Annotated in this window: 85 protein-coding genes, 4 pseudogenes and 1 riboswitch (1 of these 90 running past the window's edge); of the genes and pseudogenes, 33 read left to right on the top strand and 56 right to left on the bottom strand. The window is 72.4% G+C overall.

Features of this window, described 5'->3' with window-relative positions; all coding sequences use genetic code 11:
* Positions 1 to 77, top strand: a pseudogene (locus ACZ47G_RS07700) (ATP-binding protein); the annotation flags it as partial.
* Positions 78 to 182: 105 nt separating this feature from the next.
* Here the strand turns inward: ACZ47G_RS07700 and cimA are convergent.
* From cimA to ACZ47G_RS07715, 3 genes are all read right to left on the bottom strand, one after another.
* Positions 183 to 1,805, bottom strand: coding sequence for a citramalate synthase (gene cimA / locus ACZ47G_RS07705; protein ID WP_465740572.1), 1,623 nt, complete (start codon positions 1,803 to 1,805; stop codon positions 183 to 185).
* Positions 1,806 to 2,191: 386 nt separating this feature from the next.
* A complete protein-coding gene (locus tag ACZ47G_RS07710; RefSeq protein ID WP_465740573.1) occupies positions 2,192 to 3,304 on the bottom strand; it encodes a branched-chain amino acid aminotransferase in 1,113 nt (370 codons plus the stop codon).
* A 213-nt stretch (positions 3,305 to 3,517) separates the two neighbouring features.
* Positions 3,518 to 4,555, bottom strand: a complete 1,038-nt coding sequence (locus ACZ47G_RS07715) for a 3-isopropylmalate dehydrogenase (protein WP_380460515.1) — start codon at positions 4,553 to 4,555, stop codon at positions 3,518 to 3,520.
* A 187-nt stretch (positions 4,556 to 4,742) separates the two neighbouring features.
* Between ACZ47G_RS07715 and ACZ47G_RS07720 the strand changes: the two genes are divergently transcribed.
* Entirely contained in the window at positions 4,743 to 7,214 is a 2,472-nt protein-coding gene (locus ACZ47G_RS07720) for a YfhO family protein (protein ID WP_465740574.1), read from the top strand.
* Positions 7,215 to 7,240: 26 nt separating this feature from the next.
* On the opposite strand, the gene ACZ47G_RS07725 is transcribed toward ACZ47G_RS07720, so the two are convergent.
* The 21 genes and pseudogenes from ACZ47G_RS07725 to ACZ47G_RS07825 all read right to left on the bottom strand — a co-directional run bounded on the left by ACZ47G_RS07725 (position 7,241) and on the right by ACZ47G_RS07825 (position 38,386).
* Positions 7,241 to 10,597 (bottom strand): S8 family serine peptidase, encoded by a 3,357-nt coding sequence (locus tag ACZ47G_RS07725; protein ID WP_465740575.1) that lies wholly within the window; start codon positions 10,595 to 10,597, stop codon positions 7,241 to 7,243.
* Between the two features lie 233 nt (positions 10,598 to 10,830).
* Positions 10,831 to 10,992: a hypothetical protein gene (locus ACZ47G_RS07730; protein ID WP_380460521.1), complete on the bottom strand. Its 162-nt coding sequence runs from the start codon at positions 10,990 to 10,992 to the stop codon at positions 10,831 to 10,833.
* Between the two features lie 348 nt (positions 10,993 to 11,340).
* Positions 11,341 to 12,927, bottom strand: a complete 1,587-nt coding sequence (serA, locus tag ACZ47G_RS07735; RefSeq protein ID WP_465740882.1) for a phosphoglycerate dehydrogenase — start codon at positions 12,925 to 12,927, stop codon at positions 11,341 to 11,343.
* Between the two features lie 236 nt (positions 12,928 to 13,163).
* Entirely contained in the window at positions 13,164 to 14,162 is a 999-nt protein-coding gene (ilvC, locus tag ACZ47G_RS07740; protein ID WP_380460523.1) for a ketol-acid reductoisomerase, read from the bottom strand.
* 117 nt (positions 14,163 to 14,279) lie between these two features.
* Positions 14,280 to 14,804: an acetolactate synthase small subunit gene (gene ilvN / locus ACZ47G_RS07745; protein WP_030286969.1), complete on the bottom strand. Its 525-nt coding sequence runs from the start codon at positions 14,802 to 14,804 to the stop codon at positions 14,280 to 14,282.
* A 35-nt stretch (positions 14,805 to 14,839) separates the two neighbouring features.
* Positions 14,840 to 16,687 carry an acetolactate synthase large subunit gene (locus tag ACZ47G_RS07750; RefSeq protein ID WP_465740576.1) on the bottom strand — a complete coding sequence of 616 codons (1,848 nt, stop codon included), beginning with the start codon at positions 16,685 to 16,687 and terminating at the stop codon, positions 14,840 to 14,842.
* A 329-nt stretch (positions 16,688 to 17,016) separates the two neighbouring features.
* Positions 17,017 to 19,953: a putative bifunctional diguanylate cyclase/phosphodiesterase gene (locus ACZ47G_RS07755; protein ID WP_465740883.1), complete on the bottom strand. Its 2,937-nt coding sequence runs from the start codon at positions 19,951 to 19,953 to the stop codon at positions 17,017 to 17,019.
* 476 nt (positions 19,954 to 20,429) lie between these two features.
* On the bottom strand, positions 20,430 to 23,477 hold the full coding sequence (locus tag ACZ47G_RS07760) for a helix-turn-helix transcriptional regulator (RefSeq protein WP_465740577.1): 3,048 nt from the start codon (positions 23,475 to 23,477) through the stop codon (positions 20,430 to 20,432).
* Between the two features lie 134 nt (positions 23,478 to 23,611).
* Complete coding sequence (locus tag ACZ47G_RS07765; RefSeq protein ID WP_465740578.1) at positions 23,612 to 23,770, bottom strand: hypothetical protein; 159 nt, start codon at positions 23,768 to 23,770, stop codon at positions 23,612 to 23,614.
* A 255-nt stretch (positions 23,771 to 24,025) separates the two neighbouring features.
* Positions 24,026 to 25,534 carry an Asp-tRNA(Asn)/Glu-tRNA(Gln) amidotransferase subunit GatB gene (gene gatB, locus ACZ47G_RS07770; RefSeq protein ID WP_465740579.1) on the bottom strand — a complete coding sequence of 503 codons (1,509 nt, stop codon included), beginning with the start codon at positions 25,532 to 25,534 and terminating at the stop codon, positions 24,026 to 24,028.
* Between the two features lie 73 nt (positions 25,535 to 25,607).
* Positions 25,608 to 25,865: a hypothetical protein gene (locus tag ACZ47G_RS07775; RefSeq protein ID WP_465740580.1), complete on the bottom strand. Its 258-nt coding sequence runs from the start codon at positions 25,863 to 25,865 to the stop codon at positions 25,608 to 25,610.
* Positions 25,862 to 27,355 carry an Asp-tRNA(Asn)/Glu-tRNA(Gln) amidotransferase subunit GatA gene (gatA, locus tag ACZ47G_RS07780; RefSeq protein WP_465740581.1) on the bottom strand — a complete coding sequence of 498 codons (1,494 nt, stop codon included), beginning with the start codon at positions 27,353 to 27,355 and terminating at the stop codon, positions 25,862 to 25,864. The genes ACZ47G_RS07775 and gatA overlap by 4 nt, the downstream gene beginning before the upstream one ends.
* 5 nt (positions 27,356 to 27,360) lie before the next feature.
* On the bottom strand, positions 27,361 to 27,657 hold the full coding sequence (gatC, locus tag ACZ47G_RS07785) for an Asp-tRNA(Asn)/Glu-tRNA(Gln) amidotransferase subunit GatC (RefSeq protein WP_030057414.1): 297 nt from the start codon (positions 27,655 to 27,657) through the stop codon (positions 27,361 to 27,363).
* A 173-nt stretch (positions 27,658 to 27,830) separates the two neighbouring features.
* Positions 27,831 to 29,624, bottom strand: a pseudogene (locus tag ACZ47G_RS07790) (putative bifunctional diguanylate cyclase/phosphodiesterase); the annotation flags it as partial.
* A 343-nt stretch (positions 29,625 to 29,967) separates the two neighbouring features.
* Positions 29,968 to 32,256 carry an NAD-dependent DNA ligase LigA gene (ligA, locus tag ACZ47G_RS07795; RefSeq protein ID WP_465740582.1) on the bottom strand — a complete coding sequence of 763 codons (2,289 nt, stop codon included), beginning with the start codon at positions 32,254 to 32,256 and terminating at the stop codon, positions 29,968 to 29,970.
* Positions 32,257 to 32,275: 19 nt separating this feature from the next.
* Positions 32,276 to 33,286 carry a methionine synthase gene (locus tag ACZ47G_RS07800; protein WP_465740583.1) on the bottom strand — a complete coding sequence of 337 codons (1,011 nt, stop codon included), beginning with the start codon at positions 33,284 to 33,286 and terminating at the stop codon, positions 32,276 to 32,278.
* A 35-nt stretch (positions 33,287 to 33,321) separates the two neighbouring features.
* Complete coding sequence (locus ACZ47G_RS07805) at positions 33,322 to 34,011, bottom strand: SDR family oxidoreductase (RefSeq protein WP_465740584.1); 690 nt, start codon at positions 34,009 to 34,011, stop codon at positions 33,322 to 33,324.
* Between the two features lie 13 nt (positions 34,012 to 34,024).
* A complete protein-coding gene (locus ACZ47G_RS07810; protein WP_465740585.1) occupies positions 34,025 to 34,549 on the bottom strand; it encodes an LOG family protein in 525 nt (174 codons plus the stop codon).
* Positions 34,550 to 34,619: 70 nt separating this feature from the next.
* A complete protein-coding gene (locus tag ACZ47G_RS07815) occupies positions 34,620 to 35,810 on the bottom strand; it encodes an alpha/beta hydrolase family protein (protein WP_465740586.1) in 1,191 nt (396 codons plus the stop codon).
* A gap of 122 nt (positions 35,811 to 35,932) precedes the next feature.
* Positions 35,933 to 37,069: a tRNA 2-thiouridine(34) synthase MnmA gene (gene mnmA / locus ACZ47G_RS07820; protein ID WP_465740587.1), complete on the bottom strand. Its 1,137-nt coding sequence runs from the start codon at positions 37,067 to 37,069 to the stop codon at positions 35,933 to 35,935.
* Positions 37,070 to 37,204: 135 nt separating this feature from the next.
* A complete protein-coding gene (locus tag ACZ47G_RS07825; protein ID WP_465740588.1) occupies positions 37,205 to 38,386 on the bottom strand; it encodes a cysteine desulfurase family protein in 1,182 nt (393 codons plus the stop codon).
* Positions 38,387 to 38,542: 156 nt separating this feature from the next.
* On the opposite strand from ACZ47G_RS07825, the gene ACZ47G_RS07830 reads away from it, so the two are divergent.
* Positions 38,543 to 39,319, top strand: coding sequence for an IclR family transcriptional regulator (locus ACZ47G_RS07830; protein WP_465740589.1), 777 nt, complete (start codon positions 38,543 to 38,545; stop codon positions 39,317 to 39,319).
* Here the strand turns inward: ACZ47G_RS07830 and ACZ47G_RS07835 are convergent.
* From ACZ47G_RS07835 to ACZ47G_RS07870, 8 genes are all read right to left on the bottom strand, one after another.
* Positions 39,225 to 39,884, bottom strand: a complete 660-nt coding sequence (locus ACZ47G_RS07835) for a trimeric intracellular cation channel family protein (RefSeq protein ID WP_465740590.1) — start codon at positions 39,882 to 39,884, stop codon at positions 39,225 to 39,227. The genes ACZ47G_RS07830 and ACZ47G_RS07835 overlap by 95 nt on opposite strands.
* A 72-nt stretch (positions 39,885 to 39,956) precedes the next feature.
* The gene (locus ACZ47G_RS07840) at positions 39,957 to 41,003 is read right to left on the bottom strand and encodes an ABC transporter ATP-binding protein (RefSeq protein ID WP_465740591.1); all 1,047 of its coding nucleotides are present in this window, start codon (positions 41,001 to 41,003) and stop codon (positions 39,957 to 39,959) included.
* 34 nt (positions 41,004 to 41,037) lie between these two features.
* Positions 41,038 to 42,108: an ABC transporter ATP-binding protein gene (locus tag ACZ47G_RS07845; RefSeq protein WP_465740592.1), complete on the bottom strand. Its 1,071-nt coding sequence runs from the start codon at positions 42,106 to 42,108 to the stop codon at positions 41,038 to 41,040.
* The gene (locus ACZ47G_RS07850; protein WP_380460556.1) at positions 42,105 to 43,115 is read right to left on the bottom strand and encodes an ABC transporter permease; all 1,011 of its coding nucleotides are present in this window, start codon (positions 43,113 to 43,115) and stop codon (positions 42,105 to 42,107) included. The genes ACZ47G_RS07845 and ACZ47G_RS07850 overlap by 4 nt, the downstream gene beginning before the upstream one ends.
* 99 nt (positions 43,116 to 43,214) lie before the next feature.
* A complete protein-coding gene (locus ACZ47G_RS07855) occupies positions 43,215 to 44,993 on the bottom strand; it encodes an ABC transporter substrate-binding protein (RefSeq protein ID WP_465740593.1) in 1,779 nt (592 codons plus the stop codon).
* Between the two features lie 67 nt (positions 44,994 to 45,060).
* Complete coding sequence (locus ACZ47G_RS07860) at positions 45,061 to 46,050, bottom strand: ABC transporter permease (protein WP_465740594.1); 990 nt, start codon at positions 46,048 to 46,050, stop codon at positions 45,061 to 45,063.
* Positions 46,051 to 46,531: 481 nt separating this feature from the next.
* Positions 46,532 to 47,467, bottom strand: a complete 936-nt coding sequence (locus ACZ47G_RS07865) for an enhanced serine sensitivity protein SseB C-terminal domain-containing protein (protein ID WP_465740595.1) — start codon at positions 47,465 to 47,467, stop codon at positions 46,532 to 46,534.
* Between the two features lie 115 nt (positions 47,468 to 47,582).
* A complete protein-coding gene (locus tag ACZ47G_RS07870) occupies positions 47,583 to 48,389 on the bottom strand; it encodes an enhanced serine sensitivity protein SseB C-terminal domain-containing protein (RefSeq protein WP_465740596.1) in 807 nt (268 codons plus the stop codon).
* A 187-nt stretch (positions 48,390 to 48,576) separates the two neighbouring features.
* Positions 48,577 to 48,682, top strand: a riboswitch (glycine riboswitch).
* A 243-nt stretch (positions 48,683 to 48,925) separates the two neighbouring features.
* Here ACZ47G_RS07870 and gcvT point away from each other — a divergent pair.
* The 5 genes from gcvT (at position 48,926) to ACZ47G_RS07895 (ending at position 54,409) form a co-directional block, all read left to right on the top strand.
* Positions 48,926 to 50,062, top strand: coding sequence for a glycine cleavage system aminomethyltransferase GcvT (gcvT, locus tag ACZ47G_RS07875; RefSeq protein WP_465740597.1), 1,137 nt, complete (start codon positions 48,926 to 48,928; stop codon positions 50,060 to 50,062).
* A 98-nt stretch (positions 50,063 to 50,160) separates the two neighbouring features.
* The gene (gene gcvH, locus ACZ47G_RS07880; RefSeq protein WP_465740598.1) at positions 50,161 to 50,541 is read left to right on the top strand and encodes a glycine cleavage system protein GcvH; all 381 of its coding nucleotides are present in this window, start codon (positions 50,161 to 50,163) and stop codon (positions 50,539 to 50,541) included.
* Between the two features lie 83 nt (positions 50,542 to 50,624).
* On the top strand, positions 50,625 to 51,893 hold the full coding sequence (gene glyA, locus ACZ47G_RS07885; RefSeq protein WP_465740599.1) for a serine hydroxymethyltransferase: 1,269 nt from the start codon (positions 50,625 to 50,627) through the stop codon (positions 51,891 to 51,893).
* A gap of 198 nt (positions 51,894 to 52,091) precedes the next feature.
* A complete protein-coding gene (locus tag ACZ47G_RS07890; RefSeq protein WP_465740600.1) occupies positions 52,092 to 53,459 on the top strand; it encodes an L-serine ammonia-lyase in 1,368 nt (455 codons plus the stop codon).
* Between the two features lie 197 nt (positions 53,460 to 53,656).
* Positions 53,657 to 54,409 carry a hypothetical protein gene (locus ACZ47G_RS07895; RefSeq protein WP_465740601.1) on the top strand — a complete coding sequence of 251 codons (753 nt, stop codon included), beginning with the start codon at positions 53,657 to 53,659 and terminating at the stop codon, positions 54,407 to 54,409.
* Between the two features lie 4 nt (positions 54,410 to 54,413).
* On the opposite strand, the gene ACZ47G_RS07900 is transcribed toward ACZ47G_RS07895, so the two are convergent.
* Together ACZ47G_RS07900 and ACZ47G_RS07905 are read right to left on the bottom strand one after the other, a co-directional pair.
* On the bottom strand, positions 54,414 to 56,012 hold the full coding sequence (locus tag ACZ47G_RS07900) for a DHA2 family efflux MFS transporter permease subunit (RefSeq protein WP_465740602.1): 1,599 nt from the start codon (positions 56,010 to 56,012) through the stop codon (positions 54,414 to 54,416).
* Between the two features lie 23 nt (positions 56,013 to 56,035).
* A complete protein-coding gene (locus tag ACZ47G_RS07905) occupies positions 56,036 to 56,629 on the bottom strand; it encodes an NADPH-dependent FMN reductase (protein WP_465740603.1) in 594 nt (197 codons plus the stop codon).
* Positions 56,630 to 56,771: 142 nt separating this feature from the next.
* Here ACZ47G_RS07905 and ACZ47G_RS07910 point away from each other — a divergent pair, with 142 nt between their 5' ends.
* A complete protein-coding gene (locus ACZ47G_RS07910) occupies positions 56,772 to 57,518 on the top strand; it encodes a TetR/AcrR family transcriptional regulator (RefSeq protein ID WP_465740604.1) in 747 nt (248 codons plus the stop codon).
* A gap of 161 nt (positions 57,519 to 57,679) precedes the next feature.
* On the opposite strand, the gene ACZ47G_RS07915 is transcribed toward ACZ47G_RS07910, so the two are convergent.
* From ACZ47G_RS07915 to ACZ47G_RS07930, 4 genes and pseudogenes are all read right to left on the bottom strand, one after another.
* Positions 57,680 to 58,408: a hypothetical protein gene (locus ACZ47G_RS07915; protein ID WP_465740895.1), complete on the bottom strand. Its 729-nt coding sequence runs from the start codon at positions 58,406 to 58,408 to the stop codon at positions 57,680 to 57,682.
* A 66-nt stretch (positions 58,409 to 58,474) separates the two neighbouring features.
* Positions 58,475 to 58,849: pseudogene (locus ACZ47G_RS07920) on the bottom strand (hypothetical protein); the annotation flags it as partial.
* A 172-nt stretch (positions 58,850 to 59,021) separates the two neighbouring features.
* Positions 59,022 to 59,882, bottom strand: coding sequence for a DMT family transporter (locus ACZ47G_RS07925; protein WP_465740605.1), 861 nt, complete (start codon positions 59,880 to 59,882; stop codon positions 59,022 to 59,024).
* Between the two features lie 304 nt (positions 59,883 to 60,186).
* The gene (locus ACZ47G_RS07930; RefSeq protein WP_465740606.1) at positions 60,187 to 60,621 is read right to left on the bottom strand and encodes an ATP-binding protein; all 435 of its coding nucleotides are present in this window, start codon (positions 60,619 to 60,621) and stop codon (positions 60,187 to 60,189) included.
* Between the two features lie 163 nt (positions 60,622 to 60,784).
* On the opposite strand from ACZ47G_RS07930, the gene ACZ47G_RS07935 reads away from it, so the two are divergent.
* The 3 genes from ACZ47G_RS07935 (at position 60,785) to ACZ47G_RS07945 (ending at position 62,901) form a co-directional block, all read left to right on the top strand.
* The gene (locus ACZ47G_RS07935) at positions 60,785 to 61,594 is read left to right on the top strand and encodes a helix-turn-helix domain-containing protein (protein WP_465740607.1); all 810 of its coding nucleotides are present in this window, start codon (positions 60,785 to 60,787) and stop codon (positions 61,592 to 61,594) included.
* Positions 61,591 to 61,842, top strand: a complete 252-nt coding sequence (locus ACZ47G_RS07940) for a DUF397 domain-containing protein (protein ID WP_465740608.1) — start codon at positions 61,591 to 61,593, stop codon at positions 61,840 to 61,842. The genes ACZ47G_RS07935 and ACZ47G_RS07940 overlap by 4 nt, the downstream gene beginning before the upstream one ends.
* A gap of 210 nt (positions 61,843 to 62,052) precedes the next feature.
* Positions 62,053 to 62,901 carry a hypothetical protein gene (locus ACZ47G_RS07945; protein WP_465740609.1) on the top strand — a complete coding sequence of 283 codons (849 nt, stop codon included), beginning with the start codon at positions 62,053 to 62,055 and terminating at the stop codon, positions 62,899 to 62,901.
* 313 nt (positions 62,902 to 63,214) lie between these two features.
* Here the strand turns inward: ACZ47G_RS07945 and ACZ47G_RS07950 are convergent, their stop codons facing one another.
* From ACZ47G_RS07950 to ACZ47G_RS07965, 4 genes are all read right to left on the bottom strand, one after another.
* Positions 63,215 to 63,760, bottom strand: coding sequence for an ATP-binding protein (locus ACZ47G_RS07950; RefSeq protein WP_380459207.1), 546 nt, complete (start codon positions 63,758 to 63,760; stop codon positions 63,215 to 63,217).
* Positions 63,761 to 63,910: 150 nt separating this feature from the next.
* Positions 63,911 to 65,149: a L,D-transpeptidase gene (locus ACZ47G_RS07955; RefSeq protein WP_465740610.1), complete on the bottom strand. Its 1,239-nt coding sequence runs from the start codon at positions 65,147 to 65,149 to the stop codon at positions 63,911 to 63,913.
* A 163-nt stretch (positions 65,150 to 65,312) separates the two neighbouring features.
* Complete coding sequence (locus ACZ47G_RS07960) at positions 65,313 to 66,542, bottom strand: L,D-transpeptidase (RefSeq protein WP_465740611.1); 1,230 nt, start codon at positions 66,540 to 66,542, stop codon at positions 65,313 to 65,315.
* Between the two features lie 173 nt (positions 66,543 to 66,715).
* Entirely contained in the window at positions 66,716 to 67,945 is a 1,230-nt protein-coding gene (locus ACZ47G_RS07965) for a L,D-transpeptidase (RefSeq protein ID WP_465740612.1), read from the bottom strand.
* A 193-nt stretch (positions 67,946 to 68,138) separates the two neighbouring features.
* On the opposite strand from ACZ47G_RS07965, the gene glgX reads away from it, so the two are divergent.
* Entirely contained in the window at positions 68,139 to 70,346 is a 2,208-nt protein-coding gene (gene glgX, locus ACZ47G_RS07970) for a glycogen debranching protein GlgX (protein ID WP_465740613.1), read from the top strand.
* Positions 70,347 to 70,384: 38 nt separating this feature from the next.
* Here glgX and ACZ47G_RS07975 read toward each other — a convergent pair whose 3' ends face one another.
* Entirely contained in the window at positions 70,385 to 71,818 is a 1,434-nt protein-coding gene (locus tag ACZ47G_RS07975) for a family 2B encapsulin nanocompartment shell protein (protein ID WP_465740614.1), read from the bottom strand.
* A gap of 399 nt (positions 71,819 to 72,217) precedes the next feature.
* Here ACZ47G_RS07975 and ACZ47G_RS07980 point away from each other — a divergent pair, with 399 nt between their 5' ends.
* Both ACZ47G_RS07980 and ACZ47G_RS07985 read left to right on the top strand, forming a co-directional pair.
* On the top strand, positions 72,218 to 74,068 hold the full coding sequence (locus ACZ47G_RS07980) for an ABC transporter ATP-binding protein (protein ID WP_465740615.1): 1,851 nt from the start codon (positions 72,218 to 72,220) through the stop codon (positions 74,066 to 74,068).
* The gene (locus ACZ47G_RS07985; RefSeq protein ID WP_465740616.1) at positions 74,065 to 75,936 is read left to right on the top strand and encodes an ABC transporter ATP-binding protein; all 1,872 of its coding nucleotides are present in this window, start codon (positions 74,065 to 74,067) and stop codon (positions 75,934 to 75,936) included. The genes ACZ47G_RS07980 and ACZ47G_RS07985 overlap by 4 nt, the downstream gene beginning before the upstream one ends.
* A 98-nt stretch (positions 75,937 to 76,034) precedes the next feature.
* Here ACZ47G_RS07985 and ACZ47G_RS07990 read toward each other — a convergent pair whose 3' ends face one another.
* Entirely contained in the window at positions 76,035 to 76,934 is a 900-nt protein-coding gene (locus tag ACZ47G_RS07990; protein WP_465740617.1) for a COG1361 family protein, read from the bottom strand.
* Between the two features lie 90 nt (positions 76,935 to 77,024).
* Positions 77,025 to 79,832, bottom strand: coding sequence for an alpha-glucan family phosphorylase (gene glgP, locus ACZ47G_RS07995; RefSeq protein WP_465740618.1), 2,808 nt, complete (start codon positions 79,830 to 79,832; stop codon positions 77,025 to 77,027).
* A gap of 1,098 nt (positions 79,833 to 80,930) precedes the next feature.
* Between glgP and ACZ47G_RS08000 the strand changes: the two genes are divergently transcribed.
* The 7 genes from ACZ47G_RS08000 to pyk all read left to right on the top strand — a co-directional run bounded on the left by ACZ47G_RS08000 (position 80,931) and on the right by pyk (position 93,817).
* Positions 80,931 to 82,886 (top strand): alpha-1,4-glucan--maltose-1-phosphate maltosyltransferase, encoded by a 1,956-nt coding sequence (locus ACZ47G_RS08000; protein WP_380459248.1) that lies wholly within the window; start codon positions 80,931 to 80,933, stop codon positions 82,884 to 82,886.
* Positions 82,883 to 84,607, top strand: coding sequence for a maltose alpha-D-glucosyltransferase (gene treS, locus ACZ47G_RS08005; protein ID WP_465740619.1), 1,725 nt, complete (start codon positions 82,883 to 82,885; stop codon positions 84,605 to 84,607). The genes ACZ47G_RS08000 and treS overlap by 4 nt, the downstream gene beginning before the upstream one ends.
* Positions 84,608 to 84,860: 253 nt before the next feature.
* Positions 84,861 to 86,351, top strand: a complete 1,491-nt coding sequence (locus tag ACZ47G_RS08010) for a maltokinase N-terminal cap-like domain-containing protein (protein ID WP_465740620.1) — start codon at positions 84,861 to 84,863, stop codon at positions 86,349 to 86,351.
* A gap of 64 nt (positions 86,352 to 86,415) precedes the next feature.
* A complete protein-coding gene (glgB, locus tag ACZ47G_RS08015; RefSeq protein ID WP_465740621.1) occupies positions 86,416 to 88,752 on the top strand; it encodes a 1,4-alpha-glucan branching protein GlgB in 2,337 nt (778 codons plus the stop codon).
* 169 nt (positions 88,753 to 88,921) lie between these two features.
* Positions 88,922 to 91,075 carry a phosphate acetyltransferase gene (gene pta, locus ACZ47G_RS08020; RefSeq protein WP_465740622.1) on the top strand — a complete coding sequence of 718 codons (2,154 nt, stop codon included), beginning with the start codon at positions 88,922 to 88,924 and terminating at the stop codon, positions 91,073 to 91,075.
* Positions 91,072 to 92,295 carry an acetate kinase gene (locus ACZ47G_RS08025; RefSeq protein WP_465740623.1) on the top strand — a complete coding sequence of 408 codons (1,224 nt, stop codon included), beginning with the start codon at positions 91,072 to 91,074 and terminating at the stop codon, positions 92,293 to 92,295. Before pta ends, ACZ47G_RS08025 begins: the two co-directional genes overlap by 4 nt.
* Before the next feature lie 94 nt (positions 92,296 to 92,389).
* Positions 92,390 to 93,817 (top strand): pyruvate kinase, encoded by a 1,428-nt coding sequence (gene pyk, locus ACZ47G_RS08030; RefSeq protein WP_465740624.1) that lies wholly within the window; start codon positions 92,390 to 92,392, stop codon positions 93,815 to 93,817.
* Between the two features lie 78 nt (positions 93,818 to 93,895).
* Here the strand turns inward: pyk and ACZ47G_RS08035 are convergent, their stop codons facing one another.
* The 4 genes from ACZ47G_RS08035 to ACZ47G_RS08050 form a co-directional block, all read right to left on the bottom strand.
* Positions 93,896 to 95,320, bottom strand: coding sequence for a hypothetical protein (locus tag ACZ47G_RS08035; RefSeq protein ID WP_465740625.1), 1,425 nt, complete (start codon positions 95,318 to 95,320; stop codon positions 93,896 to 93,898).
* Positions 95,317 to 95,979 carry a DUF6114 domain-containing protein gene (locus ACZ47G_RS08040; protein ID WP_465740626.1) on the bottom strand — a complete coding sequence of 221 codons (663 nt, stop codon included), beginning with the start codon at positions 95,977 to 95,979 and terminating at the stop codon, positions 95,317 to 95,319. The genes ACZ47G_RS08035 and ACZ47G_RS08040 overlap by 4 nt, the downstream gene beginning before the upstream one ends.
* A 177-nt stretch (positions 95,980 to 96,156) precedes the next feature.
* Positions 96,157 to 96,828 (bottom strand): DUF6230 family protein, encoded by a 672-nt coding sequence (locus ACZ47G_RS08045; protein ID WP_465740627.1) that lies wholly within the window; start codon positions 96,826 to 96,828, stop codon positions 96,157 to 96,159.
* Between the two features lie 725 nt (positions 96,829 to 97,553).
* Positions 97,554 to 98,543, bottom strand: coding sequence for a tetratricopeptide repeat protein (locus tag ACZ47G_RS08050; protein WP_465740628.1), 990 nt, complete (start codon positions 98,541 to 98,543; stop codon positions 97,554 to 97,556).
* 384 nt (positions 98,544 to 98,927) lie between these two features.
* Between ACZ47G_RS08050 and ACZ47G_RS08055 the strand changes: the two genes are divergently transcribed.
* The gene (locus ACZ47G_RS08055) at positions 98,928 to 99,557 is read left to right on the top strand and encodes a TetR/AcrR family transcriptional regulator (protein WP_465740884.1); all 630 of its coding nucleotides are present in this window, start codon (positions 98,928 to 98,930) and stop codon (positions 99,555 to 99,557) included.
* 89 nt (positions 99,558 to 99,646) lie between these two features.
* On the opposite strand, the gene ACZ47G_RS08060 is transcribed toward ACZ47G_RS08055, so the two are convergent.
* The 3 genes from ACZ47G_RS08060 to ACZ47G_RS08070 form a co-directional block, all read right to left on the bottom strand.
* Complete coding sequence (locus tag ACZ47G_RS08060; RefSeq protein ID WP_465740629.1) at positions 99,647 to 101,347, bottom strand: acyl-CoA mutase large subunit family protein; 1,701 nt, start codon at positions 101,345 to 101,347, stop codon at positions 99,647 to 99,649.
* Between the two features lie 212 nt (positions 101,348 to 101,559).
* Positions 101,560 to 101,898, bottom strand: coding sequence for a DUF3817 domain-containing protein (locus ACZ47G_RS08065; protein WP_465740630.1), 339 nt, complete (start codon positions 101,896 to 101,898; stop codon positions 101,560 to 101,562).
* Positions 101,899 to 101,992: 94 nt separating this feature from the next.
* Entirely contained in the window at positions 101,993 to 102,529 is a 537-nt protein-coding gene (locus ACZ47G_RS08070) for a MarR family winged helix-turn-helix transcriptional regulator (protein WP_465740631.1), read from the bottom strand.
* Positions 102,530 to 103,027: 498 nt separating this feature from the next.
* Between ACZ47G_RS08070 and ACZ47G_RS08075 the strand changes: the two genes are divergently transcribed.
* Together ACZ47G_RS08075 and ACZ47G_RS08080 are read left to right on the top strand one after the other, a co-directional pair.
* On the top strand, positions 103,028 to 104,656 hold the full coding sequence (locus tag ACZ47G_RS08075; protein ID WP_465740632.1) for a M4 family metallopeptidase: 1,629 nt from the start codon (positions 103,028 to 103,030) through the stop codon (positions 104,654 to 104,656).
* A gap of 510 nt (positions 104,657 to 105,166) precedes the next feature.
* Positions 105,167 to 106,789: a M4 family metallopeptidase gene (locus ACZ47G_RS08080; protein WP_465740633.1), complete on the top strand. Its 1,623-nt coding sequence runs from the start codon at positions 105,167 to 105,169 to the stop codon at positions 106,787 to 106,789.
* A gap of 112 nt (positions 106,790 to 106,901) precedes the next feature.
* Here the strand turns inward: ACZ47G_RS08080 and ACZ47G_RS08085 are convergent, their stop codons facing one another.
* Positions 106,902 to 107,219, bottom strand: coding sequence for a DUF3817 domain-containing protein (locus ACZ47G_RS08085; protein ID WP_380452961.1), 318 nt, complete (start codon positions 107,217 to 107,219; stop codon positions 106,902 to 106,904).
* 245 nt (positions 107,220 to 107,464) lie between these two features.
* Between ACZ47G_RS08085 and ACZ47G_RS08090 the strand changes: the two genes are divergently transcribed.
* From ACZ47G_RS08090 to ACZ47G_RS08110, 5 genes are all read left to right on the top strand, one after another.
* Positions 107,465 to 108,262 (top strand): DUF2127 domain-containing protein, encoded by a 798-nt coding sequence (locus ACZ47G_RS08090; RefSeq protein WP_465740634.1) that lies wholly within the window; start codon positions 107,465 to 107,467, stop codon positions 108,260 to 108,262.
* Between the two features lie 73 nt (positions 108,263 to 108,335).
* A complete protein-coding gene (locus tag ACZ47G_RS08095) occupies positions 108,336 to 108,974 on the top strand; it encodes an AIM24 family protein (RefSeq protein WP_465740635.1) in 639 nt (212 codons plus the stop codon).
* A complete protein-coding gene (locus ACZ47G_RS08100) occupies positions 108,974 to 109,624 on the top strand; it encodes an AIM24 family protein (protein WP_465740636.1) in 651 nt (216 codons plus the stop codon). The genes ACZ47G_RS08095 and ACZ47G_RS08100 overlap by 1 nt, the downstream gene beginning before the upstream one ends.
* A 260-nt stretch (positions 109,625 to 109,884) precedes the next feature.
* Positions 109,885 to 110,682: an AIM24 family protein gene (locus tag ACZ47G_RS08105; protein WP_465740885.1), complete on the top strand. Its 798-nt coding sequence runs from the start codon at positions 109,885 to 109,887 to the stop codon at positions 110,680 to 110,682.
* A 40-nt stretch (positions 110,683 to 110,722) separates the two neighbouring features.
* Positions 110,723 to 111,238 carry a MarR family winged helix-turn-helix transcriptional regulator gene (locus tag ACZ47G_RS08110; protein ID WP_465740637.1) on the top strand — a complete coding sequence of 172 codons (516 nt, stop codon included), beginning with the start codon at positions 110,723 to 110,725 and terminating at the stop codon, positions 111,236 to 111,238.
* Positions 111,239 to 111,253: 15 nt separating this feature from the next.
* Here the strand turns inward: ACZ47G_RS08110 and ACZ47G_RS08115 are convergent, their stop codons facing one another.
* The 3 genes from ACZ47G_RS08115 to ACZ47G_RS08125 form a co-directional block, all read right to left on the bottom strand.
* The gene (locus tag ACZ47G_RS08115; protein ID WP_465740638.1) at positions 111,254 to 112,114 is read right to left on the bottom strand and encodes a hypothetical protein; all 861 of its coding nucleotides are present in this window, start codon (positions 112,112 to 112,114) and stop codon (positions 111,254 to 111,256) included.
* Positions 112,115 to 112,310: 196 nt separating this feature from the next.
* Positions 112,311 to 112,778, bottom strand: coding sequence for an NUDIX hydrolase (locus ACZ47G_RS08120; RefSeq protein WP_465740639.1), 468 nt, complete (start codon positions 112,776 to 112,778; stop codon positions 112,311 to 112,313).
* On the bottom strand, positions 112,765 to 113,496 hold the full coding sequence (locus ACZ47G_RS08125) for an XRE family transcriptional regulator (protein WP_465740640.1): 732 nt from the start codon (positions 113,494 to 113,496) through the stop codon (positions 112,765 to 112,767). Before ACZ47G_RS08125 ends, ACZ47G_RS08120 begins: the two co-directional genes overlap by 14 nt.
* Positions 113,497 to 113,692: 196 nt before the next feature.
* Between ACZ47G_RS08125 and ACZ47G_RS08130 the strand changes: the two genes are divergently transcribed.
* From ACZ47G_RS08130 to ACZ47G_RS08140, 3 genes and pseudogenes are all read left to right on the top strand, one after another.
* On the top strand, positions 113,693 to 114,115 hold the full coding sequence (locus ACZ47G_RS08130) for an ATP-binding protein (protein WP_465740641.1): 423 nt from the start codon (positions 113,693 to 113,695) through the stop codon (positions 114,113 to 114,115).
* A gap of 13 nt (positions 114,116 to 114,128) precedes the next feature.
* Positions 114,129 to 114,686 (top strand): hypothetical protein, encoded by a 558-nt coding sequence (locus ACZ47G_RS08135; protein WP_465740642.1) that lies wholly within the window; start codon positions 114,129 to 114,131, stop codon positions 114,684 to 114,686.
* Between the two features lie 130 nt (positions 114,687 to 114,816).
* A pseudogene (locus ACZ47G_RS08140) lies at positions 114,817 to 115,343 on the top strand (hypothetical protein) (its annotated part continues 388 nt past the right edge of the window); the annotation flags it as partial.

Genomic DNA, 115,343 nt, shown 5'->3' on the forward strand with positions numbered 1-115,343 from the left:
ACGCCCGCCGCCGCGACAGCGCCAAGAGCGCCCTCATCACCCTCGTCGAACACGCCCTCCTCGCCCGACTCCGCTGACCACCACAGCCACGGCCCACCGGACCGGGTGAAGTCCGGTGGGCCGACGGGGAGTCGGGGAGTCGGGGAGTCGGGGCTGGGCTGGGCTGGGCTGGGCTGGGCGAACTACGCGGAGCGCTCGGACCGTTCGGTCGGCTCCAGCCCGGCCCGGATCAGACCGTAGGTGTACGCGTCCTCCAGGGCCAGCCAGGAGGCGGCGATCACGTTGTCGGCCACCCCGACCGTGGACCAGGTCGCGGCGCCGTCGGTGGACTCGATCAGCACCCGGGTCTTGGAGCCGGTGCCGTGCTGCCCCTCCAGGATGCGGACCTTGTAGTCCACCAACTCGAAGGTGGCCAGCGGCGGGTAGATGCCCTCCAGGGCCGTCCGCAGTGCCTGGTCCAGCGCGTTGACCGGGCCGTTGCCCTCGCCGATGGCGATCCGGCGCTCGCCCTTGGCCCACAGCTTCACCGTCGCCTCGTTGCCGGAAACGCCCTCCGGACCCTGCTCGCTGATGGTCCGCCAGGACTCCGGGCGGTAGAAGCGGTCCCGGCTGCCGCGCACCTCGTCGCGCAGCAGCAGCTCGAAGGAGGCGTCGGCGGACTCGTAGGTGTAGCCGAGGTTCTCCTGCTCCTTCACCTTGGCCACCACCCGGCCGGCCAGGTCGCGGTCGGCGGAGAGGTCGTAGCCGAGCTCCTTGCCCTTGAGCTCCACCGAGGCCCGCCCGGCCATGTCCGAGACCAGCATCCGCATGGTGTTGCCGACCAGTTCGGGGTCGGTGTGCTGGTACAGGTCCGGGTCGACCTTGATCGCGGAGGCGTGCAGGCCCGCCTTGTGGGCGAAGGCCGAGAAGCCGACGTACGGCTGGTGGGTGGAGGGGGCCAGGTTGACCAGTTCGGCGATCGCGTGCGAGATCCGGGTCATCTCGGCCAGCCGGCCCGGGGGCAGCACCCGGCGGTCGTACTTCAGCTCCAGCGCGCCGACCACCGGGAACAGGTTGGCGTTGCCGACCCGCTCGCCGTAGCCGTTCGCGGTGCACTGCACGTGGGTGGCACCGGCGTCCACCGCGGCCAGGGTGTTGGCCACCGCGCAGCCGGTGTCGTCCTGGGCGTGCATGCCGATCCGGGCGCCGGTCGCCGCGATCACGTCCGCGACGGTGTCCCGGACGCCGGCCGGCAGCATCCCGCCGTTGGTGTCGCACAGCACCACCACGTCCGCCCCGGCCCGGTGGGCGGTGCGCACCACCGCGAGGGCGTACTCGCGGTTGGCCCGGTAGCCGTCGAAGAAGTGCTCGCAGTCGAGGAAGACCCGCCGGCCCTGGGCCCGCAGGAACTCCACGCTGTCCCGGATCATCTCCAGGTTCTCGTCCAGCGTGGTGCGCAGCGCCAGTTCGACGTGCCGGTCGTGGGCCTTGGCGACCAGGGTGACCACCGGCGCGCCGGAGGTCACCAGTGCGGCCAGCTGGGGGTCCTCGGCCGCCTTGCCGCCGGCCCGGCGGGTGGCGCCGAAGGCGACCAGCCGGGCGTTGCGCAGCTCCAGTTCGGCGGCGGCGCGGGCGAAGAACTCGGTGTCCCGGGGGTTGGCCCCGGGCCAGCCGCCCTCGATGAAGCCGACCCCGAACTCGTCCAGGTGCCGGGCGATGGCCAGCTTGTCCGCCACCGTCAGGTTGATGCCCTCCCGCTGCGCGCCGTCGCGCAGGGTGGTGTCGAACACGTGGAAGCTGTCGTCGGTACGGCTGACCTCGGTCATGACCCCTGGTTCTCCGTTCGGGGAGGTTCGTACTGCTCTGCCGGATTCTCGTCCCGGCTCCACTGTCCAGGATCCCGCGCGCGGCCCCGGTGTCCCCGGGCCCCTTGTGGGGGCCGTCGGCCGGTCCGAGGGCTGTGCTCAATGGGGCGGTGCCCAAAAAGCGAAAAGACCCCTCGCGGGTGCGAGAGGTCTGCGCGCGGGTCTGGACGCTCGTGGTCGCTCCGCATCGGGTCCTGCGGGAGCGGTCACTGCGGACCGGCGCGCCTGCTGCTAATAATCAGCGAAAGCGAGGACACGCCGGCAGTCTGGCACACCGTCCGGGATCCGGCCCGCCCGTCTCGCAATGCGGAACGGGGCAGGCCGGAGGGGGTGCCGGCGTCCGTGGATCAGACGATCTTGTGCAGCCAGTTGTGGGTGTCCGGCTGCTGGCCGCCCTGGATGGCCAGCAGGGCGCGGCGCAGCTCCATGGTGATCGGGCCGGGCTCGCCGGTGCCCACGGTCCAGTCGGCGGCGGCGGACTTCACCGAGCCGACCGGGGTGATCACGGCGGCGGTGCCGCAGGCGAAGACCTCGGTGAGCGTGCCGTCGGCGTTGGCCTGCTGCCACTCGTCGGTGGAGATCTTCCGCTCCTCGACCGCGTAGCCCAGGTCGCCGGCGAGCTGCAGCAGCGAGTCACGGGTGATGCCGGGCAGCAGCGCGCCGGACAGCTCCGGGGTGACGATCTTCGCGTCCTCGCCCTCGCCGAAGACGAAGTACAGGTTCATGCCGCCCATCTCCTCGACCCACCGGTGCTCGGCGGCGTCGAGCCAGACCACCTGGTCGCAGCCCTTCTCGGCGGCCTGCGCCTGGGCGACCAGCGAAGCGGCGTAGTTGCCCGCGCACTTGGCGGCGCCGGTGCCGCCGGGCGCGGCCCGGACGTACTCCTTGGACAGCCAGACCGAGACCGGCTTGACGCCGCCCGGGAAGTAGGCGCCGGCCGGGGAGGCGATGATCATGAACAGGTAGGAGTTCGCCGGACGGACACCCAGGCCGACCTCGGTGGCGAACATGAACGGGCGCAGGTACAGGCTCTGCTCCGGCTCGTTCGGGACCCACGCCCGCTCCTGCTGGACCAGCAGCTCGACGGCCTCCACGAAGGCCTCCACCGGCAGCTCCGGCATCGCCAGCCGGCGGGCCGAGGCCTGGAAGCGCTGGGCGTTGGCCTCGGGGCGGAAGGTCGCGATGGAGCCGTCGGCCTGGCGGTAGGCCTTCAGGCCCTCGAAGATCGCCTGACCGTAGTGCAGGGTCATGTTCGCCGGGTCCATCTCGACCGGCGCGTACGGAACCAGCTGCGCGTCGTGCCAACCACGGCCCTCGGTCCAGCGGATGGTGACCATGTGGTCGGTGAAGACGCGGCCGAAGCCGGGGTTGGTCAGCCGGGCCTCGCGCTCCGCCGCGGACAGCGGGTGGGCGGAGGGCTTGAGATCGAACGAGATGGGCGCCTGGGTGGGCGTGCTCATGGCTGTTTCCTTCACCGTGGGGTTCGTTCGGGCCGCCACCGCCGAAGGAACGTTACGGCGCTCCAACGCCGGAACGAACGCACAACGGCACGGCCCACTGTCGATACTCGCATCCAGAGGGCCGTGCCGAACAGCTGCCCGCTCCTTGGGGAGCTGCAAGCTGCGGTTATGCGGTCCGGCCCACCTGGCCGGATCCGCTCGGGGGTCCGGCCGCTAGCCGGCTACTCGCTCGGCGAGCGCGTCGCCGACCTCGGAGGTGGAGCGGGCGCCGGCCCGCGCGGCGAGGTCCGCCGCGACGGCGGCCTCCACCTTGGCGGCCTCGGCGGCGAAGCCGAGGTGCTCCAGCAGCATGGCGACCGACAGCACGGTGGCGGTCGGGTCGGCCTTGCCCTGGCCGGCGATGTCCGGGGCCGAGCCGTGCACCGGCTCGAACATGGCCGGGAACTCGCCGCTCGGGTTGATGTTGCCGCTCGCGGCCAGCCCGATGCCACCGGTCACGGCGGCGGCCAGGTCGGTCAGGATGTCGCCGAACAGGTTGTCGGTGACGATGACGTCGAAGCGCTCCGGCGAGGCGACCAGGTGGATGGTGGCCGCGTCGACGTGCAGGTAGTCGGTGGTGACCTCGGGGAACTCCCGGCCGACCTCGGCGAAGATCCGCGACCACAGGTGCCCGGCGTGCACCAGCACGTTGTTCTTGTGCACCAGGGTGAGCTTCTTGCGCGGCCGCGCCTGGGCCCGGCGGTAGGCGTCGCGCACCACGCGCTCGATGCCGTACGCGGTGTTCAGGCTGACCTCGGTGGCCACCTCGTGCGGCGTCCCGGTGCGCAGCGAGCCGCCGTTGCCGACGTACGGGCCCTCGGTGCCCTCGCGGACCACCACGAAGTCGATCTCCGGGCGACCGGCCAGCACGGACTCCACGCCCGGGAACAGCCGGCCCGGCCGGAGGTTGATGTGGTGGTCGAAGGCGAACCGCAGCTTCAGCAGCAGCCCCCGCTCCAGCACCCCGGACGGCACGCTCGGGTCCCCGATGGCGCCCAGCAGGATCGCGTCGAAGCCCTTGAGCTCCGCCAGCACGGCGTCCGGCAGCGTCTCCCCGGTCCGGTGGTAGCGCCGGGCCCCGAGGTCGTACTCGGTGGTCTCCAGCTTCACGTCGGCGGGAAGGACGGCCGCCAGGACCTTCAGGCCCTCGGCCACGACCTCCTGGCCGATGCCGTCACCCGGGACAACTGCGAGACGAATGGTGCGAGACATGCTCGGACCCTACTCCGCCGTCCCAGGTACTGACACCTCGCGTCCAGCATCCGGACTCCTTCGGGGGACGACCCGCTCGTGTCCGACGCTGCGTCACTCCTTCGACGGAGCGCGGGTGGCCCGTGGTGCGCCGGGGGCGCGCTTAGGGTGGCGTGGTCCGGGATTCCTGGCAGAACGGGGCGCGTGGGTGAAGGCCGAGCGGCGGCGGGAGGTGCTGGTCTGCGGGGCGGCGGCCGGGCTGGCGACGGGCGGGTTCGCGCTGGCGGCGGGGCTGCGCGGTCGGTGGCCGGGCGGGGCGGGCGCGGTGGCCGTGCCGTACCACGCGCACCTGTGGGACCTGCTGCACGGACAGGCCGCCGGGGACCTCCTGTTCAACTGGAACAGCGGCTACGGCGTCCCGTTCCTGGCCGACTTCTTCGCCTACCTGATGAACCCGTTCTCCTGGCCGACCGCCCTGCTCCCCCGCGACCAGGGACAGCTCGCCGTCTTCCTGGTCACCCTGGCCACCATCGGCCTCGGCACCGCCCTGATGGCCCACCTGCTCGGCCGGCTGCACCCCGGCCCGCGCTGGCTGCGGGTGCCCACCGCCGTCGGGTACGGGCTCTGCGCCTGGGTGCTGGACGTCGGCGGCGGCGCGCCGATGTGGCTGTGGGGCCTGGTCTCGCTGCCGCTGCTCGGCCTGGTCGGGGACTGGTGCCTGCACGAGCGCCGCTGGGTGGCCGGTTCGCTGTGCGTCGCGTTCGCCTGGGCGGGCAACCTGTACACCGCCGCACTGGCCACCGCGGTCGCCGGACTCCTGTTCGCCGTACGGCTGTTCGCCACCCCGCGCCCCTTCCGGCACCGGGTCCGCTGCACCGGCCGGGCCGTCACCCTGACCGCCGCCGGGCTGCTGCTCGCCTCCCCCGTGCTGTTCGTCGCCGTCCGCGCCGCGCGCGGCGCCCAGCCGGAGTCCCCGGTGCAGCCGCTCGGCCCGTCCGGCTTGGAGGGGCACCTCGCCCAGCTGCTGCCCGCCACCACCGGGCGCCCGCTGCCGGACGTGGCGATCGGGGTGCTCGGGCTGCTGCTGGTGTGCGGGCTGCCGTTCAACCGCCGGGTGCGGCTCCGCGAGCGGGCGGCCTGGTGCGTGGCGCTGCTGCTGGTGGTGCTCAGCTTCGTCTGGACGCCGACCGTGCTGGTCTGGCACGGCCTGGCGATCCCGGCCGGCGGGCCGTACCGGGTGTCCTTCGTGCTCAGCGGGCTGCTGGTGCTGGCCGGCTGGGTGTCGCTGGCCCACCGGCCGGACCGGGTCACCCTGCTGGGCGGCGCCGCCCTGGTCGCGGTGATCGCCGTCCTGGTGGCCGCCCGGCGCTCGGTTCCGGCCTCCACCTGGGTCCTGCTGGGCCTCGGCGGCACCGTCCTGCTGGCCGCGCTCTGGGTGCTGGACCGGCGGCACACCGACCGGCGGGCGAACGCCCTGGCCACCTGGGTGATCGGCGGCGCGGTGCTCGGCAACGCCGTCTGGTCCGGGTACGCGGCGCTCGGCGCGACCCCCGACGACAGCGTCTCCCCGGCCGCCGTCCGGGCCGGGCACGCCGCCGTCCGGGCCGGCGCCGACTGGCCGGACGGGCGCAGCGACCCGGGCCCGCACACCCTCACCCCGAACGACCCGCTGCTGCTGAACGGCCAGGGCGGCGGCTACTCCAGCGGCTACCTGCCGACCGTCGCCGCCCTGCTGCTGCACGACCTGGGCGCCGGCTGGACGGCCGGCGGGCGGCAGACCGGCAGCGTCACCGACCCGGTCGGGCAGGCCCTGTTCGGGATCCGCGCCCACCTGGACGACGGGCCGCCGCCGTACGGCTTCACCGCCGTCCGGGCGGTGGCTCCGCCGCTGGTCACCGTGCTGCCGCCGGGCGCCCGGACCGCCACCTCCTCGGTCTGGGCCCGCCAGGAGTCGCTGCTCGGCAGCCAGGTGTACGACGCCCCGCTGCCCGTCCCGGCGGGCGGCCCGGTGCCCACCCTGCACGGCACCAGCGGCTGGTCGGTGCCGGGCGGCGGGGAGGGCACGGTGTTCACCGCCGCCTGTACCCCGGGCTCGACGGCGTACTTCCACGGGGTCTGGTACCGGGGCACGGTCAGCGGCCTGGGCACCGACTACCGCAGCGACGGCGAGCAGCCCACCACGGCGGTGGCCGTCCACCGGCTGGGGACCGTCCCGGCCGACGGGGTGGTCCGGGTGACGCTGCGCTCGGACGTCGTCAGCCAGGTCCCCGCCCGCCCGATCGGCTGCCTGCGGTCCGACGCCCTGGCCGCCGCCGTCACGCGGCTCACCGCCACCGGCGCCACCCGGGTCCGGGCCGGCGGCCACACCCTCACCGCCGCCCTCCCCCCGGGCTCCACCGGCACCGCGCTGCTCTCCGTCCCCGCCACCGAGGGCTGGACCTGCGCCACCGACGGCGGCAGCGGGACCGCCCCCACCCCGGTGCTCGGCATGATCGGCGTCCCGCTCGGCGGCGGCGCCGACCGGATCTCCTGCGTCTTCCGCCCGCCCGGCCTCACCGAGGGGCTGACCGTCGCCACCGGCACGGCTGCCGTGCTCGCCCTGGCCGCCGTCTTCGCCCGCCTCTCCCGCCGCCCCACCCGCACGCCCCGCCGCGAACGCCGACTGGCCGCCCGGTCGTAGCCGGGCGGCCAGGACCACGGCGGGGGTTACGGCAGGTCGATCACCTGGCCCCGGCGGTCGGCCGGGTTGAGGTGGTGGAGCAGCAGCAGCCGGGAGGTGTCGCCCGGGGTGCGGTGCACGGCGAGGACGGTGCCGGGGCCGGCCGGGGTGACCATGGCGGGCGGGCCGTCGAGGCCGGTCCGGACGGTCAGGGCCGGGTGCAGGACGTCCAGCGGGACGGTGGGGCCGGTCCCGCGCAGGCCGATGGCGGACAGGGCCTCCGCCGGGTCGGGCTGCCCGGGCGCCGCGACGCCGGTCCAGACGCCGTAGTGGACGGTGCTGTGGCCGGGTGCGACGCCGGGCAGGGCGCTCAGCCGGACGGGGAGGACCACGACGTCGCTGTCCAGCAGCTCGGTGTCGGTGTCGCCCCAGTGGGCGTTGAGCGGCTGGACGTCGAGTTCGGCGCCGGTGCGGGCGTCGAGGGCGCGGGAGACCAGGACGTCGCTGCCGCGCAGCCGGTCGGCCTTGAGGATGACGTCGGTGACGCCGTCCCCGTCGGTGTCCAGCGACACCCGCACCCCGTACAGCCCGACCGGAGTGGCCGCCGGGGCCCACAGCCGGGCGCCCACGTACAGCAGGTCGGAGTCGGCGGCCGCGCCCGCGGCCCGCAGGTTGGCGACCCGGTCGCCGGGGTGTTCGACGCAGAGGTCGCGGTGCTGCTCGGCCGCGTCCTGGCCGTCCTCGGGCCGGATGCCGGCGCCGGGGCCGACGGTCTTGCCGCCGCCGGGCGGGCAGTCCGGCCAGCGGTCGTCCTCGCCGCCGAGGGCGAGGGCGCTGACCAGTCCGGGTGCCTCGCCGGGGGCGGCGCTGCCGCCGAGGGTGACGAGGGTGCCGTCCCGGGCGGTCCGGACGGCGGCGGTGGCGCCGAGGTCGCCGGTGGGGCGCGGGGCGGCGAACACCGGGACCCTCAACTGCGGCAGGGCCTGGTCGGTGACCGGGGTGAACAGCACCCGCCCGGACAGCTCGCCGCGGTAGCTGCGGGCCCGGCCGCCCTGCACGGTGTCGATGGTCGGGTCGGGCGCGCGCCCCAACTGCCCTGGTACGGAGAGCGTCACCCGCACCCGCGCGGTGCCGCCGGCCGGGACGTCCACCACGGCGGGCGCCACCTCGAAGGCGGCGCCCGGCAGTTCGGTGGCCGCCGCGTAGCCGGTGCGGTAACTCTGCGACTCGGACGAGTAGTTGTGCAGCTCGATCGTCCGGTCGAGGGCCGTCGGCCCGCTGACCTCGACCGGCCCGTAGGAGACGCCGACGCTGCCCGCCGGGGCGCCCTCCCCCGCCGCGTAGGCGACGACCGGGGTGCGGACCGCCCCGTCGACCCGGGCCCGGCCGGCGCCGGTGCGCTCGGGCCCGTAGACCGGGCCGCCGTGGTCGTCGCCGAGGTAGGTGTCCGTGCTGGTGTTCATCAGCGCGGCCTTGACCTGCTCGACCGGCCAGTCCGGGTGTGCGGCGCGGACCAGCGCGGCCAGCCCGGCGACGTGCGGGGTGGCCATCGAGGTGCCGTTCTCGCGCTCCCCGCCGGTGCCGCTGCCGACCAGGGCGGACCAGATGGTCTCCCCGGGGGCGGCGAGGTCCGGCTTGACCACGCCGGGCAGGCCGATGCCCCGGGAGGTGAAGTCGGTGAGGGTGTCGACCCGGGCCGGCTGGTTCTGCGCGACCGAGCCGTGCAGCGGGTTGCCGGGCGCGGCGAGCCGGACCCGGACGTCACCCCCGGCGGCGGCCTTGAGCAGCCGTTCGCCGTCGGCGCGGCCGAGCAGGACGGCCGGGATCCGGTCGTCGCCGGAGATCTCGGCGAGGTGGTCGGTGTCGGCGGCGTAGAGCGCGCCGATCGCCCCGGCGTCGGCGGCGTGGTCGGCGCGCGGGCCGGAGTTGCAGGCCCGGTCGGGGTCGCGGGTGCGCCAGGTGAGCACCGCGATCCGCCCCTTGAGCCGCTGCTTGTCGGCCGCGCTGAACTCGCCGCAGCCGTCCGCCTGGTCGACGGGCACGGCGAGTCCGCCGCTGACCTCGGTGCCGGTCCAGCCCTGGTAGCGCTCGCTCCAGTGGCCGGGCACGACCCCGGCCAGCTCGGCGGGGGCGAGCACGGTGATGCCGTCCACGTCGGCGTGCCCGTGCACGGAGGCGGCGACGGTGATCGCCCGGACGGCGGTGCCGGGGCTGCCGCCGACGCCGTACACGTCGCCCTCGTTGCCGGCCGCCGCGATCACCGCGGTGCCCAGTTCGGCGAGCCGGTCGACGGCCAGCGCGTCGGCGTCGTCGGGGCTGCCGAAACGGCTGCCGAGGGACAGGTTGACCACGTCGAGCCGGTCGCCGAGGTCGCCGTCGCCGTTCGGGTCGGCGGCCAGGTCGAGTGCCTGGGCGAGCCGGTCGGTGGAGCCGTCGCAGCCGAACACCCGGATCGCGTACAGCTGGGCGCCGGGGGCGGCGCCGGGGCCGATCCGGAACGAGGCCGGGTCGAGTCCGGGCCGGTACGGGCCGGTGTACGGGTGGCCGTCGGCGGTGACGCCGTACCCGGCCGCGGTGCCGGCGACGTGGGTGCCGTGCCCGTTGCGCACGCAGTCCAGCGGGTTGTCGCTGGGGTGCGGCACCGGCTGGTGGTTCGGGGCGGCCGGGTCGGGGTTGTAGTCGTCGCCGACGAGGTCCTTGCCGCCGACCACCTTGGCGTTGGGGAACAGCGCGGCCGGGGCGGGCTTGCCGCGCTCGACCGAGCGGAAGGCCTCCTCGGTGCCGGGGCCGCCGAAGTCGGCGTGGGTGTAGTCGATGCCGCTGTCGATGATGCCGATCCGGACGCCCTGGCCGGTGTTCCCGGCCACCGCCGCGTCGCCGGACCAGACCTGGGGGGCGCCGGTCAGTGGGACGGAGTAGGCGTTGTCGCGCTGCTTGTTCACGATCGGGTGGACGGCCCGGACGCCGGGCAGCGCCCGCAGCGCGGGCAGCCGGTCGGCGGGGGCGCTGACGGCCAGGCCGGTGAGCAGGGTGCGGGTTCGGTAGAGCTCGTGGGCGGCGGGCGCCGCGTGGTGGACGGCCTCGGCGAGCCGGTCGAGCGCGTCCCCGGCCCGGGACCGCTGGCCGGCGCCGGCCTGGGCGGCCTCCCGGCGGACGGCCTCCGGCGAGCGCTGGGCCCGCCGCGCGCCCTCGGCGGCACGCCGCCAGGCGGGGCCGGCCGCCTCGGTGCTGAGTTCGAGCAGGACGGAGGCCGTTCGGCCCGCGCCCGGCGGTCCCGCACTGGGCGGCCCCGCACTGGGCGGACCGCCCGCGGCCGGGGTGGCGGCGAGTGCCGCGGTTCCGGCCAGCAGAGCCAGGATGAGGCCGATCCGGGCGATCGGTCGGCGGACGGGTGGCAGACGCACTGGGCCCTCTCCCCCGGGAAGGGGCACTGATCCGCACACCGTGTCGCTGACGCCCGCCCGCGCGGACGTCGATCACCCTTCCGGGGGCCCCAAATTAGGATGATCGCGATGATGAGGGCGAGCAAGTTCCCTCGGACGGACCTCAGTTGCACTCTACGGGGTGACGCTGCGCCAGCCCGATCAGCCCAGTAGGCCGATGAACGCCGACGGCGCTCACCATTCGCCGGTCGGTCTCAGCTGTGGCCGGTGGAGCCGCCGTTGTCCCGGCGGTCCAGCGAGCGCTGCAGCGCGGCGGCGGCGAAGGGGTTCCGCTCGGCGGCCCGGCGGCGGCGCGGGGCGCGGACGGGGGTGGCGGCGGGGGCGGAAGTGGCGTGGCGGTCGGCGGTGGTGGGCATACCGGGCTCCTTGGAAGCGGCGCGCACGGGGCGCGGCGGGAGGGACGGGAGAACCAGGGGTGTCGCGCGCGGCGCGCCCCGAGAAGGGTGGTGACGGGCGACGGGGAGGGCGCGCGGGGCAGGGGTCGCCTGCCCGTGGGGGCGCACGCGCACACGGGCCGCAGACCCTGGCTACAGGGGCGGCACACCGTATGGCCCTTCCACGGTACGACCCCGGCCCGGCCGTGTCTGCACGAATACTTGGATTTCCTAGTATCTGAGACGGGGGCCGCCCGGGAGAACGCAGCAGGGCCCGGACCGCCGTCGGAACGGCGGTCCGGGCCCTGGTCAGCGCCGGGGCGGGGTGGCTCAGCCCAGGTCGACCGAGCGCGCGAAGCGGGCGCCGATCTCGGCGGCGATCACGGTCAGCACGTCCTGCGGGATCTCGCTGTCCACGGTGATGGAGGCGAGGGCGCCGCCGCCGTCCCGGGCGACCTGCATGCCCGCGATGTTGATGCCGGCGTCGCCGAGGTGGCGGCCGAGCACGCCGACCACGCCGGGGCGGTCCTCGTACTTGAAGAAGGCCATGTGGTCGGTGAGCGCCACGTCGACGTCGAAGGTGTCCACGCCGACGATCTTCTGGGTCTGCTTCGGGCCGGCCAGGGTGCCGGAGATGGCGATCTCCTCGCCGTTCGCCAGCGTGCCGCGCACGGTGATCACGTTGCGGTGCTCGGCGCTCTCGCTGGAGGTGGTCAGCCGGACCTCGACGCCGCGCTCCTGGGCGAACAGCGGGGCGTTGACGTAGGACACCGTCTCCGCCACCACGTCCTCGAACACGCCCTTCAGCGCGGACAGTTCGAGCACCTTCACATCGTGCTGGGTGATCTCGCCACGGACCTCGACGTCCAGCCGGACGGCCACCTCGCCGGCCAGCGCGGTGAAGATCCGGCCGAGCTTCTCGGCCAGCGGCAGGCCCGGGCGCACGTCCTCGGCGATCACGCCGCCCTGGACGTTGACGGCGTCCGGCACCAGCTCGCCGGCCAGCGCCAGGCGCACCGACTTGGCGACCGCGATGCCGGCCTTCTCCTGCGCCTCGTCGGTGGAGGCGCCCAGGTGCGGGGTGGCGACCACGTTGTCGAAGGCGAACAGCGGGGAGTCGGTGCACGGCTCCTTCGCGTACACGTCCAGGCCCGCGCCGGCCACCCGGCCCTCGCGCAGGGCGCTGGCGAGCGCCTCCTCGTCCACGATGCCGCCGCGGGCGGCGTTGACGATGCGCACGCTCGGCTTGACCTTGTGCAGCGCCTCGTCGCCGATCAGGCCGATGGTCTCGGGGGTCTTGGGGAGGTGGACGGTGATGAAGTCCGAGACCTCCAGCAGCTCCTCCAGCGAGACCAGCTTGACGCCCATCTGCGCGGCGCGGGCGGCCTGGATGTAGGGGTCGTACGCGACGATCTTCATCCCGAACGCGGACATCCGCTGGGCGACCAGGACGCCGATCCGGCCGAGGCCGACCACGCCGAGGGTCTTCTCGCTGAGCTCGACGCCGGTGTACTTGTTGCGCTTCCACTCGCCCTGCTTGAGCGCCGAGTTGGCGGGGGCGATGTTGCGGGCGACGGAGATCAGCAGGCCGCAGGCGAGTTCGGCGGCGGTGACGATGTTGGAGGTCGGCGCGTTGACGACCATCACGCCGGCCTTGGTGGCGGCGGCCACGTCCACGTTGTCCAGGCCCACGCCGGCCCGGGCGACCACCTTGAGCCGGCGGGCGGCGGCCAGCGCCTCGGCGTCGACCTTGGTGGCGGAGCGGATCAGGATCGCGTCCACGTCGGCGATCGCGGTGAGCAGCTCGGTGCGGTCGGCGCCGTTGCAGTGGCGGATCTCGAAGTCGGGGCCGAGGGCGTCGACGGTGGCGGGCGAGAGCTCTTCGGCGATCAGTACTACGGCGCTTTTGGAGGTCACAGTGCTCACGACAGTGTTGTCCTTAACTGTCCGGTTCCCCCGGGCACGTAGGTGGCGTGGAGGGCGGGGGAAGGTGGCATGGCCGCGTAGGTAGACGCACGACGCTGTGGGCCTGACGCGCACTCGGGAGTGTATCGGCGGGCAGAGTACGGGGCTGCTCCCGTCCGGCGAAATCACCCGGACGGGAGCAGCCTACTTGTACAAGGGAGTTACAAGAGGGAGAGGGGCGAAGAGCCTCAGGCCTTCTCGTTGACCCAGCTCATCAGCGAGCGCAGCTTCTTGCCGGTGGTCTCCAGCAGGTGGTCCTCGTCGGCCTTCTTGTACTCGTTGTACTTGGGCAGGCCCGCCTTGTACTCGGCGATCCAGGTGTTGGCGAAGGTGCCGTCCTGGATCTCGGCCAGGACCTTCTTCATCTCGGCCTTGGTGTCGGCGGTGATGATGCGCGGGCCGGTGACGTAGTCGCCCCACTCGGCGGTCTCGGAGACCGACCAGCGCATCTTCTCCAGGCCGCCCTCGTACATCAGGTCGACGATCAGCTTCAGCTCGTGCAGGCACTCGAAGTAGGCGATCTCCGGCTGGTAGCCGGCCTCGACCAGGGTCTCGAACCCGGCCTTCACCAGGGCGGCGGTGCCACCGCAGAGGACGGCCTGCTCACCGAACAGGTCGGTCTCGGTCTCCTCGGTGAAGGTGGTCTTGATGACGCCGGCCTTGGTGGCGCCCAGGCCCTTGGCGTACGACAGCGCCAGGGCGAAGGCGCCGCCCGAGGCGTCCTGCTCGACCGCGACGATCGCGGGGACGCCGCGGCCCTCCTCGTACTGGCGGCGGACCAGGTGGCCCGGGCCCTTCGGGGCGACCATGCAGACGTCGACGTCCGCCGGGGGCTTGATGAAGCCGAAGCGGATGTTCAGGCCGTGGCCGAAGAACAGGGCGTCGCCGGCCTTCAGGTGCGGGGCGATGTCCGCCTCGTAGACGTCGGCCTGGATCGGGTCCGGAACCAGGATCATGATGACGTCGGCCTCGGCCGCGGCCTCGGCGGGGGTGACCACGCGCAGGCCGGCCTCCTCGGCCTTGGCACGGGACTTGGACTCCGGCTTCAGGCCGACCCGGACGTCGGCGCCGGAGTCGCGCAGGGACAGCGCGTGGGCGTGGCCCTGGCTGCCGTAGCCGATGACCGCGACCTTGCGGCCCTGGATGATGGACAGGTCGGCGTCGTCTTCGTAGAACAGCTCGGCCACGGGGGCACATCTCCTTGCGTGATGGGTGCCGGGGTTCCCAGCCTAGGTCGGCCCGGCGGGGTACGGATCGTTGCTTCAGAAGGTGAGACGGCTACGCGCTGCGGTTACGCGCGGCGGTTACGCGCTGCGGTCGAGGGCGCGCAGCGAGCGGTCCGTGATGGAGCGCGCGCCGCGGCCGATGGCGACCAGGCCGGACTGGACCAACTCCTTGATGCCGTAAGGCTCCAGCATCCGGAGCATGGCCTCCAGCTTGTCCGAGCTGCCGGTGGCCTCGATGGTCACCGCTTCCGGCGACACGTCGACGGTCTTGGCACGGAACAGCTGGACGATCTCGACGATCTGCGACCGGGTCTCGTTGTCGGCGCGGACCTTCACCAGGACCAGTTCCCGCTGGATCGCAGCGGACTGGTCGAGTTCGACGATCTTTATCACGTTCACGAGCTTGTTGAGCTGCTTGGTGACCTGTTCCAGCGGGAGGTCCTCGACGTTGACCACGATCGTCATCCGGGACACGTCCGGGTGCTCGGTCGGGCCGACGGCGAGGGAGTCGATGTTGAAGCCCCGACGGGAGAACAGCGCGGCGATGCGGGCGAGCACGCCGGGCTTGTTCTCGACCAGGACGGAGAGGGTGTGCTTGGACATGTGGTTCCTCAGTCGTTCTGGAGGGTTCGGGGCGGTCAGTCGAGATCGTCGCCGAAGTCGGGCCGGACGCCCTTGGCGAACTGGATCTCGTCGTTGCTGGTGCCGGCCGCGACCATGGGCCACACCATCGCGTCCTGGTGGACGATGAAGTCGATGACCACCGGGCGGTCGTTGATCGCCATCGCCTGCTCGATGACCGCGTCCAGGTCCTCGGGGCGCTCGCAGCGCAGACCGACGCAGCCCATCGCCTCGGACAGCTTGACGAAGTCGGGGATCCGGGTGCCCTGGGCCGGCGGCGCGATGCCGTCGTGGTCCGGGCCGGAGTGCAGCACGGTGTTGGAGTAGCGCTGGTTGTAGAACAGCGTCTGCCACTGCCGGACCATGCCCAGCGAGCCGTTGTTGATGACCGCGACCTTGATCGGGATGTCGTTCAGGGCGCAGGTGACCAGCTCCTGGTTGGTCATCTGGAAGCAGCCGTCACCGTCGATGGCCCAGACCACCGACTCCGGGCGGCCCGCCTTGGCGCCCATCGCCGCCGGGACGGCGTAGCCCATGGTGCCGGCACCACCGGAGTTGAGCCAGGTGCCGGGCTTCTCGAAGCGGATGTACTGCGAGCTCCACATCTGGTGCTGGCCGACGCCCGCCGCGTAGATCGCCTCCGGGCCGACGATCCGGCCGATCCGCTCGATGACCTGCTGCGGGGAGAGCTGGCCGTTCGGGGCCGGCTCGAAGCCCAGCGGGTAGGTCTTCTTCCACTCGTCGAGCTTCTCCCACCACTCCGTGTAGTCGCCCTTGTGGCCGGCGTCGAACTCGGCCTGGACGGCGACGATCAGGTCGGCCAGCACCTCGCGGGCGTCGCCGACGATCGGCACGTCCGCCGGGCGGTTCTTGCCGATCTCGGCCGGGTCGATGTCCGCGTGCACGATCTTGGCGTACGGGGCGAAGCCGTCCAGCTTGCCGGTGACCCGGTCGTCGAAGCGGGCGCCGAGGGTGAACAGCAGGTCCGACTTCTGCAGCGCGGTGACGGCCGGGACGGAGCCGTGCATCCCGGGCATGCCCAGGTGCTGGGGGTGGCTGTCCGGGAAGGCGCCGAGCGCCATCAGGGTGGTGACGACCGGGGCGCCGGTCAGCTCGGCGAGGATCCGCAGCTCGGTGGTGGCCTGCGCCTTGAGCACGCCGCCGCCGACGTAGAGCACCGGGCGCTTGCTGCCGACCAGCATCTTCGCGGCTTCGCGGATCTGCTTGGCGTGCGGCTTGGTGACCGGGCGGTAGCCGGGCAGCGCGGTCTCGACCGGCCACCGGAAGGTGGTGGTGGCCTGCAGGGCGTCCTTGGCGATGTCGACCAGGACGGGGCCGGGCCGGCCGGTGGCGGCGATGTGGAAGGCCTCGGCGATCACCCGGGGGATCTCGGCCGGGTCGGTGACCAGGTAGTTGTGCTTGGTGATCGGCATCGTGATGCCGCAGATGTCCGCCTCCTGGAAGGCGTCGGTGCCGATCGCCTTGGAGGAGACCTGGCCGGTGATCGCGACGACCGGCACGGAGTCCATGTAGGCGTCGGCGATCGGGGTGACCAGGTTGGTGGCGCCGGGACCGGAGGTGGCCATGCAGACCCCGACCTTGCCGGTGGCCTGGGCGTAGCCGGTGGCGGCGTGACCGGCGCCCTGCTCGTGCCGGACCAGGATGTGGCGCACCTTGACCGAGTCCATCAGCGGGTCGTACGCGGGAAGGATGGCCCCGCCCGGGATGCCGAAGACGGTGTCCGCGCCCACGGCCTCGAGCGAGCGGATGAGCGACTGGGCTCCGGTCATGGTCTCGGCGACGTGCTGGGGAGCATGGGCGGCCGGGTTGTCCCCGCGGCGGGGGGATGCGGCGTGCTCGGTCATCTGCCTGTCTCTTCTCGGGTTTTGCCGGTCCGGTACTGCGGGCCCCGGTGGTGCGAGGGTGGGGTCCCGGTCCGGGCCGATCGCCGGCTCTGCCTCAATCGTCCCGCTCGATCCGACAAGTCGGACTCTTCGGGCCGGTCGGGGCCAGGGGTCTTGCGGAGGGAACAGCGTCAGTGCAACAAAAAACCCCTCGTGCCCAAGGGCATGCGAGGGGTGGCGCGTCGGTCTGTCACGAGCGGGGCGTGTGAGCCCACTCAGCCGACGCGCCCGCCAAGTACGAGAATTCGGGTGCGCATGGCAACGACCATCCTCCCGTCCGGGGTGGCGTGTCAAGCAGGTGGGATGACCGTCTCGCCATGCGGACCGGCTCCCGGACCGGCCACGGCCCGGTGTTCGGGCAGGTCGGAGGCCCCGTGGTGATGTACGACACGTCCCCCCGGGGAGTCCGACCGGCCACTCGTACGGGGGTCCGCGGCCAGGTAGCCGCGGCGGGCGGAGAGCGAGCCGAGCGGCTTGGGCAGCGGGTAGCCGCGGCGGCCCAGCGCCCGGCGCAACCGGGTCTCGTCCAGCGGCGGGGCGAAGGCCGAGCCCTGGGCCAGCCGGCAGCCCAGTTCCTGCAGCGCGGCGACCTGCCGGGGCAGGTCCACCCCCTCGGCGGCGGTGGCCATCCCGAGGTCCCGGCCGAGCCGCAGGACGTGCCCGGCCAGGGTGCGGCTGAGCCCGGACTCGCCCAGGTCCTGGACCAGCGTGCGGTCCAGCTTCAGCCCGTCCAGCGGCAGCCGGGCGAGCGCCCCGAGCGAGCCGCCGCCCGCGCCGTAGCCGGCCAGCCAGGTGGAGACGCCGAGTCTGCGCAGCGCGGCCAGCCGGCGGCCGAGTTCGTCGGCGAGCCGGTCCGGGCCCATCCGGGCCACCTCGATCACCAACCCGCCGGCCGGCAGCCCGCTGTCGCGCAGCGCCGCGGCCACCGTCTCGTACAGGCCGGGCGAGCAGAGCCGCTCGACGGAGAGCCGGACGGCCACCGGGACGGGCGCCGGCGCGCCACGGCCGCGGGCGGACGGGTCGCGCCGGCCGGCCGCGGCGGTGACCGCCTCGTGGATCAGCCAGCGGGAGAACCGGGCGCCGGCGTCGCCGTGCTCGGCCGAGCGCAGGAACTCGGCCGGGGTGAGCAGCAGTCCGCCCGCCGAGCGCCAGCGGGCCTGCGCCTCGACGGCGGTGATCGCGCCGCTGGCGAGGTCCACCACGGGCTGGTGGAGGAGGGCGAACCCGCCCTCCCGGACGGCCACCCGCAGCCGTTCCTCCAGTTCGCTGCGGCGCTCCAGGTCGGCCCGCATCGCGGGGGCGTAGAGCACCACCCGGCCCTTGCCCTCGGACTTGGCCCGGTACATCGCCAGGTCGGCGTTGCGCATCAGCTCGTCGGCGGCGGCCCTGGGGTCGGCGGCCGGGCCGCGTTCCGGGGTGCCGAAGGCGATGCCGATGCTGGCGGCGACGCCGAGTTCGACGCCGCCGATCCAGTACGGCTCGGACAGCGCGACCCGCAGCCGCTCGGCCAGTTCCTGGACCTGCAGCTTGCCGAGCGGGCCGCAGACCAGCGCGGCGAACTCGTCGCCGCCGAACCGGGCGACGGTGTCCCCGCAGCGGACGGCGCCCTGCAGCCGGCGGGCGGCCTGCACCAGCAGCTCGTCGCCGACCTGGTGGCCGGCGGTGTCGTTGACCGCCTTGAAGCCGTCCAGGTCGAGGAAGAGCACCGCGATGCCGGCGCCGGTGCCGCCCTGCTGGCCGCGGGTGCCGAGGGCGCCGCGCAGCCGCTGGGTGAACAGTGCCCGGTTGGGCAGGTCGGTGAGCGGGTCGTGGAACGCGTTGTGCTGCAACTGGGCCTGGAGCATGACGCGTTCCGTGACGTCCCGGCTGTTCAGCAGCAGCCCGTCGCGGTGCCGGCTGACGGTCGACTCGACGTGCAGCCACTCGCCGACCCCGGAGCTGATCCGGCACTCCACCCGGGCCGAGGACTCGACGGTGCCCGGGGTGCGGTGCGCGGCGAGCCGCACCCGCGCCAGGTAGCGGCGGACCTCGGAGAGCACCCGGCCCACGTCCTCGGGGTGGACGAGGTCCAGCAGGTTGCCGCCGACCAGTTCCTCCGGGTCCCGCCCGTAGACGCCGAGCGCCGCCGGGGAGACGTACGAGAGCACGCCGTTGGCCCCGGCGATCATGATGACGTCACTGGAGCCCTGCACCAGGGAGCGGAAGTGCGCCTCCTTGTGGGCGAGCTCCTGGGCCAGCGACAGGTTGTCGAGCAGCATGACGCCCTGCCTGAGGATCAGTGCCAGCCCGACGGTGCACGCGGCCGCGGCCACCACGCGGTCCAACTGCCTCCCGCCGAGGGCGTTGTAGAGGATGCCCGCGGTGCACACCGCGGCGGCCGCGTACGGCGTGAGCGCGCTGAAGGTGGTGGCCACCCGGCGGCGCGGCAGACCGCCGGCCGAGGGGTGCTCGCGCAGCGGTCGGCGCCAGCGCGAGGACCACGGCGCCCACGCCAGCAGCAGGCTGCCGGCGAACCAGCCGGCGTCCAGCAGTTCGCCGGAGTGGTAGCTGCTGTGCAGCTCCGGGGAGGTGAACAGGGCGTCGCAGGTCACGGTGACGGCGAGCGCGAGCATCGCGGTGTGCACCGCCGCCCGATTGCCGTCCCGGCCGCCGAAGCGCAGTCCGACCACCAGGCTGACCAGCAGGATGTCCAGCACCGGGTAGGCCAGGTTGAGCGCCAGGTCCAGCGGGGAGCCGCTCTCGCCGGCCGCGATCCGGCCCAGCGCCAGGCTCCAGCCGAGGGTGAACAGCGAGCCGGCGATCAGCCAGCCGTCCAGCAGCAGGCACAGCCAGCCGGCCGCCGAACGCGGGTGCTGGGCGAGCACCAGCACCCCGGTGATGGCGAGCGGGGGGAAGAGCAGGAAGGCGTACTGGGCGAGCGAGCCCTGCGGCACCGTGGCGGTGCGCACGACCACCTCGTACCAGCCCCAGGTGCCGTTGCCGAGGGAGACCATGAACGAGGAGAGGCCGAACAGCAGCCAGGCCGGGCGGGCCTGGCCGCCGACCGTGCAGCCGTACACCAGGCAGGACAGCGCGGCCGCCAGCGCCGCCGCGGCGAGTCCGAAGTCGCCCATGAACTGGGCGAGTTGGTGTGACCCCCAGCCGGTGGAGGCGCCCAGGGCATAGGCCAGGCAGAGCCCGCCGAGGGCGAGGCCGGGCAGCGCGCGGCCCGTCCGGAGCCGGCCCAGCGGGCCGCGCCCGGCGGGTGCGGGCGGGTCGGCGGCGGACGCGTCGGCGGGCGGCGCGCCCGGTCGTCCGGCTCCGGGCAGCACCGTATCGGTGGAGCTCACTCGGCCTCTCCCCCTCCGGCCCGGGGCCTGGCGCCCCGGCCACGGACCACCGGCCGCGTACCTCTCGGCCGTACGCGGCGGCCTGGCGCCCCGTCAGGACGGCGACCCAGGGGGTGGGCGGCCTTTCGGCCACCGCACCGCACCGATGCTCCCGCTCGGGACCCTACACCAAATCCGTCACTCAATGACACGCACACTCAACTTAGAGTAATGGCGACACGGCGGGGAAATGGCGCCGAATCCGACCGATCGGCCCGGTTGGCGGCGGCGCGCGGGCGGGGGCTCACGCGGCGCGCACGGGAGCACGCGACGGCGCCCGCCCACCCGGGGCGGGCCGTCGCCGACCGTTCGGGAACGGTCGGCGACCTGCGGATTCACCGGCCCGAGGGGGCCAGGTCATCGGGGAACAGCCGTAGCCGGTGGGCCAGCGCGGCGGCCTCGCCGCGACCGCCGACCTCCAGCTTGCCCAGGATGTTGGACACGTGCACGCTTGCGGTCTTCGGAGAGATGTACAGCTCCTCGGCGATCTGCCGGTTGGTCCAGCCCCGCGCGAGCAACCGGAGCACGTCCCGCTCACGGGGGGTGAGCCCGAAGGAGTCCCCGACGGCCTGGACCGGCGCCGCCGCGGCCGGCGGGCGCTCGGCCGGGGCCAGCACCAGCCCGGCCCGCTCGGCCAGCGCGGTGACCTGCGCCCCGAGCGGCCGGTCGCCGCGGACGGCCGCCAGTTCGCCCGCCTCGCGCAGCAGTTCGGTCGCGGGCTCGCGCCGCCCGGCCCGTACCTCCGCCTCGGCGGCCCGCAGCAGGGCCAGCGCCAGCGGGTACGGCAGCCCGGTCGACCGCAGCTCGGTGACGGCCCGGGCCCACTGCTCGGGGGTGTCCGCGGCCGCGGCCCGGGCCAACTCGGCCTCCAGTAGCCGGGCCCAGCCGTGGTGCAGCGGCGACTGGGGCCGCAGGTCGGCGGCGGCCGCGGCGATCGCGGCCAGCACCCCGGCCCGGCCCGCCTCGGTCTCCGGCCGCCCCAGGCTGTCCGCCTCCACCCCGGCGGCCTCCACCAGCAGCGGGTAGACGTCGGACTCGTAGCCGAGCCGCCCGTCCTCGGCGAGCGCGGCGAGCAGTTCGGCCCGGACGTCCAGCGGCCGCCCGTCATGCGCGGCGATCCGCACCGCCAGCCGGCTGATCGGCACGGCGTGCTGCGCCTGGCCGACCCGGTTGGCCGCCCGGGCCTGCGCCAGCATGGTCGCCGCGCTCGCGAAGTCCCCGTGCAGTACGGCGAGGTCGCCGCGCATCCGGTCCAGGAACTCGCCGTGGGAGCCGGGGAGTCCGATCAGTTCGCTGGCGGCGAGCAGTTCCTCGGCCTCCCGGAGCCGCCCGAGGTCGGTCAGCGCCTCGACCAGGTTGCCGGTGAGGATGTTGCCGATGTTGCGCTGCAGCCCGTTGCCGTCCGCGAACTCCAGCCCCTCCCGGGCCAGTCGGACGGCCTCCTCGGCCCGGCCGAGGCCGCGCTGCATGCTGGCCAGGTTGTTGATGCCGCGCAGCAGGAGGTCCGGGATGCCCAGCAGCCGGGCCCGCTCGATCGCCTCGGTCAGCTCGGCCAGCCCGCCCTCGGCGTCGCCCAGCAGGTCGTAGCGCAGGCTGCCGAGGGTCATCCGGGCGTGCACCTCGACCGAGTGGGCACCGACCTGCCGGGCGATCCGGATCGCCCGCTCGGCCAGCTCCAGGTGCTCCATGCGCGGGGTCTTGACCACCGCCACCCCGGCGGCCAGCGCGAACACCTCGGCCTGCACCGCGGACGGCGGCAGGTCCTCCACCAGCCGGTGCGCGCGGGTGATCTCCTCGTCGTCCCCGGAGCGGCGCAGGTTGCCCAGCATCCGGGCCCGGTTGATCCGGAACCAGGCCGAGCGCACCGGGTGCTCCGCCTCGTCGACCAGCCGGAGCCCGCGCTTGGCCAGGCTCAGGCCGCGCTCGCGGTCGCCGCAGCGCCGGGCCGCGACCACCGCCTCGGCCAGCACGTCGACCAGCTGGATCCGGTCGCAGTCGGCGTCCGCGGGGCTGTGGTCGCAGGAGCCGGGCGGGTAGGTCTCGGCCCAGTCGTACGGGCGCAGGGTGTGCGTCAGCACCTCTTCGGAGACCTGGTCCCAGAGCTCCAGAGCCCGCTCCAGCATGCCGAGTTGCTCGGCGAAGGCGTTGCGCCGGCGGGCCGCCCGGGCGGCGTCCAGGGCGGTCGGCAGGGCCCGGGCCGGGTCGTGCGCGTGGTACCAGTAGTTGGCCAGCCGGGCGGGCAGCGCGTCGGCCGGGACGAGCTGCGGCCGGGCCTCCACGGCGAGCGCGAACTTGCGGTTGATCCGGTGCCGTTCGCCGGGCAGCAGGTCGTCCGAGACGGCCTCGCGGACCAGCGCGTGCCGGAACCGGTAGCCCTCGCCCTCGCTGTCCGGGCGCAGGATGTTGGCGCCGACGGCCGCCCGCAGCGCCTCGATCAGCTCCTCCTCGTCGTCGGCCAGGACGGCGGCCAGCAGGGCGTGTTCGACGTGCGAGCCACCCTCGGCGGCGATCCGCACCACCCGCTGGGCCTCCTCGTCCAGCCCCTCGACCCGGACCAGCAGGATGTCCCGCAGCGAGTCGGTCAGCCCGGCGCCGCAGCCGTCGTCGAAGGCGGTGGCCAACTCCTCGACGAAGAACGGGTTCCCCTCGGAACGGCGCAGGATCCGGTCCACCAGCTGGCGGTCGGGCACGGCGGTGCCGAGGATCCCGGCCAGCTGGGCCGCCACCTCGCGGCGGCCGAAGCGTGCCAGCTCCAGCCGCTGGACGGTGCGCAGCCGCTCCAGCTCGGCCAGGAAGGGGCGCAGCGGGTGGCGGCGGTGCAGGTCGTCGGTGCGGTACGTGGCGACCAGCAGCACCCGGGAGCGGTGCAGGGTGCGCACCAGGAAGGCCAGCAGTTCGCGGGTGGAGCGGTCGGACCAGTGGAGGTCCTCGACGGCGAGCACGAGGGTACGTTCCGCGCCGAACCGTTCGAACAGTCTCGCCGTGTGCTCGAACAGCCGGGCCCGGCCGTACTCGTCGTTGGGTTCGCCGTCCGCCTCGCCGAACTCGGAGAGCAGTCTGGCCAGGTGGCCCTCGCTGCCGGCCGCCGCGGCCTCGAACTCGGCGCCCAGCGAGCGGTGCAGCCGACGCAGCGCGGCCGCCAGGGGTGCGTACGGCAGGCCCTCCGCGCCGACCTCCAGACAGCTGCCGAGCGTGGTGACCGCTCCCCCGTCGGAGGCCCGCTGCAGGAACTCCTCCAGCAGCCGGGTCTTGCCGATGCCGGCCTCGCCGCCGATCAGCACGGCCTGCGGGCTGCCGGTGCCCGCCCGGCGCAGCGCATCGGTCAGTTCGGTGATCTCGCTGCCGCGGCCGACGAAGACGGGACTGACCGATATCTGCTGCATGGAGGCGAGCATGCCATAGCCGGAGCCGCCGGTGAGAGGGGTTATCTCGGCCGGCGAACGCCCGGAGGGGGAGGCGCTGACTCGCGGCGCCTCCCCCTCCGGAACTGCGTCGGCACCGTCGTGGTGCCGGTCCGTCAGCATTCCGGCTGACGCACGGGGCGCCGCTGGAAGCGGGCGGCCACCGGACGGCGGCGCAGCCGGCCGGCCTGCTTGGCCTCGCGGACCAGACGCTCGTGCTCGGCGCGGGCTTCGAGCTCGTGGGCCTGCTGCTGGATGAGCTGGTACTCGATCACTTCGGGTTCCCCCTCGGGTTTCACCTTCGTTTCCCTGACAAGTAAGAGCTTCCTCCCCCAGTGGGGGGCACCACATCGGGAGCGTGCCCCATCTTCCGAAGGCCGAGGGCCTTAGATAGGGCGCCAGAAAAGGTTTAAGGCCCTGTCTCACCTAGATACATAGGTGAGACAGGGCCTTAGGCCTTACTTAGGGGGCCTTAGATGCCTTAGATGCCTTAGGAAGGCGGGCTTGACGGCCTAGGCACCCGAGCCTTCTCAGGCGGAGACGCCGAGCTTCTCCAAGATCAGGTCCTTGACCCGGGCCGCGTCCGCCTGGCCACGGGTGGCCTTCATGACCGCGCCGACCAGCGCGCCCACGGCCGCCACCTTGCCGTCGCGGATCTTGGCGGCGATCGCCTCGTTCTCGGCGATGGCCTGGTCAACGGCGGCGCCCAGCGCGGAGTCGTCCGAGACCACGGCCAGGCCGCGCTTCTCGACGACCTCGTCCGGTTCGCCCTCGCCGGCCAGCACGGCCTCGATGACCTGGCGGGCCAGCTTGTCGTTCAGCTTGCCCTCGGCGACCAGCGCGGCGACCCGGGCGACCTGCGCCGGGGTGATCGGCTGCTCGCTCAGCTCGGTGCCGGTCTCGTTGGCGCGGCGGGCCAGCTCGCCCATCCACCACTTGCGGGCCTGGTCGGCGGGGGCGCCGGCCGCGATGGTCTCCTGGATCGGCTCGACCGCACCGGCGTTGAGCACCGACTGCATGTCCTTGTCGGACAGGCCCCACTCGGCCTGCAGCCGGGCGCGACGCACCCGCGGCAGCTCCGGCAGCCCGGCCCGCAGCTCCTCGACCCACTCCCGGGCGGGGGCCACCGGCACCAGGTCCGGCTCGGGGAAGTAGCGGTAGTCCTCGGCGTTGTCCTTGATCCGGCCCGAGGTGGTGGACCCGTCCTCCTCGTGGAAGTGGCGGGTCTCCTGGACGATGGTGCCGCCGTCGGTCAGCACGGTGGCGTGCCGCTGGATCTCGAACCGGGCGGCCCGCTCCACGCTGCGCAGCGAGTTGACGTTCTTGGTCTCCGAGCGGGTGCCGAAGGTCTCGGTGCCGTTCGGGCGCAGCGACAGGTTGACGTCGCAGCGCATCTGGCCCTTGTCCATCCGGGCCTCGGAGACGCCCAGCGCCTTGATCAGCTCGCGCAGCTCGGCCACGTACGCCTTGGCGACCTCGGGGGCCCGCTCGCCGGCGCCGACGATCGGCTTGGTGACGATCTCGATCAGCGGGATGCCGGCCCGGTTGTAGTCGAGCAGCGAGTGGGTGGCGCCGTGGATGCGACCGGTGGCGCCGCCGACGTGGCTGGACTTGCCGGTGTCCTCCTCCATGTGGGCGCGCTCGATCTCCACGCGGAAGGTCGAGCCGTCCTCCAGCTGCACGTCGAGGTAGCCGTTGAAGGCGATCGGCTCGTCGTACTGCGAGGTCTGGAAGTTCTTGGGCATGTCCGGGTAGAAGTAGTTCTTCCGCGCGAACCGGCACCACTCGGCGATCTCGCAGTTCAGCGCCAGGCCGATCTTGACGGCCGACTCCACGCCCACCGCGTTGACCACCGGCAGCGAGCCCGGCAGGCCCAGGCAGGTCGGGCAGGTCTGGCTGTTCGGCTCGGCGCCCAGCTCGGTCGAGCAACCACAGAACATCTTGGTCTTGGTACCCAGCTCGACGTGGACCTCAAGGCCCATCACCGGGTCGTACGACGCGAGAGCGTCCTCGTAGGAGACCAGGTTCATGACGCTCACAGCGTCCCTTCTCACTTGAAGCTTGGGAGGTACGGGCCCGGCCCCACACAGCACGTGGGACCGGGCCGGGGCGTCAGCCCAGCAGCACGTCGTCGGAGCCGAGCTGGCGCAGCTCGCGGACCAGCAGGGCCGTGCCGGTGATCAGCGCGGCGGCACCGACCAGGGCGTTGACCAGCTTGAGGGTGTCGCTCTCCTCGCGGGCCTTGCGGACGTCCTTGACGATGGAGACCGCACCGAACGCGCTGGTGCCGATGGACAGCCACAGGCCGGGCTTCGAATGCTTCCACCCCTTGATGGAGCTCGGGGCCTTGGCCTTCTCGATCTTGCTCACAGTGCCGGTACCTCCTCCAGCAGGGTGTGCCCCCACTTGTCGTTGAGTGCGGCCTCGACGGCGCCGCCCACGCGGTACAGGCGGTCGTCCGCCATCGCGGGAGCGATGATCTGCAGGCCGACCGGGAGATTGTCCTCCGGAGCCAGGCCGACCGGCAGCGACATGGCCGCGTTGCCCGCCAGGTTGGACGGAATCGTGCACAGGTCGGCCAGGTACATCGCCATCGGGTCGTCGGCGCGCTCGCCGATCGGGAAGGCGGTGGTCGGCGTGGTCGGCGAGACCAGCACGTCCACGCCGGCGAAGGCGGCGTCGAAGTCGCGCGAGATCAGCGTCCGGACCTTCTGGGCCGAGCCGTAGTAGGCGTCGTAGTAGCCCGAGGAGAGGGCGTAGGTGCCCAGGATGATGCGGCGCTTGACCTCGTCGCCGAAGCCGGCCTCGCGGGTCAGCGCGGTGACCTCCTCGGCCGAGCGCGAGCCGTCGTCGCCGACCCGCAGGCCGTAGCGCATGGCGTCGAAGCGGGCCAGGTTGGAGGAGCACTCCGACGGCGCGATCAGGTAGTACGCCGGCAGCGCCAGGGTGAAGGACGGGCAGGACACCTCGACGACCTCGGCGCCCAGCTCGCGCAGCAGCTCCACCGACTCGTTGAAGCGCTGCATCACGCCGGTCTGGTAGCCCTCGCCGGCGAACTCCTTGACGACGCCGATCCGCATGCCGCGGACGTCGCGCATCCTCGCCGCCTCGACCACGGCCGGGACGGGCGCGTCGATCGAGGTGGAGTCCAGCGGGTCGTGCCCGGCGATGGCCTCGTGCAGCAGCGCCGCGTCCAGCACCGTACGGGCGCAGGGGCCGCCCTGGTCCAGGCTGCTGGAGAACGCGACCAGGCCGTAGCGGGACACCGAGCCGTAGGTCGGCTTGACGCCGACGGTGCCGGTGACGGCGCCGGGCTGGCGGATCGAGCCGCCGGTATCGGTGCCGATCGCCAGCGGGGCCTCGAAGGCGGCCAGCGCGGCGGCCGAGCCGCCGCCGGAGCCGCCGGGGATGCGGGTGAGGTCCCACGGGTTGCCGGTCGGGCCGTAGGCGGAGTTCTCGGTGGAGGAGCCCATCGCGAACTCGTCCATGTTGGTCTTGCCGAGGATGACGACGCCGGCGTCCTTGAGACGGCTGGTCAGGGTGGCGTCGTAGGGCGGGATCCAGCCCTCGAGCATCTTGGAGCCGCAGGTGGTCGGGATGCCCTTGGTGGTGAAGACGTCCTTCAGCGCGAGCGGGACGCCGGCCAGCGGGCCCAGCTCCTCGCCCTTGGCGCGCTTGTCGTCGACGGCCTTGGCGGCGGCCAGCGCGCCCTCGGTGTCGACGTGCAGGAAGGCGTTGACCTTCTTGTCGACGGCCTCGATGCGGTCCAGGTGCGCCTGGGCGACCTCGACGGCGGAGACCTCACCCTTGGCGATGGCGCCCGCGGTCTCGGCGGCGCTGTAACGGATCAGCTCGGTCATCTCGGTCAGTCCTCCCCGAGGATCTGCGGTACACGGAAACGCTGCTCCTCGGCGGCGGGGGCGCCGGACAGCGCCTGCTCCGGGGTGAGCGACGGCCGCACCTCGTCCGCGCGCATGACGTTGGTCAGCGGCAGCGGGTGGGAGGTCGGCGGGACGTCCTGTCCGGCGACCTCGGAAACGCGGGCGACCGCGCCGATGATCACGTCGAGCTGCTCGGCGAAGTGGTCCAGCTCTTCGGGCTTCAGCTCAAGACGCGACAGCCGGGCGAGGTGGGCGACCTCCTCGCGCGTGATGCCAGGCATGCAGCGATCCTCAGGGTGAGTTCTGGTGAGACCCGGCGACGCCTGCGGCGCTGCCGGGCCCGGGCAGGAGCAGCCTGGTTCGGCGCTCCGTCCTCGTGGTCTTTGGACCCCATCCTATGGGGCCCGGCCCGGCCACCGGCCAACGAGTGGAGCCGTGCCCCCGTTACCGACCTTCACTGGGGCCTGGTACGGGCCCACCCCTGCGCACCCGGCGCCTGGAAGCCGATCTGCGCGGCCGGCAGCGCCGGACCGCGCTGGACGCCCTGGACGGCGGGCGGCAGCACCGGCGGGAGGGTCGGCGGCAGCGCCGGGGGCAGCGCGCCGGGCTGGACGGCCGGCTTGACCGCGGCGGACCGGTCGACCGGCCTGATGATCGACGGGAGCTGCGAGGCCGGGCCGAAGCGCTCCACCGTCGGGGCGCCGGTGGTGCGGTGCACCCGCAGCCAGGCGGTGGCCTGCTCGGCGGGCAGCGCGGCCGACACCAGCCAGCCCTGGACGGCGTCCACGCCCATGCAGTGCAGCCGCTCCCAGGTCTCGTCGTCCTCGACGCCCTCGGCGACCACGGTCAGGCCGAGCGAGTGGGCCAGCTCCACCGAGCAGCGGACCACCGCCGCGTCGTGGTCGTCGGCGACCATCCGGGAGACGAAGGAGCGGTCGATCTTCAGCTCGCCGACCGGCAGGCTGCGCAGCCGCACCAGCGAGGAGTGGCCGGTGCCGAAGTCGTCCAGGGACATCCCGACGCCGTAGCCGCGCAGTTCGGCCAGGGTGTCGGCGGCGCGCCGGGAGTCGTCCAGCAGCAGCCGCTCGGTGATCTCCAGCTGGAGCGCGTGGGCCGGCACCTGGTGGCGGACCAGGTGGCCGGCGACGCGCTGGGCGAAGCCGGGGTTGAGCACGTCGCGCGGCGAGACGTTGACCGCGACCTGCACCTGGAGGCCCTGGTCGCGCCAGGAGGCGAGTTGACCGACGGCCGCCTCCAGCACGTAGTCGGTGAGCCGGGGCATCAGGCCGCTGGACTCGGCGAGCCCGACGAACTCGTCCGGGGAGACGTTCCCCTGTCCGGGCCGCTCCCAGCGCAGCAGCGCCTCCAGGCCGACCACCCGGCCGTCGAAGGCCACCTTCGGCTGGTAGTGCAGCTGCACCTCGCCGGTCTCCAGGGCCCGGCGGAGGTCCCCGAGCAGGCCGATCCGGTACGGGGTGTCGGCGTCCTGGGTCTCGTCGTACTGGGCCACCCCGCTGCACTCGCGCTGGGCGTGGCCCATCGCCACGTCGGCGCGGCGCAGCAGCGACTCGGCGTCCTGGGCGCCCTGCGGGTAGACGCAGACGCCGGCGCTGGCCTCCAGCACCAGCAGCAGCCCGTCCAGCCGGATCGGCGCGGCGAGTTCGGCGATCAGCGCCTTGGCGACGCGCTCCAGGCTGTCCGGGCAGTTGATGCCGGGCAGCAGGACGGCGAACTCGTCGCCGCCCATCCGGGCCACCATCGGGCGGCCGCGCCGGTAGTGCCGGGGCAGGCCGGCGAAGACGTCGTCGATGGACTCCCGGGTGGCGCTGCCGGCCGGGCCGCCGGAGCGCAGCGCCCGGTGGAGCCGGCGGGCGATGTGAACCAGAAGGCGGTCACCGGCCGTATGACCAAGTGTGTCATTCAGTGATCGGAAGCGGTCGAGGTCAAGCAGGATGAGACCGACGCTGCAGCCTTCCTCGCGCTCGACGATCGCCTCCTGGGCGGCCAGCAGCAAGGCCTGACGGTTGGGCAGATCCGTCAGGGGGTCGGTCAGCTGGTCGCGGGCGCGGTCGCGGGCGATCCGCCAGGCCGCCACCAGGACGGCCAGCGGGACCGCGAACAGCGGCAGCAGTTCGGGTTCGTACCGGTAGACCAGGACGGCCAGCGGGATGAGCGGCGCGGCTCCGGCCAGCAGCACGCCGAGCAGCAGGACCGCACCCGCCACCCCCTGCGGCGGGCGTGTGGGCGCGCCGCCGGTCGTACGATCCATAAGCCCTGTCCTCCGTCGGGCCCGCCCCGTCAGGCCGCCTTACGGTGAGGCACCGCGCTGGTACCGACAGCTGCCGGGCATGGAGCGACCCCGAGGAGCACCGGCTCAGCCGGTGCCCCCACCCCTGCTGACACTCTGTTGCGCTCCAGGGTATGCCGGGGTCCACCCGGTGGGCAGACTTTCGGACAACCGGAAACGCGCCACCGCGCCCGGGTGTCGCACAGTGACACAATGCCCGCTTTCACTGAACGGCACCCGGTGACGTTGCATCAGGACGATAACAACACGGATCCGGCCACCGGCCGCTCGGGTCCGCTCCGGATCAGCCCTCGGCGGGGGCCTCGACGGGCTCGGCGGCGGCCTCCGGCTCCGGAAGTCCCAGGTGGGCGCGGGCGGCCGACGGTCCGTCGGCGAGCAGGACGGCGAAGCCCGCGTCGTCCAGCACGGGCAGTCCGAGCTGAACAGCCTTGTCGTACTTCGATCCTGGGTTGTCACCGGCGACCACAAAATCGGTCTTCTTCGAAACCGAACCGGTCACCTTCGCTCCGCGCGAGGTCAGCGCCTCCTTGGCGCCGTCCCGGGTGTGGCCGGCCAGCGTCCCGGTCACCACCACCGTCAGCCCCTCCAGCGGACGCTCCGCCTCCTCCTCGTCCGCGAACTCCTCCACGAAGCGCACACCCGCGGCGCGCCACTTCTCCAGGATGTCCCGGTGCCACTCCTCCTCGAACCACTCCTTGATCGAGCGGGCGATGGTCGGGCCGACGCCCTCGACCGCCGCCAGCTCCTCCTCGGTGGCCGAGAAGATCCGGTCCAGGTCACGGAACTCCCGGGCCAGCTCCTGCGCCGCGACCGGGCCGACGTGCCGGATCGACAGGCCGTTGAGGAAGCGCCAGAGCGGGCGGTCCTTCGCCCCCTCCAGGTTGTCCAGCAGGGTCTGCAGCGACTTCTTGGGCTCGCCCTTGGTGGTCGCGAAGAAGAAGACCTCCTTCTCCTTGCCCGTCTTGTCGTCCAGCTTGGGCATGCCGGTCTTCGGGTCGCGCACCAGCACCTTGATCGGCAGCAGCTGCTGCTCCGTCAGCCCGAAGACGTCGCCCTCGTTGCCCACCGGCGCCTCGGCCGGCTCCAGCGGCTGGGTCAGCGCGGTGGCCGCCACGTAGCCGAGCCCCTCGACGTCCAGGCACTGCCGCCCGCCGAGGAAGGCGATCCGCTCCCGGATCTGGGCCGGGCAGTGCTGGGCGTTCGGGCAGCGCAGGTCGATGTCCCCCTCGGACATCGGGCGCAGCTCGGCGGCGCACTCCGGGCAGTGCGAGGGCATCACGAAGGCCTGCTCGGTGCCGTCCCGCAGGTCGTAGACCGGGCCGAGGATCTCCGGGATCACGTCGCCGGCCTTGCGCAGCACCACGGTGTCGCCCAGCAGGACGTCCTTGGCCTTGACGATCTCCTGGTTGTGCAGCGTCGCGTACTGCACCATCGAGCCGGCCACCTTCACCGGCTCGGCCAGCACCGCGTACGGGGTGGCCCGGCCGGTACGGCCGATTCCGACCTTGATCTCCGCCAGCTTGCCGGTGACCTCCTCCGGCGGGTACTTCCAGGCGATCGCCCAGCGCGGGGACTTGGAGGTGGCGCCGAGTCGGCCCTGCAGGGCGATCTCGTCCACCTTGACCACGACGCCGTCGATCTCGTGCTCGACCGAGTGCCGCTGCTCGCCGAAGTGCTTGATGAACGCCCGGACTTCGGCCAGCGTGCCGACCACCTCGTTGTGCCGGGCGGTGGGCAGGCCCCAGTCGTGCAGCAGCCGGTAGGCGTGCGACTGGTTGTCGATGTCGAAGCCGACCCGGGCGCCGATGCCGTGCACCACCATGTGCAGCGGCCTGGACGCGGTGACGTGCGGGTCCTTCTGGCGCAGCGAACCGGCGGCGGCGTTGCGGGGGTTCATGAACAGCCGGATCATCGCCCGGGGCCGCTTGCCCTCCTTGGCGCGCTCCTCGTTCTCCTGCCGTCGGCGCTCGTTCTCCTCCGAGAAGGAGGCGTTGAGCGCGAGGAACTCCTCGGTCGGGAAGTAGACCTCGCCGCGGATCTCCACCAGCTCGGGGACGTTCTCGCCCTTGAGCCGGTGCGGGATCTCCTTGATGGTGCGGACGTTGGCGGTGATGTCCTCGCCGACCCGGCCGTCGCCGCGGGTCGCCGCCTGCACCAACTGACCGTTCTCGTAGGTGAGGTTGACGGCCAGGCCGTCCACCTTGAGCTCGCACAGGTAGTGGTACTCGATGCCGTCCAGCTCGGTGGCGACCCGGTCCGCCCAGGCGCCGAGCTCCTCGTCGTCCATCGCGTTGTCCAGGCTGAGCAGCCGCTCGCGGTGCTCGACCTCGGCGAACAGCGCGGTGGGGGCGCCGCCGACCCGCTGGGACGGCGAGTCCGGCGTCACCAGGGCCGGGTGCTCGGCCTCCAGCGACTCCAGCTCGCGCATCAGCGCGTCGAACTCGGCGTCGCTGACCACGGGCGCGTCCTGCTCGTAGTACCGGGTGCGGTGGTCGGTGATCTCCTTCGCCAACTCGGCGTGCCGCCGGCGCACCTCCGCCGGGACGTCCTCCCAGCCCTCGACAGCCGTCACCGCAAGCCCTCCTACGTTCTCATTCCGGGTTGTCCACCAGGCTCTGCGCCGCCCGCGCCGCGAGCGACAACGCCCTGCGCGCGTACGCCGGGGAGGCCCCGGCCAGACCGCAGGTCGGCGTCACCAGCACACGACGGCCCAGCAGCTCCGGAGCGAACCCGAGCCTGCGCCACAAGGTCCTGACTCCCTGGACACTACCGGCCGGGTCGGACACCGCCTGGTCAGTGGAGGGGACGACACCAGCGAGGATCACCGTGCCGCCCTCCACCGCCTCGCCCAGGTCGTCGTCCTGGCGCTCGGTGAGGAGCGAGAAGTCCAGCGAGATCCCGGCGACCCCGGCCCGGCGCAGCAGCGGGACCGGGACGTCCGGGGCGCAGGAGTGCACCACGACCGGCGCGTCCAGGCCGCGGATCAGCTCCCGCAGCACCTCCTCGGCGACCTGCCGGTCCACCGCGCGCAGCCGCTGGAAGCCGCTGGCGGTCTTCACCGATCCGGCCAGCACGGCGGGCAGCGAGGGCTCGTCCAGCTGGAGCACCACCTCGGCGCCCGGGACCCGCTTGCGGACCTCGGCGAGGTGGCGGCGCAGGCCCTCGGTGAGCGAGCCGGCGATGTCCCGGCAGGCGCCCGGGTCGGCGAGCGCCTTCTCGCCGTGCCTGAGCTCGATGCTCGCCGCGAGCGTCCACGGGCCGACCGCCTGGACCTTGAGCGCGCCCTGGTGGCCCTGGGTGAACTCCTCCAGGGCGTCCAGGTCCTCGCCGAGCCAGGAGTGGGCCCGCCGGGTGTCCCGGCCAGGGCGGTCGGCGAACCGCCAGCCGCTGGGCTCGGTCTGCGCGAACAGCTCGACCAGCAGGCCGGCGCCGCGGCCGATCATGTCGGCGCCCGGGCCGCGCGCGGGCAGCTCGGGCAGGAACGGCAGGTGCTCCAGCGCGCCGGTGGCGGTCTTGGCGGCCTCCCGGGCGTCGGTGCCGGGCAGCGAGCCGACGCCGGTGGCGGCGCCGCGCAGGTCGGGGAAGGGGTGTCCGGTACTCACCCGCCCGAGCCTAGTGCGCGGCACCGCGCCGTCGGTCAGCGCCCGGGCCGGACGGTGATGTCGGTGATCTCGGCGTCCCGGGAGGCGTCCAGGGCGGCGAGGACGGCCTTGGCGACAGACTCCGGATCGATCCAGCGGTCGGCGTCGTACTCCTTGCCCTCCTGCTGGTGCACCTTGGCCTGCATCGCGGTGGCGGTGCGGCCCGGGTAGACCGAGGTGACCCGCACGCCGTTCGGGTGCTCCTCCTGGCGCAGCGCGTCGGCCAGCGCCTTCAGGCCGTGCTTGCTGGCCGCGTACGCCGACCACTCGGCGTGGGCGGTGAGGCCGGCGCCGGAGTTGACGAACACCACGTGGCCCTTGACCAGGCGCAGCGAGGGCAGCAGCAGCCGGGTCAGCTCGGCGGGAGCGACCAGGTTGACGTTCAGGGTGTCCTGCCAGGCCTTCACCGGCAGGTCGCCCACGGTGCCCAGCTCCACCGTGCCGGCGACGTGCAGCAGCGAGTCCAGCTCGACGGGCAGCGCCTGGTGCCCGAAGGCCCAGGACAGCTTGCCCGGGTCGCCGAGGTCCCCGACCAGGGTGCGGGCGCCCGGGAAGCGGTCGCGCAGTTCGCCGGCCCGCCGGGCGTCCCGGGCGAGCAGCCAGAGCTCGTCCCCGCGCTCGGCGAGCTTCTCGGTCAGGACGGCGCCGATGCCGGAGCCGGCGCCGGTGATCAGATGTGCAGCCATGGCCCCGATCCTCTCAGGCCTTGAGCAGCGTAAACACCTCGGCGGGCGTGTCGGCGAAGCCGATCAGCTCGGCGAGCGGGCGCGGCAGGAAGCCCTCGGCGTCCATCCGCTCCAACTGGGTGCGCAGGCCCGCGTAGAAGCCGTCGGTGTCCAGGACGACCACCGGCTTGTCGAAGATCCCGTGCTTCTTGAGCTCCAGTACCTCGGTGACCTCGTCCATCGTGCCCAGCCCGCCGACCAGCACCACGACGGCGTCCGCCCGGGCGGCCAACTCCCGCTTGCGCTCGGCCAGATCGGCGGTCATCACCAGTTCGTGGGCGCCGACGTAGCCCTTGTGCTTGAGCATCTCGACCATCACCCCGACGAGTTGGCCGCCCGCCGCCTTCACCTCGTCGGCGAGCAGGCCCATCAGCCCGGCGTTGGAGCCGCCCCACACCAGGGTGTGCCCGCCCTCCCCGAGGAGCCGGGCGAACTCGGCGGCGGGGGCGGAGTAACGGTCGTCGAGCGAGTACGCGGAGCAGAAGACACAGATATTCATGATGCCGACTGGTCTATCACGCCCGGCCGCGCCCGCTCACCGGCATTACGCCCCCGGGCCCGGCCGCCGGTCACGGGTGCTGGAACAGCACCTCCGGGTTCGCGGCCGAGGGGCCGTCCAGCAGGGGCTGGTGGACGCCCTTGAGGGTCTGGTCGAAGAACGCCCCGACGTACTCCCGGGTCAGCCGCATCCCGCGCTCCGGCGAGGTGGTCGTCCCGGGAGGGGACGGCAGGCCGAGCTCGGCGGCCAGCACCGGGACGTCCGTGAAGCCGGCGTGGTTGGTGCCCGCGACGGCCAGCCAGGGCTTGTAGCCGCCCCAGCCCGCCCAGGTCTCGCCCCAGGAGGTCTCCTGGCCGCCGACGGCGTGGTCGCTCTGCTTGCCGAGCAGCAGGAACGAGCGGCCGTCGAGGCCGTCGGCCGGGACGGGCGGGTGGAACTCCCCGTCCATGTTCACCCCGGCCAGGATCCGCCGGTCCTCGGCCATCGCGTTCAGCGTGGACGCGCCGCCGATCGAGTGCCCGGCCATGCCGATGCGGTCGCGGTCGATGAGGTGGGAGAGCCGCCAGACCGGGTGCTGCCCGGTCAGCTGGTCCAGGACGAAGGACACGTCCTTCGCCCGGCTGTCCGGCAGCGAGTCCGGGGCGCCGGTGTCGCACAGTGCGCAGCCCGGGGTGGTGCCGTCGGCGAGCGTCTCGCCGGAGTCCTCGTAGGTGTGGCCGACCAGGGCGACCACGTAGCCGCGGCCGGCCAGGTCGGTAGCCAGGCCGGTCAGCGTGGCGCGGGGGTTCTCGAAGCCGGGCGAGAGGACCACCAGCGGGAACTTCCCGCCCACGGCCTTCGCCCCGGTGTAGGCGTACGTCCTGGTGCCCACCAGGTCCTGCGGCTGGGCCCCGGTGCCCGCCGGGACCCTGGTCGCGATGAAGCCCTGCGCCTCGGCGGGGGTCATGTACGGAGCCGGCTCCCCGGTGCCCTGCCGGGCCGGGTAGAACATCGACACCGCCAGCTGCCGCGGCCCGGCCGAGGGCACCCACGGGTCGGTGCGGTTCCGGTCGGTCAGCCGCAGCACCTCCTCGCCGGCCGCGTACGGCCCGGTCGGCCGGGGCAGCTCCCCGTGGAAGGCGGCGGGGGCCGAGGCCTGCGCGACGACGGCGGTGGGCGCGGGCGAGGCCGGCGCGGGCGAGGCCGACGCGGCCCCGGCGAGCGGAAGCGGAAGGGCGAGCACGAGGGCGGCGACGGCCGCGATGCGACGGGTTCGGTTCATGCCCCCGACGGTAGGTTCGGGCCCGGGCCCCCCGAATCAGCCCGCCGAATGCCATCCGCGACCCCGGTCATCCGCCCGGTCCAGCGCCGTCATCCCTCCGGATGACACCCCCCATGGCCCACTCAGGCGGGCACCGCCGGGCGCTCGGTGCCGGCGATGGTGGCGGAGCCGATGACCCGGGTGCCGTCGTAGAGGACGACGGCCTGGCCGGGGGCGATGCCGCGGGCCGGGGTGTCGAGGCGGACGTGGAGGGTGTCGTCGACCATGGCGGCGGTGACGGGCACCTCCTCGCCGTGGGCGCGGAGCTGGGCGGTGTAGCGGCCCTCGACCAGCGCCTCGGTGCCGCACCAGCGGGGGCGGATGGCGGTCAGGGCGGTGACGTCCAGGCCCTCGACCGGGCCGACGGTGACGGTGTTGTTCACCGGCGAGATGTCGAGGACGTAGCGGGGCTTGCCGTCGGCGGCCGGGCGGCCGATCCGCAGGCCCTTGCGCTGGCCGATGGTGAAGCCGTAGGCGCCGTCGTGCTCGCCGAGCTTGGTGCCGTCGACGTCGAGGATGTCGCCGGTGGCGGTGCCGAGGTGCTGCGCCAGGAAGCCCTGGGTGTCGCCGTCGGCGATGAAGCAGATGTCGTGGCTGTCGGGCTTCTTGGCGACGGCCAGGCCGCGGCGCTCGGCCTCCTCGCGGATCTGCTCCTTGGTGGTGTCACCGAGCGGGAAGAGCGAGTGGGCGAGCTGGTCGGAGTCCAGCACGCCGAGGACGTAGGACTGGTCCTTGGCGGCGTCCACAGCGCGGTGCAGTTCGCGCTCGCCGGAGGGCAGGTCGACGATGCGGGCGTAGTGGCCGGTGCAGACGGCGTCGAAGCCGAGCGCGATCGCCTTGTCCAGCAGCGCGGCGAACTTGATCTTCTCGTTGCAGCGCAGGCACGGGTTCGGGGTGCGCCCGGCCGCGTACTCGGCGACGAAGTCGTCGATCACGTCCTCGCGGAAGCGCTCGGCGAGGTCCCAGACGTAGAAGGGGATGCCGATCACGTCGGCGGCCCGCCAGGCGTCCCGGGAGTCCTCGATGGTGCAGCAGCCGCGCGCCCCGGTCCGGAAGGACTGCGGGTTGGCGGACAGCGCCAGGTGGACGCCGGTCACCTCGTGGCCGGCTTCGACGGCGCGGGCGGCGGCGACGGCGGAGTCGACTCCGCCGGACATCGCCGCGAGCACGCGCAGACGGCCGGTGGACGGAGTGGTCGGGGCACCCGGGAAGTCAGTCATGATGGCAACAAGGGTACGGGGTGGCCCGGCTGTTCCCGGAAGCCGAGGAAAGACGGGGAAAGCCGGGGAAGCCGACGGGAGCCCGGGAGGCCGACGGGAACCGACGGGAACCGACGGGAACCGGGGAACCCGCCGTCAGCGCCGTACGGACGCCAGTCCCGCGTTGCGCGCCCGCCGCACCGCCGGGGCGATGGCCTCCACCAGCGCCGTGACGTCCGCCCGCACGGAGGTGTGCCCGAGCGAGAACCGCAGCGAGGCACGGGCCAGCAGCGGGTCGACGCCCATCGCGAGCAGCACGTGGCTGGGCTGCGGCACCCCGGCGGAGCAGGCCGAGCCGGTGGAGCACTCGATGCCCTGGGCGTCCAGCAGCATCAGCAGGGCGTCCCCCTCGCAGCCGGGGAAGGAGAAGTGGGCGTTGGCGGGCAGCCGGCCCTCCCCCGCCGGATCGCCGTTGAGCACGGCGTCCGGGACGGCGGCCAGCACTCCGGCGACCAGTTCGTCGCGCAGCGCGCCCAGCGTCTCCGCGTGCTCCGCCCGCCGCTCGACGGCGAGCGCCGCGGCGGCCGCGAAGCCGGCGGCGGCGGGGGCGTCCAGGGTGCCGGAGCGGACGTCCCGTTCCTGGCCGCCGCCGTGCAGCAGCGGTACGGGCGTGGCGCCGCGGGAGAGCAGCAGCGCGCCGATGCCGAACGGGCCGCCGATCTTGTGCCCGGTGACGGTGAGCGCGGTGAGCCCCGAGTCGGCGAAGTCCACCGGGACCTGCCCCAGCGCCTGCACCGCGTCGGCGTGCATCGGGATGCCGTACTCGGTTGCCACGGCGGCGAGTTCGCGCACCGGCTGGACGGTGCCGACCTCGTTGTTGGCCCACATCACGGTGACCAGGGCGACGGAGGAGGGGTCGCACTCGATCGAGGAGCGCAGCGCCTCGGGGTGCACCCGGCCCAGCGCGTCCACCGGCAGGTACTCGACCTCGGCGCCCTCGTGCTCGGACAGCCAGTGCACCGCGTCCAGCACCGCGTGGTGCTCGACCGGGCTGCACAGCACCCGGGTGCGGGCCGGGTCGGCGTCCCGGCGGGCCCAGTACAGGCCCTTGACCGCCAGGTTGTCGGACTCGGTGCCGCCGCCGGTGAAGACGATCTCGCTGGGGCGGGCGCCCAGCGACTCGGCCAGCGACTCGCGGGCCTCCTCGACCACCCGGCGGGCCCGGCGGCCGGCCGCGTGCAGGGCCGAGGCGTTGCCGACCACCCCCAGGTGCGCCGTCATCGCGGCGATCGCCTCGGGCAGCATCGGCGTGGTCGCCGCATGGTCCAGGTATGGCATAACCCCCCGATTGTAGAGGGAGCTCCGGCGGACCGATCCAGAGCCTGCACCGATCCGGCCACCCGCCGGACGCCGGCGTCCGGCACTGGTTTGTACCACTGCGCCGGGCAGCGGTTAGCCTGACGAACACTTCTCAAGCCAGTCCAGGGGGGCACCATGTCGCAGTCGGTCGACCGCGCGCTGACCCTGCTCGGCTCGCTCGACGACGGGCCGCTCTCGCTGGAGCAGGCCGCGAGCCGCCTCGGGGTGCACAAGTCCACCGCGCTGCGGCTGTTGCGCACCCTGGAGGAGCACGGTTTCGTCCGGCGCCAGCCCGACCTGCGCTACCGGGTCGGCGGCCGGGTGCTGTCGCTGGCCCACCGGGCGCTGGAGGACTTCGACGTCCGGCAGGTGGCCGCGCCCTACCTGGCCGCGCTGAACGCCCGCTGCGGCTACACCGTCCAACTGGCCGTGCTGCAGGACGGCGAGGTGCTCTACCTGGACGAGGTGTCCGGGCCGTCGGCCGGCCGGCCGCCCCGGATCGGCCGGCGCGCCCCGGTGACCGGGACGGCCGTCGGGCGGGTGCTGCTCGCCGGGCTGCCGGCCGACGGCGCCCGCGAGGAGGAGCTGCCGCCCGAGCTGGCGGCGGTGCGCCGCCGGGGCTGGGCGGCCGAGTCGGCCGAGCACCGGGAGCCGGTGACCTGCGTGGCCGCGCCGGTCGCGGGCATCGGCGGGCGGACGGTCGCGGCCTGCGCGCTGAGCGCCCCGGCCGGCCAGGTGCCGCCGGCGGAGCTGGCCCGGATGCTGCCGGAGCTGCTCTGCACGGCCGAGGCGATCTCGCTCGCGTACGGCGGCTCGCCTACTCCTCGCTGGTGCGAGAACCGTTGCGGTGCCAGGCCCGCGGGGCGCGCCAGCCGTACTTCAGGGCCAGCATCCGGAGCCCGAAGGCGGTGAGCGCGGCGGCGGTGCCGGTGGCGCCGGTGAGCCGGTTCGCGCCGATCAGCACGGCCACCAGGGCGGCGCCGACCAGGGCCGGGACGGCGTAGATCTCGCGGTCCCAGCGCAGCAGCGAGGGGATCTCCCCGGCCAGGACGTCGCGGATCACCCCGCCGCCGGCCGCGGTCACCATGCCGAGCGCGACGGCGGCGACCGCGCCCAGCCCGTAGTCGTGCGCCTTGGCGGTGCCGGTGACGCAGAACAGGCCGAGGCCGAGGGCGTCCAGGGTCTGCACCGCCCGGTTGATCCGCTCGACCTCGGGGTGCAGGAAGAACACCACCAGCCCGGCGGCCAGCGGGGTGAGGAAGTAGCCGAGGTTGGTGAAGGCGGCCACCGGGGTGGCGCCGATCACCAGGTCGCGCATCACCCCGCCGCCGAGCGCGGTGACCTCGGCCAGGACGCAGATCCCGAAGATGTCCATGTTCTTGCGGACGGCGAGCAGCGCTCCGGAGAGCGCGAAGACGAAGATGCCGACGAGGTCCAGCGACTGCTGCACGTCGGAGGGGAAGATCTGCGAGGTCACCACACAACTATGACCTGCGCGGAACCTCCCCCTCCGCTACGGCCCCAGTCAGCAGCGTTCTCCGGGCTGTGCCTAATCGTTCCCCTCGCTCCGCTCGGGGAAGTGACAGGCCACCTGGTGCCCGGTCTTCAGCGCCGCCAGCGGCGGCTCCTGCGAGGCGCAGACGTCCTGCGCCTTCCAGCACCTGGTCCGGAACCGGCAGCCGCTGGGCGGGTTGATCGGCGAGGGCACGTCGCCCTTGAGCAGGATCCGCTCGCGCCCGCCCTGCTGGCGCCGGCGCGGGTCGGGCACCGGGACGGCCGACATCAGGGCGTTGGTGTACGGGTGCATCGGGCTGCGGTAGAGCGAGTCGCGGTCGGCGATCTCGACGATCTTGCCGAGGTACATCACCGCCACCCGGTCGGAGACGTGCCGGACCACCGAGAGGTCGTGGGCGATGATCAGGTAGGTCAGGCCCAGCTCCTGCTGGAGGTCGTCCAGCAGGTTGACCACCTGCGCCTGGATCGACACGTCCAGGGCCGAGACCGGCTCGTCCGCGATGATCATCTTCGGCTTGAGCGCGAGCGCCCGGGCGATGCCGATGCGCTGGCGCTGGCCGCCGGAGAACTCGTGCGGGTAGCGGTTGTAGTGCTCGGGGCTGAGCCCGCACAGCTCCAGCAGGTCCTGGACGGCCTTCTTGACGCCGCCCTCCGGATGGACGCCCTGGAGCTTGAACGGCGCGCTGACGATGGTGCCGACGGTGTGCCGGGGGTTCAGCGAGGAGTACGGGTCCTGGAAGATCATCTGGATGTCGCGGCGCAGCGGCCGCAGCGCGCCGGCCCCCAGGTGGCTGATGTCGGTGCCCTCGAACTCGATCGTCCCGCCGGTGGGTTCGTCGAGCCGGGTGACCAGCCGCCCCATGGTGGACTTGCCGCAGCCGGACTCGCCGACGACGCCCAGCGTCTCGCCGGCGTTGACGGTGAAGTCGATGCCGTCGACGGCCCGCACCGCGCCGGTCTGGCGCCGCAGCAGTCCGCCGCGGATCGGGAAGTGCCGGGTCAGGCCGGTCACCTTCAGCAGCGGCTCGCGGTCGGGGGCGGGCGCCGGCGAAGGGATCGTGGCCCCCTGAGTGTCCGTCATCGGTTCTCTCCAGAAAGGTGGTACGAGGCCGGGCTCACAGCCTGGGCGCGATCTCTTCGGCGAAGATGCGGTGCCGTTCGCCGGCCGGCAGGTGGCAGGCCGCGACATGCCCGGGCGCGGCCTCGGTCAGCACCGGGACCTCGCTCGCGGAGCGCCCGCCGGTGAGGGCGGCGTACGGGCAGCGCGGGTGGAAGGCGCAGCCGGACGGCACGTTGATCAGGCTGGGCGGGGTGCCCTTGACCGGCACGAGCCGCTCCTGCAGCTCCCGGTCCAGGCGCGGCATCGAGCCCAACAGGCCCCAGGTGTAGGGATGTTCGGGCGCGTCGAAGAGGCTCTCGGCCGGGCCGCGCTCGATGCACTTGCCGCCGTACATGACCAGGATGTCGTCGGCGAGCTCGGCGACCACCCCGAGGTCGTGGGTGATGATGATGACGGCGGAGCCGAACTCCTGCTGGAGGTCGCGGATGAGGTCCAGGATCTGCGCCTGGACGGTGACGTCCAGGGCGGTGGTGGGCTCGTCGGCGATCAGCAGCGAGGGGTCGTTGACCAGGGCCATGGCGATCATCGCGCGCTGGCGCATGCCGCCGGAGAACTGGTGCGGGTAGTCGTCCAGCCGGCGGTCGGGCTGCGGGATGCCGACCCGGTCGAGCATCTCGATCGCGCGGGCCCTGGCCTCCTTCTTGGAGGCCTTCGGGTGGTGCACCCGGTACGCCTCGATGATCTGCGCGCCGACCGTGTAGTACGGGTGCATCGCGGTCAGCGGGTCCTGGAAGATCATCGCCAGCTCGCGGCCGCGCAGTTGGCGCACCCGGTCCGGTCCGGCCGCGATCAGGTCCTCGCCGTCGAGCAGGATCTCGCCGCTGATCCGGGCCCGCTTGGAGCGGTGCAGGCCCATGATGCCGAGCGAGGTGACGGACTTGCCGGAGCCGGACTCGCCGACGATGCCCAGGGTGCGACCCTTGTGCAGGTCGAAGCTGACCCCGTCCACCGAGCGGACCAGGCCGTCGTCGGTGTCGAAGTGGATCCGCAGGTCGCGGACGGACAGGAAGGGGTCTCCCAGAGGAGCGGGAGTTTCGTCCGCCGGGGTCTTCTGGAGGTCGGTCACGAGAGCCTCACGCGGGGGTCGACGAGCGCGTACAGGAGGTCGACCACGAGGTTGCAGACGACGATGAAGAAGGCGGCGAGCAGGGTGACGCCGAGGATCTTGGGCAGGTCGTTGTCGGAGATCGCCTGGACGGCGAACTGGCCGATGCCCTTGAGCGAGAAGACCTGCTCGGTGATCAGCGCACCGCCGAGCAGCAGGCCGAGGTCCATGCCGAAGATGGTGACGATCGGGGTGAGCGCGGAGCGCAGCCCGTGCTTGACCACCACCTTGCGCTCGACCAGGCCCTTGGCCCGGGCGGTGCGGATGTAGTCCTCGCTCATCGTCTCCAGCATCCCGGCGCGGGTGAGCCGGGCGTAGAGCGCGGAGTAGAGGAAGGCCAGCGAGATCCACGGGAGGATCAGGTTGCGGGCCCACATCAGCGGGTCGGCGGTGAAGTCGACGTACTCCAGGTTGTCCAGGATCGGCCACTCGTAGCTGAACAGGGTCAGCAGCAGGGCGCCGGTGAAGAAGACCGGCAGCGAGACGCCGGCCAGGGCGATGCCCATGGACAGCCGGTCGAAGATCGACCGCGGCTTGAGGGCGGAGATCACGCCGGTGGTGACGCCGGAGATCAGCCAGAGCACGGCCGCGCCGATGGCGAGCGAGATGGTGACCGGGATCCGGCTGGTCATCTCCGGCCAGACCTCCAGGTGGTTCTTGAAGGAGTAGCCGAAGCAGGGCACGTGGCAGGTGGCCGGTTCCGGGCCGAACTTGTACTCGGCGCCGCTGACCAGCGCCTTGAGGAAGTTCCAGTACTGGGTGTACAGCGGCTGGTCGAAGCCGAGGTTCTGCTTGACCGCCTGGATCGCCTCGGGCGAGGGGTTCTTCCCGATGTACTGCGCGGCCAGCTGGTCGGTGGTCTCGCCGGCGATGCGCGGGAGCAGGAAGAAGATCGCGAAGGTGACCGCGCTGACGACGACCAGCAGCGCCGCGGCCGCGAGGATCCTGCGGATGATGTAGGCAAACACAGTTGGGCGGCTCCGGCGGCCCGCCGCCGTCCGGGATCTGCCGGACGGCGGCGGGCGCCGCTGCCTTCACCTGCCTTCAGGGATGCGGAGCCAGGCTCTTTACTTGGTGGTGCCGATGTTCAGGTAGTCGTACTCACCCGAGAAGGCCGGGGTGGAGGCGATGTTGGTCGCGCTGTCCGGGCGGTACAGGAAGACCTTGAAGTCGGTCAGCGGGACGTACACCGCGGACTCCATGACCTTCTTGTCGATGTCGCCGTAGATCTTCTCGCGGCCGGCCCGGTCCGGGTTGACCGCGGCGTCGTCGATCATCTTGTTGACGGCCGGGTCGTTCAGCTGGGCCAGGTTGCTGTTGCCGGAGGCCTTGATCGCGCGGCCGTCGACGATCTGCTGCAGGAAGCCGTAGCCGGTCGGCCAGTCGACGCCCCACTGCATCATCATCAGACCGATGTTGTGGTCCTCGGTGTACTGCGGGGCACCGGCCGAGTCGGTCAGGTACTTGCCCTGCGGGAACTGCTGGATCTCGGCGTCGATGCCGATGTTCTTCAGCTGCGCCTGGATCGCGGTGGCCGCGGCGACCTCGGTCGCGCGCTCGGTGCGGGCGGACAGCACGGTCTTGAAGCCGCCATCCTTGCCGCAGGCCTTCAGGGCGTCCTTGGCCTTGGCCTGGTCACCCTTGTTGCCCGGGGTCTCGTACAGGTTGAAGTCCTGGTGGCCCGGGATGTCCGGCGGGAGCACGGTGCTGGCCACCTGGCCGCGGATCGGGCCGCCGAGCGCGGTCTGCACCGCGACCTTGTCGATCGCGAACTGGACGGCCTTGCGGCAGTCGATGTTGTCGAACGGCGCGACCTTGCTGTTGATCGCCATGTAGACCAGGCGGCCGCCGTAGGCGTTGTCGGTCTTGGCCTTGAGCTTCGGGTCGCGCAGGATCTGCGCCTGGGTCTGCGGGTCGACGCCGCCGCCCACCAGGTCGACCTGGGCGTTGCCGGCGATCAGGTCCTTGTCGATGGTGGCCTGGTCGATGTTCATCTTGAGCACGATCTTGTCCGCCAGCTGCTTGCGGATCGGGTCGGTGCTCTTGTCCCAGTTGGTGTTCGGCACCAGGACGGCCTGCTTGCCGTCCTCGTAGGACTCGAACTTGTAGCTGCCCGAGGACACGATGTGCTTCACGTAGTCGGCACCGGTGTCCTTGGCCTGCGGGACCGGCACGGTCTGCGGGGCGCTGACCAGGTAGTCGAAGTCGGCGAAGGGGTGCTGGAGGTGGAAGACGATCGTGGTGTCGTCCGGGGTCTCGATCGACTTCAGGTCGCCGGTCTTGTCCTTGTACGGGCCCTGGTACTTGTCCGGGTTGTCGACCAGCAGGTCGTGGAAGTACGTCGGACCGTTGGAGTTCACCTCGGGCGCGAAGTTCGAGCGCTCCACGGCGTACTTGACGTCCTTGGAGGTGATCGCGGTGCCGTCGTCGTACTTCAGGCCGGCCCGCAGCTTGTACGTCCAGGTCAGGCCGTCGGCGCTGGGCTGGCCCAGCGACTCGGCGAGGTCCGGGACCAGCTTGTTGCCGTCGGCGCCGGCCGCCGGGTTGAAGGTGGTCAGCGGACGGCCGTACAGGCGCGAGAAGTTGTAGATGTACGCGTAGTACGTGTTGCCCGGGTCGAGGGAGTCCGGGGTGCCCTTCATCTCGTAGGTGACCGTCCCGCCCTTCTTGTCCGAGGCGTTGACGATCTGCTTGGTGGCCGCGTCGGCGCCGCCGCCGCTGCTGTCGTTGGAGCCGGCCGAGGAGGAGCTGCCACCGCTGCCCTTGGTGCTGGAGGAGCAGCCGGTGACGACCAGGACCGCGGCGGCAGCCACGGCGGTCAGCACGGCGGTACGGGACCTACGCATGGGTGAGATCAACCCCTTGAGGATGTGGAGGAGGGAGGGCCTGACGCTCGGGTCAGTTGCTCTCGGGTCAGTTGCTCTTGGGATCGAGGGCGTCACGCAGCCCGTCGCCGAGCAGGTTGAACGCGAGCACGGTGATGAAGATCGCGACACCGGGGACCACCATGTACTGGGGGTCCACCTGGTAGTAGTTCTTCGCGTCGGCGAGCATGCCGCCCCAGGAGGACTGCGGGGGCTGGATGCCGACGCCGAGGAAGCTCAGCCCGGCCTCGAAGAGGATGTTGGTCGGGATCAGCAGGGTCGAGTAGACCAGGATCGGGCCGACCAGGTTGGGCAGCAGCTCCTTGAACAGGATGAAGGGGCCGCGGGCGCCGAGGCTGCGGGCCGCGTGCACGAACTCCCGCTCGCGCAGCGAGAGGGTCTGTCCGCGCACGATCCGGCCCATGTAGGGCCAGTTGAAGAAGCCGATCACGAAGATCAGCACCAGGATGTGCAGCGGGAGGCCGTGCAGGCCGAACGCGCCGCCCTGGAGCGAGGCCGAGATCGCGATGGCGAACAGCAGCAGCGGGAACGCCAGGAAGACGTCCATCAGCCGGCTGATCAGGGTGTCCACCCAGCCGCCGTAGTAGCCGGCCATCACGCCGAGCACGGTGCCGATGGTGTTGGACAGCAGGGTCGCGCCGAAGGCGACCAGCAGGGAGACCCAGGAGCCGTCGACCACGCGGGCGAGCAGGTCACGGCCCTGCAGGGGGTCGACGCCGAGCAGGTGGTCCCCGCTCATCCCTCCCCAGTCCCCGAGCGGGAGTCCGCCGAGGTCGGCGTCCAGCAGGTCCGGGTTGGGCTGGTCGGGGTTGAGCCCGAACAGCGACTCCAACGGCCCGGACAGGACGGCCAGGAGGATCAGCAGGATCACCACGATGCCGCCGGCGACAGCGGCCTTGTCCCGCTTGAAGCGGGTCCAGGCGATCCGACCGAGGGAGCGGCCCTCGATCGTCTTGGCCGGGCTCGGGGAGGCGGGTGCCTCGGGTTCGTTCCCGGCGGTAGTGATGGGTGCGGTCATGGTCAGTTGGTCCCCTCGCCGACGGTGGCCGGCCCACGGGTGCCGGGCGCCGGTTCGGCGGTACGGCTGCGGACGTGCGGAGGTGCTAGGAGCAGGTGGTCGCGGCAGTGCGTCGTGCACGGGCACTGCCTCCATGCGGGATGGGCGTCGCATGGATCGAGCGGTCGGCTTGCGCGTTCACCTTCGTGGGGTTCCCAGTACGCGCGGTGCGTTGCGCAGAACTCTCTGCCATCCGAACTGGCTTGCGCCAGCCCTGCCAAGCGACAGATGCCCAACTGTGATCTGCCCGCATGCACCTCCCCGGTCTTCGGCATATACCTCTTCACACGGGTGCGAGAGCCATGTCAAGATGCGTCATCGACGGCGATGGAAGATTCGTCCGGAAAGCACCGAAGCCGACCTGATGGCGCATCAAGTCGGCTTCGTGTCGGAGATTTCGGCAACTGGTCCGGCAACCGGTCTCGGCAACCGGTTTCGGCAATCAGCGGCCGGGGTAGCCGGGCCACTGTCGCTGGGGCTGGTGACCCCAACCCGGCGCGGACTGCTGGGCGCCGTGCGTCCACCCCGGGGTCGGCTGCCCCGGCATCGACTGCCCCGGGTACGGCGGCGGCACCGGCGGGTACGGACCGGTCGGCGGCCGGCCCGCCTCCCGGTCGAAGAACGGCCGGGCGTTCGCGCGCATCCACAGCGCCACCGGGTCGTACTCGTCCGCCATCGCCACCGTGGACACCGCGAGCCCCTCCGGGGCCACCGCGATCGCCCGCTGCATCAGCGCCCGCACCGCCTCCACGGCCGGCGGCGAACTCTCGTACAGGTCCAGGCCGATCGCCAGGTACGGCTCCCCCACCGCCGGCTGCACCCAGGCCCGGCGCAGCGCCCGCACCGCGCGCACCTCGCCGGCCTGCCGCTCCAGCAGCGCGAAGAACTGCTGGGCGTTCACCTGCGGCTCGCTCAGCTTCAACGGCCCGGCCGGCAGCCGGTCCAGGCCCGCGGCGACCCGCCGCAGGTCCGCCCACGGCACCCCCACCCCGCCGCCCGGCGCGTGCGGGTTGAGCCACAGGCCCCAGCGGGTGCGGTACAGCGAGGCGGCGATCTCCCGCCCGGAGATGACCTCATGGGCCCGCGCCCAGCCGGAGGCCGTCAGCTGCTCGGGCGAGGTGACGGCCGGCGCGTAACCGTGGCCGCTGATCTCCATGTTCCCGTACTGCGCGTCCGGGCTGCCCGGCGTGCCGTGCCAGAGCAGCATCCAGACCCGGCCCTCGGCCAGCGCGTGCAGCAGCCGCTCGTACGCGTCGTAGCGCTCCGGCGCGACCTCGCGCAGAGCCTGCTCCAACACGCCCGGATCCGCTGCCGGGTGCCCGGCCGGTGCCTGGCCCCAGGGCCCCGGCACCCCGCCCGCTCCCGTTCCCGCACTCATGCGCCCACCTCGCCGCGCCTCTTTCCTGAACCCGCCGGCCCGTCAGCCGCCTGCACGCACCCTATGGCGCCGCACCGGCCGCCGCCACGGCGACGTGCCTGTGAACGATCCCCGCTCACACCCGCGAGTAGAAGGGCATGACCCGGGTCAGCAGCCACTCGACCACCGGGTCGTCGGCGAGGTCGAGCAGCACGAGGTGGACGCCCCCCGGCAGCGGCGCGGTTCCCAGCGCCCGCCCGAGCGCCTCGTTCACCGCGCCCGGGTCGGCCGGGGCCGCCGGATCCAGCTGGACCCCCACGAACATCACCGTCGGCTCGCCCTCGATGCTGGCCAGTGCCCGGCGCGCGGTCAACACTCCGGGCAGGGACGACAGTTCGGCCCGGCACGCGGCCAGGAAGTACTCCGGGTCCTCGCCCGGAACCGGCTCGCGCAGCGCCACCCGGCCACCGGTCGGCCCCTCCGGCGCGTTCTCGGTGTGCTCCCAGCGGTCCCCGCGCGGGCCGCGGCGCAGCTCGGCCACCCCCTGCGGCGGCACCGGGATGCCCACCGCCGCCTCGGGGTTGACCGCGATGCCCACGCCCAGCGGCAGCCCGCGGGCGAACTCCCAGGCCGGCGCGACCGCGAACGCCATCCCCGGCGCCTGCCGCAGGAACACCTCCTGGGAGGAGAACACCGGCACGTACGGGGCCCCGGCCAGTTCGATGGTCGGCAGGTCCAGCCCCTGCCCGGCCGGGTCGCCCCCGGCCGGCAGCGGGATCCACACCTGGCTGCGGGCCAGCACCTCGACCACCCGCGGGGTCGCCCCCGGGTCGCCCAGCGCGGCCGTCAGCACCTGCTCCAGCTCGTTCGCCGGCCACGCGCCGCCCGACGGCGCCGCCTCCGGCCCGCCCCACCCCTGCTGCTGCTCCACCGGGTACTCCATGCGCCGCCGATCCGGCCTGCCGCCGGGTCGGCCGCCCACTGCTGCGCCGACGCGCAAGAGTTTAGGGCCCGTGTTCGCCTTGGCGTCGTGTGACCGGGTCCCCTCTCCCCTCCTCCGCGAGGACGTGCCATGATGTGCGCGTCCGACGGCATGCGCCGCGGGCCCCCACAACTCCACACCGGCCGCTCGAACCCGCGCGGGAGAGCCCGGAGTGCCCCTCATCGGGGCACGGCCGGCGCCGAAGGAGCAAGTCCTCCCCGGAATCTCTCAGGCCCCCCTACCGCGCGGGTTAGGCACATCTGGAAAGCGGCGTACGGCCCCGCCGTACGCCCACCCACGGTGCAAGCCGCCGCCCTGTCCCCGATGCTGGAACCAGCCGATGCTGGCACCGGCTGAGGGCAGGCGGGCGGCGAAGCTCTCAGGTTCGACGACAGATGGGGAGACCCACGCCGCCGCATGCCCGCGCGCGGGGTCGGCCCCGAGCGGGTCCGGTCCGGCGCGCGCCCCTGAGTGCCCCGACCGAGGAGTTCCTGGCCATGTCGTCCCTCCGCCTGACCGCGCTCGACGCGCTGCACCGCGCCCTCGGCGCGACCATGACCGACTTCGCCGGCTGGGACATGCCGCTGCGCTACGGCAGCGAGCGCGAGGAGCACCTCGCCGTCCGCACCAAGGCCGGCCTGTTCGACCTCTCGCACATGGGCGAGATCACCGTCACCGGCCCGCAGGCCGGCGAGATGCTGGACCACGCGCTGGTCGGCTTCGTCTCCGCGCTCGGCGAGCTGCGCGCCCGCTACACCATGATCTGCGCCGAGGACGGCGGCATCCTGGACGACCTGATCGTCTACCGCCTGCGCGCGGACGCCTTCCTGGTCGTCGCCAACGCCTCCAACGCCCAGCTGGTGCTGGACGAGCTGATCGCCCGCGCCAAGGGCTTCGACGCCGTCGTCACCGACGACCGCGACACCTACGCGCTGATCGCCGTCCAGGGCCCGGAGGCCACCGCCATCCTGGCGGAGACCACCGACGCCGACCTGCCCGGCCTGAAGTACTACGCGATCCTCCCGGCCCAGGTGGCCGGCAAGGAGGTGCTGCTGGCCCGCACCGGCTACACCGGCGAGGACGGCTTCGAGATCTTCTGCCGGCCGGTCGACGCCGAGCCGGTCTGGCAGGCGCTGACCGCCGCCGGCGAGGGCCGCGGCCTGGTCCCGTGCGGCCTGTCCTGCCGCGACACGCTGCGCCTGGAGGCGGGCATGCCGCTGTACGGGCACGAGCTGTCCACCGACCTGACCCCGTTCGACGCCGGCCTGGGCCGGGTCGTCCGCTTCGACAAGACCACCAACGAGGGCGCGTTCGTCGGCCGCAAGGCGCTGGAGCAGGCCGCCGCCGCGGCCGAGTCGCTGCGTGCTCAGGGTGGGGCACCGAAGGTGCTGGTCGGCCTGGTCTCCGAGGGCAAGCGGGTCCCGCGCGCCGAGTACACCGTGGTCTCCGCCGACGGCGCCCCGATCGGCCGGATCACCTCGGGCGCGCCGTCCCCGACCCTGGGCAAGCCGATCGCGATGGCCTACGTCGACGCGGCCCACGCCGCCCCCGGCACCGCCGTCGCGGTGGACGTGCGCGGCAAGCACGAGCCGGTCGAGGTCGTGGCGCTGCCGTTCTACAAGCGCGCCCGCTGAGGCCCTGCCGACCCCGGTTTTCCCATAGGCGCACGTCGGAGCCGTCCGCGCGGCGGCCCGCTGCGTCGTACCCGCTTCCCATCCTGGAGAATGACGCCATGAGCAACCCCCAGCACCTGCAGTACACCAAGGAGCACGAGTGGCTGACGGCCGCCGAGGACGGTGTCTCGACGGTCGGCATCACCAAGCACGCCGCCGACGCCCTCGGTGACATCGTCTACGTGCAGCTCCCCGAGGTCGGCGACACCGTGACCGCCGGCGACACCTGTGGCGAGCTGGAGTCGACCAAGTCGGTCAGCGACCTGTACTCCCCGGTGACCGGCGAGGTCACCGAGGTCAACCAGGACGTCCTGGACGACAACAGCCTGGTCAACAGCGCCCCGTTCGAGGGCGGCTGGCTGTTCAAGGTCCGCGTGGAGGCCACCGACACGCTGCTCAGCGCCGCCGAGTACGACGCGCTCACCCACGCCGAGGGCTGAGCCCCCGCCGGGACGGGCCGCAGCACGGCGGTCCGTCCCGCACCCCACCGTCCCTCCGCTCTCCTCCCCGGGAAGACCACACCATGACGGTTCTCAACCAGTCCCTGCACGCCCTCGACCCGGAGATCGCCGCCGCGGTCGACGCCGAGCTGCACCGCCAGCAGACCACGCTGGAGATGATCGCCTCCGAGAACTTCGCCCCGGTGGCGGTCATGGAGGCCCAGGGTTCGGTGCTCACCAACAAGTACGCCGAGGGTTACCCCGGCCGCCGCTACTACGGCGGTTGCGAGCACGTCGACGTGGTCGAGCAGATCGCGATCGACCGGATCAAGGCCCTGTTCGGCGCCGAGCACGCCAACGTCCAGCCGCACTCGGGCGCCCAGGCCAACGCCGCCGCGATGTTCGCGCTGATCCAGCCGGGCGACACCATCCTGGGTCTGAACCTGGCCCACGGCGGTCACCTGACCCACGGCATGAAGATCAACTTCTCCGGCAAGCTCTACAACGTGGTCGCGTACCACGTCGACGAGAAGACCGGCCAGGTCGACATGGCCGAGGTCGAGCGCCTGGCCAAGGAGCACCAGCCGAAGCTGATCATCGCCGGCTGGTCCGCCTACCCGCGCCAGCTCGACTTCGCCGCGTTCCGCCGGGTCGCCGACGAGGTCGGCGCGCTGCTCATGGTCGACATGGCGCACTTCGCCGGCCTGGTCGCCGCGGGCCTGCACCCGAACCCGGTGCCGTACGCGGACGTGGTCACCACCACCACCCACAAGACCCTGGGCGGCCCGCGCGGCGGCGTCATCCTGTCCAAGGCCGAGTACGCCAAGAAGATCAACTCCGCGGTCTTCCCCGGCCAGCAGGGCGGTCCGCTGGAGCACGTCATCGCGGGCAAGGCCGTCGCCTTCAAGGTCGCCGCCTCGGAGGAGTTCAAGGAGCGCCAGCAGCGCACCCTGGACGGCGCCAGGATCCTCGCCGAGCGCCTGCTGCAGGCCGACGTCGCCGAGGCCGGCGCGTCCGTGCTGTCCGGCGGCACCGACGTCCACCTGGTCCTGGTCGACCTGCGCAACAGCCAGCTCGACGGCCAGCAGGCCGAGGACCGGCTGCACGAGGTCGGCATCACCGTCAACCGCAACGCCGTCCCGAACGACCCCCGCCCGCCGATGGTCACCTCGGGCCTGCGGATCGGCACCCCGGCCCTGGCCACCCGCGGCTTCCAGGCCGAGGACTTCCGCGAGGTCGCCGACATCATCGCCGAGGCGCTCAAGCCCGCCTTCGACGAGACCGTCGCCACCGCGCTGAAGGCCCGGGTCACCGCCCTGGCCGAGAAGTACCCGCTCTACCCCAACCTCTGATCGTCTGATCCTCCGGCCGTCTGGCCATCTGACCGCTTGGTCTTCTGATCGTCGGATCGTCGGAGGAGGGTGACCGGCCTCACGGCGCCCGGCCACCTGCCGTTTCCGGGGCACCGCGCACACTGGACAGTACGCGCGCGGTGCCCCGTCCCATGCACCCGCTTTGTCCTTCCACGAGACCCAGACAAGGACGTCCCCGTGGCCATCAGCGTCTTCGACCTCTTCTCCATCGGCATCGGCCCGTCGAGCTCCCACACCGTCGGCCCGATGCGCGCCGCCCGGATGTTCGCCCGCCGCCTGCGCTCCGAAGGCCTGCTGGACCGGGTGACCGGGGTGCGCGCCGAGCTGTACGGCTCACTGGGCGCCACCGGCCACGGCCACGGCACCCCGAAGGCCGTCCTGCTGGGCCTGGAGGGCAACTCGCCCCGCACCGTCGACGTCGACCAGGCGGACAAGGACGTCGAGCGGATCACCGCCGAGAAGCGCCTCAACCTGCTCGGCGAGCACCCGATCGACTTCGACACCGACAACCAGCTCGTCCTGCACCGGCGCCGCTCGCTGCCGTACCACGCCAACGGGATGACCCTGTGGGCGTACGCGGCGGACGGCTCGGCGCTGCTGGAGAAGACCTACTACTCGGTCGGCGGCGGCTTCGTGGTGGACGAGGACGCGATCGGCGCGGACCGGGTCAAGCCCGACGACACCGTGCTGAAGTACCCCTTCCGCACCGGCGACGAACTGCTCCGGCTCAGCCGGGAGACCGGGCTGTCGATCTCCGGCCTGATGCTGGAGAACGAGAAGGCCTGGCGCAGCGAGGAGGAGATCCGCACCGGGCTGCTGGAGATCTGGTCCGTGATGCAGGAGTGCGTGCGGGCCGGCATGAGCCGCGAGGGCATCCTGCCGGGCGGCCTGAAGGTCCGCCGCCGGGCCGCCGCGGGCGCCCGGGCGCTGCGCGCCGAGGGGATCGGGCCGGCCAACGCGATGGAGTGGGTCACCCTCTACGCGATGGCGGTCAACGAGGAGAACGCCTCCGGGCGCCGGGTGGTCACCGCCCCGACCAACGGTGCGGCCGGGATCATCCCCGCCACCCTGCACTACTACCTGAACTTCATCCCGGGCGCCGACGACGACGGCATCGTCCGCTTCCTGCTCGCGGCCGGCGCCATCGGCATGCTCTTCAAGGAGAACGCCTCCATCTCCGGCGCCGAGGTCGGCTGCCAGGGCGAGGTCGGCTCCGCCTGCTCGATGGCCGCGGGCGGCCTCGCCGAGGTCCTCGGCGGCACCCCCGAGCAGGTCGAGAACGCCGCCGAGATCGGCATCGAGCACAACCTCGGCCTCACCTGCGACCCGGTCGGCGGCCTGGTCCAGATCCCCTGCATCGAGCGCAACGGCATGGCGTCGGTCAAGGCCGTCACCGCGGCCCGGATGGCGCTGCGCGGCGACGGGCGCCACCACGTCTCGCTGGACAAGGCGATCAAGACGATGAAGGAGACCGGGGCCGACATGAAGATCAAGTACAAGGAGACCTCGCGCGGCGGCCTCGCCGTGAACGTCATCGAGTGCTGATCGCCGTGCACTGACCAGGGATTGTGACGAGTGGCCCCCGGGCGGAACCCCGTACCGTCCGGGGGCCACTCGTGTCTCTTGGCGCTCCCTGGGTGCTCCCTGGATGCTCCCCGGGTGCTCCCCGGCCGCCCTCTGGTCGTGGCGGGGCCGGCGGCGCGATAATCGCGGCGGGTCGGTCCACGCCGGAGGGGAGACGGATGTCGTTCCAGCCGCCGGAGCCGCGCCGACCGCCGCCGCCCTTGGCACCGCCGCCCTTGGTGCCGTCGCTGGTCGGGCCGCTGCGGCGCCGGTGGGTGCGGGTGCTGATCGCCGCCGGCACCGGGGTGCTGGCCGGGGTGCTCGCGGGCGGCGGCTGGTACCTGCTGGACCGCCCCGACGACGTAGACCGGCCGGCCGTCGTGGCCACGCCGCCCACCTCCGGCCTCGGTCCGACCGGCTCGACCGACCCGGCCGCGCCGACCGATCCCGCTGCGCCCACCTATCCCGCCGCGCCGACCGGCCCCGTCGGGCCGCACCTGACGCCGGTGCCGGACCCGGCCGGGTTCACCCTCCTCGTCCCCGACGGCTGGCAGCGGCGCGTCGACGGCACCTCGGTGTTCTACGACTCCCCCGACCATCGCAGCCTGATCCAGGTGTTCGTGATGGACGGCAACCCCCCGTACCAGCAGGCTGTGGAAACCGACGGGGACCTCGCCCGCAACCCGGCCCGGTTCCCCGGCTACCACCGGATCCGGCTGGAACGGACCGCGGGCGGCAGCGCCGAGCTGGAGTACGCCTACGACCTGGCCGGCTCCGGCGTCCGCCGGGCCGTCGAACACGTGCTGGTCGGGCCGGACGGCACCACCTGGTCCGTCCTGGTGGCGGGACCGGAGGACGGCTGGCCCACCCCGCTGCGCGAGCTGCTGCAGTCGGAGGTCGCCTCCTTCTGCTTCGCCGGCCGGTGCCCGTGAGGCCTCAGGGCCGTGAGGCCGTCTCCGGCTCGGGGCTCGGCTCCGGCTCCGGTTCCAGCTCCGGGTTCGGGTTCGGGCTCGGGTTCGGGCTCGGGTTCGGGCTCGGGCTCGGGCTCGGGTTCGGCCGGGCCAGGCAGGCCACCGCCGTGGCCACCGCCGCCAGGGCGACGCCGCCCGCCACGGTGCCGTGCAGCCCGCTGGTGACCGCCGTGCCGACGGCGTCGCGGACGGCCTGCGGCAGCCCGGTCAGCGCGGCCGGGGTGAGCCCGCCGCCGCCGGTCAGGTGGGCGGCCTCGGCCGGGCTCAGCCGGGCCTCCAGGCCGGCGGTCAGCCGCGCGGTGTAGACCGCGCCGAGGGCGGCCATGCCGAGCGAGCCGCCGATGCTGCGCAGCAGGGTCACCACGCCCATCGCCGCGCCCATGGACTCCCGCGGCACCGCGCCCATCGAGGTCAGCATGGTGCTCTGCATCAGCAGTCCGATGCCGACCCCGGCGACCGCCGTGAGCCCGGAGGCCAGTGCCACCGGGGTGTCCGTGCCCAGGAGCAGCAGGAGCGCGGCTCCGGCCAGGGCGAGTGCCCCGCCCAGCAGCGGGTAGCGCCGTTCGCCGCCGGGCCGGCTCATCAGCCGGGCGGTGACCAGCTGGGTGCCCATCATGCCGAGCATCAGCGGCAGCAGGAGGAGTCCGCCGGTGGTCGGTGAGGCGCCCTGGACGAACTGCAGGTACTGCGGCAGGTAGCCGATCAGGGCGAGCATGACGGCGCCGGTGAGGAAGCCCAGCACCTGGGCCACCGTGAAGTTGCGGTTGCGGAACAGCGCGGGCGGGACCAGCGGTCCGGGGGCGCGCAGTTCGGCGCGGGCGAAGCCGGCCAGCGCGATCGCCGCGACCGCGCCCGTCCCGAGGATCACCGGCGAGGTCCAGGGGTACGTCGTCCCGCCCCAGCTGCTGACCAGGGTGAGCCCGACGATGCCGGTGGTCAGCAGGGCGACCCCGGCCCAGTCGAAGGGGGCGCGGACCCGCTCGGCCTTCGGCAGCCGCACCGCGGCGCCGACCGCGAGCACGGCGAACACCCCGACCGGCAGGTTGACGTAGAAGGCCCAGCGCCAGCTGAGCCGGTCGGTGAGGAGGCCGCCGAGCAGCGGCCCGCCGACGAAGGCGATCGGCATCAGCACCCCGATCACCGACTGCACCCGGCCCCGGTCGGAGGCGGGCACCAGCACCCCGATCACCGACAGCGCGCCGACCATCAGGCCGCCCGCGCCGACCCCCTGGAGGGCCCGGAAGGCGATCAACTGGCCCATGTCCTGCGAGAGTCCGGACAGCACCGAGCCGATCAGGAAGACCGCCACCGCCCACTGGTAGGCGCCCTTGCGCCCGTACAGGTCGCCGAGTCGGCCCCACAGCGGGGTGGCGGCGGCCGAGGTCAGCAGGTAGGCGGTGACCGCCCAGGAGAGGTGCTCCAACCCGCCGAGGTCGCCGACGATGGTCGGCAGCGCGGTGCCGATGATCTGCCCGTCGAGGGCCGACAGGAAGATGCCGAGCATCAGCCCGATCACGCCGAGCAGCGGCGGCTTGGGGCGTTCGTCCGCCGGTTCCGTGGTCATGGCCGTGTCCCCCTTCTCCGGATTCAGGCGGCGAACGGACGGGCCTGCCGGGCGTCCCGCAACGCCCGTGCCCACCAGTCCAGTTGGTCGAGCATGGTCTTGGCGGCGGCGTCCGCGGCCGGGTCCTTCGCCTTGCCGTCGGCGTCGAAGCACTGGGCGGCGCCGTGGAAGCTGACCGTGTTGCGGATCGTCACGCTGTTCAACTCGGCCATCACCACGCGCAGTTGCTCGACGGCCCGGAGGCCGCCGGAGAGCCCGCCGTACGAGACGAAGGCGATCGGCTTGCCGTGCCACTGCTGGTTGTGCCAGTCGATGGCGTTCTTCAGCGCGGCCGGGAAGCTGTGGTTGTACTCGGGCGTGACGAACACGAAGGCATCGGCGGCGGCCAGCCGGGGCGACACGGCCTCCAGCAACTCGACGCCACCGGGCGGAAGTTCACCGCCCCAGGAGGGCATGACGGTGGGCAGCGGGGTGGCCGCCGGGTCGATCAGGTCGGCGGTCATGTCGCCGCGGGCGTCGAGGTGGCCGATCAGCCAGTCGGCGACGACCGGGCCGAAACGACCGGCCCGGGTGCTGCCGAGGACGACCGCGACCTTCAGGTTCTGCTCCGTGGACATGGGGATCCCCTCCAAGACGATGTGTACGCCGTATCGGCGATGGATACAACGTACACACTGGCGCGTACGCCGTCTACTCTCCAGATACGCCGTACACGCGAGTGGTACGGTGGAGCCTCCCAGCCGGAAGGAGCCCGCCCCCATGCCCGCTCAGCAGGCCCCCGCCGGGGACGACGACCGCGACCAGCCCCAGGCCTCACTCTGGGAGCGGCTCGACCGCCCGGCCCCCGCACCGCGCACCACCCTGACCCCGCACCGGATCGCCGAGGCCGCCGTCGCCCTCGCCGACACCGAGGGCCTGGACGCCGTCACCATGCGCCGCCTGGCCACCGCCCTCGGCGTCGCCCCGATGGCCGCCTACCGGTACGTCTCCGGCAAGGACGAACTCATCGAGCTGATGGTCGACTTCGTCTACGGGCGGCTCCCCCTGGACACCCCCGCCGACGGCTGGCGCGAAGCCATGCGCTCACTCGCCGTCCACCTGCGCGCGATGAACCTCGCCCACCCCTGGATGGTCCGGGCGGCCACCCCGTTCTCCCTCACCCCCAACCAACTCGCCGTCCCCGAGCGGTCCTTCGCCGCCCTCGCCGAGCACGGCCTGGACGCCGACACCACCATGGCGATCTTCCGCACGGTGGCCGGCTACGTCCACGGCTCGGTCGCCTCCGAAGTCGCCCTGGCCGCCCTGCGCCGCGACCACAACTGGTCCGACGGCGACGAGACCCGCGCCGGCCTGGCCCCCCGGATGACCTACCTGATGGGCACCGGCCGCTACCCCGCCTACCAGCAGTACCTCCACCAGGCCACCCGCAAGGACGACCCCGCCTGGCACTTCGAAACCGGCCTCGACTGCGTCCTCGACGGCATCGCCACCCACTTCGGCATCTGACCCGCCACCCACGGCCCTCCAGCTGGGCGGCGACCGCGCTCAGCCGGCCTATCGCGTGAGCGACGCCGAGCCCGTCCATGTAGCCCCGGACGTGTACCAGCAGCCCGTCCCGGGCCTGCAGCACCAGCAGGCCCGGAGACTCGGGCCCGCCGCCCCGCCTCCTATGCATCGCCTTCATCCGGCTGGCCCGGTTCGCGCGGCACCTCCGTCGAGCCTGAGACGATCATCAACAGGACATCCTGAGCCCACTCCACCCAACGGAGTTCCGCATCGATGTGCTTCGCGATCGTGGTCGGCTTGAAGGTCTCGCTGGCCCGGTCGTCCTGCTGACCGGCCCTCTCCCAACACAGGGTGCTCATTCCGTCCATGAGCGTCTCAAGCCAACCACGCTGAGGCTCCGGGGTGGCGGCGAGCCCGCGCCTGAACACCGCGAAGAAACGCCCGGTGTACTCGGCCACCTCCGGTTGCACCGCGTTCACCGCCGCGATCTGGAGCGGTCCGTCTCCCCACCGTCCCGCGTTCGCCATCCTCTCGTAGGTGACCCTGAGTTCCTCCAGCCGCTCGTGAAAGTCCAGCGCGGCCTTCTGCGCCACAGCCGTCTTGTTGTACTCACCGAGCACCTGCTCCAACTGCTGGATGGGCACAGTTTCGCGAGCCGTCCGAAGTCGGTCCTCGAGCTCCGAGATGCGCCGCGCATCTGCCAGGCGCTGCGTGCGAAACACTCCCAACTCATCCTCTACAACCACCCGTGCCTCTCGCTCCGCCTCCAAGGATCGTCGCAGCTCCCGGATTTGCTCACGCGCTTCATCGACTTCCTCAGATGGGGCCGCGATCGAGTCACCACCCCGCGTCGCATAGATCAAGGCGCGGGTCCTCGCCACCTCTTCCATGCTGACCGTGACTCCTTCGCACTCCGCCACAAGGCGGTGGAGCATTGGCGCAAGCTCCGCGGGCGGAACCTCCCGTCCGTTCAGGAACTTCGAGAACCGAGTGTGGTCCACCCTCCGCCCGCTGCCGCTCAGCCTCGCAGCGAACTCCCCCGAGGACAGGCCCGCCCGAGTGCGCAGGTCTCTCAGGTGTTCCGCCAACTCACGCTGTGCGACGGTCAGCTCTGGCCCCAGGGGAGCCAGGCTGCGCTGCTTTCCAATCTGCCGGTTCTCCAATGTCGCCCTCAGGATCCGTACTTGCGGCCGCGCGCAACATGCGGCCCTCCTACACAAGTTTCTGTTGCAACCTGGCGCAACCAGCCGTGCGCTTGCTGTGATCGGACCATACCGAAACAGAGTCACCCCGGAGGCCCCACATGTCACGATCGCGAACCGGCCGCCCATTCATCGACATTCGCATCGGCGGCGTGCGGCTGACCTTCCAGCGTCGACCCATGCCCGCGATCATCACGCTCTGCTCGCTGGCCTGCACTCTCACGGGCTTTCTCGCACTGCGCAGGTAGAACGCCCGCTGCGCAGGAAGTCGGCCGGGCCGACTTCCTGCGCAGCCCGGCGGCTACCGCCTGCCGGGGAGGGTCAGGAACGCCAGGCCGCCCGCCAGCACCGCGAGGCCGCACCAGGAGAGGGTCGGGAGGCGCTCGCCCAGGGCGGCGAGGCCGAGGACGGCGGCGACGGCGGGTTCGGCGAGGGTGAGGGTGGTGGCGGTCTGGGCGGAGGTGTGGCGCAGGCCGTGGCCGAAGAGCCGGTAGGCGAGGAAGGTGGTGATCACTCCGAGGTGCAGCACGACACCGGCCCCGCGCGCCGAGAGCACCCAGCCCAGCGGCTCCAGCGCGAGCACCGGCAGCACCAGTACTGCCGCGCCGCCGAACATCGCGCCCATCACCCCGGCGGACGGGTACCCGGCCGCGATCAGCCGCCCGGCGATCAGCGAGTACACCGCGTACGAGAGCCCGGAGAGCACGGCCAGCAGCACCCCGACGGGGTCCACCGCCCGGCCGCCGCCGGTGAGTTCGGGTCCGAGCACCAGCACCCCGCAGCCGAGCACGGCCAGTGCCGTGGCCCCGGCCCACCGGCCGCTCGGGCGCCCCTGCCGGGCGAGCCAGCCGAGGAGACCGGTGAACACCGGCGCGCTCCCGAGGGCGATCACCGTGGAGACGGCGACCCCGGTGCGGGGCACCGCCGGGTAGAAGGTGAGCGGGTACCCCACCACGGCCACGGCCCCGACCGCCAGCAGCCACCGCTCACGCGCCCCGCACCCCCGGGGCAGCGACCAGGCGGCACGGTCGGTGAGGAACAGCAGCAGCCCGCCGAGCACCAGGGCGCCAGCCCCGATCGCGGCTGCCGGGGCGCCCGCAGGCGCCAGTGAGCTGGCTGTCCCAGTGGTGCCCCACAACAGGGCGGAGGCCAGAATCGGCACCGGCCCGTCGATCGGGCGGGTACGGCGGGGAGCGGGGGTCAGGCGGGCGCGCGGGGGCGCAGAGGAACGATGCGGCACAGTCGTGAACTTCCGTCGTCGAAGACCGTCAAGAGGACTGGTTCCGAGAACGGGCGCGCGCCACAGGCCCCCTGAACGGGGCTGCGGGGATCAAGCCACCGAAGCGAGCGCCCGATCAGGCGCCGAGCGGTGGCAGTACGACGTGCCAGTACGAGTTCACGACCCCGATGGTACCCAGCCCGCGCAGGAAGTCGAAAGGCCCGACTTCCCGCGCAGGTGGCGGGGGTCAGTCGTGCGGATTCGCCGGAGTGGGAAGGGCGAGTTCGCACCAGGTGGTCTTGCCGATGTAGCCCTCGCCGCGCGGGTGGGCGCCCCAGGAGGTGGCGAGGGCCGCGACGAGTTCGAGGCCCCGGCCGGACTCGTCGTCGGGGGTGGCGTGGCGGAGGGTGGGGAGTTCGGGGTTCGCGTCGGAGACCTCGATGCGGAGCACGGAGGAGGTGGGGAGGAGAACCCGCACTCCGATCATCCGGTCACGCGGCGAGCGGGCATGACGGCAGGCGTTGGAGACGAGTTCGCTGAGGAGGATCAGCGCGGTCTCGGCGGAGTCGACGGGCACCTCCCACTCGAAGGCCAGCCGGAGGAAGCGGATCCGGGCACGGCCGGCGCTGCGGGGCAGCCGGGGGAACATCCACTCGACGGCATCGATTGGCTGAGTGAGCATCAGAATCCTTGAGGGGGGTGTACGGAGGGCCTCACTCGGGAGGGGGGAGTTCGGCCATTTCACCCTTCAAGAGTCGGGAGCCAGGCATACCCTCAGTAGTCACACCGTTGGTACAGCGTGAGATGTGACCGCTGCCTGACCAGGGACGATGAGGGGGCTCGGGATGACCACGCCGAAGCAGAACCCGATGGCCTGGAAGTACTGCGGCGATCAGATCAAGCGGTGGCGCGAGCAAGCCGGGGTCACGCGCGAGGAGTTGTGCAAGGCGTCCTGCTACGACTACGAGAGCGTGCGGTCGATGGAGGCGGGGCGGCGGAAGCCGTCGCTCAAACTTCTCACCGTGGCCGATGAGTTGTGCAATGCGAGGGGGATGCTGCTGGGGGCGGCAGAGTTCCTGAAGCCCGAAAAGTTCCCGTCCTACTCGCAGGGCTACACGCATGCCGAAGCCGATGCGATCGCAATCCACACGTACGAAGCGCTACTCATCCCGGGACTGCTCCAGACCGAGGAGTACGCCCGAGAACTGACCAGCCACGCCTGCCCGCCCCTGGACGACGACAGTGTCGAAGCGCGCGTCGCAGGCCGAATGCAACGCCAGGAGAAGCTGTCGAACCCGAGGGTGCTGTTCGGTTTCGTGATCTACGAGGCTGCGCTGCGGGCCAAGGTCGGCAGCGTGGAGCTCATGAAGAGGCAACTCGCGCACATCATCAGGATGAGCAGCCAGCGCAACGTAGCAATTCAGGCGCTCCCCACGAACCGTGCGGCATACCCAGCTCTCACCGGCCCCATCATCCTGCTGGAGACGGCCGACCACGACCAACTGGCCTATGTAGAAGGACACCGAACCGGCGTGCTGCACACGGATCCGGACAGGGTGAACGTCCTCAGGCAGCGGCATGGAATGATCCGCATGCAGGCCCTCAGTGTCGAGGAGTCCGTAGAGTTCATCGGGAAGGTCTCGGAGGAGCTATGAGCGCCGAAGCCAGCTGGTTCAAGTCCAGCTACAGCGACGACAATGGCGGTGCTTGCGTCGAAGTCGCCATCTCCTGGGCGAAGTCCACCTACAGCGGGACCGAAGGTGGCAACTGCGTCGAGGTGGCCTCTTCCCCCTCCGCCGTCCACGTCCGCGACTCCAAGGACAAGACTGGCCCCGTCCTCACCTTCTCCCCCGAGGCGTGGGCCGCCTTCATCGCCGAAGCTCAAGTCGCCGATACCGAGTGACCCTTTAGTGGAATGGGTGGGTAACCATCTTCCAACCACCCCTCCACGCAGCACATATGACTAATCGTCACGACTTCACCACCACCAGTCGCGCCGTGTAGCGTGCCCACTAACGAATCAACCCCCGGCCGGTGCTCCAACACCGAACGGGGGTCTGACCAGCACGATCGAATGAAGGTCGATCCTGTGGCTACCCACGACTCTACCGCCATGGCCGCGCCCGGATACGGCAAGCAGTCCGCTCCGGAGCAACTCCCCCGCTCCGCCGCCGACTTCTCCCACCTCCCGGCGCGCGAGGCGTACCTCGCCTCGCTCATCGACCACCTCCCCGACGGCGCCGCGATGGACGTCAAGACCCTCGCCGTCCTCCAGCCCCACTACGGGCAGATGGCCTGCCGTACGGTGCTCAACAACCTCTCCACCGCAGGTCATCTGCGTCGCGTCCGCGAGCGGATCAGCTCCAAGGACTGCCGCTGGGTGTTCCGCACCTACTTCTCCCGCACGCCCCGCTCCGACGCGTGGTGGACGCGCTTCATCACCACCGGCGACACGGGCGAGGCGTCAACGTCCGGAGCACCCGATCCCCCCGAGGGGCGAAAGCTCAACCGCACTTCGCCCACCTCGGCGGCCTACGCGGCCCTGGCCGGCCTCGGCCTCGCCGATGCCCGGCTCGCCCTTTCCGCCGCCGACTGCGCGGCCCTCGAACCGCTCGCCGCCGAGTGGTTCGCCCGGGGCACCACCCCGGCCCTGTTCACCGCCGCCCTCACCGCAGGCCTCCCGCCGGACGGCGTCCACAGCCCGGCGGCCTTCACCCGCCGCCGCCTGCTCGACAGGATGCCCCCGGAACGGCTCCGCCCGGAGCCCCCCGCCACCCGCGTCATCGAGTGCACGGACTGCCGCACCCCCTGCCGCCCGCACGCCCTCCTCGGCGGCCTCTGCCGCGCCTGCCGTGGCGCTCCGACGCCCCCGCCACCCCACCCCCGGCGCCTCTCCCCCGCCGCCGTCCGCGCCCACGCCGCCCGGACCCGGCAAGCGATGATCACATCGCCGAGATCGTGAATATTCACAGGCCATGGCGTGAACCTATGCAAAATCCAAAGGTGAACTAGGTTACAAACCTTGCAATCCAAGCCGTCCGGTTTGCCCACATGCTGAGATCCATGCGATAGTCGAGACATCGAGAACTTCGGCGGGCCCGACCTGGCACTGCCGACGCCCATCGCGCGACACGCACCCCCTTGGCCGCGCGATGACTTGCAGGGGCCCCCACCGCCGACCACGGCGATTCCGGGGGCCCTGCGCGTATCCGGACCCGGGGCCCGGCCCCTCAGTGCCGCTCGCGTCAGTGCCGCTCGCGTCAGTGCCGCTCGCGTCAGTGCCGCTCGCGCACCTTCAGCTCGAACCAGACACCCTTGCCCCGCGGCAGCAGGTCCGCCCCCCAGCGGTCGGCGAGGTCGTCGACGATCCTCAGCCCGCGCCCGCGCTCGTTCACCGGCCGGGGCTCGGCCAGGATCATGCAGGGCAGCGCCCGGGAGGAGTCCCGGACCTCGACCCGCAGCCAGCCGGGCTTGCGGCTGACGTGCAGTCCGATGGTGCGCCCGGCGGCGTGCCGCACCGCGTTGGAGACCAGCTCGCTGGTGAGCAACTCACCGGCCTCCAGGTGCTGGTGCAGCTCCCAGGACTCCAGGACGTTGAGCACCAGTCGGCGGGCCACCGGCCCGGACTCCGGGCGGGACGGCAGTCGCACCTCGTTGGGCGCGGACTGGTCGCACAGTCTGCCGGAGTACATCGCCTGCAGCTCCTCGGAGCTGAGCCCTTCCAGCGCCGAGAGCGCACCCTGGACGTCGATCCACGACGCCTGCGCGACCACGCCGGCCGCGGGAACCGATGTCTGATCTGCTTCGCCCCAACCCGCCATGCGGTCCATCATTGCGGAACGCAAGCGGCCGCGTACGGACAATGAGCAAACGATCTCGCCCGCGTCGGCATATGCCGCATGCAAGAAGGGGCCGACCCGGGCCGACCGAAGTCAAGCCCGGGTTGACCCCAAGCAGCCCCTACCAGGCGGTTACCACTTGCTCCACGGCAGGTTCCAGCCGCTCAGCCCGTTCGCCGGGTCGAGCGTCTCCTTCTTGATGGAGTTCTTCACGACGACCACGTCCCCGACCAGCGTGCCGTCGTAGAACTTGCCCGCGACCGAGGACGCGCTGCCGCCCTCGACGTCCTTGAGCCCGACGCAGCCGTGGCTGACGTTGTCCCCGCCGAACGTGGCGTTCTTGGCCCACCAGTTGCCGTGCACGAACGTGCCCGTGGTGGTCAGCCGCAGCGAGTGCGGCACCTGGAGGTCGTACGGCGCGCCGGTCATGCCGGGCAGGGTGCTGGACTGCATCCGCTCCGTGCCCTCCTTGGACATGACCACCATGGTGCCGTTCCAGGTGGGGTGTTCGTCCGAGCCCGAGGTGATGTCGATGTCGGAGCTCTGCCCGTCCTTGACCACCGTCATCCTGTGCGCGGCGGCGTCAACCGTCGAGATCTGGGATCGCCCGATCGTGAAGGGCTCGTCCCGGTCGGCGCCGTACACCCCGGGGGCGATCTCCACGCTCTTGAGGCGGTACTGCACCGTCACCTTGGTGCCCGGCTTCCAGTACTGCTCCGGGCGGAAGTCCAGCCGGCGGTCGTCGAACCAGTGGCCCTTGACCACGGTGCCGTTGTCGGTCTGGAAGGTGATGCCCTTGAGGACGGCGTCCTTGTTCTTGACGTCCTTGCTGAAGTCCACCGAGACGATCATGCCGACGCCGTAGGTGGCGTCGTTGTCGACGTTGTCGGAGGCCTTGGCCAGCGCCGCCGGGGTCAGCGTGGTGAAGCTGCTGTCCGCCGTGGCGACCGCGCCGTCGGCGTCCGCGGCCATCGCGCTGACCTGGTAGGCGGTGCCCACCGCGAGCCCGGTGGACGGGGTCCAGCTGGTGCCGTCCGCGGCGATCGTGCCGGGGACCTCCTTGCCGGTCTTGTCACTCACCTTGACGGTGGTCAGCTTGCCGCCCGTCGCACCGATCTTGAGCGCGCCCGGCGCCACGTCCACCGCGCCGTTCTTCGGCTCGATGCTCACCGCTGCCGTGGACACCTTCGACGGGTTCGGCGCCTTCGACGCGGAACCCGCGGGCGCCGACGCGGTGGCGCCCGCGCCGGCCCCCAGATCGGCCTTGGCGGCACCGCTCCCGCTGCCGCCGCCGCTGCCACCGCACGCGGCGGTCAACGCCATCGCCCCGCCGACCAGACCGACGGCCACCACCCTGCGTATCGACCTCACGCCGATTCCCTCCCTTGCTCCCCGCGGTCACGACGGACCCGACCCATAGATGTGTCGAACCATGGGAAAGGTTGCGCCGTTCGAGGGACTTTCCGCCCCGAAAACCGAGCGGCCCGACCCCAACGAGTGAGGTGCGGGCCGCGCGGTGACAAGCCTGCCGGGCCTACCAGTTGGCCCAGGACACGTTCCAGCCGCCCAGCCCGTTGGAGGGCGAGACGGTCTTCTCCTTGGTGTTCACGATCTTCACGACGTCGCCGACCATCGAGTCGTTGTAGAACTTGCCGGCGACCGAGGAGTCGCTGCCGCCCTTCACGTCCTGCATCGAGATGCACCCGTGGCTGCCGTTGGACTTGCCGAACGGGCTCGACCAGTAGTTGCCGTGCAGGAAGGTGCCGGAGGTGGTCAGCCGCATCGCGTGCGGCACGTCCTGGATGTCGTACTCGCCGCCGAGACCGACGGTCTGCGAGTTCATCCGGGTGACCTTCTCCTTGTCCATGATCACCATCGTCCCGCCCCAGGACGGCGTCGCGTCCGCGCCCAGGGTGACCGGCAGGGTGGTGCTCTTGCCGTCCCGCTCGACCGTCATCTGGTGCGACTTGGCGTCCGCGGTGGAGATCATCGAGCGGCCGATGGTGAACGGCTCGTCCTTGTCCACGTCGCCGTAGACGCCCGGTGCGACCTCGACGCTCTTCAGCCGGTACTTGATGGTCACCTTGGTGCCCGGCTTCCAGTAGTCCTCCGGACGGAAGTCCACCCGGCGGCTGTCGAACCAGTGGCCCTTGACCACGGTGCCGTTGTCGGTCTCGAAGGTGATGCCCTTGAGGACGGCGTCCTTGTTCTTGACGTCCTTGTTGAAGCCCACCGAGACGATCATGCCGACGCCGTACGTGGAACCGTCGGCGATGTTGTCGTTGGTGGAGACCTTCTTGTCCGGCGTCAGCGTGGTGAACGAGGTGGTCGACGCGGCCACCAGGCCGGCGTCGTCCTTCGCCTGGGCGTTCACCTTGTACGCCATGCCGACGGCGAGCGCCGCCGCGGGCTTCCAGCCGGTGCCGTCCGCGGTGATCGCGCCCTCGACCGGCTTGCCGTTCTTGTCGGTCACGTCGACCGTGGTCAGCTTGCCGTTCGACACCGACACCTGCAGCCCGCTCGGCGCGACGTCCTGGGCGCCGTCCTTCGGCTCGACCGCGAGCACGGCCGCCGAGGCCTTCGGCGCGGCCGAGCCGCCGCCCGCGGCCGTCCCGTTCGCGTCCGCCGGCGCCGTCGCGGCGGCGTCGCCCGACGTCCCGCCCTTGTCGTCGTTGCAGGCCGCGGTGAGCAGCAGCACCCCACCCATGACCAGTGCCGTCGCACCGCGGCGTATCGCGGCGCCGGCCGTCTTCCCCGTCTTCACGGAATCTCCCCTCCCGGTATTCACTCACTTGACGCACGGAGCGCCCCCGTGAGTTGCACCGGGCGCCGATCTTTCGCGCCGGGCCCCGACGCGCCGGAGCAGGATAGCTGGGCCGTCTGAGTGAATTCCGGGGGGAGTGGGGTGGAGCCCGCGTGAACCGGGCGTGAAGGCGGCTACCGCAGGGCGCTCCCGGCCACCCACTGGTCCCACGGGACGTTCCAGCCGTTCAGCCCGTTCGACGGCGGCACGAAGTCCCCCGCCGAGGCCCGTACCTCCAGCACGTCCCCCGGGACGGTGTGCTCGAACAGCCAGCCCGCCGGGGTGTCCTTGCCGGTGCCGCCCTTGGTGTCGGCCAGGCCGATGCAGCCGTGGCTCGTGTTGGCGGTGCCGAACACCCCGGGGTCGGACCAGTAGTTGCCGTGCAGGAAGGTCCCGGAGGTGGTCAGCCGCATCGCGTGCGGGACGTCCTTGATGTCGTACTCGTCGCCCATGCCGACGGTCTGCGAGTTCATCCGGGTCAGCTTGTACTTCTCCGACACCACCATCACCCCCCGGTAGGTGGAGTGGTCGGGGCTGCCGCCGGACACCTTGAGCACCCGCAGCACCTTGCCGCCCTGCCCGGCCCGGACGGTCAGGGTGTGCGCGTCGAGGTCCACGGTGGACACCTGCGCCCGGCCCACCGTGAAGTGCAGGTCCCGGCTCTGGCTGCCGAACTCCCCGGGCGCGCCCTGGACGTCCTTCAGCCGCAGCGCCACCGTCACCCTGGTACCGGCCGCCCAGTACTGCTGCGGACGGAAGTCCAGCCGCTGGTTGCCGAACCAGTGCGCCGCCACCGGCACCGGCGGGTCCGCGCCGACCTGGACCGCCCGCTCCACCGCCGCCCGGTCGGTGATCGGGCGGCTGAACCGCAGCGAGACCGGCATCCCCACCCCCACCGTGGACCCGTCCTCCGGGGTGAAGAACGCCACGAAGGTGTGCGCCCGGGCCACCGTGGAGAACGCCGAGTGCTGGGCCGCCCGCTGCCCCTGGTCGTCCTCGGCGACCGCGTCCACCGTGAAGGCCGTCCCGAACGGCAGCGGCCCGTCCGGCGACCAGCCGGTCCCGTCCGCGCTGACCGCCCCCGGCAGCTCCGTCCCCTTCGCGTCCGCCAGCCGCACGGACACCAGCCGCCCCTGGGCCACGTTCACCCGCACCGGCCCCTCCGGCGGCACGTCCTGCGCCCCGTCCGCGGGCACCGCGGTCAGCACCGCCCGGGACGGCGGCGCGGGCACGGCGCGCGGACCACCCTGCACGGCGTCCCCCGCCGCCCCGCCCGGGGCCCCGCCCCCGCACCCGCTGAGCACGGCCAGACAGCACACCGCCGCCGCCAGCCGCCGCGCCCACATCCCCACTCGGCGCCGCATCCCGGGGCCTCCCACTGTTCACGTCCGATGCGCCCGGCACAACGAGACGCGGCCCGACGGGGACACGCCGAACGCCTCGGAATCCACCCCGCCACCCTCCGGCAAGCCCCCGTTCAGCCGCTTCCCCCCGCCACAATCCGGGAAAGAGAAGGTGAACGGGGTCCGGGACACCCCGTCCAGGGAGGACACGACCATGGCGTCAGGGCAGGAGCTGGAAGCCGGGGCACGGCCGGACGGCGGCCCGCACACCGCCGAACCACCGTGGCCCGGCAGCTGGCAGCCACTCGGCGCCCGCTTCCGGACGGACCAGCGCGGCGGCCCCGGCACCAACTTCGCACTCTGGGCGGCCGGCGCCGAGGCCGTCGACCTGTGCCTGTTCGACGAGGACGGCCGGGAGCACCGGCACCACCTCACCGAGCAGGACTTCCAGATCTGGCACGGCTTCCTGCCCGGCGTGCGCCCCGGCACCCGCTACGGCTTCCGGGTGCACGGCCGCTGGGACCCGTGGACGGGCGCGCGCTGGAACCCGGCGAAGCTGCTGCTCGACCCGTACGCCCGCGCCGTCGACGGCTCCTACACCTCCCACGACGCGGCCTGCTCGGCCGTCCGCAACTGGCCGGAGGCCGACGTCGCCGACACCGTCCGGGACAACCGGGACTCCGCCCCCTACGTGCCGAGATCCGTGGTCGTCCACGACGACGACGACTGGTACGACGACCACCGCCCGAAGACCCCGTGGGCCGAGACGGTGCTCTACGAACTCCACGTGCGCGGCTTCACCATGCGCCACCCCGACATCCCGCCGCAGCTGCGCGGCACCTACGCGGGCCTGGCCCACCCCGCCGCGATCGCCCACCTCACCCGCCTCGGGGTGACGGCCGTCGAGCTGCTGCCGGTGCACCAGTACGCCAGCGAGGACCACCTCCAGGCCCGCGGCCTGGTCAACTACTGGGGCTACAACACCATCGGCTACTTCGCCCCGCACGCCGGCTACTCCGCCTCGGGCTCGCGCGGCGGCCAGGTCGGCGAGTTCAAGCGGATGGTCCGCGCCCTGCACGCCGCCGGGATCGAGGTGATCCTCGACGTGGTGTACAACCACACCGCCGAGGGCGCCGAGCTGGGCCCGGCGCTGTCGCTGCGCGGCATCGACAACGCCGCCTACTACCGCCTCGCACCGCACCGCCCGCGGAGCTACGCCGACTACACCGGCTGCGGCAACACCCTGGACACCCGCCGCCCGCAGGTGATCCGGCTGATCACCGACTCACTGCGCTACTGGGTCACCGAGATGGGCGTGGACGGCTTCCGCTTCGACCTGGCGGCCGCCCTGGCCCGCGGCTCGGACGGCGTCGACATGGACCACCCGTTCCTCGCCGCGGTCTCCCAGGACCCCCTGCTGAGCCGGGTGAAGCTGATCGCCGAGCCCTGGGACGTCGGCCCGGGCGGCTACCGGGTCGGCGGCTTCCCGCCGCTGTGGGCCGAGTGGAACGACCGCTACCGCGACACCGTACGGGACTTCTGGCGCGGCGCCCGCCCGGACGTCCGCGAGCTCGGCTACCGGCTGTCCGGCTCCTCCGACCTCTACCAGGGCGCCGGCCGCCGCCCGTACGCCTCCGTCAACTACGTGACCGCGCACGACGGTTTCACCCTGCGCGACCTGGTCTCCTACGACCGCAAGCACAACGAGGCCAACGGCGAGGCCAACCGGGACGGCACCGACGACAACCGCTCCTGGAACCACGGCGCCGAGGGCGAGACCACCGACCCGGAGGTCAACGCCCTGCGGCTGCGCCAACTGCGCAACCTGATGGCCACGTTGCTGCTCTCCGCGGGCGTCCCGATGATCACCGCCGGGGACGAGCTGGGCCGCACCCAGGGCGGCAACAACAACGCCTACTGCCAGGACGGCGAGCTGAGCTGGCTGGACTGGTCACTGCTGGAGCAGCCCGGCTGGCGGGAGCTGTGCGAGCTGACCGGCCGGCTGGTCCGGCTGCGCCGGGCCCACCCGGTGCTGCGCCGGCGGGCGTTCTTCTCCGGCCGGGCCGCCGTCCCCGGCGGACAGCCGGACCTCGCCTGGTTCACCCCGCTCGGCAAGGAGATGACCGAGGCGGACTGGTACGCCCCGACGGCCTGCCTGGGCATGCTGCTGTCCGGCACCGCGATGTCCGAACGGGACGACACCGGGCGCCCGTTGGCCGACGACAGCTTCCTGCTGCTGCTCAACGCGGGCCACGAACCGGCCGTGTTCACCCTGCCCGGGGAGCCCTGGGCCGAGCCGGAGTCCGCCTGGGAGACGGTGCTGGACACCGCCGCCGCGGGCACGGGCGAGCCGTACCCGCGGGGCGCGGTGGTGCTGGGCGGGCGCTCGCTGCAACTGCTGCGCGCCCCCGCCCACACCTAGCGGGCCGGCCGCCCGCGCCTGGGCCCTGCCCCAGGGCCTCAGCCGCGGGCGTGCCCTACCTCGACGTTCTCCAGGACACCGATCGCGTCCGGCACCAGCACCGCCGCCGAGTAGTAGGTGCTGACCAGGTAGGAGGCGATCGCCTTCTCGTCGATGCCCATGAAGCGGACGTTCAGGCCCGGCTCGACCTCGTCCGGGATGTTGACCTGGGTCAGGCCGACCACGCCCTGGTTGTCCTCGCCGACGCGCATCGCGATGAACGAGGTGGTCTGGTCGGCCGCCACCGGGATCTTGCCGCAGGTGAAGATCGGCACCCCGCGCCAGACCGGCCGCTGCTTGCCGAGGACGTCGACCGTGCCCGGGTAGATGCCGCGCTTGTTGCACTCCCGCTCGAAGGCGGCGATGGCCCGCGGGTGGGCGAACAGGTAGTCGGTGTCACGGCGCATGGCGAGCAGCTCGTCCAGGTCGTCCGGGGTGGGCGCGCCGGAGTGGGTCTGGATCCGCTGGTCGAAGTCGGCGTTGGCGAGCAGGCCGAACTCCGGGTTGTTGATGAGCTCGTGCTCCTGCCGCTCGCGCAGCGCCTCGATGGTCAGCCGCAGCTGCTCCTCGGTCTGGTTCATCGGCTTGTTGTAGAGGTCGGCGACCCGGGTGTGGACCCTGAGGACGGTCTGGGCGACGCTCAACTCGTACTCGCGCGGCTCCAGTTCGTAGTCCACGAAGGCGCCGGGCAGCTCGAACTCGCCCTCGTGGCCGGCCGAGAGGTCGATCTCCGCCTCGCCGTGGGCGTTCTGTGCCTGGGCCGCGTCGGTGGCGAAGCCCAGCAGCTGCTCGCGCAGCGTCGCGGAGCGGTCGATCAGGTCCTGCAGCCGCGAGGCGTTCAGCGTCATCGCGACGCCGGCGGTGGCGGCCTTCACGGTGTACGACCAGGTGCCGCCGGGCTCGGTGATCACCTCGTCGCCGACGTGGTCGCCGTCCGCGAGGGTGCCGAGCACCGTCTGCTCGCCGTACTTGCCGGTGCCGATCCGGTCGACCTTGCCGTGCGCGACCAGGAACACCTCCTCGATCGGCGCCCCCTCCTGCACCAGGACCTCGCCCGCGGCGAAGTCCCGCTGCACGAACCGGCCGGCCAGTTCGGCGAGCACCTCCTGGTCCTGGTAACCGCGCAGCGCCGGCACCTCCGCCAGCGAGGGGGCGATCACCGTCACGGTGGACCCGGTCTTCACGAAGCCCACCCGGCCGCGCCCGGCCGCGTAGCTCAACCGCCGGTTGACCCGGTACGTCCCGGCGCTGACCTGCACCCACGGCAGCATCTTGAGCAGCCAGCGGGAGGTGATCTCCTGCATCTGCGGCTTCGACTTGGTCGTCGTCGCCAGATTGCGCGCGGCGGTGGTGCTGAGGCTGAGCTGGGCCCGCACCTGCACTCTCGCGGCACGGGGGCCGGGGCCGGGGGTGGGGTCGGTGTCGACCGTCATGTCCGCACTCCTGTCACTCGCATCTCCATGAAGATCCGTCAGGAGATGTAATCGGCCGTTCGGCAGGCGCTCGCAAGAGGCGCGCGGCGCACTCCTTCCTGCACGAACGGCTCCGCGCGCCCCCTTCGGATCGGGGCTGCTACTCGCCCGCTCGCCTCCGGGGCGCTCTTGGCCCGGCGCCGACGATCGGCGGCCACTGCGCCACCTCCTTCGTCGGGGGCTTGGCCCTTCTCCCTTTCGGCACCGGCGCGCCCCTTCGGCTCGGGGCGGTGATTCGCCCGCTCGCCTCCCGGGCGCTCGGGGCGGGGCCCGTCCGGGTGGCCGGTTCTCGCCGGGCACCGCCGACAGGGGCGAAAAACCGGATGAGAAGTGACGGTCTCTCTGCCTACTCTCACCGCGATGGCCGAGAACAGACAAGACGCCGACCGCCCGACCGGAAGCCACCGCTCCACGGTCCGCTCACTGCTGCGCCTGTGGCCGTACGCCCGGGCCGTGCGCGGCCGGCTGATCGTCTCGGTGACGGCCGCCTCGCTCGCCATGATGAGCACCCTCGCCGTCCCGGTGGTGCTCGGCCGGATCGTCGACGGCCCGCTCGCCCGGCACGACCTCCACGCGCTCTGGCCGCCGGTCGGCCTGCTGCTGCTCCTCGGTCTGATCGAGGCCGCACTGTTCTACACCCGCCGGGTGGTCCTGTCCCGCCCCCTGGGCCGGCTGGAGGCGGCCATGCGCGCCGACCTCTACGCCAAGCTCCAGCGGCTGCCGGTCTCCTTCCACGACCGCTGGGGCTCCGGCCAGATGCTCTCCCGGGCCACCACCGACATGAACGCCATGCGGCTCTTCCTGGCCTTCCCGCTGGTGTTCCTGGTCGTCAACTCGGTGACGTTCCTGGCCGGCACCGTGCTGATGTTCGCCCAGGACTGGCGGCTCGCCCTGATCGTGCTGCTGCCGGCCGCGCCGCTGCTGGTGCTCACCCGGCGCTTCGAGTCCGACTACTCGGTCACCGCCCGGCTCGCCCAGGACCAGAACGGCGACCTCGCCACCGTGGTCGAGGAGTCCGTCCTCGGCATCCGCATCCTCAAGGCCTTCGGCCGGCACCGCTCGATGGCCGAGCACTTCCGCGAACAGTCCCACCGGCTGCGTCGCACCGAACTGCGCAAGGCCCACCAGCTCGCCAACCTGTGGGCGGTCATCGTCGGCCTGCCGGAGATCGCCCTCGGCTGCGCGCTGGCCGTCGGCGCCTACCTGGTCGCCCACGACGAGCTGAGCGCCGGCACCCTGGTCGCCTTCCTGTCCACCGCGCTCGCCCTGCGCTGGCCGGTCGAGTCGCTCGGCTGGCTGCTGGCCTACGCCAACGAGGCCGCCACCGCCACCGACCGGTTCTTCGAGGTCATCGACGAACCCGAGCCCGAGGACGCGCCCGCCGCGCCCACGGCGCCCCCCACAGGCACCACGGACGCCCCCGGCACCGCGCCGGACGGCATCCGCTTCACCGGCGTCCGGTTCCGCTACCCCGACGCCCCCGACGGCACCCCCGACCTGCTGGCCGGCATCGACCTGCACATCCGCAGCGGCGAGACGATGGCCCTGGTCGGCGCCACCGGCAGCGGCAAGACCACGCTCACCGCGCTGCTCCCCCGGCTGTACGAGGCCACCGGCGGCCGGATCACCCTGGACGGCCGGGACATCGCCGGACTGCCCCGGGACGAGCTGCGCCGGCTGGTCTCGGTCGCCTTCGAGGAGCCCACCCTGTTCTCCGCCACCGTCCGGGAGAACGTCCTGATGGGCGCCCCCGGCGCGGACGACCGGCAGCTGACCTCCGCCCTCGCGACCGCCCAGGCCGACTTCGTCGAGCGGCTCCCGGCCGGGGTGGGGACCGAGGTCGGCGAGCAGGGCCTGAGCCTGTCCGGCGGGCAGCGCCAGCGCCTCGCCCTGGCCCGCGCGGTGGTCGGCGACCCGCCCTTCCTGGTGCTGGACGACCCGCTGTCCGCCCTGGACGTGCACACCGAGGCGCTGGTCGAGCGGGCACTGCGCGAGGTGCTGGGCACCACCACCGCGCTGGTGGTCGCCCACCGCCCCAGCACCGTGCTGCTCGCCGACCGGGTCGCGGTGCTCGCGGACGGCCGGATCGAGGCCGTCGGCACCCACCAGGAACTGCTGCGGGACTGCCCGCACTACCGCGAACTGATGTCGGGCGAGGCCGCCCTCGTACCCGAGGGCCCCTTCGTCGCCGAGAAGGAGCCCACCCGATGACCACCACCGTCGAGTCCGCCGAAGCGGAGTCGCTCGGGGCGGAGCCCGCCGGGGCGGCGTCCGCCGAGGAGGAGCTGCCCCCGCCCCCGGCCGACGAGGAGGACATCCCCGTCCCGCCCGGCGCGCCCCGGGCGCTGCTGCGCTCGCTGCTCGGCGCGCACCGGGCCCGGATCACCGTCGCGATCGTGGTGATCCTGGTCCAGCAGGCCGCCCTGCAGTCCGGCCCGCTGCTGGTCGCGGTGGCGATGGACCGCGGCATCCCGGCGCTGCGCGCGCACGACTCCGGTCCGCTGGTCGCGGTGGTGGCCGGCTACCTGTTCTGCGCGCTGCTCAGCCCGGTGCTGCAGTGGGTGTTCATCAAGATCAGCGCCCGGGTGAACCAGGACGTCCTGCTGGACCTGCGCGGCCGGATCTTCCGGCACGCCCAGCGGCTCAGCCTGGACTTCCACGAGCGCTACACCTCGGGCCGGATCATCTCCCGGGCCACCAGTGACATCGACGCGCTGCGCGAGCTGCTCTCCGAGGGCCTCCAGGAGCTGCTGACCGTCTTCCTGTCGGTCTGCTACATCTCGGTGCTGCTGGTGGTGCTGGACTGGCGGCTCGGCCTGGCCTCGCTGGTGTCCTTCCTGCCGCTGGCCCTGATCGCCCACTCGTTCCGCACCCGCTCCCGCCGGGTCTACCGCCGCTCGCGGACGGCCGCCGCCTCGATGATCGTGCGCTTCACCGAGACCATGAACGGCATCCGCCCGGTGCAGGCCTTCCGCCGCGAGCAGGCCAACGACGCCGCCTTCGGGGTGGTCAACCGGCAGTCCTCCACCGCCAACGCGGAGGGCTTCCTGGAACTCGCCCGGTACGTCGGGCTGTCCCGGGCCACCGCCAACGTCTGGTTCACCGGCATCGTGCTGCTGGGCGCCTGGCTGGTCGCCGACGACGCGCTGGAACTGGGCGTGCTGACCGCCTTCGTGCTCTACCTGCGCCGCCTGTTCGACCCGCTCGACCAGCTGGCGATGTTCCTGAACAGCTACCAGGCCGCCGCTGCGGCCCTGGAGAAGATCGCCGGCCTGCTCGCCCATGAGCCGACCGTCGCCGAGCCGGCCGAGCCGAAACGGCTCCCGGCGAGTGAGCGAGTAACAGCCCGCGCGGTCTCCTTCGAAGGGACGCGCTTCGCGTACCGGACCGGCAAGGAGGTGCTGCCGCCCTTCGACCTGCTGATCCCGGCCGGGCAGACGGTCGCGGTGGTCGGTGCGACCGGCGCCGGCAAGTCGACGGTCGCCAAGCTGCTGGCCCGCTTCTACGACCCGACCGAGGGCCGGATCCGGCTGGACGGCGTGGACCTGCGCGACCTCGCCACCCCGGAGCTGCGGCGCGGGGTGGTGATGGTGACCCAGGAGTCCTTCCTGTTCTCCGGCACCGTCGCCGAGAACATCGCGATCGGCCGCCCGGGCGCCACCCGCGCCGAGGTCGAGCAGGCCGCCCGGGACATCGGCGCGTACGAGTTCATCGCCGCGCTCCCGGACGGCTTCGACACCGACGTCCGCAAGCGCGGCGGCCGGATCTCGGCCGGTCAGCGCCAGCTGGTCGCCTTCGCCCGCGCCCTGCTGGCCGACCCGGCCGTGCTGATCCTGGACGAGGCGACCAGCTCGCTGGACGTGCCCGGCGAGCAGGCCGTGCAGCGGGCGATGCGCACGGTGCTGGCCGGCCGTACCGCGGTGATCATCGCCCACCGGCTCTCCACCGTGGAGGTCGCCGACCGGGTGCTGGTGATGGACCAGGGCCGGATCGTCGAGGACGGCTCCCCGCAGCAGCTGATCGACGGCGCGGGGCGTTTCGCGACCCTGCATCGTGCCTGGCGGGACAGCCTGGTGTAGAACTCCCCCAGTGGTGCCCGTCCAGGAAGCCCCACAGTTGTGCCCGTCCGGGTGCGCCGTCACGCACCCGGGCGGGCATCCCCCTTTCCGCGGACGGGTCAGTCCACGGTCACCACGTAGTCGGTGTGCCAGTCGGGCGACGGGCAGTCCTCCTGCGCGGCCACCACGTCCAGCGTCCCGCCCGGCAGCACCTGCCCGGCGACGACCGAGGAGTCGATCACCACGGCCGGGTCGATGAAGACCGCGTTCTCGAACCGCGGCCCGACCCCGTAGTGACAGGCCAGCGTGCGCGGCCCGGTGGCGGTGCAGTTGTACGGCGGCGTGCCGGTGAGGGTGGTGTGCTCGGGCACGGTGATCGCCACGTCGATCGGGTGGGTCGAGTACGAGGGGCCCGCGTTGTACACCCACAGCGGCAGGTTGACGGTCGCCCCGGGCTTGCCGGTGAGGTCGCCCGGCTGCGGGACCGGGTGCCCGGCCTGCCAGGCCGAGGAGGCCCCGACCATGAAGTGGGCCCTGGTGTCGGCGGTGGTGAAGCTGTACGGGGTGGTGTGGCCGGACTGGTCCGGGTCACCGGGGTAGAAGACCTGGACGTCGCCGCTGATGGTGGTGAACGGCGAGGTGATCGGCGCGACGTGCAGCGCCAGCCGCTCGACCGAGGCCGCCCCCGGCGCCAGCCCGGCCGGGACGGTGTACGAGCTGCCGGTGCCGAAGTACGTCAGGGTGACGGCCGGGTCGGCCGACTGCACCACGCCCGGCGACGGGAGGTGCACCACCACCAGGGTGTCGTCGGTGGTGGTGGCCGGCCCCAGGTTGGTGACCCTGACCTCCAGGGTGCCGTTCTCGCCCGGGACGACCGGGTCCTGCGGCGGGCAGATCTCCAGGGACAGCCGCGCGGTCGCCGGTGGCGCCGCGAGGGGGGCGGTGGCGGCCTGGGCCGGCCACGCCAGGAGGAGCACGGAGAGCGCGGCCAGGGCGGCCGAGCGCATGGTTCGCATCATGACCATCACGCTCCCCCCGGCCGACACGCGGGGCAACCGGATGACTGCCGTCCGTAGCACGCCCGGACGGCAGTCGTCCCGTTCGGGGGCTCAGCGCAGCAGCCCGGCGTCCATCCCGTTGGACTCGGCCGGGAGGGCGACCAGCCCGAGTTCGGCCGGCGAGGCCAGCCGGGGGTGCGCCGGCAGCACCCGCACGGTGTAGCCGAACGGGCCGGTGCGGCAGAGCTCCAGCGAGCCCTCGTAGCGGGTGCGGCCGTCCAGGTCCGGGCCGCCGACCGGCTTGAGGGCGAGCACCGCGGCGTCCGAGATGCCGTCCGTCTCGTCCACCCGGCCGGAGACCACCTGCACCTCGACGTCGCCCGGCTCCAGCGGGCCGAGCGCGACCTGCACCCGCAGCGCCAGCGAGCTGCCCAGCTCCTGGGCCTCGGCCGGGCAGTCGGCCTCGACGTGCTCGACCCGCACGGCCGGCCAGCCCTCCCGGACCTTGGCCTTCCACAGCGCCAGCTCCCGGGCGCCAGTTACTCGCCCGCTCGCCTCCGGGCGCTCGAACCCGGCGCCGACGCTCCTCGCTCCGGCGCTCCCTCCTTCGTCGGTCGCTGGTCGCTCGTCACTTTCGGCACCGGCGCGCCCTTCGGCTCGGGCCGGGACCGCGACCGCCAGCTCGCGCTGGGCGAGCGCCGCCGGGGCGTACAGCCGTTCGACGTACTCGCGGACCATCCGCCCGGCCAGCACCTTGGGCCCCAGGGTGACCAGGGTGTGCCGGACCATGGCGATCCAGCGGTGCGGCAGCCCGTCGTCGCCCCGGTCGTAGAACCGGCCGGCCACCTGCTCCTCGATCAGGTCGTACAGCGCGGCGGCCTCGATGTCGTCGCGCCGCTCGGCCTCGCTGCTCTCCGGGTCGAGCACACCGGCGCCCTCGTCGGCGGTGGGGATCGCCCAGCCGTTCTGGCCGTCGTACCACTCGTCCCACCAGCCGTCCAGGACGGACAGGTTGAGGCAGCCGTTGAGCGCGGCCTTCATCCCGGAGGTGCCGCAGGCCTCCAGCGGGCGCAGCGGGTTGTTCAGCCAGACGTCGCAGCCCGGGTAGAGGTGCCGGGCCATCGCCATGTCGTAGTCCGGCAGGAAGACGATCCGGTGGCGCACCGTCGGGTCGTCGGCGAAGGCGACCATCTGCTGGATCAGCCGCTTGCCGCCGTCGTCGGCCGGGTGGGCCTTGCCAGCGACCACGATCTGCACCGGTCGGGTGGGGTGCAGCAGCAGGGCGCGCAGCCGGGCCGGGTCGCGCAGCATCAGGGTGAGCCGCTTGTACGAGGGCACCCGGCGGGCGAAGCCGATGGTGAGCACGTCGGGGTCGAGCACCGAGGAGACCCAGCCGAGCTCGGCCTCGCCGGCCCCGCGCTGGCGCCAGGAGGCGCGCAGCCGGCGGCGGGCCTCGTCCACCAGCTGGGCGCGCAGGCTGCGGCGCAGGTCCCAGATCTCGGTGTTGCCGATCCGCTCCAGGCCGGTCCAGCGCTGGGTCTCGCCGGTGGTCATCGCCTCCTCGGCGCGTTCGACGCCGATCTCGGCGGCGCCCAGGCGCACCACGGCCGGGTCGATCCAGGTGGCGGCGTGCACCCCGTTGGTGACCGAGGTGATCGGCACCTCGGCGGGGTCGAAGCCGGGCCACAGGCCGTTGAACATCGAGCGGCTGACCTCGCCGTGCAGGGTGGAGACCCCGTTGGCGCGCTGGGCGAGCCGCAGGCCCATGGCGGCCATGTTGAAGAGCTTCGGGTCCCCGCCGCGCCAGGTCTCGGCGCCGAGCGCGAGCACCGGCTCGACCGGGACGCCGGGCAGCGCGGCGTCGCCGCCGAAGTGCCGGGCGACCAGCTCGCGGTCGAAGCGGTCGATGCCGGCCGGGACGGGCGTGTGGGTGGTGAACACGGTGCCGGCCCGGACGGACTCCAGGGCGGCGGCGAAGTCGGTTCCTTCGGTGTCACGGTCGGCCGCCCGGTCGGCGACGAGTTCGCGGATCCGCTCGACGCCGAGGAAGCCGGCGTGGCCCTCGTTGGTGTGGAAGACCTCCGGGGCGGGGTGCCCGGTGAGCCGGCAGTAGGCGCGCACGGCCCGGACGCCGCCGATGCCCAGCAGCATCTCCTGGAGCAGCCGGTGCTCGCTGCCGCCGCCGTAGAGCCGGTCGGTGACGTCGCGCTCGGCGGGCGAGTTGGCCTCGATGTCGGAGTCGAGCAGCAGCAGCGGGACCCGCCCGACCTGGGCCTTCCAGATGTGCGCGGCCAGGGTGCGGCCGCCGGGCAGCGCGAGGTCGACCCGGCTGGGGGTGCCGTCGGCCTCCCGGAGCAGGCTGACGGCCAGTTCGTCCGGGTCCAGCAGGGGGTAGCGCTCCTGCTGCCAGCCGTCCCGGTCCAGGGACTGCCGGAAGTAGCCGTGCCGGTAGAAGAGTCCGACGCCGATGACCGGCACGCCGAGGTCGCTGGCGGCCTTGAGGTGGTCGCCCGCCAGGATGCCGAGGCCGCCGGAGTACTGGGGCAGCGCGGCGGCGATGCCGTACTCGGGCGAGAAGTAGGCGATGGCGGCGGGCGGCGGGGCGGCTCCGGCGCCGTCCTGCTGGGCCTGGTACCAGCGCGGGCCGGTGAGGTATTCGCGCAGGTCGTCGGCGAGGTCGCCGAGTCTGCGCAGGAACCGCCGGTCGGTGGCGAGGGCGGCGAGCCGGGCGGCCGGGACCTCCCCGAGCAGCCGCACCGGGTCCTCCCCGGTCGCGGCCCAGACCTCCGGGTCCACGGACCGGAAGAGGTCCCTGGTCTCGGGGTGCCAGGACCAGCGCAGGTTGAGGGCCAGCTCGTGCAGCGGCTGGAGTTGTTCGGGCAGGACGGTGCGGACGGTGAATCTGCGGATTGCCTTCACAGCGGTGAAGCGTAGCCTCGCCGATCCTCCTGACTACGGGTCAAGCGGACTATTGGGCATCCGTTCGGCCTATTGATGAGATCGCATTCGGCGCATTGGTCTGCACGGGGGGCGCGCGAGGCGCACATTCCGGGGCGCCGCGCTACCAATGCGTGAACTCCGCGGAACAGATCGATTTCCGGCGGCTCGTCCCCTCCGACAAAACCCGAAACTACTGTCGTACCGCTGCGAAAACCTTGTCCCCGGTGCGAGGATGACCGAAGGTCGTTGATGCCGCGGGGACCACGACGGCGGGTGGCGTCCCCCCGTGGAGCAGCACGTCCGGATCCTTTTCGCGTTGGTCCTTCCCCTTCTCCTTAGCCCGTTCGGCGCTCACCGCGCACCGACGCGTGTCCTCGCGCCCGGTCGGCTCGTTCACGGGTCGACCGGGCCGCCCAGGGGCGTGCCCCTGGAGGCGTGCGCCGGGACGCGCACGGGTTCCGGGGCGCCCCGCCACCGGTTCGGCGGGCGCCGGGCAGGTTGCCGGGGACAGCGACGCGGGCAGGCTCCGGTCGCACGTCCACCCCACCCAGCAGTCCTCCCGGTACTCCCCCGGCCCGACCCCCCTCCGGCCCGTGCGGAGCTGCCGCTGATCTCGGGCAGGAGTTTGGCATGCACGGCGACACGCGGGACCAGTCCACACCGGTGGCCGACACCGTCGACGCAGCGGTCGCGGAATCCGCCGGACGGATGGATTCTGACACTCGGACAGACCCGGCGATGCCGTCGCCCCGGGTGTCCGGGGCGGTCCGTACCGAATCCTCCGAACCCCAGGCCTCCACCACACAGGCCGCCGCCCCCGCGCAGGTCGCCGCCGAACCGCCCGCCACCGCGGCCCGGAAACCCGGGGCCGAGGAGGGCCCGGCGGCACCGCGCCGGCGCACCACCACCACGCGCCGCAGCACCGCGAAGGCCACCGCCGAGACCGCCCCCGCGGACACCGCCGCGAAGCCCGCCCGCCGGGCCCCCGCGCGCACGACCGCCGCCAAGACCACTGCCAAGACCGCCTCCAAGACCACCGCCAAGACCGCCGCCCGCAAGACGACAGAGAGCGACACCGTGATCGGCCGCATCCCCGTCCTGGACGTCAGCCCCCAGATCGACGCCGGCCGCCGCCCGGCCAAGGCCGTCGTCGGCGAGACCTTCCTGGTCACCGCGACGGTCTTCCGCGAGGGCCACGACGCCGTCAACGCCAACGTGGTGCTGCGCGACCCGCGCGGCCGCAGCGGCCCCTGGACGCCGATGCGCGAGCTGGCCGAGGGCACCGACCGCTGGGGGGCGCGCATCACCCCGACCGCGCCCGGCCGCTGGTCGTACCTGGTGGAGGCGTGGAGCGATCCGATCGCCACCTGGCGGAAGACCGCCGCGGTGAAGCTGCCGGCCGGGATCGACACCGCGCTGGTGCTGGAGGAGGGCGCCCGGCTGCTGGAGCAGGCCGCCGCCGGGGTGCCGAAGAAGGACGGCCGGGCGCACGTGCTGGCCGCCGCCGACGCGCTGCGCGACCCGGGGCTGCCGCCGCTGTCCCGGCTGGCCGCCGCGCTCGCCCCCGAGGTGCTGGAGCTGCTGGCCCGCCACCCGCTGCGCGAGCTGCTCAGCGCCTCCCGCCCGCTGCCGCTGCAGGTGGACCGCGAGCGCGCGCTGTTCGGCTCCTGGTACGAGTTCTTCCCCCGTTCGGAGGGGGCGGTGCTGGACCCGAACGGGGTCGAGCCGCCGCGTTCGGGCACCCTGCGCACCGCCGCCGAGCGGCTGCCGGCGATCGCCGCGATGGACTTCGACGTGGTCTACCTGCCGCCGGTGCACCCGATCGGCCGAGCCTTCCGCAAGGGCCCGGACAACACCCTGACGGCCGGTCCGCACGACGTCGGCTCGCCCTGGGCGATCGGCTCGCCCGAGGGCGGCCACGACGCCGTCCACCCGGACCTCGGCACCATCGAGGACTTCGACCACTTCGTCGCCGAGGCCAAGGCGCTGCACCTGGAGGTGGCGCTGGACTTCGCCCTCCAGTGCTCCCCCGACCACCCGTGGGTGAACAAGCACCCGGAATGGTTCAGCCACCGTGCCGACGGCACCATCGCGTACGCCGAGAACCCGCCGAAGAAGTACCAGGACATCTATCCGGTCAACTTCGATCAGGACATGGACGGAATCGTCAAGGAAACCGTCCGGATCCTCCGGTTCTGGATGTCGCACGGCGTGCGGATCTTCCGGGTCGACAACCCCCACACCAAACCGGTGGTGTTCTGGGACAAGGTGCTCGGCGACATCGCCCGCACCGACCCCGACGTGGTGTTCCTGGCGGAGGCATTCACCCGCCCGGCGATGATGCACACCCTGGCGAAGATCGGTTTCCACCAGTCGTACACGTACTTCACCTGGCGCAACACCAAGAACGAACTCACCGAGTACCTCACCGAACTCACCGGCGACGCGGCCGCCTACATGCGCCCCAACTTCTTCGCCAACACCCCGGATATCCTGCACGCCTTCCTCCAGAACGGCGGCCGCGCCGCCTTCGCGATCCGCGCCGTGCTCGCCGCCACCCTCTCCCCCAGCTACGGCGTCTACGCCGGCTACGAGCTGGCCGAGAACGAGCCGGCCCACCCGGGCTCCGAGGAGTACCTCCACTCCGAGAAGTACGAGCTGCGCCCCCGCGACTGGAACCGCACCGACACCCTCGCCCCGCTGCTCACCGTGCTGAACCGGCTGCGCCGGCGCCACCCCGCCCTGCAGCAGCTGCGCGACCTGCGCTTCCACCCCACCGACAACGAGCAGGTGCTCGCCTACTCCAAGACCGCGACCACCCCAGAGGGCCTGACCGACCGTGTGATCACGGTGGTCAACCTCGACCCGCACCACGTCCAGGAGGCCACCGTCACGCTCGACGACGACGGGCCCCACGCGGTGCACGACGAGCTCACCGGCGCCGTCTACACCTGGGGCCGGCACAACTACGTCCGGCTCGATCCCTCAGCCGAGCCGGCTCACCTCCTCACGGTTCGGAGGAACCCCACGTGACAGTGAACGAGCCCGTCCCCGACACCTTCCCGGAGACCTCGAAGAAGAACCTGGACCCGGAGTGGTTCAAACGTGCGGTCTTCTACGAGGTGCTGGTGCGGTCCTTCCAGGACAGCAACGGCGACGGGATCGGGGACCTCAAGGGGCTCACGGCCAAGCTCGACTACCTGCAGTGGCTCGGCGTCGACTGCCTCTGGCTCCCGCCCTTCTTCGCCTCGCCGCTGCGCGACGGCGGCTACGACGTCGCCGACTACAAGTCGGTGCTGCCGGAGTTCGGCGACATCGCCGACTTCATGGAGTTCACCGACGCCGCCCACGCCCGCGGCATGCGCGTGATCATCGACTTCGTCATGAACCACACCAGCGACCAGCACCCGTGGTTCCAGGCGTCCCGGGCCGACCCGGACGGGCCGTACGGCGACTTCTACATGTGGGCCGACGACGACAAGCAGTATCCGGACGCCCGGATCATCTTCGTCGACACCGAGACCTCCAACTGGACCTACGACCCGGTCCGCAAGCAGTACTACTGGCACCGGTTCTTCTCCCACCAGCCGGACCTCAACTACGACAACCCCCGCGTCCAGGACGAGATGATCGCCGGGCTGCGGTTCTGGCTCGACCTCGGCATCGACGGCTTCCGGCTGGACGCGGTGCCGTACCTGTTCGCCCGCGAGGGCACCAACTGCGAGAACCTCCCGGAGACCCACGAGTTCCTCAAGCGGCTCCGCAAGGAGATCGACGCCGACTACCCGGACACCGTCCTGCTCGCCGAGGCCAACCAGTGGCCGGAGGACGTGGTCGACTACTTCGGCGACTTCACCGCGGGCGGCGACGAGTGCCACATGGCGTTCCACTTCCCGGTGATGCCGCGGATCTTCATGGCCGTGCGCCGGGAGTCCCGGTACCCGGTGTCGGAGATCCTCGCCAAGACCCCGCGGATCCCCGGCGGCTGCCAGTGGGGCATCTTCCTGCGCAACCACGACGAGCTGACCCTGGAGATGGTCACCGACGAGGAGCGCGACTACATGTACGCGGAGTACGCCAAGGACCCCCGGATGCGCGCCAACGTGGGCATCCGCCGCCGGCTCGCCCCGCTGCTGGAGAACGACCGCAACCAGATCGAGCTGTTCACCGCCCTGCTGCTCTCCCTGCCCGGCTCGCCGGTGCTCTACTACGGGGACGAGATCGGCATGGGCGACAACATCTGGCTGGGCGACCGGGACGGCGTGCGCACGCCGATGCAGTGGACCCCGGACCGCAACGCGGGTTTCTCCTCCGCCGACCCGGGCAGGCTCAGTCTGCCGCCCATCATGGACCCGGTGTACGGCTACCAGGTGACCAACGTCGAAGCGCAGCAGAGCAGTTCGAGTTCACTGCTGCACTGGACGCGTCGCATGATCGAGATCCGCAAGCTCAACCCGGCGTTCGGCCTGGGCACCTACACCGAACTGCCGTCCAGCAACCCCGCCGTGCTGGCCTTCGTGCGCGAGTACGAGGGGGACCTGGTCATGTGCGTGAACAACTTCTCGCGGTTCGCGCAGCCGACCGAGCTGGACCTGCGGCAGTACGGCGGACGGTACCCGGTCGAGCTGATCGGCGGGGTGCGCTTCCCGTCGATCGGCGAGTGGCCCTACCTGCTCACGCTCGCCGGGCACGGCTTCTACTGGTTCCAGCTCCGGCAGCCCCCGCGCCTGAGCGGGACCAGGCGATCGAAGTAACGATCCGCCGCACCCTGCCACCCGCGGCCCGCACAGCACCACCAGACCCTCCGGGGGCGCGAGTTGACCCCCGCGCCCCCGGAGTTCTCTGCACCACCGCGTACGGAGAACAGCCCAACGGCTACCCACACGAAGGCGTGACACCCGAGCCGTGCTCGCGTGCCGCGACCGCCGCGCCGCCGAAATCCGGAAGACTGACGGACCCCGGCCACGACCCGTCGGGCCGTCCGTGTGCTTCCGGGGAAAGGGAGTCATGTCCGAAACCTCCCGTTCTCAAGCCCATGTGCAGCACGACGCCCCGGCCGGCTCAGCCGCGCACCCGGGCGCGCGGGGCACCGGGGCCCGGAGAACCGCCCTGGGGGTCAGCGAACTCGTCCAGGCGGCCCTGCCGCTGATCGCCGAGTGGCTCCCCACCCAGCGCTGGTACGCCGGGAAGGGGCGCCCCATCACCGGACTCGTCCCGGCGGTCGGCACCCCGCTGCAGGTCGGCGACCCGGCCCTGCTGCACCTGCTGCTGCGGGTCGAGCACGCCACCACGGCCGGCCTCCCGCACGGCGACACCTACCAACTCCTGCTCGGCATCCGCTCCCAGGGCCCCGCGGACATCGAACCCGGCGCCGTCCTCGGCCGGCTCAACCAGGGCCCGTACGACGGCGCCACCCTCTACGACGCGGTGCACGACCCCGAACTCACCGGGCGACTGCTGGAACACCTGGCCACCGGCGACCGGTTCGGCTCGCTGTCCTTCCGCCGCACCCCCGGCTCCGGACTGCCCGCCAACCTCCCCGGCCGCGCCTCCACCGCCGAGCAGTCCAACAGCTCCGTCATCTACGGCACCTCGTACATCCTCAAGCTGTTCCGGCGCGTCCACCCCGGCACCAACCCCGACCTGGAACTCTCGCTCGCCCTCTCCCGGGCCGGCTCCACCCGCATCCCCCGGGTCGCCGCCTGGTTCGAGAGCCGGATGGAACGCGCCGAACCCGCCACCCTCGGACTGCTCCAGCGCTACCTGCCGGACGCCGAGGACGGCTGGGAACTCGCCCTCGACCAGGTCGGCCGGCTCAAGGGCGACCGCTCCCCCGGCAACTTCGCCATCGAGGCCCACCGGCTCGGCCGGGCCACCGCCGAAGTCCACCGGGTACTCGCCCGCTCCATGCCCGTCGCCCGGCTCGACCGCACCCAGACCGGCCGGCTCGCCACCGCCATGGCCGACCGGCTGGACAGCGCCGTCGCCGCCGTCCCCGGACTGCTGCGCTACCGGGCCGCCCTGCGCACCGCGTTCCAGCAGCTGGCCGACGCCCACCCGGACGGCCTGCCCGTCCAGCGCATCCACGGCGACCTCCACCTCGGCCAGGCCATGCGCACCCCGCACGGCTGGGTGCTGCTCGACTTCGAGGGCGAACCCGCCAAGTCCGTCAACGAACGGCGCGAACCCCAGCCCGCCCTGCGCGACGTCGCCGCCATGCTGCGCTCCTTCGACTACGCGGCCGCCCACCTGCTGGCCGGCGGCCCGGTCGACCCGGAACTCGCCCACCTCGCCGCCGCCTGGGCCCAGCGCAACCGCACCGCCTTCTGCGCCGGCTACACCGCCGGGGGCGGCGCCGATCCGGCGGCCTCACCCGAGCTGATGCGGGCGTTGGAGATCGACAAGGCGGTGTACGAGGTGGTCTACGAGGCCCGGCACCGGCCCAGCTGGCTGCCGATCCCGCTGGCCGCGATCAACCGGCTCGCCCTGTCCGTCTGACCACCCCACCGAACCCCGCCCGCCCGCCACGAGTTCGCCCACCCCGCCGCTGGAGGACCACGCCGTGACGCCGCCCGACCCGACCGGCCGCCCCACCCGCCCCGTTCCGGCCACCTTCCTGGCCGGGACCCCCGAACGGGGCGAGCCCCGGAAGGCCGCCGAGCCCGCTCCGCCGGGCGGCGTCCCGGCGGACACCCCCGTCGGGGCCCTGCGCCTCCCCGAGGCGCCGCTGCCCCCGGCCGAGGTGGACCGGCTGGTGAACGGCCAGCACCACGACCCGCACGCCCTGCTCGGCGCCCACCCGGTGCACGGCGGCACGGCGATCCGGGTGCTGCGCCCGTTCGCCGAGCGGGTGGTGGTCGAGACCGCCCACGGGCCCGCCGAACTCACCCACCAGCAGGGCGGGTTGTTCACCGGCCTGCTGGCGGGCGGCGAACTCCCCGACTACACCCTGCTGGTGGCCTACCCCGACGGCGAGCCCCTGCGCCAGCACGACGGCTACCGCGCCCGGCCCACCCTCGGCGAACTCGACCTCCACCTGATCTCCGAAGGCCGGCACGAGCAGCTGTGGCAGGCACTCGGCTCCCATCTGCGCACCGTCGACGGCGTCGACGGCACCGCCTTCGCGGTCTGGGCGCCGAACGCCGTCGGGGTCCGGCTCATCGGCGACTTCAACCACTGGAACGGCACCGGGCACCCGATGCGCTCGCTCGGCTCCTCCGGCATCTGGGAGCTGTTCGTCCCCGGCCTCGCCGAGGGCGCCACCTACAAGTACGAGATCCACACCCGGCAGGGCTGGGTGCTCGACAAGGCCGACCCGCTGGCCCGGGCCGCCCAGTGCCCGCCCGGCACCGCCTCCGTCGTCACCTCCTCCACCCACCGCTGGCAGGACGACGAGTGGATGGCCCGCCGGGCCCGCACCGCGCACCACCGCGCACCGATGTCGGTGTACGAGCTGCACCTGGCCTCCTGGCGGCCCGACCTCACCGACTACCGCGCCATCGCCGAGGAACTCCCGCGCTACCTCAAGGAGTTGAACTTCACCCATGTGGAGTTCATGCCGGTGATGGAACACCCCTTCGGCGGCTCCTGGGGCTACCAGGTCTCCGGCTACTACGCCCCCACCGCCCGGCTCGGCAGCCCCGACGACTTCCGCCACCTGGTCGACACCCTGCACCAGCACGGCATCGGCGTGATCGTCGACTGGGTGCCCGCGCACTTCCCCAAGGACGACTTCGCCCTCGCCCGCTTCGACGGCGAACCGCTGTACGAGCCCGCCGACCCGCTGCGCGCCGAACACCCCGACTGGGGGACGCTGGAGTTCGACTACGGCCGCACCGAAGTCCGCAACTTCCTCGTCGCCAACGCCGTCTACTGGTGCGAGGAGTTCCACATCGACGGCCTGCGGGTCGACGCCGTGGCCTCGATGCTCTACCTCGACTACTCCCGCGAGGGCGGCGCCTGGACCCCCAACCAGCACGGCGGCCGGGAGAACCTGGACGCGGCCGCCTTCCTCCAGGAGATGAACGCCACCGTCTACCGGCGCTGCCCCGGCGTGATCACCATCGCCGAGGAGTCCACCGCCTGGGACGGCGTCACCCGCCCCACCGACGCCGGCGGCCTCGGCTTCGGCCTGAAGTGGAACATGGGCTGGATGCACGACTCGCTGGTCTACATGTCCAAGGAGCCGGTGCACCGCAAGTACCACCACAACGAGATCACCTTCTCGATGGTGTACGCCTACTCCGAGAACTACGTCCTGCCGATCTCCCACGACGAGGTCGTCCACGGCAAGCAGGCCCTGGTCTCCAAGATGCCCGGCGACTGGTGGCAGCAGCGCGCCAACCACCGCGCCTACCTGGGCTTCATGTGGTCCCACCCCGGCAAGCAGCTGCTGTTCATGGGGCAGGAGTTCGCCCAGGGCGCCGAATGGGACCACGAGCAGGGCCCGCAGTGGTGGGTGCTCGACGAGCAGTGGCCCGCCCACCGGGACCACCTCGGCGTGCGCCGCCTGGTCCGCGACCTCAACCGGATCTACCGGGACACCCCCGCCCTCTGGGAGCTCGACACCACCCCCGACGGCTTCCGCTGGCTCGACGGCGGCGCCGCCGAGGACAACCTGCTCTCCTTCGTCCGGTACGCCGCCGACGGCACCCCGCTGGTCGCCGTCTGCAACTTCTCCCCCGTCGTCCGCCACGGCCACCGGGTCGGCCTGCCCGCCCTGGACGGCCGCGAACAGCTCTGGGAGGAACTGCTGAACACCGACGCCGAGACCTACGGCGGCAGCGGCACCGGCAACTCCCACCCGGTCAAGGCCGAAGCCGTCGAGTGGAACGGCCAGCCCCGCTCCGCCGAACTCGTCCTCCCCCCGCTCGCCACCCTCTGGCTCCGCCCGGCCTGAGCCCGCTCCGCCCGGCCTGAGCCCGCTCCTCCCGGGTGCCCGAACGGGCGCCCGGGAGGACCTTCGTCCCTTGCCTCCCCGGCCGCCCTCTGCTCGCGGACGCCCGTTCGGGGTGCGAAGGTATGGTCGACATGACGACCTTCCGAGACGACGGGACGGAGACACCCACGTGGCGCGCAGCGTGTACGTGACCGGAATCGACCGGGGGGACGGCCGGCAGGCGGTCGAGCTCGGGGTCATGGAACTGCTCACCCGCCAGGTGGACCGGGTCGGGGTGTTCCGTCCGCTGGTGCACGCGGCGGCGCCAGGGGAGCCGGGGTCGGACCACGTGGTGGAGCTGCTGCGCGCGCGGTACCGGATCGAGCTGCCGAGCCAGGAGCTGTACGGGCTCACCTACGAGGAGGCCGCCGCGCTGCAGGCCGCCCAGGGGCAGGACGAACTGGTCTCCGCGCTGGTGGACCGGTTCCGCGCGCTGGAGCGGCGCTGCCAGGCGGTGCTGGTGCTCGGCACCGACTTCGCGGACACCAACATCCCGGACGAGCTGGCCTTCAACGCCCGGCTCGCCAACGAGTTCGGCGCCGCGGTGCTGCCGGTGGTCGGCGGGCAGGGCAAGGAGGCGGAGGCGGTGATCGCCGAGGTGCGTAACGCCCACCGGGCGTACACCGACCTCGGCTGCGCGACCCTGGCGATGATCGCCAACCGGACCGCCCCGGCCGCCAAGCAGCGGATCCAGCGCACGCTCACCGAGAAGCTGCCGATCCCCGCCTACGTCATCCCGGAGGAGCCGGCGCTGGCCGCCCCGACCGTCGCCCAACTCGTCGAGTCGACCGGCGCCGAGGTGCTGCTCGGCGACGCGGCCGGCCTGGCCCGGGACGTCCGGCGCTTCGTCTTCGGCGGCGCCATGCTGCCCACCTTCCTGGACGCGCTGACCGAGGGCGCCCTGGTCGTCACCCCCGGGGACCGCGCCGACCTGGTGATCGGCTCGCTGGCCGCGCACGCGGCCGGTGCCCCGCCGATCGCCGGCGTGCTGCTGACCCTCGGCCAGCACCCCGGCCCCAACGTGATGGCGCTGGCCGCCCGGCTCGCCCCCGGCACCCCGGTCGCGGTCGTCCCCGAGGGCAGCTGGCCCACCGCCGCCACCCTGACCCACCTGGAGGGCAAGCTCACCGCGGCCAGCCCCCGGAAGGCCGAGATCGCCCTCGGCCTGTTCGAACTGCACGTGGACACCGTCGAGTTGACCAACCGGATCGAGGTCGGCCGGTCGGAGCGGGTCACCCCGATGATGTTCGAGCACGAGCTGCTGGAGCGGGCCCGGGCGGGCCGCCGGCACGTGGTACTGCCGGAGGGCGCCGAGGAGCGGGTGCTGCGCGCGGCCGAGATCCTGCTGCGCCGCAACATCTGCGACCTCACCCTGCTCGGCGAGGTCGACGCGGTGCGCCGCAAGGCCGCCGCCCTGGGCATCGTCCTCCCGCAGGACGAGCCGGGCGCCGACCGGGCCCAGGTGCGGATCGTCGACCCGGCCACCAGCCCGCTGCGGCGCCAGTTCGCCGAGCTGTACGCCCGGCTGCGGGCCCACAAGGGGATGACCGTCGAACTGGCCCTGGACGTGGTCACCGACGTCTCCTACTTCGGCACCCTGATGGTCCAGGAGGGCATCGCCGACGGCATGGTCTCCGGCGCGGTGCACTCCACCGCGGCGACCATCCGGCCCGCCTTCGAGGTGATCAAGACCTCGCCGGGCGCCTCGATCGTCTCCTCGGTCTTCTTCATGTGCCTGGCCGACAAGGTGCTGGTGTACGGCGACTGCGCGGTCAACCCCGACCCGGACGCCCAGCAGCTGGCCGACATCGCGATCCAGTCCGCCGCCACCGCCGCCCAGTTCGGGGTGGAGCCGCGGGTCGCGATGCTCTCGTACTCGACCGGCACCTCCGGCTCGGGCGCGGACGTCGACAAGGTCCGCAAGGCCACCGAGCTGGTCCGCGCGCTGCGACCGGACATCCTGGTCGAGGGCCCGATCCAGTACGACGCGGCGGTGGACGCCCACGTCGCGGCGACCAAGCTGCCGGGCTCGCCGGTGGCCGGGCGGGCGACCGTGCTGATCTTCCCGGACCTCAACACCGGCAACAACACCTACAAGGCCGTCCAGCGCTCGGCCGGCGCGGTCGCCGTCGGCCCGGTGCTGCAGGGGCTGCGCAAGCCCGTCAACGACCTCTCGCGCGGGGCGCTGGTGGAGGACATCGTCAACACCGTGGCGATCACCGCCATCCAGGCCCAGGACGACAAGAACGACACGAACGACAACGACAAGGAGCCGCAGGCATGACCGCAGGGACCCGCGTCCTCGTTCTGAACGCCGGCTCCTCGTCGGTGAAGTACCAGCTGATCGACATGCTGGACGGCGCCCGGCTGGCCTCCGGCCTGGTCGAGCGGATCGGCGAGGCCGGCGGCCGGCTGGTGCACACCCCGCGCGCCGGTGAGCGGCGCGAGCTGGTGCAGGCCTTCCCGGACCACTCGGCCGCGCTGAAGGCCGTCGCCGAGGAACTGTCCGCGGACGGCCTCGGACTGGACTCCCCCGAGCTGGCCGCGATCGGCCACCGGGTGGTGCACGGCGGCAAGCGGTTCACCGAGCCGACCGTGATCACCGACGAGGTGCTGAAGGAGATCCGCCGGCTGATCCCGGTCGCGCCGCTGCACAACCCGGCCAACATCACCGGCATCGAGGTGGCCCGCGCGCTGCGGCCGGACCTGCCGCAGGTGGCCGTGTTCGACACCGCCTTCCACGCCTCGATGCCCGAGTACTCGGCCCGCTACGCGATCGACAAGGCCGTCGCGGACGAGCACCGGGTGCGCCGCTACGGCTTCCACGGCACCTCGCACCAGTACGTCTCGCGGGCCACCGCCCGGCTGCTCGGCAAGGACCCGGCCGAGGTCAACGTGATCGTGCTGCACCTGGGCAACGGCGCCTCCGCCTCGGCGGTCAGCGGCGGCCGCTGCGTGGACACCTCGATGGGCCTGACCCCGCTGGAGGGCCTGGTCATGGGCACCCGTTCGGGCGACATCGACGCCGGCGTGGTGTTCCACCTGCACCGGGTCGGCGGCCTGTCCGTGGACGAGATCGACGACCTGCTCAACCGCCGCAGCGGCCTGCGCGGCCTGTGCGGCGAGAACGACATGCGTGAGATCATGCGCCGCGCCGACGAGGGGGACGCGGACGCGAAGCTCGCCTTCGACGCGTACGTCCACCGGCTGCGCAAGTACATCGGTGGCTACTACGCGGTGCTCGGCCGGGTGGACGCGATCGCGTTCACCGCGGGCGTCGGCGAGAACGCCGCGCCGGTGCGCGCGGCGGCCACCGCGGGACTGGAGGAGCTGGGCATCGCCGTGGACCCGGAGCTGAACTCGGTGCGCTCGGGCGGGGCCAGGATCATCTCGCCCGCGTTCTCCCGGGTGGCGGTCGCGGTGGTGCCCACCGACGAGGAGCTGGAGATCGCCCGGCAGGCCTTCGCCCTGGTGCACCGGGAGGGCGAGCTGTCCGAGGACTGACACGGAAATGTCTCGCTCCTCGGGATCCTTCGTCGGCGATTCCTCCCGGTCCGTGCCGAATGCACCTATAACACGAACGGATAGACTGATCCATATGCGCCGAGCGAAAATTGTCTGCACCCTGGGTCCGGCCACGGACTCCTACGAACAGCTGAAGGCCATCGTCGAGGCGGGCATGAACGTCGCCCGACTGAACATGAGCCACGGCAACCACGCGGACCACGAGGAGCGGTACCGCAAGGTCCGCCAGGTCTCGGAGGACACCGGCAAGGCCATCGGCGTCCTGGCCGACCTCCAGGGTCCCAAGATCCGTCTGGCGACCTTCGCCAACGGCCCGGTGACCGTCGACAACGGCGACGAGTTCACCATCACCACCGAAGACGTCCCCGGTGACCAGCACATCTGCGGCACCACCTACAAGGGCCTGCCCGGCGACGTGAAGCCCGGCGACCCGATCCTGATCAACGACGGCGTCATCGCCCTGGAGGTCGTCAGCGTCGACGGCCCGCGGGTGAAGACCGTGGTGGTCGAGGGCGGCGTGCTCTCGAACAACAAGGGCATCAACCTGCCCGGTGCGGCCGTGAACGTGCCCGCCCTGTCCGAGAAGGACAAGGACGACCTGCGCTTCGCGCTGCGTCTGGGCGTCGACATGGTCGCCCTGTCCTTCGTCCGCAACGCGGACGACATCAAGGACGTCCACGAGGTCATGGACGAGGTCGGCATCCGGGTGCCGGTCATCGCCAAGATCGAGAAGCCGCAGGCCGTCGAGGCCATGGAGGAGATCGTCCTCGCCTTCGACGCCATCATGGTCGCCCGCGGCGACCTGGCCGTCGAGTACCCGCTGGAGCGGGTGCCGCTGGTCCAGAAGCAGCTGATCACCCTGGCCCGCCGCAACGCCAAGCCGGTCATCGTCGCCACCCAGATGATGGAGTCGATGATCCACGCCTCGCGGCCGACCCGCGCCGAGGTCTCCGACGTCGCCAACGCCATCCTGGACGGCACCGACGCGGTGATGCTCTCCGCCGAGTCCAGCGTCGGCAAGTACCCGGTCGAGACCGTCCGCACCATGAGCCGGATCTGCGAGAAGGCCGAGGAGGAGCTGGTCTCCCAGGGCCTCCAGCCGCTCAACCCGGGCCGCAAGCCGCGCACCCAGGGCGGCTCCGTCGCCCGCGCCGCGTGCGAGCTGGGCGACTTCCTCAACGGCAAGGCGCTGATCGCGTTCACCAAGTCCGGTGACACCGCTCGCCGACTGTCCCGCTACCGCTCGCCCATCCCGGTGATCGCGTTCACCCCGGACGCGGCCACCCGCAACCAGCTCACGCTGAGCTGGGGCGTCGAGTCGTACGTCACCGAGCAGGTGGCCACCACCGACGCGATGGTCGCGCAGGTCGACCGCGAGCTGCTGAAGATGGGCCAGCTGACCGAGGGCGACACCGTGATCGTCACCGCCGGTGTCCCGGTCGGCATCCCCGGCACCACCAACCTGGTGCAGGTGCACCGCGTGGGCTCGCACGGCGAGTAACCGGCCTCCGGCACGACGCCCGTGGGGCGGCTCCTCCTCGACGGAGGGCCGCCCCACGGGCGTTGTCGCGCTCGTCGCCTACTTGTCGCTGTAGGGCGCGTTGTCGTTGAACAGGTGCATCCCCGGGATGTGCAGGGTGCCGCCGAACTGGCCGGCCTGCTTGGCGGTGACGCCGGTCAGCTCCAGGTCCAGCGGGATCGGGATGGCGCCGATCAGGTCGTACAGCCAGCGCGGCAGGGTATCCGGGGTGAGGGTGATCTCGCCCAGGTCGATCGGGATCGGCAGGCCGAGCAGCTTGGAGAGGTGGCCGGACAGCCGCTCCACGTACATGGTGACCGGACCGTTGCGCATGGTCGAGGTCGAGCCCGGGGCGCCCTGCACGTGGAAGGTGACGCCGTTGCCCTCCAGGGTCGACATGTCGAGGTTCTCGATGTCCACGTTGTCGACCACGAACTTCAGCACCCGCTTGGTGCCGGTCGGGGTCTTCACGTCGTAGACGCCGTGGAAGACCGCGCCGTGCAGACCGAGCCGGCTGGTCTGCAGCGTCCAGTTCTGCTCCGGGACGACCTGCTCGGACGAGGCCGCGCCGGCGGTCAGATTGCGGGCGTCCACGTCGCAGTTGGGGTTCGCGGTGGGCGAGGCGGACGGGGTGGCGGTGACCGACCCGCCCGCCGACGGGGTCGCGGACGGCGCCGCCTTGGCGCCCGGCTTGCCGCCGGTGGCGGTGGCGGCCGGCGAGGGCTGCCCGCCCGAGGGCTGGGCGGCGGACGACTGGGCACCGGAGGGCTGGGCGGCGGGCGGCGCGGCCTGCTGGGTGCCGGCGGCCGGGGCCGGCGGCTGGGCGGGCTGCGCCGGGGTGCCGACCCGCGGGGCGGGGGCGGCGGGCCCCTGGGGGGTGGCACTGGGTGTCGCGCTCGGCGCCGGAGCGGCCGAACTCCCCGGGTTCAGCAGGTGGTTGATGCCGCCGACGAGGTCGTCGATCAGCCCGGCCTGGCTCGCGGTGGCCGTCCCGTCGCCGGTGCCCCGGTAGACCGCGCTCACCGCGCCCGAGCCGCCGGTGGTGGCGGTGGTGGCGGTACGGGCGGCGGGCGGCGTGGTCGTGGTGGCCGACGGCTTCGTCGGAGCGGTGGTCGGGGCCTGGGTCGGGGCCGTCGTCGGCATCTGGGTCGGCGCGGTGGTCGGCACCGAGCTCGGGCCGGTCGAGGGCGTGCCGGACGACGCGGGCGGCGGCTCGGGCAGTTCGCTCTTGGGGACGGGCGTCTCGATCGGCGTCACGTCCGGGACGGCCACCGGCGCGTTGCCGCAGGGCTTGCCCGCCGCGGACTCGGCGACCGCCGGGTTGGGCGTGTAGGCGGCGGCCATCAGCAGTGCGGTCGGCACCGCGGCCATCGCCAGGGCGCGGCCTCTCAGCCGGACCCGGACCGGCGTGCGCGGCGCGGCGTGCCGGCCGGAGCGCTGCGCGGGGACGGCCGTGCCCTCTGCTTGCTCGGCCGGCCCGCTCACCGCGCCTCCTCCTGCGACCCGGTTGCGGGCTGCTGCGGGACGGCGGCCTCGGCGGCCGGCTCGACGGCGGGCTCCTTCGGCGTGGCCTGGGCGGGCAGCTTGGCGGTGGGGGCCTCGGTGGCTTCAGCAGCCGTCGGCTCGGCGGCCGTCGGCTCGGCGGCCGTCGGCTCGGTGGCGACGCTCTCGGCCACCGCGTTGTCCGCCTGCTTGCCGCGACGGGCGCGCCGCCCGCCGGCCGGGGCGGTGGACGGCTCGGGCAGCGGCGCCCAGGAGACCATCAGCCCACCGCCGATCAGGCCCGGCAGCAGCGACAGGCCGAAGCCCGCGAGGTTGGAGACCGGGATCGAGACCAGCGTCAGCAGGATGGTCGCGATGCCGGCGAAGACCCGTACGGCGGGCTGGAACCAGGCGGTCAGCCCGAGGATGATCATCAGCACCCCGATGATCAGCGACCCGGCGCCCGCCGTGGTGGACATCGCGATGGTCAGCCCGCCGAACGTGAGGTGCGCGTACGGGAAGTAGAGGATCGGGACGCCGGCGATCATGGCCAGCAGGCCGCCCCAGAAGGGCCTGGTGCGGCGGAATTCACGGAAGTGCCGCCAGAGCCACCCGACGGGGTTCTGCTGGCGGGGCCGCGTTTCGACCGTTGCGCTGGACATGGTGCAGCTCCTCGACGTCGCTACGAGGGAAGAACAAGGGGGGATGGGGTCTGTCGCTCGGCCCCGGCAAGGAGCCGGGCGACAGGCCCCCGAGCCGGAAGGCGGCGGTGTGCCCGCCGCCCCCGGCCCGAAGTGGCCTCACCCGGGCACGCCGGTCGGCGTGCCGTCAGGCGGGGCTCAGAAGCACTCGTTGCCCGGGCCGTCGCCGCTCTTCAGCGCGAGGTTCAGGCCGTTCAGCTTGAAGGTGCCGGCCGAGGTGGCCCGCGCGGTCTGCTGAACGCCGCTCAGGTCGGCGGTCTTGGCGGACTGGGCGAAGCCGGTCGCGCCGGACGGCAGGCCGGCGCCGCCGCCCGCCTTGGTGACACCCGCGTGCGGGGCCCAGCCCTGGGTGGCCGTACCCGAGAGGGTGGAGGCGTCCTGGCCGATGTTCATCTGGCTGAAGGTCGCGTCCGCCTTCAGCTGCTCCAGGTCGATCAGCAGGTTGTCGGCCTGAACCGGCTTGCCCGCCTCGGCGCCGGCGTGCAGCTGGAGGGTGATCTTCCCCAGGCCGAACGCGGACAGGTCGGTCACCACCGACTGGCACAGGTTGGTGATGTCGGCGTGGTCGAAGGCCGAGACCGCGACCGGGTGCGGCTTGCCGCTGGCCTCGATGTCGACCGTGCCGAACTGGGCGAAGTTGGTGCCGTGCAGCTGGTCGGTGCTGACCTTGAACTGCTGGCCGGAAATGCTGAACGAGGCGGCGAGCGCGCTGTTGGCGATCGAGACGCCGACCATCGCGGTGGCCGCGACGCTCGGCACCATCACCAGGGCGAAGCGCTTCCAGCGGGTCTTGCCGTAGGTCTTGGACATGCGAGTCCTCCTTCTAGGACGTACATCTCCGGCTCCCCGGCGGCGCGTCCCGCGCCGGTGGGGGCCTGGGATGGGAGAGAGCTACGTCCTCGGTAGCGGAGAGCGCCTCGGGCGTCGGCGGACGCGGGAGCGGCCTGCGTGCTGCGGCACTCCCGTCCAGGAACCGGCCGTCCCTGCGGGACGGCGGGTCGGACCGACGACATCGGCGATCACCCCCGAGCGACAACCAGCGACCGCGCAGGGCCGCGCGGCCGGTCGAGGACAGGAACCGCCGTGGGACCGCGGATACCCCCCTGCCCTCCCTACCGCCGGCCTGGGGCCGACGGATCACCCGGTGGGGATCCCTCGCTCCGCTTGGCCGACCGGCTGTCGGAGGGTGTGGAGTCTGGGACCGGGCGTGGCCGATCGTGCTTGAATCCCGGGCGAAGCACAAGGGGTGCCTTACTGACGGGTAATGCAACAGCAGGTGGCATTGATCATGAAATTGACCCGAGTTGCACCGTGCGTGACGTGTTGAAGGAAGCGTGACGACGAAATCCGCCGGAAACACCAATGAAACACCCGTGGGTAGTCACGGAACGTGACTACCCACGGGTGAAATCAAGATTTGGTAAACCTCTGTCCGGTTGACCGGATTGTCGCCAAATCACCGGGCGACACCGCAGGTCATCCGACGTGCCAGGCACTCGGTGCCAGGCCCCGGCCGGAGCCGACGCGAGGGTGGATCAGAACAGCACGCGGGCCAGCGCCGTACGGGCTGCGACGACCCGCGGGTCATCCGGGCCGATCACCTCGAACAGCTCCAGCAGGCGCAGCCGGGCGGTGTCCCGGTCCTCGCCGAAGGTCCGGCCGACGGTGTCCACCAGGCGCCCGAAGGCGTCCTCGACGTGACCGCCCACCAGGTCCAGGTCGGCGGCCTGCAGCTGGATCGCGACGTCCTTCGGGTCGGCGGCGGCGGCCGCGCGGACCGCCTGGAGGTCCAGCCCCTCGATCCGCTTGAGCAGCTCGGCCTGGGCCAGGCCCAGCTTGGCCTCGGTGTTGCCCGGCTGGTCGGCCAGCACGTTCCGGTACGCCTGGATGGCGCCGCCCAGGTCACCGGCGTCCAGCGCGTCGTGCGCGGCGGACAGCGCCGGGTCCTCCGGCCGCTGCGGTGCGGCGGCCGCGGCCTCGCCCGGGGCGCCCGCGCCACCGGAGATGCCGAAGCGCTGCTCGGCGACCAGGATCAGCTGGTCCAGCACCTTGCGGACGTTGGCGGCGCTCTCCGCGCCCTGGAACAGCGGCACCAGCTGGCCGGCCACCACGGCCATCACGGCCGGGATGCCCTGGATGCCGAACTGCTGGGCGATCAGCTGGTTGGAGTCCACGTCGATCTTGGCGAGCACGAAGCGGCCGGCGTACTCCTCGGCCAGGCCCTCCAGGATCGGGCTGAGCTGCTTGCAGGGCCCGCACCACTCGGCCCAGAAGTCGATGACGACCGGCACCTCGTTGGAGCGCTGGACGACCTCGGTCTCGAAGGTGTCCTCGGTGACGTCGATGACGAGTTCGTAGGCGGGCTGGGGGGCGACTCCGTCCGCTTCGGCGGCGGCCGCCTGGCGGGCCCGCTCGGCCCGGGCCTGCTCGGCCTTCTGGGCGGCCTCTCCGGCCGCCTTCACTGCGGCGAGGTCGACCGCACCGCGCAGGGCGGTGTTGTTGGGACGCGAATTCCGTGGCTGCATGGCACCATCCTCCCCCGTCCGCGCTGCTCGCGGGCACCATCCTCCGGAAAGTCGCCCCGCGCGGGCCGCGCGGTGCGGGTTCCCGGCCGACGCGCCCTTCCCCCGGTAGCCTGAACCGTTCGGCGCGGATCCCCACCCGCACCCGCGCCGCCCCGTCCCACGGGTGCGGCGCCTGGTTGTCACTGCTTTCGCTACAGGTCGTAGCGTAACTGCAGCCGGTGCCCCGGCCGCAAGCCCCAGCGGTGCTTCGGGGACGTGACCTGCCCCACTTTCCCGGTCCGCCCGGCTGCCCGAATCGGCGAACAGTCGCTACCGTTACCAGCCCCACCCAAGTTACTTACCAGTAAAGCGCAAGGAGACCCGGTGCCGGCCGCCCAGCCCTCCGTGAGCCCGGACGACGCCGTCCGGGACGGCACCGTCCGGGCCAAGGGTCGCCCGCGCAGCGCCGCCGCCGACCTCGCGATCCTCGACGCCACCCGCGAGGCCCTCGCCGAACTCGGCTGGGGCGGACTGACCATGGGGCACGTCGCCAGCCGCGCCGGGGTCGCCAAGACCACGCTCTACCGCCGCTGGCCCTCCAAGAACGAACTGGTGGTCGACGCCGTCGCCAGCCTCTTCGACGACCTCGTGATGCCCGACCTCGGCAGCCTGCGGGCCGACATCGAGGCCGTGGTGGGCCAGTTCGCCGGCCTGCTGGCCCGCCCCGAGACCCAGGCCGCCCTGCTCGCGCTGTTCGCCGAGGGCACCCGCGACCCCCAACTGCGCCGCCGGATCCGGGAGGCGATCGTGGACCCGCAGAAGCGGCTGGTCCGGCAGGGCCGGGCCGCCGCCCAGGCGCGCGGCGAACTCGAGGCGGACGCCTGCGTCGAGTCGGCCCACGAGGAGGTCGACATCATCTTCGACACCATCGCCGGCACCGTCGAGCACCGGGTCCTGGTCAGCGGCGAGCCGATCACCCCCGAGTGGACCCGCCGCTTCACCGACCTGCTGCTCGGCCCGCTCACCACGGGCTGAGCGCACGGCGAGACCGAGCGCACGACGAGGCCGCCCCGTACGGAACTCCCGTACGGGGCGGCCTCGTTCGCCGGTCAGACGTCAGCCGGTCAGAACGTCGCGTTCTCCCGGTACGTCCCCCACTCCTCCCGCAGCACGTTGCAGATCTCGCCCAGGGTCGCCTCGGCGCGCACCGCGTCCAGCATCGGCGGGATCATCGACTCGCCCGAGCGCGCCGCCGCCAGCATGGCGTCCAGCCCGGCCCGCACCGCCGCGTCGTCCCGGGCCGCCTTGCGCTCGCCCAGCACCCGCACCTGCTCGCGCTCGACCTCGTGGCTGACCCGCAGGATCTCCAGGTCGGGGGTGACGCTGCGGGGGTGGCAGTTGACGCCGACCACGCGCTTGTCGCCCTTCTCCACCGACTGCTGGTACTGGAAGGCCGCCTCGGCGATCTCGCCGGTGAACCAGCCCTCCTCGATCCCGCGCAGGATGCCGGAGGTGATCGGGCCGATCCCGTGGTCCTCGCGGCCCTTGTCCAGACGGCTCTTGTTCAAGATCTGTTGGAAGATCGCCTCGGCCTGCTGCTCGATCCGGTCGGTGAGCGCCTCGACGTACCAGGAGCCGCCCAGCGGGTCGGCCACATTGGTGATGCCGGTCTCCTCCATCAGCACCTGCTGGGTGCGCAGTGCGATCTCGGCGGCCTGCTCGGAGGGCAGCGCCAGGGTCTCGTCCAGCGCGTTGGTGTGCAGCGAGTTGGTGCCGCCGAGCACCGCGGAGAGCGCCTCGACGGCGGTGCGCACCACGTTGTTGTACGGCTGCTGGGCGGTGAGCGAGACGCCCGCGGTCTGGGTGTGGAAGCGCAGCCACTGCGCCTTGTCGGTCTTGGCGCCGAAGCGGTCGCGCATCCAGCGGGCCCAGATCCGGCGCGCGGCGCGGAACTTGGCGATCTCCTCGAAGAAGTCGAGGTGCGCGTCGAAGAAGAAGGACAGGCCGGGCGCGAAGACGTCCACGTCGAGGCCGCGGGACAGGCCCAGCTCGACGTAGGCGAAGCCGTCGGCGAGGGTGTACGCCAGCTCCTGCGCGGCCGTCGCCCCGGCCTCGCGGATGTGGTAGCCGGAGACGGACAGCGGCTTGTACGCCGGGATGCCCTGGGCGCAGTGCTCCATCAGGTCGCCGATCAGGCGCAGGTGCGGCTCGGGGGCGAAGAGCCACTCCTTCTGGGCGATGTACTCCTTGAAGATGTCGGTCTGCAGGGTGCCGTTGAGCACCGCCGGGTCCACGCCCTGGCGCTCGGCGGCGACCAGGTACATGCAGAAGATCGGAACGGCCGGGCCGCTGATCGTCATCGAGGTGGTGACCTCGCCGAGCGGGATGCCGGCGAACAGCACCTCCATGTCGGCGGCCGAGTCGATGGCGACGCCGCAGTGGCCGACCTCGCCGAGCGACTTGGGGTCGTCCGAGTCGTAGCCCATCAGGGTCGGCATGTCGAAGGCGACCGAGAGGCCGCCGCCGCCCGCGTCCAGGATCATCCGGTAGCGCTCGTTGGTCTGCTGCGCGTTGCCGAAGCCGGCGAACTGGCGGATGGTCCAGGTGCGGCCGCGGTAGCCGGTGGGGTGCAGGCCGCGGGTGAACGGGTACTCGCCCGGCCAGCCGATCCGCTCGAAGCCCTCGACGGGCTGCCCGGGGGCCGGGCCGTAGACCGGCTCCACCTCGTCACCGGAGAGGGTGGTGAAGTCCGCGTCGCGCTTGCGGGCCTTGTCGTACCGCTGCTGCCAGCGCTGACGACCGCGCTCGATCTCCTCGGCGTCCATGGGCCGAACTCCGCTCCGTACGGCCGCCACGGCACCGGGCGGCACAGCTATTAGGACGTCCTACCAATTTACTCGGACGTCCTAGTAGTTGTCGATGGAGGCCCGCCCGGAGAACGGGGGACGGCTGACGGGGGACGGCCGGGGAGGGCCGGAAACGCCGAGGGCGCCCCTCCCCCGTCGGGGAAGGGGCGCCCTCGCGGTGCGCGTGCGACTCAGACGCCGGCCGGCTGGCGGGCGCCGCCCGCCGGGAGCTGCTCGGCGGCCTCGTGGGCCACCTTGCGCTCGAAGACGAAGGAGAGGAACGGGATGCAGCCCGCCGCCAGGGTCAGCACCAGCCGGCCGAGCGGCCACTTCAGCTTCTGCCCGAGCATGAAGGTCACCACGAAGTACCCGATGTACAGGTAGCCGTGCAGCATCGCGACGTAGGTGGTCAGGTTCTCGGCGGTGTCGAAGCCGTACTTCGCGACCATGAAGCCGCAGAACACCAGCAGCGCGCAGCCGGTCGCAATGGCCAGGCCGCGGTACCAGCCCAGCAGGGGGGTCGCCTTCATTCTCTTCCTCGCCTCGCTCGGCAGTTTCGGCCGGTGTGCCCGGATCCGCCGGCACGCCCGGATCCGCGCACCGCTCCCATGAGGGTAGCCGCCCTCACGGCCGCTCCCGAGCAGCCCCCTCGCCCGGCTCGGTGAAGTCCCCGGCCGCCACGCGCAGCGGCTTGAGCAGGTCGAACACCTGGCGGCACTGGTCGGGGCCGTACTCCTCCAGCCCGAACTCCATGGCCATCAGCTCCCGGGTGGCCTCCTCGACGACCTCGCGGCCGCGCCCGGTGATCGCGGCGAGCACGCCGCGGCCGTCCAGCGGATTGGGGCGGCGGGCGACCAGTCCGGCCCGCTCCAGCCGGTCGACGGTGTTGGTGACGCTGGTCGGGTGGACCATCAGGCGCTCGCCGATCTTGGACAGCGAGAGCTCCCCGGTCCGGCTGAAGGTCAGCAGCACCAGCGCCTCGTACCGGGCGAAGGTCAGGCCGTACGGCTTGAGCACCGCGTCGACCCGGGAGAGCAGGATCTGGTGGGCGCGCATGATCGAGGTGATCGCCGCCATCGAGGGCACGTTGCCCCAGCGGCGGGCCCACAGTTCGTCGGCGCGGGCGATCGGGTCGAAGTCGAGTGCGAGGGGCTTGGCCACCTCCTTACCGTACCGGCGGACGGGACGTGTGCTACCAGCCGTCCTGATGGTGGACAAGCGCGACACGTGGCGGGAACCCGCCAATCGGACGGCCAGGTCCATACCTGGACATTGCGCCGGTGTGAATGGACGGCAACGGGCGCCCGGCGCAACGGGGTTGGCCGTCGAACGCCCGAACGCCCCGGTACCAGGCCTCGGTTCGAGTTGAAACCCGCCGAAAGTCCGGGCGGAAGATCCCGGTTTGTCCTTCCGTTCACAATCCTTCTCCTTGGCGGGACTTGGCCAATTCATGAGGAAGACCTGTCATTTGATTTGCTCGATTGTCATGCTTTCCGCCAACCCCGTTCGACCGCCACCACCCCCACCCAACCGGTGGCAGCCGCCTGACCGTTCGGGGTCCTCGCACGTCAGCGCCCGTCCCGCCCCGAAGGTGCCGAACCCGGCCCCCGGGACGCGGCGCGACCGCGCCCACACGCGGTTTCCCGGAAGGACTCGTCCGTGAAGCGAAAGCTCGCCGCAGTCGCCGTACTCTCCGCCACCGCACTGCTCACCGGTGTCGTCCAGGCCGGCGCGGCCCAGGCCGGCCCCGCCCCGCAGGCCCGGAGCACCCAGCAGCTCGCCGACCTGCTCGTCCAGGCGAACGGCCAGGCCGGCAAGGTCGCCCACGCCCTGGCCCTCGGCGGCCAGGAGCAACTGGTGGCCAAGGACGTCGTGGTGGACGCCGACGGCACCCGCCACCTCCGCTACGAGCGCACCCTCGCCGGACTCCCCGTCCTCGGCGGCGACCTGGTCGTGCACCAGAAGGCGGACGGCACCACCACCGCCGTCGACAAGGCCGTCGGCGCCACGCTCGCGCTGCCCAGCCTCACCCCGCAGATCCCCGCGGACAAGGCCGCCGCCCAGGCCACCGGTGCCGTGCAGTCCACCGTCGGCATCACCGTCGACGAGGACGAGGCGCCGCTGACGGCGGTGCACCAGACCGGCAAGGCCGAGCTGGTCGTCTGGGCCACCGACGGCAGCCCGCGCCTGGCCTACCGCACCACGGTCGAGGGCGAGCGGGCCGACGGCACCCCGAGCCGCCAGCTGCTGGTCACCGACGCGGCCAGCGGCCAGGTGCTCTCCACCCACGAGGAGGTGCAGACCGCCTCCGGCACCGGCAAGGGCGTCTTCGTCGGCACCGTCCCGCTGACCACCACCCAGAGCGGCACCTCCTACCAGCTGAAGGACGCCACCCGCGGCGGCCAGGCCACCTACACCCTGAAGGGCAAGACCTCCGGCAGCGGCACGCTGGTCGCCAACACGACCAACAGCTTCGGCAACGGCCTGGCCTCCAACGCGGAGTCCGCCGCCGTGGACGCCCAGTACGGCGCGGCGGTCACCTGGGACTTCTACAAGAACACCTTCGGCCGCAACGGCATCAAGAACAACGGCGTCGGCGCCGCCAGCCGGGTCCACTACGGCTCCAACTACGTCAACGCGTTCTGGGACGACTCCTGCTTCTGCATGACGTACGGCGACGGCGCCAGCAACACCCACCCGCTCACCGCGCTGGACGTGGCCGGCCACGAGATGAGCCACGGCGTCACCTCCGCCACCGCGGGACTCAACTACTCGGGCGAGTCCGGCGGCCTCAACGAGGCCACCTCCGACATCTTCGGCACCATGGTCGAGTGGTACGCCAACCTGCCCGCCGACAAGCCGGACTACCTCATCGGCGAGCAGATCAACATCAACGGCAACGGCACGCCGCTGCGCTACATGGACAAGCCCTCCAAGGACGGCGCCTCGGCCGACTACTGGTCCTCCACGGTCGGCAACAAGGACGTCCACTATTCCTCGGGCGTCGCCAACCACTTCTTCTACCTGCTGTCCGAGGGCAGCGGCGCCAAGACCGTCAACGGCGTCAGCTACAACAGCCCGACGTACAACAACTCCACCCTCGCCGGCATCGGCCGGGACAAGGCGGCCGCGATCTGGTACCGCGCGCTGACCACCTACTTCACCTCCACCACCAACTACGCGGGGGCCCGCACCGGCACCCTGAAGGCCGCGGCCGACCTGTACGGCGCCGGCAGCGCCGAGTACAGCGCGGTCGCCGCGACCTGGACCGCCGTGAACGTCAACTGACCCACGGCGGAAGGTGAGCAGGACGCCCGGGGCCCCGTTGGAGGGCAGGCCCCGGGCGTCCGTCCGCGCCCACCGCCGCCCGGCCCGCGCCGGTCCCGCCCGTAGCGACCCACCGCCGCCCGGCCCGCGCCGGTCCCGCCCGTAGCGACCCGCCGCCGCCCGGCCCGCGCCGGCCCGTCCGCTGTCAAGCGGCGCCGGTTGGCGGAGTCCCGCCAGCCGGCGCGAACCGGCCGATACCGGACAACCGGCGGCATCCGAACCATCCGCACCGGCCCTGGCGACTCCTGGCCAATCCGTGCGTGCACCCTGTCCCTCCCCGGGCTCGATTGTCATGCTTATGACCAAGCTCCCGCCCGACACCCCGCCACCCCCACCCAACCGGCAGGGCGTCAGAAGCCGCACGGGAGCCGCACGTCCGCGCCCTACCGCCCCCAACGGCGCCACCCCCGGCGCCCCGGTACGCGGCGCACCCGCAGGCACCCGCGGGTCTCGTGGAAGGAACAGGCCTCCATGAAGCGAAAGTTGACCCTCCCCGCCGTACTCTCCGCCACCGCACTGCTGGCCGGCGTCGTCCAGATCGCCGCCCTGCCCGCCGCCCAGGCGGCCGTACCCGGCCCGCCGTCGGCCGCCCCGCTCGCGCTGGCCGCCGCACAGAGCGCCCCGCTCGCGCAGCAACTGGCCCTCGGCAGCGAGGAGCGGCTCGTCGTCAAGGACGCCCTGGTGGACGCCGACGGCACGCGGCACCTGCGCTACGAGCGCACCTACGCCGGCCTGCCGGTCATCGGCGGCGACCTGGTCGTCCACCAGCGCCCGAACGGCTCGGTGGCCTCGGTGGACCGGGCCTTCGACGGCCGGCTGACCCTGACCGCCACCACCCCGGACCTCACCGCCGGCCAGGCCGCCGAGCGGGCCACCGCGGCGGTGCGGGCCACGGTCGGCCTGGCCGCCGACGAGGACGAGGCCGCACTCAGCCGGGTGGACGGCGCCGGGACGGCCGCACTGGTGGTCTGGGCGGCCGACGGCAGCCCGCGGCTGGCGTACCGCACCACCGTCGAGGGCCTGCGCGCCGACGGCACCCCGAGCCGCCAGGAGGTGGTCACCGACGCCGCGACCGGCGCGGTGCTCTCCAGCCAGGAGCAGGTGATGACCGCGACCGGCACCGGCAAGGGCGTCAACGTCGGCACCGTCACCCTGACCACCACCCAGAGCGGCTCGACCTACTCGCTCAAGGACGCCTCCCGGGGCAACCAGTCCACCACGGACCTCAAGGGCGGCACCTCGGGCAGCGGCACGCTGTTCAGCAAGAGCAGCAACTCCTGGGGCAACGGCTCGCCGTCCAACCGCGAGTCCGCCGCGGTGGACGCCCAGTACGGCGCCGCCGCGACCTGGGACTTCTACAAGACCACCTTCGGCCGCAACGGCATCAAGAACAACGGCGTCGGCGCCGCCAGCCGCGTCCACTACAGCACCAACTACGTCAACGCGTTCTGGGACGACTCCTGCTTCTGCATGACGTACGGCGACGGCTCGGGCAACACCCACCCGCTCACCGCCATCGACGTCTCCGGCCACGAGATGAGCCACGGCGTCACCTCCGCCACCGCCGGCCTGATCTACTCGGGCGAGTCCGGCGGACTCAACGAGGCCACCTCGGACATCTTCGGCACCATGGTCGAGTGGTACGCCAACCTGCCCGCCGACCCGCCGGACTACCTGATCGGCGAGAAGCTCAACATCAACGGCAACGGCACGCCGCTGCGCTACATGGACAAGCCCTCCAAGGACGGCGCCTCGGCCGACTACTGGTCCTCCACGGTCGGCAACAAGGACGTCCACTACTCCTCGGGCGTCGCCAACCACTTCTTCTACCTGCTGTCCGAGGGCAGCGGCGCCAAGGTCGTCAACGGGGTCAGCTACAACAGCCCGACCTCCAACGGCTCGAAGGTGACCGGCATCGGCCGGAACAAGGCGGCCGCGATCTGGTACCGCGCGCTGACCACCTACATGACCTCCACCACCAACTACAAGGCCGCCCGCACCGCGACCCTCAAGGCCGCGGCCGACCTCTACGGCGCGACCGGCGCCGAGTACCAGGCGGTGGGCGCGGCCTGGAGCGGGGTGAACGTCAACTAGCCACTCCCGGTGAGAAACGGCGACAGGCTGCCGCGGCCCTTTGGGAGAGGAGGCCGTGGCAGCCTGTCGACCGCCCGCACGGAGCCGGGCGGAGGCAGGAGAGGCGGCGGGATCAGGCGGAGGCGGCGGCGGGCCGCAGCTCCCCGCGCTCCTCGCGGCCGAGCATCCGCTCGGCGACGAAGCCGCCGAACGGCAGCACCGAGAGCACGAACAGCAGGACGCCCCGCTTGGCGTCCCACTTCTGCGTCTGCCAGGCCTGGATCCAGAAGACCACGTACAGGATGAACAGGATCCCGTGGACCATGCCCATCACCGGCACGGCGTCGAAGGACGTGGTCCGCTTCAGCACCGAGCAGATCAGCAGCAGGATGAAGGAGATCCCCTCGGGGGCGGAGATCAGGCGCAGGCGGTGGACGGCGCTGCTGTTCACGTTGGATACCTCTGTACGGGGTCGGCGGCGTGGGCACGCTTGTGAAGCGACTCACAAGCCTTCCGGTCATTATCACCGAGCACATGTCCGAACCCCGGGCCGGGGGTGGCCACCGTGCCGGATGTCACAGCCGCGCGCCAGAACCCGGCCGGATGCGGCGAAGCGTCGTCCGCACCCCCTATCCTGCTGCCCGCGCGCCCACCGAACCGGGCGCCGACGGCATCGCACACGGGGGTAGCCACCACATGTTCAAGCGCGACTGGGACCGCAGGACCTGCGCGAAGCGCGGCCACATCACCTACCGGCCGACCGAGCCCGAGCTGGCCGGCCGGCTGCACGCCGCCACCGCCCTCGGCGACGCCTGGCGCTGCCTGCGCTGCGGCGACTTCGCGCTCGGCGCCCCGCACGGCTCCGGCCCGGCCGCGAACGCGCCGCTGGTGCCGCGCGGCAAGGCGCTGCGGGATCTCTTCATCCTGCGCTTCCTGGCCGTCGAGCGGGTACTGCGCGGCGTGATCATCATCCTGATGGCCTGGGGCGTCTGGAAGTTCTCCAACAGCCAGGAGGCGGTGCAGCGGATCTTCGACGAGGACCTCACCGTCTTCAAGCCGGTCGCCGACCACTTCCACTGGGACCTCGACCACGCCCCGATCGTCGAGACGATCCGCAAGACCTTCGGCTACGAGAAGAAGACCCTGCTGATCGTCGCGGGCGCGATGATCGCCTACGCGCTGATCGAGATCGTCGAGGCGGTCGGCCTCTGGCTGGGCCGGCGCTGGGCCGAGTACCTGACCGTGGTCGCCACCGCCGCCTTCCTCCCGCTGGAGGGCTACGAGCTGCACGAGCACGTCAGCGCGGTGAAGATCTGCACGCTGGCCCTGAACATCGCCGCAGTGCTCTGGATCATGCTCTCCAAGCGGCTGTTCGGCCTGCGCGGCGGCGCGGCGGCCTTCGAGGCGGAGCGCCACTCGGCCTCGCTGCTGGAGGTCGAGGAGGCGGCCGGAACGGTCCCGCAGCCCGGCCACGGGGCGCACGCACGCCACTGAGGTTTGTCCCGAACCGGTAGCAGTTCGTCCACGCCCTCTCCCCCACCACCACCGCGCCGGATAGATTGCGGCCGTGGCACAGTTCAGACTCCAGGGATCACGGGTCCTCGCCGTCGAGTTGGGCGGGGACGCCGTCAAGGCCCGGCACGGCTCGATGGTCGCCTACACCGGCCAGATGACCTTCAAGAAGCTGACCGGCGGCGGGGACGGCCTGCGGGGCATGGTCACCCGCAGAATCACCGGCGAACGGATGACCGTCATGGAGGTGAAGGGGCAGGGCACCTGCTACTTCGCCGACAAGGCCACCGAGATCAACCTGGTCCGCCTCGACGGGGAGACCCTCTACGTCGAGGCGGACAACCTGCTCTGCACCGAGGCCGGCCTGCACACCGGCACCAGCTTCACCGGGCTGAACGGCGTCTCCTCCGGCAACGGCCTCTTCACCACCAAGGTGGAGGGCCACGGTTGGGCCGCGGTGACCTCCAACGGGCCCGCCGTCATCCTGCGGGTCGGCAAGGACATGCCGCTGCGGGTCGACCCGGGCGCGTACATCGCGCACACCGGCGACCTGCACCGCAGCGTGAAGTCCGGCGCGGGCTGGACCACGGTGATCGGCGAGGGCGGCGGCGAGGCCGTCCAGGTGGAGTTCACCGGCGAGGGCCTGGTGTACGTCCAGCCCTCGGAGAAGGTCACCCTCGGGGGTGACGTCTGATGGGCTTCACCCGGATCAACGGCAAGATGGTCGAGGCCCAGGTGGTGCCCGGCCGGCGGCTGTTCAGCCAGCGCGGGGCGATGCTCGGGTACACCGGCGACGTCCGCTTCACCCCGAACATCACCGGCGGCCAGGGCGGGGTGATGTCGATGATCGGCCGGCGGGTCGCCAACGAGGACACCCCGCTGATGACGGTCGAGGGCCAGGGCCGGGTGATGTTCGGCCACGGCGGCCACCACGTGCACGTGATCGACCTGACCGGCGACACCCTGTTCGTCGAGGCGGACCGGCTGCTCGCCTTCGAGGGCACCCTGCGCCAGTCCACCGTGTTCCTCGGCTCGCAGGGCGGGGTGATGGGCATGGTCCGCGGCCAGGTCAGCGGGCAGGGCCTGTTCACCACCCGGCTGGAGGGGCACGGCGCGGTCGCGGTGATGGCCCACGGCGGCGTCTTCGAACTGCCCATCACCCCAGGCCAGTCGGTGCACGTCGACCCGCAGGCGTACGTGGCGCACCGCGGCGAGGTGCGCAACAAGCTGTCCACCGCGATCGGTTGGCGCGAGATGATCGGCCGCGGCTCGGGCGAGGCGTTCCAGCTGGAGCTGTCCGGGCAGGGCACGGCGTACGTCCAGGCGAGCGAGGAGAAGCTCTGATGTCCCACCCGCCGCAGCCGCCGTACGGGGGGCAGTCGCCGCACGACCAGCCGACCCAGCCGGGCTTCACGGTGCCGCCGGACTACGGCCGCTCCGCGGACCACCCGCCGCCGCCTCCCCCGCCGCCGGCCTACCAGCCGCAGCCGGCGCCCCAGCCGCCGTTCGGCCAGCGGCCTTCGTACGCCCAACAGCCGTACGACCAGCAGCCGTACGCCCAACAGTCCTACGCCCAGGAGCAGTTCGGCGGCGTCCAGGCCCCGCTGCCGACCGCCCACGGCGGCACCGGCCCGGTGGTGTACGACGCGCACACCCTGCCGGTCAACGACAACGTCAACCCGTACGCCTTCGCCGTCGAGCTGAACGGCTCCTACTTCCTGCAGAAGGGCAAGATGGTCGCCTACTACGGCGACATCACCTTCCGCGGCGTCGGCGCCGGAATGGTCGACCGGGTGCTCGGCCAGCACTTCAACTCGCCGCTGCACGCGGCGGACTGGGTGGTCGCCCAGGGCCGCGGCCGGCTGCTGCTGGCCGACCGCGCCTTCGACCTCAACTCCTACGACCTGGACGACGGCAACCTGACCGTCCGCTCCGGCAACCTGCTCGCCTTCGACCCGACGCTGCGGCTCAAGCAGTCGATCATCCCGGGCTTCCTGACCCTGATCGGCACCGGCCGCTTCGTGGCCGCCTCCAACGGCCCGGTGCACTTCGTGGAGCCGCCGGTCCGGGTGGACCCGCAGGCCCTGGTCGGCTGGGCGGACTGCCCGGCGCCGTGCCACCACTACGACCACGACTACCTGCACGGGGTGGTCGGCGGCCTGCGGCGGCTGACCGGCATCGGCGGCGCCTCCGGCGAGGAGCACCAGTTCGAGTTCATCGGCGCCGGGCAGGTGCTGGTGCAGTCCAGCGAGAAGCTGATGGCCGAGCGGTCGGTCGGCCGGGTGGACGCCGAGGCGGGCGTCCCGGGCGGCGGGGTGCCGCCCCAGCCGCACGGCGCCGGCCAGCCCCATGCGCCCGGCCTCGGTAACCTGGGCGAGATCGGACGGCGTTTCGGCCTGTAAACTCGTACAACATTGAACTAAATCGGCTATGCTGGTCCCCATGGATGCGCACACGATCGACACTGCGGACAACCCTCCGTCGCAGCCCGGGGAGGAGACTCCCTGGCTGACCGCCAGGGAGCAGCGGATGTGGCGCGCCCATCTGGAGGTCGCCAAGCTGCTGGAGTACCAGCTCAGCCGCGAACTCCAGCCCCACAACCTGGCGATCAACGACTACGAGATCCTGGTCGTGCTCTCCGAGGCGCCCGACCACCGGATGCGGATGACCGACCTCGCGACGGCCACCCTGCAGTCCAAGAGCCGGCTCTCCCACCAGATCACCCGGATGGAGAACGCCGGCCTGGTGCTGCGCCAGGAGTGCCCCGGCGACCGCCGCGGCCTCTACGCCCACCTCACCGAGCAGGGCTGGGAGACCATGCAGCGGGTCGCCCCCGACCACGTGCGCAGCGTCCGGGCCCACTTCATCGACCGCTTCACCCCGGAGCAGCTCGACGCCATCTACGAGGCTCTGGCCCCCGTCGCCGACCACCTGCGCGGCCTCCGCGGCCGCTCCTAGCCCGACCGGCGGCCCCTACGTCGCCACGACCAGCCCGTGTCCGCGCAAGGCCGCGCGGGCACGGGCAACGCCGCTGGGCGTGGCGACGGCCCCGGTGCCGACAGCAACGGTTCTCGCGCCCAAGCCCGCACACGCACGGCAGATCCCGGGCCGGGGCACCGGATCGTGGCACATGGCGCACTCTGCGGGTGCGACCTGACGTGCTCGGATGGGTGGCATCTTGCGTTGCAGGCGATCGCGGAGGATCGCCGCCGGAGAGTGCATCGGCTGCGGCAGCCCGGGGAGCAGTGCGACGGCCAGTTCGGCCTCACTGCTGCCCCGCTCCAGCCACCGGGCGACGAGGGGAGCCAGCGTCTGCGCCTCGGCCTCGCCGAGGCACAGACGCGGTTCGGGCCGGATCACCCGGAACAGTGTGGCCACGGCTGCGCACATCCGCTCATCCGGGAGGGTGGGTTCTTCCCCCGGGTTCTTTACGGGAGGGGCGACAGCGCCGCCGGCACCCCGCTCACCGGCGGCCGGACGCGGGACAACCGGTGCCGACTGAGGGGTGTCGAAGACATGGGCCTCGGAACGGACGGTCCCGTTGGACATCCGGACGGTGTCGACCCGGTAGTACCCGGCGTCCTTCAACTCCTTGAGCGCCCGCCGGACGGCGCCCCGCCCCTGCGGACTGCTGTCCGCCATCTGCCGACCGTCCTCGCGCCAGCCGTCCGGGCGGGAGAGCAGATCGGCGAGCAGGCCACGGGCGGTGAAACTCAACCGCCGGTCCTGCAACAAGCCGTTGGGAAGGACGGTGAACGAGCGCGAGTGCGCGCTACGATGAATCTGCATCTGGAGTTGTGTCTCCTGGTGCCAGACCCCGGGGTGTTCCACCACCGCCGGGGTCTCCTATGTTCTGTTGATGATGCGGAAAGTAGCACAGTAACTACGCTGGGTGTCAACCGCTTGCGCAGCTCTCACCACTGGTCAGCTCCGGCGACCGGTCGCCAAGGGACGGGCGCATTCCAGGAGTTCGCGCACCTGGGGGTGCGACGGTGCGGTGGGGGCCTTCGGTACCATGACCAAAAGGTAGCTAGCGCACCACGGGGATCGCCCCGGAGCGCCAGTCGGCCAGCCGCTTGCGGATGTTCGACACCATCGGTAGCCCGTCCGTCTCGGCCGGGGTGAACCACGCCACCTCGTGGGACTCGTCGGACACCCGCAACTCCCCACCCAGCGGGCGCCCGAGGAGGCAGATGGAGAACTCCTGGCGGACCTCGCCGTCGTCGTAGGCGAACACATGGCCCGGGTCGGTGTAGGTGCCGACGATCCCGGTGATCTCGATGTCGATCCCGGTCTCCTCACGGGTCTCGCGAATGCCACAACCGGCGAGCGACTCCCCGATGTCCATCTTGCCGCCCGGCAGCGCCCACATCCCGTTGTCGGTGCGCCGCTGGAGCAGAACGCGGCCCGCATCGTCGACCACGACCACGGACGCAGCCGGGACCAGCGAGTTCGCCTCGGGAGCATTGGGGTCATCCTCGTAGTCACGCCTGGGCACGACCCACCACCTCCGCCGCCGGGATCGTCCATACGTCCCGCCCCTTCGCCCACAAGTCCTCGACGTGGCCCACGAAGCGATCGAACACGCCGTCGTCCTGGGCCCGCCTGAGGTGCATCATTGGAGCGTCATGGCCGATCCTACCCGGCAGTAGCGGCGTGACGATCATGTCGTCGTCGAAGCGGAAGACGCTGAGTGAGACGTGTGCAGTCTCGTATCGCGCCCCGACCGGAGCGTCCCGCAGCTTGGCCAGCTCGGACAGGGTGACCTCGATCCGGGTCGAAAGGCTCAGCGGCACGTCCTCCTCCAGCTCCCGCTGACGAGTGACTGGATGTCCGGGCTCTCCCAGGATGAAGCGGACCTGGACGCCGGCCGCCGCTTTCTGCCGCAGCAGGCTGCCGAAGTTCGCGTGCTCCAGCCATAGGAAGTAGTTGGTATACCCGGCGAACGTCAACTCCCGGGTCGCCCCTCTTATCAACTGACGCCACAGCGAGGCTGGCGCCGCCGACCGATACGGGTACATCTGCACCAGCTCCCGATCCGGCCCCGACTTCACCAGTTGCCGCACGGATGGCCAGAGCACGCTTTCCTCCTCGCCGAGGGCCTGACTGGCCGCCGAGCGGTGTCTCGCATGGGGCTCGCGCGAGGGGTTCGCCAGCCATCGGTCGACGGTCTTGGGATCGACACCGCACGCCCGCGCGAGCTTGGACGAGGTCATGTTCGCACGGGCCATTGCGTCACGGAGTGGGCTGTTCACCGGCCGACCTTCCACGTGAGGGACGTTTCAAGGTCTACCAGCCAGACGTCCCAAATGTCCCGCAAACGCAGTATGACGTCCCGGCAGGTTGGCCGACGATTCGAGCGTGCCAGATGCGGCAGCCTTTCAGCTGCCTCCTCTCTCCTTCGAGGACCTCATGCCCATCTCCCGCCGCCCCCTCGCGTTCGCCGCTCGCCTCGACTCCTGCATCGAATCCACCCCCCTCGCCCGGCACTTGCTCCGCGCCTACCTCGCGGCCCTCCCCGCCGGCGACCGCTACCGCGACATCGCCGAACTCCTCCTCGGCGAACTCTTCGCCAACGCCGTCCAGCACACCGACGCCCCCGACGACCGCCTCATCGAAATCCGCTTCGCCCTCATCAACGACCGCCTCCGACTCGAAGTCCACGACGCCGGAACCGGACGCCCCTCCCTGCGTTCCCCCGCCCTCTCCGACGAGCACGGGCGCGGCCTCTTCCTCGTCAACGAGCTGTCTGAGCGCTGGGGTTGCTGCCCCCGGGCCGGTGGCATCGGCAAGTTCGTCTGGGCTCTGGTCGCCCCCGCCTTCACCCTCGCCTGAAAGCGCACCCCCGATGCAGCCTCCCCTCCCCACCCTCGCCCGCCACGCCCTCGACCGAGGCCACACCCCCGCCGAGGCCTACGCGATCCTCGCCCGCCGCACCGGCGAACCGCTCCCCGCCGCCCGCGCCGTCTGCCTCGCCCTCCACATCCCCCTCGCCGAAACCACCATCCGCCTCAACGACTGCTACGACGCCCTCCTCGCCAACCCCCGACCCGCCACCGAGAACGACACCGGCGAACTCCTCGAAGCCCTCGGGGTGTTCGACGTGCCCAAGACCCTCACCGCCACCGAACTCGCCATCGTCGACCACTTCCTCACCGCCATCGACGCCCTCGGCGGCATCCGCGCCGGCCACCAACACGGCCTCGCCCGCTGGTTCACCACCGGCAACCTCACCGCCGCCTACCTCTCCCTCACCGCCGCCCGCCCTCTTCCCGCCACCGGCGACCCCACCACCTACTGGACCACTCTCGTCATGGTCGGCGAACTCCTCGCCGCCGAACCGGGCCCCGACCCCCGCATCAAACCCGCCCTCACCCACTGCCGCACCCAAGCCACCCACCCGTAGCCATCAGAAGTCGACCCCGCCGACTTCCTGCACAGCAACACCCGCCCGGCGCCGCACACCATGGACCGAGAGGACGACCACCACCCGGCACACCGCCGCACACGCCACCACCACTGGCCGGCTCCACGGCCGCCCGGCCGTCCGCAGTTTCCTGGAGGGCCCCGAGCTCACCGCGTCCGACCTGAGCATGGTCCTGCTGGTTCGAGAGGACGGTGAGGAGGTCGACCGGCCGATGCCGACCGTCACCGTCGCCGAGATCCCGCAGGCCGTGCGGGACCTGGCCGCCGTCGGTATCCGCTCGATGAAGGTGTTCGCCAACAGCCTGGAGCGGAACCCGCAGGCCTCCGGCGCCGTCGCGTCGAACTCCCTGATGGTGCGGGCCATCCACGCCGTCAAGGACACCGAGCCCGGCATGGCGGTGATGACGGAGAACTGCCTGTGCGGCCACACCGACACCGGCGAATGCCACCTGACCGTCGGCGGCCGGATCGACTTGGACGCGACGGCCGCACTGACCGCCGCCCAGGCCGTCAATCAGGCCAGGGCCGGTGCCGACATCGTCGGCCCTGCCGCGATGACCAGGGGCACGACCTGGACCGTGCGCCAGGCCCTGGACGAGGCCGGCCACCGCGACGTGGCGACCATGCCGCACCTGAT

It is taken from the genome of Kitasatospora sp. NPDC030952 (assembly GCF_055571335.1).

Excerpts from the sequence above, each read along its gene's own strand:
- ACZ47G_RS07715 (WP_380460515.1), bottom strand. The coding sequence starts at position 4,555 with ATGTCTCGCACCATTCGTCTCGCAGTTGTCCCGGGTGACGGCATCGGC.
- gatA (WP_465740581.1), bottom strand. The coding sequence starts at position 27,355 with ATGACCGAGCTGATCCGTTACAGCGCCGCCGAGACCGCGGGCGCCATC.
- glgX (WP_465740613.1), top strand. The coding sequence starts at position 68,139 with ATGGCGTCAGGGCAGGAGCTGGAAGCCGGGGCACGGCCGGACGGCGGC.
- ACZ47G_RS08130 (WP_465740641.1), top strand. The coding sequence starts at position 113,693 with ATGCCCATCTCCCGCCGCCCCCTCGCGTTCGCCGCTCGCCTCGACTCC.
- ACZ47G_RS07895 (WP_465740601.1), top strand. The coding sequence starts at position 53,657 with ATGTCGTTCCAGCCGCCGGAGCCGCGCCGACCGCCGCCGCCCTTGGCA.
- ACZ47G_RS07830 (WP_465740589.1), top strand. The coding sequence starts at position 38,543 with ATGTCGCAGTCGGTCGACCGCGCGCTGACCCTGCTCGGCTCGCTCGAC.
- ACZ47G_RS07945 (WP_465740609.1), top strand. The coding sequence starts at position 62,053 with ATGGCCGCGCCCGGATACGGCAAGCAGTCCGCTCCGGAGCAACTCCCC.
- ACZ47G_RS07865 (WP_465740595.1), bottom strand. The coding sequence starts at position 47,467 with ATGAGTGCGGGAACGGGAGCGGGCGGGGTGCCGGGGCCCTGGGGCCAG.
- ACZ47G_RS08050 (WP_465740628.1), bottom strand. The coding sequence starts at position 98,543 with ATGCAGCCACGGAATTCGCGTCCCAACAACACCGCCCTGCGCGGTGCG.
- ACZ47G_RS08025 (WP_465740623.1), top strand. The coding sequence starts at position 91,072 with ATGACCGCAGGGACCCGCGTCCTCGTTCTGAACGCCGGCTCCTCGTCG.
- ilvN (WP_030286969.1), bottom strand. The coding sequence starts at position 14,804 with ATGTCCAAGCACACCCTCTCCGTCCTGGTCGAGAACAAGCCCGGCGTG.
- ACZ47G_RS07860 (WP_465740594.1), bottom strand. The coding sequence starts at position 46,050 with ATGACCGCACCCATCACTACCGCCGGGAACGAACCCGAGGCACCCGCC.
- ACZ47G_RS08065 (WP_465740630.1), bottom strand. The coding sequence starts at position 101,898 with ATGAAGGCGACCCCCCTGCTGGGCTGGTACCGCGGCCTGGCCATTGCG.
- ACZ47G_RS07825 (WP_465740588.1), bottom strand. The coding sequence starts at position 38,386 with ATGCCATACCTGGACCATGCGGCGACCACGCCGATGCTGCCCGAGGCG.
- ACZ47G_RS07805 (WP_465740584.1), bottom strand. The coding sequence starts at position 34,011 with ATGGCTGCACATCTGATCACCGGCGCCGGCTCCGGCATCGGCGCCGTC.
- gcvT (WP_465740597.1), top strand. The coding sequence starts at position 48,926 with ATGTCGTCCCTCCGCCTGACCGCGCTCGACGCGCTGCACCGCGCCCTC.
- ACZ47G_RS07840 (WP_465740591.1), bottom strand. The coding sequence starts at position 41,003 with ATGACGGACACTCAGGGGGCCACGATCCCTTCGCCGGCGCCCGCCCCC.
- ACZ47G_RS07975 (WP_465740614.1), bottom strand. The coding sequence starts at position 71,818 with ATGACGGTCGACACCGACCCCACCCCCGGCCCCGGCCCCCGTGCCGCG.
- ACZ47G_RS07965 (WP_465740612.1), bottom strand. The coding sequence starts at position 67,945 with ATGCGGCGCCGAGTGGGGATGTGGGCGCGGCGGCTGGCGGCGGCGGTG.
- ACZ47G_RS07750 (WP_465740576.1), bottom strand. The coding sequence starts at position 16,687 with ATGACCGAGCACGCCGCATCCCCCCGCCGCGGGGACAACCCGGCCGCC.
- ACZ47G_RS08125 (WP_465740640.1), bottom strand. The coding sequence starts at position 113,496 with ATGACCTCGTCCAAGCTCGCGCGGGCGTGCGGTGTCGATCCCAAGACC.
- gatC (WP_030057414.1), bottom strand. The coding sequence starts at position 27,657 with ATGCCTGGCATCACGCGCGAGGAGGTCGCCCACCTCGCCCGGCTGTCG.
- ACZ47G_RS07940 (WP_465740608.1), top strand. The coding sequence starts at position 61,591 with ATGAGCGCCGAAGCCAGCTGGTTCAAGTCCAGCTACAGCGACGACAAT.
- ACZ47G_RS08040 (WP_465740626.1), bottom strand. The coding sequence starts at position 95,979 with ATGTCCAGCGCAACGGTCGAAACGCGGCCCCGCCAGCAGAACCCCGTC.
- mnmA (WP_465740587.1), bottom strand. The coding sequence starts at position 37,069 with ATGACTGACTTCCCGGGTGCCCCGACCACTCCGTCCACCGGCCGTCTG.
- cimA (WP_465740572.1), bottom strand. The coding sequence starts at position 1,805 with ATGACCGAGGTCAGCCGTACCGACGACAGCTTCCACGTGTTCGACACC.
- ACZ47G_RS07930 (WP_465740606.1), bottom strand. The coding sequence starts at position 60,621 with ATGCTCACTCAGCCAATCGATGCCGTCGAGTGGATGTTCCCCCGGCTG.
- ACZ47G_RS07905 (WP_465740603.1), bottom strand. The coding sequence starts at position 56,629 with ATGTCCACGGAGCAGAACCTGAAGGTCGCGGTCGTCCTCGGCAGCACC.
- gcvH (WP_465740598.1), top strand. The coding sequence starts at position 50,161 with ATGAGCAACCCCCAGCACCTGCAGTACACCAAGGAGCACGAGTGGCTG.
- ACZ47G_RS07950 (WP_380459207.1), bottom strand. The coding sequence starts at position 63,760 with ATGGCGGGTTGGGGCGAAGCAGATCAGACATCGGTTCCCGCGGCCGGC.
- ACZ47G_RS08060 (WP_465740629.1), bottom strand. The coding sequence starts at position 101,347 with ATGGACGCCGAGGAGATCGAGCGCGGTCGTCAGCGCTGGCAGCAGCGG.
- glyA (WP_465740599.1), top strand. The coding sequence starts at position 50,625 with ATGACGGTTCTCAACCAGTCCCTGCACGCCCTCGACCCGGAGATCGCC.
- pyk (WP_465740624.1), top strand. The coding sequence starts at position 92,390 with ATGCGCCGAGCGAAAATTGTCTGCACCCTGGGTCCGGCCACGGACTCC.
- ACZ47G_RS07910 (WP_465740604.1), top strand. The coding sequence starts at position 56,772 with ATGCCCGCTCAGCAGGCCCCCGCCGGGGACGACGACCGCGACCAGCCC.
- ACZ47G_RS07760 (WP_465740577.1), bottom strand. The coding sequence starts at position 23,477 with ATGCAGCAGATATCGGTCAGTCCCGTCTTCGTCGGCCGCGGCAGCGAG.
- ACZ47G_RS08010 (WP_465740620.1), top strand. The coding sequence starts at position 84,861 with ATGTCCGAAACCTCCCGTTCTCAAGCCCATGTGCAGCACGACGCCCCG.
- ACZ47G_RS07730 (WP_380460521.1), bottom strand. The coding sequence starts at position 10,992 with ATGCCCACCACCGCCGACCGCCACGCCACTTCCGCCCCCGCCGCCACC.
- ACZ47G_RS07935 (WP_465740607.1), top strand. The coding sequence starts at position 60,785 with ATGACCACGCCGAAGCAGAACCCGATGGCCTGGAAGTACTGCGGCGAT.
- ACZ47G_RS08090 (WP_465740634.1), top strand. The coding sequence starts at position 107,465 with ATGTTCAAGCGCGACTGGGACCGCAGGACCTGCGCGAAGCGCGGCCAC.
- ACZ47G_RS08100 (WP_465740636.1), top strand. The coding sequence starts at position 108,974 with ATGGGCTTCACCCGGATCAACGGCAAGATGGTCGAGGCCCAGGTGGTG.
- ACZ47G_RS07915 (WP_465740895.1), bottom strand. The coding sequence starts at position 58,408 with ATGGAAGAGGTGGCGAGGACCCGCGCCTTGATCTATGCGACGCGGGGT.
- ACZ47G_RS07815 (WP_465740586.1), bottom strand. The coding sequence starts at position 35,810 with ATGAACCGAACCCGTCGCATCGCGGCCGTCGCCGCCCTCGTGCTCGCC.
- ACZ47G_RS08045 (WP_465740627.1), bottom strand. The coding sequence starts at position 96,828 with ATGTCCAAGACCTACGGCAAGACCCGCTGGAAGCGCTTCGCCCTGGTG.
- ACZ47G_RS07710 (WP_465740573.1), bottom strand. The coding sequence starts at position 3,304 with ATGAGCACGCCCACCCAGGCGCCCATCTCGTTCGATCTCAAGCCCTCC.
- ACZ47G_RS08135 (WP_465740642.1), top strand. The coding sequence starts at position 114,129 with ATGCAGCCTCCCCTCCCCACCCTCGCCCGCCACGCCCTCGACCGAGGC.
- ACZ47G_RS07810 (WP_465740585.1), bottom strand. The coding sequence starts at position 34,549 with ATGAATATCTGTGTCTTCTGCTCCGCGTACTCGCTCGACGACCGTTAC.
- ACZ47G_RS07980 (WP_465740615.1), top strand. The coding sequence starts at position 72,218 with ATGGCCGAGAACAGACAAGACGCCGACCGCCCGACCGGAAGCCACCGC.
- ACZ47G_RS08080 (WP_465740633.1), top strand. The coding sequence starts at position 105,167 with ATGAAGCGAAAGTTGACCCTCCCCGCCGTACTCTCCGCCACCGCACTG.
- ACZ47G_RS07870 (WP_465740596.1), bottom strand. The coding sequence starts at position 48,389 with ATGGAGTACCCGGTGGAGCAGCAGCAGGGGTGGGGCGGGCCGGAGGCG.
- ACZ47G_RS08110 (WP_465740637.1), top strand. The coding sequence starts at position 110,723 with ATGGATGCGCACACGATCGACACTGCGGACAACCCTCCGTCGCAGCCC.
- ACZ47G_RS07990 (WP_465740617.1), bottom strand. The coding sequence starts at position 76,934 with ATGATGCGAACCATGCGCTCGGCCGCCCTGGCCGCGCTCTCCGTGCTC.
- ACZ47G_RS07855 (WP_465740593.1), bottom strand. The coding sequence starts at position 44,993 with ATGCGTAGGTCCCGTACCGCCGTGCTGACCGCCGTGGCTGCCGCCGCG.
- ACZ47G_RS07985 (WP_465740616.1), top strand. The coding sequence starts at position 74,065 with ATGACCACCACCGTCGAGTCCGCCGAAGCGGAGTCGCTCGGGGCGGAG.
- ACZ47G_RS07900 (WP_465740602.1), bottom strand. The coding sequence starts at position 56,012 with ATGACCACGGAACCGGCGGACGAACGCCCCAAGCCGCCGCTGCTCGGC.